At 66.9% G+C, this 113406-nt stretch carries 103 protein-coding genes (1 of these 103 running past the window's edge); 48 read left to right on the forward strand and 55 right to left on the reverse strand.

From position 1 onward, the window contains the following. Window positions 1-369, reverse strand: partial view of a c-type cytochrome gene (locus D3877_RS17485; protein ID WP_119831976.1) — the 5' portion only. 60 nt of this gene lie to the left of the window's left edge; 369 of the gene's 429 nt are visible here — the first part of the coding sequence; its start codon is at window positions 367-369; the stop codon falls past the left edge of the window. Window positions 370-702: 333 nt separating this feature from the next. On the opposite strand from D3877_RS17485, the gene D3877_RS17490 reads away from it, so the two are divergent. Then, window positions 703-1908: an aspartate transaminase gene (locus D3877_RS17490; protein ID WP_119831977.1), complete on the forward strand. Its 1206-nt coding sequence runs from the start codon at window positions 703-705 to the stop codon at window positions 1906-1908. A 94-nt stretch (window positions 1909-2002) separates the two neighbouring features. On the opposite strand, the gene D3877_RS17495 is transcribed toward D3877_RS17490, so the two are convergent. The 4 genes from D3877_RS17495 to D3877_RS17510 form a co-directional block, all read right to left on the reverse strand. After that, the gene (locus D3877_RS17495; RefSeq protein WP_119831978.1) at window positions 2003-3358 is read right to left on the reverse strand and encodes a PepSY-associated TM helix domain-containing protein; all 1356 of its coding nucleotides are present in this window, start codon (window positions 3356-3358) and stop codon (window positions 2003-2005) included. Between the two features lie 59 nt (window positions 3359-3417). Continuing rightward, window positions 3418-3780, reverse strand: a complete 363-nt coding sequence (locus tag D3877_RS17500; protein ID WP_119831979.1) for a hypothetical protein — start codon at window positions 3778-3780, stop codon at window positions 3418-3420. Window positions 3781-4006: 226 nt separating this feature from the next. Beyond that, window positions 4007-4213, reverse strand: coding sequence for a TOBE domain-containing protein (locus D3877_RS17505; protein ID WP_119831980.1), 207 nt, complete (start codon window positions 4211-4213; stop codon window positions 4007-4009). A gap of 113 nt (window positions 4214-4326) precedes the next feature. Next, window positions 4327-6378, reverse strand: a complete 2052-nt coding sequence (locus D3877_RS17510; protein ID WP_119831981.1) for an elongation factor G — start codon at window positions 6376-6378, stop codon at window positions 4327-4329. 569 nt (window positions 6379-6947) lie between these two features. On the opposite strand from D3877_RS17510, the gene D3877_RS17515 reads away from it, so the two are divergent. From D3877_RS17515 to D3877_RS17525, 3 genes are all read left to right on the forward strand, one after another. Beyond that, complete coding sequence (locus tag D3877_RS17515) at window positions 6948-7412, forward strand: cache domain-containing protein (protein ID WP_119831982.1); 465 nt, start codon at window positions 6948-6950, stop codon at window positions 7410-7412. Window positions 7413-7501: 89 nt separating this feature from the next. Then, window positions 7502-9214 (forward strand): methyl-accepting chemotaxis protein, encoded by a 1713-nt coding sequence (locus D3877_RS17520; RefSeq protein WP_119831983.1) that lies wholly within the window; start codon window positions 7502-7504, stop codon window positions 9212-9214. A 137-nt stretch (window positions 9215-9351) separates the two neighbouring features. Further along, window positions 9352-9819 carry a Dps family protein gene (locus tag D3877_RS17525; protein WP_119831984.1) on the forward strand — a complete coding sequence of 156 codons (468 nt, stop codon included), beginning with the start codon at window positions 9352-9354 and terminating at the stop codon, window positions 9817-9819. Between the two features lie 82 nt (window positions 9820-9901). Here the strand turns inward: D3877_RS17525 and trxB are convergent, their stop codons facing one another. After that, on the reverse strand, window positions 9902-10861 hold the full coding sequence (gene trxB, locus D3877_RS17530) for a thioredoxin-disulfide reductase (protein ID WP_119831985.1): 960 nt from the start codon (window positions 10859-10861) through the stop codon (window positions 9902-9904). Window positions 10862-10891: 30 nt separating this feature from the next. After that, complete coding sequence (locus D3877_RS17535; protein WP_119831986.1) at window positions 10892-12802, reverse strand: hypothetical protein; 1911 nt, start codon at window positions 12800-12802, stop codon at window positions 10892-10894. 195 nt (window positions 12803-12997) lie between these two features. On the opposite strand from D3877_RS17535, the gene D3877_RS17540 reads away from it, so the two are divergent. Together D3877_RS17540 and D3877_RS17545 are read left to right on the forward strand one after the other, a co-directional pair. Further along, a complete protein-coding gene (locus D3877_RS17540) occupies window positions 12998-13636 on the forward strand; it encodes a PadR family transcriptional regulator (protein ID WP_119831987.1) in 639 nt (212 codons plus the stop codon). A 26-nt stretch (window positions 13637-13662) separates the two neighbouring features. Continuing rightward, window positions 13663-13953 carry a DUF2218 domain-containing protein gene (locus D3877_RS17545; RefSeq protein WP_119831988.1) on the forward strand — a complete coding sequence of 97 codons (291 nt, stop codon included), beginning with the start codon at window positions 13663-13665 and terminating at the stop codon, window positions 13951-13953. 144 nt (window positions 13954-14097) lie between these two features. Here the strand turns inward: D3877_RS17545 and D3877_RS17550 are convergent, their stop codons facing one another. The 3 genes from D3877_RS17550 to D3877_RS17560 all read right to left on the reverse strand — a co-directional run bounded on the left by D3877_RS17550 (window position 14098) and on the right by D3877_RS17560 (window position 16578). Then, entirely contained in the window at window positions 14098-14730 is a 633-nt protein-coding gene (locus D3877_RS17550) for a 2OG-Fe(II) oxygenase (RefSeq protein WP_119831989.1), read from the reverse strand. A 54-nt stretch (window positions 14731-14784) separates the two neighbouring features. After that, on the reverse strand, window positions 14785-15444 hold the full coding sequence (locus tag D3877_RS17555; RefSeq protein WP_119832526.1) for a 2OG-Fe(II) oxygenase: 660 nt from the start codon (window positions 15442-15444) through the stop codon (window positions 14785-14787). A gap of 141 nt (window positions 15445-15585) precedes the next feature. Then, a complete protein-coding gene (locus D3877_RS17560) occupies window positions 15586-16578 on the reverse strand; it encodes a mitochondrial fission ELM1 family protein (RefSeq protein WP_119831990.1) in 993 nt (330 codons plus the stop codon). A gap of 160 nt (window positions 16579-16738) precedes the next feature. Between D3877_RS17560 and D3877_RS17565 the strand changes: the two genes are divergently transcribed. Continuing rightward, window positions 16739-17269, forward strand: a complete 531-nt coding sequence (locus D3877_RS17565) for an Lrp/AsnC family transcriptional regulator (protein ID WP_119831991.1) — start codon at window positions 16739-16741, stop codon at window positions 17267-17269. 215 nt (window positions 17270-17484) lie between these two features. Next, window positions 17485-18411 carry a dienelactone hydrolase family protein gene (locus D3877_RS17570; protein WP_119831992.1) on the forward strand — a complete coding sequence of 309 codons (927 nt, stop codon included), beginning with the start codon at window positions 17485-17487 and terminating at the stop codon, window positions 18409-18411. 132 nt (window positions 18412-18543) lie between these two features. Here the strand turns inward: D3877_RS17570 and greA are convergent, their stop codons facing one another. Continuing rightward, window positions 18544-19017 (reverse strand): transcription elongation factor GreA, encoded by a 474-nt coding sequence (gene greA, locus D3877_RS17575; protein WP_119831993.1) that lies wholly within the window; start codon window positions 19015-19017, stop codon window positions 18544-18546. Window positions 19018-19114: 97 nt separating this feature from the next. Beyond that, a complete protein-coding gene (gene carB, locus D3877_RS17580) occupies window positions 19115-22360 on the reverse strand; it encodes a carbamoyl-phosphate synthase large subunit (RefSeq protein WP_119831994.1) in 3246 nt (1081 codons plus the stop codon). Window positions 22361-22615: 255 nt separating this feature from the next. Between carB and D3877_RS17585 the strand changes: the two genes are divergently transcribed. The 3 genes from D3877_RS17585 to D3877_RS17595 all read left to right on the forward strand — a co-directional run bounded on the left by D3877_RS17585 (window position 22616) and on the right by D3877_RS17595 (window position 24639). Next, window positions 22616-23434, forward strand: a complete 819-nt coding sequence (locus D3877_RS17585) for a PAS domain-containing protein (RefSeq protein ID WP_119831995.1) — start codon at window positions 22616-22618, stop codon at window positions 23432-23434. A gap of 11 nt (window positions 23435-23445) precedes the next feature. Then, window positions 23446-23847: a hypothetical protein gene (locus D3877_RS17590; protein WP_147395222.1), complete on the forward strand. Its 402-nt coding sequence runs from the start codon at window positions 23446-23448 to the stop codon at window positions 23845-23847. A gap of 126 nt (window positions 23848-23973) precedes the next feature. Beyond that, window positions 23974-24639: a hypothetical protein gene (locus tag D3877_RS17595; RefSeq protein WP_147395223.1), complete on the forward strand. Its 666-nt coding sequence runs from the start codon at window positions 23974-23976 to the stop codon at window positions 24637-24639. A 52-nt stretch (window positions 24640-24691) separates the two neighbouring features. Here the strand turns inward: D3877_RS17595 and D3877_RS17600 are convergent, their stop codons facing one another. From D3877_RS17600 to D3877_RS17620, 5 genes are all read right to left on the reverse strand, one after another. Further along, the gene (locus D3877_RS17600; RefSeq protein WP_119831998.1) at window positions 24692-25318 is read right to left on the reverse strand and encodes a NapC/NirT family cytochrome c; all 627 of its coding nucleotides are present in this window, start codon (window positions 25316-25318) and stop codon (window positions 24692-24694) included. A 1-nt stretch (window position 25319) separates the two neighbouring features. After that, a complete protein-coding gene (locus D3877_RS17605) occupies window positions 25320-25835 on the reverse strand; it encodes a nitrate reductase cytochrome c-type subunit (protein ID WP_119831999.1) in 516 nt (171 codons plus the stop codon). 11 nt (window positions 25836-25846) lie between these two features. Further along, window positions 25847-28345, reverse strand: a complete 2499-nt coding sequence (napA, locus tag D3877_RS17610) for a nitrate reductase catalytic subunit NapA (protein WP_119832000.1) — start codon at window positions 28343-28345, stop codon at window positions 25847-25849. A gap of 63 nt (window positions 28346-28408) precedes the next feature. After that, window positions 28409-28753 (reverse strand): chaperone NapD, encoded by a 345-nt coding sequence (locus tag D3877_RS17615; protein WP_119832001.1) that lies wholly within the window; start codon window positions 28751-28753, stop codon window positions 28409-28411. A gap of 11 nt (window positions 28754-28764) precedes the next feature. Further along, window positions 28765-28917: a periplasmic nitrate reductase, NapE protein gene (locus D3877_RS17620; RefSeq protein WP_119832002.1), complete on the reverse strand. Its 153-nt coding sequence runs from the start codon at window positions 28915-28917 to the stop codon at window positions 28765-28767. A gap of 204 nt (window positions 28918-29121) precedes the next feature. Between D3877_RS17620 and D3877_RS17625 the strand changes: the two genes are divergently transcribed. The 4 genes from D3877_RS17625 (at window position 29122) to D3877_RS29910 (ending at window position 31925) form a co-directional block, all read left to right on the forward strand. Beyond that, complete coding sequence (locus D3877_RS17625; RefSeq protein ID WP_119832003.1) at window positions 29122-29853, forward strand: MgtC/SapB family protein; 732 nt, start codon at window positions 29122-29124, stop codon at window positions 29851-29853. 83 nt (window positions 29854-29936) lie between these two features. Further along, entirely contained in the window at window positions 29937-30236 is a 300-nt protein-coding gene (locus D3877_RS17630; RefSeq protein WP_147395224.1) for a hypothetical protein, read from the forward strand. After that, window positions 30199-31713, forward strand: coding sequence for a sensor histidine kinase (locus D3877_RS17635; RefSeq protein ID WP_158599940.1), 1515 nt, complete (start codon window positions 30199-30201; stop codon window positions 31711-31713). Before D3877_RS17630 ends, D3877_RS17635 begins: the two co-directional genes overlap by 38 nt. After that, window positions 31710-31925, forward strand: a complete 216-nt coding sequence (locus D3877_RS29910; protein WP_158599941.1) for a sensor histidine kinase — start codon at window positions 31710-31712, stop codon at window positions 31923-31925. Before D3877_RS17635 ends, D3877_RS29910 begins: the two co-directional genes overlap by 4 nt. 21 nt (window positions 31926-31946) lie before the next feature. Here the strand turns inward: D3877_RS29910 and D3877_RS17645 are convergent, their stop codons facing one another. The 14 genes from D3877_RS17645 to D3877_RS17710 all read right to left on the reverse strand — a co-directional run bounded on the left by D3877_RS17645 (window position 31947) and on the right by D3877_RS17710 (window position 44762). After that, on the reverse strand, window positions 31947-32561 hold the full coding sequence (locus D3877_RS17645) for a pyridoxamine 5'-phosphate oxidase family protein (RefSeq protein WP_119832007.1): 615 nt from the start codon (window positions 32559-32561) through the stop codon (window positions 31947-31949). Next, complete coding sequence (locus tag D3877_RS17650) at window positions 32558-33064, reverse strand: DinB family protein (RefSeq protein ID WP_119832008.1); 507 nt, start codon at window positions 33062-33064, stop codon at window positions 32558-32560. The genes D3877_RS17645 and D3877_RS17650 overlap by 4 nt, the downstream gene beginning before the upstream one ends. Window positions 33065-33078: 14 nt before the next feature. Next, window positions 33079-33453, reverse strand: a complete 375-nt coding sequence (locus D3877_RS17655; RefSeq protein ID WP_119832009.1) for a DUF1801 domain-containing protein — start codon at window positions 33451-33453, stop codon at window positions 33079-33081. Continuing rightward, on the reverse strand, window positions 33453-35408 hold the full coding sequence (locus D3877_RS17660; protein ID WP_119832010.1) for a DNA translocase FtsK: 1956 nt from the start codon (window positions 35406-35408) through the stop codon (window positions 33453-33455). Before D3877_RS17660 ends, D3877_RS17655 begins: the two co-directional genes overlap by 1 nt. Further along, window positions 35405-35941 (reverse strand): PAS domain-containing protein, encoded by a 537-nt coding sequence (locus D3877_RS17665; protein ID WP_119832011.1) that lies wholly within the window; start codon window positions 35939-35941, stop codon window positions 35405-35407. The genes D3877_RS17660 and D3877_RS17665 overlap by 4 nt, the downstream gene beginning before the upstream one ends. 128 nt (window positions 35942-36069) lie before the next feature. Then, entirely contained in the window at window positions 36070-36711 is a 642-nt protein-coding gene (gene msrA / locus D3877_RS17670) for a peptide-methionine (S)-S-oxide reductase MsrA (RefSeq protein ID WP_119832012.1), read from the reverse strand. Between the two features lie 95 nt (window positions 36712-36806). Then, window positions 36807-37658 carry a TrmH family RNA methyltransferase gene (locus D3877_RS17675; protein WP_119832013.1) on the reverse strand — a complete coding sequence of 284 codons (852 nt, stop codon included), beginning with the start codon at window positions 37656-37658 and terminating at the stop codon, window positions 36807-36809. A 35-nt stretch (window positions 37659-37693) separates the two neighbouring features. Further along, on the reverse strand, window positions 37694-38272 hold the full coding sequence (locus D3877_RS17680) for a YqaA family protein (RefSeq protein ID WP_119832014.1): 579 nt from the start codon (window positions 38270-38272) through the stop codon (window positions 37694-37696). A gap of 112 nt (window positions 38273-38384) precedes the next feature. Then, a complete protein-coding gene (locus tag D3877_RS17685) occupies window positions 38385-38969 on the reverse strand; it encodes a YgjV family protein (protein WP_119832015.1) in 585 nt (194 codons plus the stop codon). A 236-nt stretch (window positions 38970-39205) separates the two neighbouring features. After that, entirely contained in the window at window positions 39206-39598 is a 393-nt protein-coding gene (locus D3877_RS17690; RefSeq protein ID WP_119832016.1) for a winged helix-turn-helix domain-containing protein, read from the reverse strand. Window positions 39599-39880: 282 nt separating this feature from the next. Beyond that, on the reverse strand, window positions 39881-41254 hold the full coding sequence (locus D3877_RS17695) for an aspartate aminotransferase family protein (RefSeq protein WP_119832017.1): 1374 nt from the start codon (window positions 41252-41254) through the stop codon (window positions 39881-39883). 37 nt (window positions 41255-41291) lie between these two features. After that, a complete protein-coding gene (locus tag D3877_RS17700) occupies window positions 41292-42533 on the reverse strand; it encodes an NAD(P)/FAD-dependent oxidoreductase (protein ID WP_238474939.1) in 1242 nt (413 codons plus the stop codon). Continuing rightward, a complete protein-coding gene (phnX, locus tag D3877_RS17705; protein WP_119832018.1) occupies window positions 42530-43360 on the reverse strand; it encodes a phosphonoacetaldehyde hydrolase in 831 nt (276 codons plus the stop codon). The genes D3877_RS17700 and phnX overlap by 4 nt, the downstream gene beginning before the upstream one ends. 178 nt (window positions 43361-43538) lie before the next feature. Further along, entirely contained in the window at window positions 43539-44762 is a 1224-nt protein-coding gene (locus D3877_RS17710) for a 2-aminoethylphosphonate--pyruvate transaminase (protein ID WP_238474940.1), read from the reverse strand. 28 nt (window positions 44763-44790) lie between these two features. On the opposite strand from D3877_RS17710, the gene D3877_RS17715 reads away from it, so the two are divergent. Beyond that, a complete protein-coding gene (locus D3877_RS17715; protein WP_238474941.1) occupies window positions 44791-45660 on the forward strand; it encodes a LysR substrate-binding domain-containing protein in 870 nt (289 codons plus the stop codon). A 166-nt stretch (window positions 45661-45826) separates the two neighbouring features. On the opposite strand, the gene D3877_RS17720 is transcribed toward D3877_RS17715, so the two are convergent. The 3 genes from D3877_RS17720 to D3877_RS17730 form a co-directional block, all read right to left on the reverse strand. Next, window positions 45827-47560, reverse strand: a complete 1734-nt coding sequence (locus tag D3877_RS17720) for a putative 2-aminoethylphosphonate ABC transporter permease subunit (protein WP_238474942.1) — start codon at window positions 47558-47560, stop codon at window positions 45827-45829. A gap of 1 nt (window position 47561) precedes the next feature. Next, the gene (locus D3877_RS17725; RefSeq protein WP_119832021.1) at window positions 47562-48611 is read right to left on the reverse strand and encodes a putative 2-aminoethylphosphonate ABC transporter ATP-binding protein; all 1050 of its coding nucleotides are present in this window, start codon (window positions 48609-48611) and stop codon (window positions 47562-47564) included. Between the two features lie 91 nt (window positions 48612-48702). Beyond that, the gene (locus D3877_RS17730; RefSeq protein ID WP_119832022.1) at window positions 48703-49731 is read right to left on the reverse strand and encodes a putative 2-aminoethylphosphonate ABC transporter substrate-binding protein; all 1029 of its coding nucleotides are present in this window, start codon (window positions 49729-49731) and stop codon (window positions 48703-48705) included. A 391-nt stretch (window positions 49732-50122) separates the two neighbouring features. Here D3877_RS17730 and ykgO point away from each other — a divergent pair, with 391 nt between their 5' ends. The 7 genes from ykgO to D3877_RS17765 all read left to right on the forward strand — a co-directional run bounded on the left by ykgO (window position 50123) and on the right by D3877_RS17765 (window position 59857). Further along, the gene (gene ykgO, locus D3877_RS17735; RefSeq protein ID WP_012973122.1) at window positions 50123-50248 is read left to right on the forward strand and encodes a type B 50S ribosomal protein L36; all 126 of its coding nucleotides are present in this window, start codon (window positions 50123-50125) and stop codon (window positions 50246-50248) included. Window positions 50249-50443: 195 nt separating this feature from the next. Beyond that, complete coding sequence (locus D3877_RS17740) at window positions 50444-51931, forward strand: FAD-linked oxidase C-terminal domain-containing protein (RefSeq protein WP_119832023.1); 1488 nt, start codon at window positions 50444-50446, stop codon at window positions 51929-51931. Window positions 51932-51945: 14 nt separating this feature from the next. Further along, a complete protein-coding gene (locus tag D3877_RS17745; RefSeq protein ID WP_119832024.1) occupies window positions 51946-53274 on the forward strand; it encodes an FAD-binding protein in 1329 nt (442 codons plus the stop codon). Window positions 53275-53287: 13 nt separating this feature from the next. Continuing rightward, window positions 53288-54595: a glycolate oxidase subunit GlcF gene (gene glcF / locus D3877_RS17750; RefSeq protein ID WP_119832025.1), complete on the forward strand. Its 1308-nt coding sequence runs from the start codon at window positions 53288-53290 to the stop codon at window positions 54593-54595. Window positions 54596-54738: 143 nt separating this feature from the next. Continuing rightward, complete coding sequence (gene pcsA / locus D3877_RS17755; RefSeq protein WP_119832026.1) at window positions 54739-55443, forward strand: phosphatidylcholine synthase; 705 nt, start codon at window positions 54739-54741, stop codon at window positions 55441-55443. A 292-nt stretch (window positions 55444-55735) separates the two neighbouring features. Beyond that, entirely contained in the window at window positions 55736-58474 is a 2739-nt protein-coding gene (locus tag D3877_RS17760) for a DUF2339 domain-containing protein (RefSeq protein WP_119832027.1), read from the forward strand. A gap of 72 nt (window positions 58475-58546) precedes the next feature. Continuing rightward, the gene (locus D3877_RS17765; RefSeq protein WP_119832028.1) at window positions 58547-59857 is read left to right on the forward strand and encodes a hydroxyacid-oxoacid transhydrogenase; all 1311 of its coding nucleotides are present in this window, start codon (window positions 58547-58549) and stop codon (window positions 59855-59857) included. Here D3877_RS17765 and D3877_RS17770 read toward each other — a convergent pair. Next, complete coding sequence (locus D3877_RS17770; protein ID WP_147395225.1) at window positions 59848-61809, reverse strand: tetratricopeptide repeat protein; 1962 nt, start codon at window positions 61807-61809, stop codon at window positions 59848-59850. The two genes, D3877_RS17765 and D3877_RS17770, sit on opposite strands and share 10 nt — an antisense overlap. A 493-nt stretch (window positions 61810-62302) precedes the next feature. Here D3877_RS17770 and D3877_RS17775 point away from each other — a divergent pair, with 493 nt between their 5' ends. The 3 genes from D3877_RS17775 to D3877_RS17785 all read left to right on the forward strand — a co-directional run bounded on the left by D3877_RS17775 (window position 62303) and on the right by D3877_RS17785 (window position 64705). After that, entirely contained in the window at window positions 62303-62731 is a 429-nt protein-coding gene (locus D3877_RS17775; protein ID WP_119828928.1) for a helix-turn-helix domain-containing protein, read from the forward strand. After that, on the forward strand, window positions 62728-63594 hold the full coding sequence (locus D3877_RS17780) for an IS3 family transposase (RefSeq protein ID WP_119828929.1): 867 nt from the start codon (window positions 62728-62730) through the stop codon (window positions 63592-63594). The genes D3877_RS17775 and D3877_RS17780 overlap by 4 nt, the downstream gene beginning before the upstream one ends. 367 nt (window positions 63595-63961) lie before the next feature. Further along, entirely contained in the window at window positions 63962-64705 is a 744-nt protein-coding gene (locus D3877_RS17785) for a glycosyltransferase family 2 protein (RefSeq protein ID WP_119832030.1), read from the forward strand. A 44-nt stretch (window positions 64706-64749) separates the two neighbouring features. On the opposite strand, the gene D3877_RS17790 is transcribed toward D3877_RS17785, so the two are convergent. Then, a complete protein-coding gene (locus tag D3877_RS17790) occupies window positions 64750-66549 on the reverse strand; it encodes an acyl-CoA dehydrogenase (RefSeq protein WP_119832529.1) in 1800 nt (599 codons plus the stop codon). A 348-nt stretch (window positions 66550-66897) separates the two neighbouring features. On the opposite strand from D3877_RS17790, the gene D3877_RS17795 reads away from it, so the two are divergent. The 3 genes from D3877_RS17795 (at window position 66898) to D3877_RS17805 (ending at window position 69324) form a co-directional block, all read left to right on the forward strand. Continuing rightward, entirely contained in the window at window positions 66898-67428 is a 531-nt protein-coding gene (locus tag D3877_RS17795) for a hypothetical protein (RefSeq protein ID WP_119832031.1), read from the forward strand. Between the two features lie 211 nt (window positions 67429-67639). Then, the gene (locus D3877_RS17800) at window positions 67640-68161 is read left to right on the forward strand and encodes a hypothetical protein (protein ID WP_119832032.1); all 522 of its coding nucleotides are present in this window, start codon (window positions 67640-67642) and stop codon (window positions 68159-68161) included. Between the two features lie 86 nt (window positions 68162-68247). Further along, window positions 68248-69324, forward strand: coding sequence for a transglycosylase SLT domain-containing protein (locus D3877_RS17805; protein WP_238474943.1), 1077 nt, complete (start codon window positions 68248-68250; stop codon window positions 69322-69324). Window positions 69325-69377: 53 nt separating this feature from the next. On the opposite strand, the gene D3877_RS17810 is transcribed toward D3877_RS17805, so the two are convergent. Beyond that, window positions 69378-70040 carry a glutathione S-transferase family protein gene (locus D3877_RS17810; protein WP_119832033.1) on the reverse strand — a complete coding sequence of 221 codons (663 nt, stop codon included), beginning with the start codon at window positions 70038-70040 and terminating at the stop codon, window positions 69378-69380. Window positions 70041-70558: 518 nt separating this feature from the next. Between D3877_RS17810 and def the strand changes: the two genes are divergently transcribed. From def to truA, 3 genes are read left to right on the forward strand one after another with little or no spacing between them, the layout of a single operon-like run. Continuing rightward, complete coding sequence (gene def, locus D3877_RS17815) at window positions 70559-71071, forward strand: peptide deformylase (RefSeq protein WP_119832034.1); 513 nt, start codon at window positions 70559-70561, stop codon at window positions 71069-71071. A gap of 23 nt (window positions 71072-71094) precedes the next feature. After that, entirely contained in the window at window positions 71095-72042 is a 948-nt protein-coding gene (gene fmt, locus D3877_RS17820) for a methionyl-tRNA formyltransferase (protein ID WP_119832035.1), read from the forward strand. After that, on the forward strand, window positions 72042-72779 hold the full coding sequence (truA, locus tag D3877_RS17825) for a tRNA pseudouridine(38-40) synthase TruA (RefSeq protein ID WP_119832036.1): 738 nt from the start codon (window positions 72042-72044) through the stop codon (window positions 72777-72779). Before fmt ends, truA begins: the two co-directional genes overlap by 1 nt. A gap of 10 nt (window positions 72780-72789) precedes the next feature. Here the strand turns inward: truA and parA are convergent, their stop codons facing one another. Then, window positions 72790-73434, reverse strand: coding sequence for a ParA family partition ATPase (gene parA / locus D3877_RS17830; RefSeq protein ID WP_119832037.1), 645 nt, complete (start codon window positions 73432-73434; stop codon window positions 72790-72792). Window positions 73435-73562: 128 nt separating this feature from the next. On the opposite strand from parA, the gene D3877_RS17835 reads away from it, so the two are divergent. The 4 genes from D3877_RS17835 (at window position 73563) to D3877_RS17850 (ending at window position 78357) form a co-directional block, all read left to right on the forward strand. Then, window positions 73563-74579, forward strand: coding sequence for an L-threonylcarbamoyladenylate synthase (locus D3877_RS17835; protein ID WP_420796902.1), 1017 nt, complete (start codon window positions 73563-73565; stop codon window positions 74577-74579). A 127-nt stretch (window positions 74580-74706) separates the two neighbouring features. Then, window positions 74707-76140, forward strand: a complete 1434-nt coding sequence (locus D3877_RS17840; protein ID WP_119832039.1) for an FAD-binding oxidoreductase — start codon at window positions 74707-74709, stop codon at window positions 76138-76140. A 144-nt stretch (window positions 76141-76284) separates the two neighbouring features. Continuing rightward, window positions 76285-77691, forward strand: a complete 1407-nt coding sequence (leuC, locus tag D3877_RS17845; RefSeq protein WP_119832040.1) for a 3-isopropylmalate dehydratase large subunit — start codon at window positions 76285-76287, stop codon at window positions 77689-77691. Window positions 77692-77727: 36 nt separating this feature from the next. Further along, window positions 77728-78357 carry an NADPH-dependent FMN reductase gene (locus tag D3877_RS17850; protein ID WP_199720833.1) on the forward strand — a complete coding sequence of 210 codons (630 nt, stop codon included), beginning with the start codon at window positions 77728-77730 and terminating at the stop codon, window positions 78355-78357. A 99-nt stretch (window positions 78358-78456) separates the two neighbouring features. On the opposite strand, the gene D3877_RS17855 is transcribed toward D3877_RS17850, so the two are convergent. The 5 genes from D3877_RS17855 to D3877_RS17880 all read right to left on the reverse strand — a co-directional run bounded on the left by D3877_RS17855 (window position 78457) and on the right by D3877_RS17880 (window position 84821). Beyond that, complete coding sequence (locus D3877_RS17855) at window positions 78457-78780, reverse strand: EF-hand domain-containing protein (RefSeq protein WP_158599942.1); 324 nt, start codon at window positions 78778-78780, stop codon at window positions 78457-78459. 410 nt (window positions 78781-79190) lie between these two features. Continuing rightward, a complete protein-coding gene (locus D3877_RS17860; RefSeq protein WP_119832532.1) occupies window positions 79191-79541 on the reverse strand; it encodes a zinc ribbon domain-containing protein YjdM in 351 nt (116 codons plus the stop codon). 118 nt (window positions 79542-79659) lie between these two features. Then, window positions 79660-80970 (reverse strand): branched-chain amino acid ABC transporter permease, encoded by a 1311-nt coding sequence (locus D3877_RS17865; RefSeq protein WP_119832041.1) that lies wholly within the window; start codon window positions 80968-80970, stop codon window positions 79660-79662. Between the two features lie 330 nt (window positions 80971-81300). Next, window positions 81301-81765: a thioredoxin-dependent thiol peroxidase gene (gene bcp, locus D3877_RS17875; RefSeq protein WP_119832042.1), complete on the reverse strand. Its 465-nt coding sequence runs from the start codon at window positions 81763-81765 to the stop codon at window positions 81301-81303. Next, window positions 81762-84821 (reverse strand): bifunctional [glutamine synthetase] adenylyltransferase/[glutamine synthetase]-adenylyl-L-tyrosine phosphorylase, encoded by a 3060-nt coding sequence (locus tag D3877_RS17880; protein WP_238474944.1) that lies wholly within the window; start codon window positions 84819-84821, stop codon window positions 81762-81764. The genes bcp and D3877_RS17880 overlap by 4 nt, the downstream gene beginning before the upstream one ends. A 114-nt stretch (window positions 84822-84935) precedes the next feature. Between D3877_RS17880 and D3877_RS17885 the strand changes: the two genes are divergently transcribed. Next, complete coding sequence (locus tag D3877_RS17885) at window positions 84936-88682, forward strand: YhdP family protein (RefSeq protein WP_119832533.1); 3747 nt, start codon at window positions 84936-84938, stop codon at window positions 88680-88682. A 20-nt stretch (window positions 88683-88702) separates the two neighbouring features. Here D3877_RS17885 and D3877_RS17890 read toward each other — a convergent pair whose 3' ends face one another. The 3 genes from D3877_RS17890 to D3877_RS17900 form a co-directional block, all read right to left on the reverse strand. After that, entirely contained in the window at window positions 88703-89389 is a 687-nt protein-coding gene (locus D3877_RS17890) for an aspartyl/asparaginyl beta-hydroxylase domain-containing protein (protein ID WP_119832044.1), read from the reverse strand. 107 nt (window positions 89390-89496) lie between these two features. Further along, window positions 89497-90177 carry a ribonuclease T2 family protein gene (locus D3877_RS17895; RefSeq protein WP_119832045.1) on the reverse strand — a complete coding sequence of 227 codons (681 nt, stop codon included), beginning with the start codon at window positions 90175-90177 and terminating at the stop codon, window positions 89497-89499. Window positions 90178-90340: 163 nt separating this feature from the next. Beyond that, a complete protein-coding gene (locus D3877_RS17900; protein WP_119832046.1) occupies window positions 90341-90745 on the reverse strand; it encodes a RidA family protein in 405 nt (134 codons plus the stop codon). Window positions 90746-90957: 212 nt separating this feature from the next. Between D3877_RS17900 and D3877_RS17905 the strand changes: the two genes are divergently transcribed. After that, entirely contained in the window at window positions 90958-91554 is a 597-nt protein-coding gene (locus D3877_RS17905; protein ID WP_119832047.1) for a TetR/AcrR family transcriptional regulator, read from the forward strand. Between the two features lie 117 nt (window positions 91555-91671). Continuing rightward, window positions 91672-92316 carry a leucyl/phenylalanyl-tRNA--protein transferase gene (gene aat, locus D3877_RS17910; RefSeq protein ID WP_119832048.1) on the forward strand — a complete coding sequence of 215 codons (645 nt, stop codon included), beginning with the start codon at window positions 91672-91674 and terminating at the stop codon, window positions 92314-92316. Between the two features lie 5 nt (window positions 92317-92321). Here aat and D3877_RS17915 read toward each other — a convergent pair whose 3' ends face one another. Beyond that, window positions 92322-93440: an anhydro-N-acetylmuramic acid kinase gene (locus tag D3877_RS17915; RefSeq protein ID WP_119832049.1), complete on the reverse strand. Its 1119-nt coding sequence runs from the start codon at window positions 93438-93440 to the stop codon at window positions 92322-92324. 321 nt (window positions 93441-93761) lie between these two features. Here D3877_RS17915 and tyrS point away from each other — a divergent pair, with 321 nt between their 5' ends. Both tyrS and D3877_RS17925 read left to right on the forward strand, forming a co-directional pair. Continuing rightward, window positions 93762-95018 carry a tyrosine--tRNA ligase gene (tyrS, locus tag D3877_RS17920; protein WP_119832050.1) on the forward strand — a complete coding sequence of 419 codons (1257 nt, stop codon included), beginning with the start codon at window positions 93762-93764 and terminating at the stop codon, window positions 95016-95018. A 582-nt stretch (window positions 95019-95600) separates the two neighbouring features. Beyond that, on the forward strand, window positions 95601-96449 hold the full coding sequence (locus D3877_RS17925) for a class I SAM-dependent methyltransferase (RefSeq protein WP_119832051.1): 849 nt from the start codon (window positions 95601-95603) through the stop codon (window positions 96447-96449). Here the strand turns inward: D3877_RS17925 and D3877_RS29505 are convergent. Further along, window positions 96439-96939: a hypothetical protein gene (locus tag D3877_RS29505; RefSeq protein ID WP_147395226.1), complete on the reverse strand. Its 501-nt coding sequence runs from the start codon at window positions 96937-96939 to the stop codon at window positions 96439-96441. The two genes, D3877_RS17925 and D3877_RS29505, sit on opposite strands and share 11 nt — an antisense overlap. Before the next feature lie 118 nt (window positions 96940-97057). On the opposite strand from D3877_RS29505, the gene D3877_RS30865 reads away from it, so the two are divergent. The 4 genes from D3877_RS30865 (at window position 97058) to D3877_RS17950 (ending at window position 100008) form a co-directional block, all read left to right on the forward strand. After that, complete coding sequence (locus D3877_RS30865) at window positions 97058-97645, forward strand: cold-shock protein (RefSeq protein WP_119832053.1); 588 nt, start codon at window positions 97058-97060, stop codon at window positions 97643-97645. A 222-nt stretch (window positions 97646-97867) separates the two neighbouring features. After that, on the forward strand, window positions 97868-98440 hold the full coding sequence (locus D3877_RS17940; protein WP_119832054.1) for a YgjV family protein: 573 nt from the start codon (window positions 97868-97870) through the stop codon (window positions 98438-98440). Between the two features lie 7 nt (window positions 98441-98447). Further along, window positions 98448-99179, forward strand: coding sequence for a Crp/Fnr family transcriptional regulator (locus D3877_RS17945; RefSeq protein WP_119832055.1), 732 nt, complete (start codon window positions 98448-98450; stop codon window positions 99177-99179). Between the two features lie 157 nt (window positions 99180-99336). Further along, the gene (locus tag D3877_RS17950; RefSeq protein ID WP_119832056.1) at window positions 99337-100008 is read left to right on the forward strand and encodes an MT-A70 family methyltransferase; all 672 of its coding nucleotides are present in this window, start codon (window positions 99337-99339) and stop codon (window positions 100006-100008) included. A 27-nt stretch (window positions 100009-100035) separates the two neighbouring features. Here the strand turns inward: D3877_RS17950 and D3877_RS17955 are convergent, their stop codons facing one another. From D3877_RS17955 to D3877_RS30620, 5 genes are all read right to left on the reverse strand, one after another. Further along, window positions 100036-100659 (reverse strand): HAD family hydrolase, encoded by a 624-nt coding sequence (locus D3877_RS17955; protein ID WP_238474945.1) that lies wholly within the window; start codon window positions 100657-100659, stop codon window positions 100036-100038. Between the two features lie 13 nt (window positions 100660-100672). Further along, window positions 100673-101443, reverse strand: a complete 771-nt coding sequence (locus tag D3877_RS17960; protein WP_119832058.1) for a DsbA family protein — start codon at window positions 101441-101443, stop codon at window positions 100673-100675. Window positions 101444-101512: 69 nt separating this feature from the next. Beyond that, entirely contained in the window at window positions 101513-102907 is a 1395-nt protein-coding gene (locus D3877_RS17965) for an esterase-like activity of phytase family protein (RefSeq protein WP_119832059.1), read from the reverse strand. Window positions 102908-103234: 327 nt separating this feature from the next. Beyond that, window positions 103235-104332: a M48 family metalloprotease gene (locus D3877_RS17970; protein WP_238474946.1), complete on the reverse strand. Its 1098-nt coding sequence runs from the start codon at window positions 104330-104332 to the stop codon at window positions 103235-103237. After that, window positions 104326-104568: a hypothetical protein gene (locus D3877_RS30620; protein ID WP_238474947.1), complete on the reverse strand. Its 243-nt coding sequence runs from the start codon at window positions 104566-104568 to the stop codon at window positions 104326-104328. The genes D3877_RS17970 and D3877_RS30620 overlap by 7 nt, the downstream gene beginning before the upstream one ends. Here D3877_RS30620 and D3877_RS17975 point away from each other — a divergent pair. Beyond that, entirely contained in the window at window positions 104567-105982 is a 1416-nt protein-coding gene (locus tag D3877_RS17975; RefSeq protein WP_238474948.1) for a gamma-glutamyltransferase, read from the forward strand. The two genes, D3877_RS30620 and D3877_RS17975, sit on opposite strands and share 2 nt — an antisense overlap. 26 nt (window positions 105983-106008) lie before the next feature. After that, window positions 106009-107169 (forward strand): pyridoxal phosphate-dependent aminotransferase, encoded by a 1161-nt coding sequence (locus D3877_RS17980; protein ID WP_119832061.1) that lies wholly within the window; start codon window positions 106009-106011, stop codon window positions 107167-107169. 413 nt (window positions 107170-107582) lie between these two features. On the opposite strand, the gene greB is transcribed toward D3877_RS17980, so the two are convergent. After that, the gene (greB, locus tag D3877_RS17985; protein ID WP_119832534.1) at window positions 107583-108137 is read right to left on the reverse strand and encodes a transcription elongation factor GreB; all 555 of its coding nucleotides are present in this window, start codon (window positions 108135-108137) and stop codon (window positions 107583-107585) included. Window positions 108138-108227: 90 nt separating this feature from the next. Beyond that, a complete protein-coding gene (locus D3877_RS17990; protein ID WP_119832062.1) occupies window positions 108228-111251 on the reverse strand; it encodes an Rne/Rng family ribonuclease in 3024 nt (1007 codons plus the stop codon). 576 nt (window positions 111252-111827) lie between these two features. Here D3877_RS17990 and D3877_RS17995 point away from each other — a divergent pair. Continuing rightward, a complete protein-coding gene (locus tag D3877_RS17995) occupies window positions 111828-113282 on the forward strand; it encodes an N-acetylmuramoyl-L-alanine amidase (RefSeq protein ID WP_238474949.1) in 1455 nt (484 codons plus the stop codon). The last annotated feature ends 124 nt before the right edge of the window (window positions 113283-113406 follow it).

The following is a 113406-nucleotide window of genomic DNA, read 5'->3' on the forward strand; positions in this document are numbered from 1 at the left end:
CTTGCCGGTCGCGGCCTTGTCGCCGGTCGCGGCGGCGGCGGTCAGAATCTTGGCGGCGTCCTCCAGACCCTTGGCCTTGGCGATGAAGTCCGGGAAATTCGCCCAGATCACTTCCTTGGCCCCGGTCTTGCCCTTGTCGGAACCGGGGGGGAACAGGCCGGGGATTTGGGTGGCGAAGGCGCCGATTCGGGCGGCGACCGGGGCGACCGCCGCGACCTGATCCTTGCCCAGCGCGTCCTTGATCTCGCCCATCGCCTTTTTGAGATCGTCGAATCCGGCCTGACGAGCCTTGATCGGATCCTGAGCCAGAGCGACGGAGCCGGTCAGCAGAAGGGCGGCGGTGGCCGCGAGCGCGATGCGGGACAGCATGACGGGTCTTGAACCTCTCGGTTGGTGGACAGGGTGTAGGACGATACGCACGAGCGCGCTGAGCCTGTCAAGCGCGTGGCGGATCGGTAAGGCGCTGATTTTATGACGCAAACAAACGTTTCAAGCGAAGAGCGGGCAAAATGAACCCAATCTGAACGGGCTGGCCGTGCGGCGTCGCGGCAGGCTGCGGCGCCGACGCATCACCGCGCGCATTGTGGCGGAGTCAACCTTGCAACGTCGGTTGAGCGGCAGTAAGGTCCGCGTCGCGCCATTGGGCGCCGCAGCCGAACCACCCATCCCATCGCCACCACTGCCCTGAGGGGGCCTGCCGCCATGTCGATTATCGCGTCCCGCCTGTCCCGCATCAAGCCGTCGCCGACCATCGCCGTGACCAACAAAGCCCGCGAGCTGAAAGCGGCCGGTCGTGACGTCATCGGCCTGGGCGCCGGGGAGCCGGACTTCGACACCCCCGACAACATCAAGGCCGCCGCGATCAAGGCCATCGAAAGCGGCGACACCAAATACACCGCCGTGGACGGCACGCCCGCGCTGAAGAAGGCGATCTGCGCCAAATTCGCGCGTGAAAACGGCCTGACCTACACGCCCGACCAGATCACGGTCGGCGTCGGCGGCAAGCAGGTGCTGTACAACGCCCTGATGGCGACGCTGAACCCCGGCGACGAGGTCATCATCCCGGCCCCCTACTGGGTCAGCTACCCCGACATGGTCGCGCTGGCGGAAGGAACCCCGGTGTCGGTGTCCTGCCCGGCCGAGCAGGGCTTCAAGCTTCAGCCCGCCGATCTGGAAAAGGCGATCACGCCGAAGACCAAATGGCTGATCCTGAACTCGCCGTCGAACCCGTCGGGCGCCGCCTACACCCGCGCCGAGATGAAGGCGTTGACTGACGTGCTGGTCAAGCACCCGCATGTCTGGGTCATGACCGACGACATGTACGAGCATCTGCTGTATGACGGCCTGGAGTTCGTCACCCCCGCCCAGGTCGAGCCGTCGCTGTACGACCGCACCCTGACCGTCAACGGCGTGTCGAAGTCCTACGCGATGACCGGCTGGCGCATCGGCTACGCGGGCGGCCCGAAGGACCTCATCAAGGCCATCGGCGTCATCCAGAGCCAATCGACCTCCAACCCGACCTCCATCGCCCAGGCCGCCGCCGTCGAGGCGCTGAACGGTCCGCAGGACTTCATCAAGGAGCGCGCCGAGGTGTTCCGCCAGCGCCGCGATCTGGTGGTGTCGATGCTGAACCAGGCCAACGGTCTGACCTGCCCGAAGCCGGAAGGCGCCTTCTACGTCTATCCGTCCTGCGCCGGGACCATCGGCAAGACGACGCCGGACGGCAAGGTGATCGAGTCCGACGAGGATTTCGTCACCTATCTGCTGGAATCCGAAGGCGTCGCCGTCGTCCAGGGTTCGGCCTTCGGCCTCGCCCCGCACTTCCGCATCTCCTACGCGACCAGCACGGAAGCGTTGGAAGAGGCGTGCAAGCGCATCCAACGCGCTTGCGGCAACCTGCGGGCCTGACCACCCGGCGGTTTCCGTCGATCTGAGATGAAAGAAGGGCCGGAGCGTCGTCTCCGGCCCTTTTTCGTTGCGTCAGATGGGCGTCAGAGCCTGTTCAGGCCGTGCGCGTCGCGCGGACGCCGTGGCTGAGCAACTCGAACGCCGCGAAGGCCAGCATCGAGATCCCCACCATCGGGAAGAACAGGCCCGCGACCACCGCCATGCCCAGGAGGGTCTTCGGAATCTGGGCGTTGGCCGGAAGGCGCGGCGCGCTGAGCGTGCCCGCCGGGCGGCGCTTCCACCACATGACCACGCCGGATCCCGCCATCAGCACCATGGCGATGAGCGCGGCGAGCAGAACCAGTTGGTTGGCCAGACCGAAGGCTTGACCCATGTGGATGCTCACCCCCCATTCCGCCATGCGGCCAAAGACGCCAAGGTCATTCAGCCCCATGTCGAACAGCACCTTGCCGGAATATTGGTCGAGGTGGACGACGCGCTCTTGGCGGATGTCGTCGGGATAGACCGACGCGGTGAACACGCCGTCCGGCTTGGTCGGGACGCTGATCGCGTAGCCGGGCGCGACGCCCAGGCTGTCCACGGTCTTGACCACGTCGTCGAGCTTGGCCGGAACGCCTGTGGCCGTTTTGGACAGGGGAGTCGGCTGGTTTTCGATGATCCAGGGCGCGCGGTCCACCGTGTCCTTCAGCGGAATCGTGGAGACCGGGTAGCTGTCCCAATAGCCGTCCGGCATGCCCATCCCGATGGCGTAGGAAAAGCTGTAGAAATGCTTGCCCCAATATCCCGACCAGGGCAGGCCGGTCATCGCCAGGAAGACGATGAAGGCGCTGACGAAAACGCCGGTGACGGCGTGCAGGTCGCGCCAGAAGACGCGCTTGCCCGGTTCCCCGCGCACGGTGACGATTCCGCCCGCCTGTCCGCGCGGCCACCACAGATAGACGCCGGACGCGGTCATCAGCACCATCCAGCCCGCCACCCCTTCGATGAACCGTTCGGCGACCCAGCCGACATATTGCAGGCTGTGGAGCTTGCGTACGACATACATCGACGGCGACCCGGCGAAACCGCCATCCCACAGGCCGCCCAGCACTTGCCCGTTGTAGGGGTTGACGTACAGGGTGTCCTTCAGACCGTCCGCGCCGACGATCTTCACCTCCGCCGAACGGTCGGCGGCGGCGGGCGGGGCGTAGCCCTTGAGGGTTCCGGGGTGGGCCTCCAGCGCCTTCGCCACCAGTTCGGATGGGGCGAGTTGGGCGACGCTTTGCGGCGCGACGATGCGCAGATTGCGGTGCAAGCCGTCGTTGATCTCGTCCTTGAACAAATAGATGGCGCCGGTGACGGCGATCAAGACAACGAAGGGCAGGATGAGCAGCCCGGCGAAGAAGTGCCAGCGCCAGACAGCCCGGTACAGGGCGGAGCTGATCGCTCCGCTTTGCAGAGTGTGCGACATGAGAGGTCCATTCGGTCAGCAGGAAGCCAGCGCCCGATGGGATCGGGCGGCGTGTTGCGTCAGGCTGCGACCGATGGAGGGCCTTGGGAGTGGAACGGCTTGAAGTCTTTGAGGGGATGAGGTTCGGCCTGCCGCTGCGGCCCCGGCGCGCGCGGGCGCTCGACGGGCAAGACCAGCGTTTGCAAATCCGGCAGCAGAGCGGCGTATTGCCCCAGCCAGTTGCAAGGGGTGTGCAGGGAGGACGGGGCGGGCTTGTCGGATTTCTCGTCGTTCGGCGCCGGATCGCCGTTTTGCGTCACCGGCACATAAACGATCTCGCTGCCGCTGCAAATCGCGACATAGCCGACGCGGTCGGCGGCGCCGATCGAGGGGCCGAGCAGCCGCGTGAACAGGGCCAGAGTCAGCGCCAGAACAAGCGCCACCCCCCATCGTTCGTTCAGTGTGCGGCAGCGTGCCAGCATCGGCTTGCGGTCGTTCAGCGGCTTCCAGAGGAGGAATCGTTATCCGATCCGCGTCTTGCGGACAAGCGCCGCCGGACGGCTCTCGCCCGATCTTATGAAGTCTTATGAACCGTCGATGGCTCGGAAACGCCCTCTCCCGCCTTGCCCGTGGCGTGGCGGGAGAGGGGGCGTCCCGGTCAGTGGATTCTCACTTGCCGATCAGAACGTCCGACGCCTTGATGATGGCGGTGACTGTGTCGCCAACGGCCAGACCCAGATCGTCGGCGGTTTCCGTGGTGACGGTGGAGGTGATGATCGCGCCGCCGCCGACGTCGATCTTGACCTTGCTCGTGACCGGCCCCTTGTCCAGGGAAACGATGGTGCCGCCGAGTTGATTGCGCGCGCTGAGTTTCATCGATGACATCCTTGACGCAAAAGACAAAGGTGCGCCGCGATTGTGCGGCGCACCATGATACACCCTCCCACGTCATATCCAAACGGGAATAACCGCATAATCCTTGTGGACGATCATTGCGCCGCCAGCACCTCGCGACGGATCTCGACGGCGCGGTCGGCGGCGCGGCCCACCGCCTCCTGCAAGCGGTCGAATTCCCAGACATAGGTGCCGACGCCCAGCGACAGGGACCGCAGCTCGACGATCAAATCCTGCATGTCGGCTTGCGGCAGGCTGGCCTTCACCTCGTCCCAGCCGGGCCAACCGGGCCGGGCGTCAAAGCCCATCAACTGGCCGCGCCGTCCGCTGACCAGGCGTTGGATCTTCGGGGTGAATGCGCTGGGCACGGCGATGGTGACGGTCAGCAGGGGTTCCAGCAACACCGGCTCGCAGGCGGGCAGGGCTTCGGCGATGGCCTGCCGCGCCGCCGTCTTGAACGCCATGTCGGAGCTGTCCACCGGGTGGAACTGCCCGCCGGTCAGCGTCACGGCGAAATCGACCACGGGAAAGCCCAAGGGGCCGCGCGCCGCCGCGTCGCGGATGCCCGCCTCGACCGAGCCGATGTATTGGCGCGGCACCGACCCGCCGACCACGGCGTCTTCGAACTGGATGCCGGATCCGCGCGGCAGCGGGCGGATGTCGATCTGGATGTCGGCGAACTGGCCATGGCCGCCGGTTTGCCGTTTGTAGCGGGCGTGGTGGCTGGTCCCCTTGCGGATGCTTTCCTGATAGGGGATTTGCGGGGCCTGCCCCTTGACCGCGACGTTGAATTTGCCGCGCAGCCGGTCCATGGCGATGCGCAAATGGATGTCGCCCTGGCCCCACAGCACCAATTCGCCGGTGTCCGACGCCTGTTCCAGCACCAGGGAGGGATCCTCCTCCGTTAGTTTCTGAATGGCGGAGGAGAGCTTGACGTCGTCGTTGCGGTTTTCGGCGTGCAGCGCCAGCCCATAGACCGGGGCCGGGCGTTCCGGCCAATCCGCCGGGGCGCCCAGATTGCCCTTTCCGCCATTGGCGTCGGTCAGCCGGTCGCCGGTCGCCGCCTTGTCCAACCGCCCCAGCGCCACCAGATCGCCCGCCGTCGCCGTGGGAATCTTGGTTTGCTCATGGCCGAACAGGCGGAAGACGCCCGACACCCGTTCGCCGCCCAAAATCATGCCGTCGGCGACCTCGCCGCGCCACACCCGCGCCAGGCTGAGCTTTCCGGCGTGCGAGCCGATTTGGGTTTTGACGATCTGCACGGCGACCGCGCCTTGGGCGGGGGCGTCCACGCGGGCGGCGGTGACGGCGACCTCCGGCCCCTCGTGGCGCAGCGCCTTCAACAGCCGCCGCACGCCGTTGTCGTTCTCCGCCGACCCGAAAAAGACCGGAACGATCTGATCGTTCGCCAACTCCTGGGCCAGACTGTCGTACACCGCGTCACTGTCGGGGGCCATGTCCTCCAGCAGCTTTTCCAGCAGCGCGTCGTCGAAATCGGCGATGGATTCCAGCAGGGCCTGCCGCGCCTCGCTTTCGTCGGTCTTCAGCGCGTCGGGCAGGCTGACCGGGTTGGATGGTTTGTGCGGGTTGAAGCGCCACGCCCGTTCGCTGACCAGATCGACCAGCCCGGTGACGACGCCCTTCTCGCGCATCGGCACGGCGCGCAGCACCAGCTTGCGGGTGGACACCTCTTGATAGGCCGACACGACGGCGCGGACGCTCTGGTCGCCCAGCGTGTCGATTTTGTTGATGAACAGAATGTGCGGGATGCGGCGGTCGTCGAGGAATTTGAACAGCGGGGCCAGCAGAACCGCCTTGTCCGGCGCGGCTTCGGCCACCACCACCGCCAGATCGGCGGCCATCAGCGCGTTTTGGCTTTCGCAGGCCAGCTCGACCGAGCCGGGACAGTCGAGGATCGACCAGCGTTCGCCCAGATACTCGAAGGAGGCGGCGTTGACCTCCGTGCTCATTTTGCGGGCTTTGGCTTCGGGGGCGCTGTCGCCGACGCTGTTGCCGTCGCGCACGCTTCCCTTGCGGCTGATGGCGCCCGCCGCGAACAGCAAGCTTTCCAGCAGCGTCGTCTTGCCGGCGAGATAGGGGCCGACCAGCGCCGCGCAGCGCGCCGTCCGAATCGTGTTGTGGGGCATTCACACCTCCCAAGGGGCCAATGGGGCTGTTTGTGAGGCCGCCGGGTCCGATGCCAGACACCGACCGCGACAGGCGGCCCGTTCGTGTGTCGAGACGATCAAAGAAGCGAAAACATGGGGTGGGGGTGTCGGCGGCGGGGGGAGCGGCGATGGCTCCTGGGGGCCGACGGCAGGCCCACGATGAGTGTGATGCTCGCCCCGATTCGGCCCGTTGTCGATGGAAAAAGGGGGTGGCAAGACGTCACGTCGGGGGCGGATTGTGAACGGACGGTTGCGACAACGCGCCGCAAAATCATGCCGGAGCCAACCATTGCCGACAGATCTTGTCACAAATGCTTCATTTCGTTGATGTTGTCGGGCGGGCCGTCGATTGCCGCTTGAGATACCGATGTTGCTACGCTGCAATGCGGTATGACGGGGGCGAAATCAATTCGACAAAATCCTGAAACCTTCTGGTAGTACCTTTGCGGATAAGAAGCGTGTCGAATTTTCGAAAAATCGCTTCAACAACAAATCTGACCGAGTGTCGACACTTTGTGTTCCGGTCATGAGCTTTGGGGAACATACGCATGCGCACAGTGCTTCGCTTTCTTATGATTGGTTTGTTCGCCACGGGTCTTGCCGGGGCCGCCGTGGCGCAGACCGCCAAGCCGACCCAGGACGACGCCAAGGCGATCACCCTGAAGGCCGCCGATCTGATCGCCGCCAAGGGGCTGGAGCAGGCGGCGGTCGTCTTCAACGCGGACGGCGAATACAAGTTCGGCGAAATCTATGTGAACGTCATCGACTTCACCGGCACCTGGAAGGTCTATCCGCCGCGTCCGGCGGGCGTCGGTCAGACCGTCATCAACGTCAAGGATCCCGACGGGCGTTTCATCGTCCAGGACGTTCTGGCCGTGGCCAAGGACAAGGGCGAGGGCTGGGTCGAATATCGTTGGCTGAATCCGGCCACCAACAAGATCGAACCGAAAGTCACCTACGTGAAGCGGGTTCCCAACCAGGAACTCGTCGCCTACGTCGGCGTCTACAAGTAACGGCGGTTGGCGCGCGCCCGGCTGGCGACGGTTGGGCGGGCGCGGGCGGTTTGGCCTGGATTGCGGGGCCAAAATTGGTGGGGGTGGTGATGAGCGGTGGCATCTTTAAGCGCCTGACCGGGCTGTCGGTGGCGGCGCGCGTGTTCGTGGCCCCCTTGATGGGGATCGTTCTGACGGTCGGGGCCTTGGTTCTGGCCGACCGGCAGGCCGATCAGGCGGTGTCGTCGGTGGACGGCATCCACAAATCGGCGGCGGAACGACGCGGGCAGATCGACCGTCTGGTCGCCACCGCTTACGTGATCCACAGCGACGTCTCGCGCCATCTGGCGCTGTCCGGGTCGGGCATCGAAGACGCCAAGCTGCAACTGATGCGCGACGCCATCGCCAAAAACACCAAACAGGCGCGCGGCGTGATCGACGCCCTGCGGGCCATGCCGCTGACCGAGGCGGAGCGGACGATGCTGACCGACGTATCGGCCCGCGTCGACGCCTACGCCAAGGCGGTGGACGAGATGAACCAGATGGCCGCCATCGACCGCCTGATCGGCATCCCGATGATGGCCCACACCGACGACCAGTTCAAGGCGCTGACCGACCGCATCATGGCGGTGCAGGAGGCCATCGGCCAATCCACCGCTCAGGCGATCCAGGCGACGCATGACGCGGCGGACGCCAACCGCGTCCGCTTCGCGCTGGTGATGGCCGGGTTGCTGGCGGGCATGATGGTCGGCGGGCTGGTGCTGGCGCGCTCCATCACCCGGCCCTTGCAACGCCTGTCGCAGACCACCACCGATTTGGCGGCGGGCAAGTTGGACAGCGTGGTCGATGGCGTGTGGATGAAGAACGAAATCGGCGCCATGGCCCGCGCGCTGGAGGTGTTCCAGACCAACGCGCGCGAGGTCGAACGGTTGACCGCCGATCAGGCCCGGCAAAAGGCCCAGGCCGAAGAGGAAAAGCGCCGCGCCATCCACGCGCTGGCCGATCTGTTCGAGGCGCGGGTCAGCGAGGTGGTGCAGCAGGTCGGCGCGGGCGCCCATCAGGTGCGCGGCAACGCGGCGGGGATGCTCGACCGCGCGACCAGCGCCAACCGGCAGGCCGCCAACGTCGCCGCCGCCAGCCAGCAGGCGGGCATGAGCGTGCAGACCGCCGCCGCCGCGACGGAAGAAATGTCGGCCTCGATTTCCGAAATCGGCTCCCAGGTCCGCCGCTCGTTTGACATGGTGCGCGGCGCGGTGCGGGCGGTGGAGGAGACCAACGGCCATGTGCTCGGCCTGTCCGACGCGGCCAACCGGATTGGTGAAATCGTCGGCCTCATCAACGCCATCGCCGCGCAAACCAACCTGTTGGCGCTGAACGCGACCATCGAAGCGGCCCGCGCGGGCGAGGCGGGCAAGGGCTTCGCCGTCGTCGCCAGCGAGGTCAAGCATCTGGCGACCCAGACCGCCAAGGCCACCGAGGACATCGGCGCCCAGATCACCACCATGCAGCAGGTGACGGGCGCGGCGGTGTCGGCGATCAAGGGCGTGGGCGAGACGGTGGTGTCCATCGACGAGATTGTCGGCTCCATCGCCACGTCGATGGAACAGCAGGCCGCCGCCACGCAGGAAATCACCCGCAACGTGCAGGAAGCGGCCAGCGGCACGGCGGAGGTCTCGCACAACATCACCGGCGTCTCGACCAGCGCCGGGGAAACCGGCGTCGCGGCGGGCGAGGTTCTGCGCGCCGCCGAGTTGCTGGACGGTCAGGCGGTGGCCCTGAACCGCGAGGTCAAGGATTTCATCGGGCGTTTGCGCCAGGGGTGAGCCAAGAGGCGGCGTTGGTTGCGGCCAAAAGGCCGCAAGCGGGCAACTTCCGGCCTAGGTCGCCTTGAAAGCGGCGGCGGGCGCACAAGCTGTTGTCAAACCTGAATTCCCCCAACAGCAAAAAGGGTAAAACCCCCATGAAGATCGACATCGGAATCTCGAAGGACGACCGCAAGGCCATCACCGAAGGGCTGAGCCGGGTTCTGGCCGACACCTTCGCGCTCTATCTGAAGACCCATTCGTTCCATTGGAACGTGACGGGGCCGATGTTCAACACCCTGCACGTCATGTTCATGACGCAGTACACGGAGCTGTGGACCGCGCTGGACGAGGTGGCGGAGCGCATCCGCGCGTTGGGTCATCCGGCGCCGGGCAGCTTCACCCAATTCGGCGGTCTGGCCTCGATCCAGGAAGAGGCGGGCGTTCCCAAGGCCGAAGACATGATCCGCCAACTGGTGGAAGGCCACGAGGCCGCCGCCCGCACCATCCGCACCGTCTTCAAGGCGGCGGAAAAGGCCGACGATCAGCCGACGGCGGATTTGCTGACCCAGCGCCTGCAAATCCACGAAAAGACCGCCTGGATGCTGCGCAGCCTGCTGGAATAGTCGCTACCAACAAAAACGCCGCCGCCGGGGAACAGCCCTGGCGGCGGCGCTTTTTTATGCGTGGCCGGATTGCGTGGCCGCTTTATTCGTGCCCGGCGAGCCAGCGTTCGGCTTCCAGCGCGGCCATGCAGCCCATGCCCGCCGCCGTCACCGCCTGACGATAGACCTTGTCCTTGACGTCGCCCGCCGCAAACACGCCGGGAATGTCGGTCGCCGTCGAATCCGGCGCGGTGATGACGTAGCCCGACTCGTCCATCGCCACCTTGCCCTTGAACACCGCCGTCGCCGGTTCATGGCCGATGGCGACGAAGACGCCCGCGACTGGGATCACGCGGCTTTCGCCCGACTTCACGTTCTTCACGCGCACGCCGGTGACGCCGCGCGGGTTGCCCAGGCTGCCGTCGCCCTCGCCGACGATCTCCTCCACCGCGCTGTCCCACACCACCTCGATCTTCGGGTGGCGGAACAGGCGGTCCTGCATGATCCGCTCGGCCCGGAAGCTGTCGCGGCGGTGGATGATCGTCACCTTTGAGGCGTGGTTGGTCAGATACAGCGCCTCTTCCACCGCCGAATTGCCGCCGCCGATGACCGCGATCTCCTTCCCCCGGAAGAAGAAGCCGTCGCAGGTGGCGCAGGCCGACACGCCGAAGCCGCGATAAATCTCCTCGCTGGACAGCCCCAGCCAGCGGGCTTGCGCGCCAGTGGCGATGATGACGCTGTCGGCGGTGTAGGTGTCGCCGCTGTCGCCCTTGCAGACAAAGGGGCGCTGGCTGAAATCGACGTCGGTGATGAGGTCGAACACCATCTTGGTGCCGACATGCTCCGCCTGCTTCTGCATCTGCTCCATCAGCCACGGCCCCTGGATGGGGTCGGCGAAGCCGGGGTAGTTTTCCACATCGGTGGTTATCATCAACTGGCCGCCCGGCTGCATGCCCTGGACCATGAGCGGCTCCAGATTGGCGCGCGCGGCGTAGATCGCCGCCGTGTAGCCCGCCGGGCCGGCGCCGATGATGAGAACCTTGCTGTGATGGGTGCTGGGCATGGGAACCGTCTCGAAAGCAGGGAGGGGGCGTCAGAAACCAAACATATGGTCGAGGCTGAAGGCGCTGTCACCGGCAAGGCAGCCATGATAGCCGAACAGGCGGCAGGTGGTGTCGCGGATCAGCACATAGGCGTGCTCGCCCGCCGCCATCCGTTCCGCTTCCAAAAACATCTCGTGATAGCGCCAGTGCAGTGACCCGCCGCAGGCGATCGCCACCTTGCGGCGGGCGATCTCGTGGCCGTCGCGCCGGACCAGGATCAAACTGGTGTCGGACTGGGCGTGCCAGGGGGTGGAGGCCGGATAGACCAGATGGCACATGGTGTCCCACGGCGTCGTGCCCAGCCGCAGGAACAGCCGGGTGGACAGGCCGGGCGGGCGGCCATGGTAGCTTTGCGGCTCGTCGCGGTAGATCATCGCCATGTTGAACAGATGGCTGCCGAAGCTGGTCTCCGCCACATGGCCGGTCTTTTCGTCTTCGTAACGAACCAGCGCGTGCAGCCAACCGTCGGCCATCGTTCCGATATCGAAATCATACAGCAATTCGACATGGCCCCAGCCGCCGGGCAAAGCGCGGTCGCCCAGCAGGGCGGTGACGTCCAGGGCCACGCTGTCCGACCGCTTCAGATTGCCGAAGGAATGCTGGACCAGCTCCCGCCCGTCGCGGTCATAGACCACCGCCTTGACCGGCAATTCGGTCTGCGCCGTGCTCATTGGGGTGGGCAGCAGGATGGTGCGCCAGCGCTCCGGCGGCAGGATGGGAGCGGGCAGGATGTGGCCCTTGCCGATGGCCCCGCCGGTCAGCGCCGCCAGCTTGGGATCGGGCTTCAGATCCGTGCGTTCGACGTTGGCGTGGGCGATGCGGCGGCGTCCGTTGGTCGATACGACTTCGTAACGGGGCCGGACGAAATGCTTGCCCGCCTGGATTTCAAACTGAAGCGGCCACCGCGCGTCGGGGAACAAATCGCGGCTGTCGAGCGCCAGCGTGGCGAAGGGGGCGATCTCCTGCGCGACCGTGCGAATCTCGTCCGATCCCATCAGGTTCAGCCCGACGGTCCCCGCCGGAATCGGCGTCGGGTGGCTGTTCTGGATCCACAGCAACACCCGCTCATCGTCGCGCGGGGCGGGCAGACCGGCGTAGCGCTCGGCGGGCCAGGCGTTGGCGTCGTGGGTGCAGGACAGAACGCGGTCGTCGTCGCCGTAGGTGTCCAGCGCGTATTTCACCACGTCATGCCCGGCGGCGCCGATGACGTGCAGGAACAGGGTGCCGCAGAAGTCGCCCAGCCCCAGCCGGGCGCGCACCTGCTGGCTGTCGATCACCACCGTGCCGTCGGACGGCGGCATCGGCTCCGTCCATTCCGTGATCGGGCGGCCGGATTGATCGAACAGGCAGGCCCACAGCCGCGTGCCTTTGGCGCCGTAGCGCGGCCAGTAATTGGCCGACACGATGCGGGTGTGGTGGCCGCCCTCGTCGCGGAACCAGGCGAAGTTGGTCGCCCAGTTGAATTTCGACAGGTAATGCGCCGGATCGTTCAGCATGTCTTCCGGCACGCGCATCGCGTCCAGCGAGACGACGCCGACATCCTTCGGGATCAGATGGGCGATGTGCCCCTCGCAGCGCTGCGAATCGAAGGCGACGACGAAGACCGTGCGCGCCCCGCTGGTCGGCAGGTCCGTCACCGCTTGCGCCGCGTGGCCGAACACCTCGGTTCCCACCAGCTCGACATTCTGCACGAACACCCCGGCGACCGGGATCGCGGAGAGATCGTAGAATTCGGCCAGACCCGACAGCAGCCCCAGCGGGTCATAAAAGGCGACGGGACCGAAGGACGCCAGCCGCGCCATCAGAATGGCCGCCTTGGGCGCCGCCAACGGGTGGCCCACCGCCTTGAAGAAGCTGGAGCCGCCAGTGACGTTGGAAAAAGTTTCGATCCGAAGGGGCATTGCCACACACGCGAAGGGAACAAACCGGGGCGCAGTTATAGCCCGTCGCCGAAAAGGGCAACAGCGATTTGTCCGGCGGCCCGGATTCGCCCCGCGATGGATTTTTTGCGACCCGCTCGCAAGCCCTCTTGAAACCGAGCGGGTTTCGATATATCTAAGTTTTCGTTATATCGAAACTGCATCAAAGAGGGTTCCATGCTTCGGCATATGTTTCACGCCTGCGGGCGTCGTTTTTCCCGTCCCGAGTCCGACGACACTGACGAGCTTGGTCACGGCCACGGTCATGGTGGCGGGCGTGGCCGCCACGGTCATGGCGGCGGGCGGGGCGGCTTCGGTGGTCCCGGCGGTTGGGGCGGCGGTCGCGAACGCGGCGAACGCCGGGTGTTCGACCAGGGCGATCTGCGGCTGGTCCTGCTGTGGTTGATCGAGGAAAAGCCGCATTCCGGCTACGACCTCATCAAAGCCATCGAGGATCTGGTCGGCGGCGCCTACAGCCCCAGCCCCGGCGTCATCTACCCGACTTTGACCATGCTGGAAGAGCAGGGCCACATCCGGGTGGCCTCGACCGAGGGCAACAAAAAGCTCTACGCGGTGACGGAGGACGGCGCCGACGCGCTGAAGGCCAACGCCGTCACGGTGGCGGCGATCCGCGACCGCATCGCCCACGCCCGCGCCCGCCATGGCGGCGAACGCGCGCCGCAGATCGTCCGCGCGGTGGAAAACTTCAAGCTGGCCCTGCGCTTGCGCCTGTCGCGCGGCGATCTGACGCCCGAACAGACCGACGCCGTCGCCGCCGCCATCGACGCCGCCGCCCTGGCGGTCGAGCGGTCTTGAGATTTTAAGAAAGGAGAAGGCCAACCATGGCGACATCGACGACCCGCGTGGCGACCGCTCAGGCGCAACGCTATCTGACCCAACTGTGCAAGCATTGGGCGCACAAATTCGCCGTGACCCATGGCGATGGCCGGGGCGAAATTCCCTTCGGCGAGGAGCGTTTCTGCCGTTTGGCCGCCGACGCCGAAGGGCTGGACATCACCGTCGAGGCCGACGCCGACGCGCTGCCCCGGCTTCAGGAGGTGGTGATCGACCACCTCAAACGCTTCGCGTTCCGCGAGGATCTGGGCGCGCCGGTGTGGAGCCTTGCGGGGTGAAAGCGCTGCGCCCCCTCCCTAACCCTCCCCCGCTTGCGCGGGAGAGGGAACTCCGCCGCGCGCCGACAAGAAACAAGGCTCCCTCTCCCGCTGCGAAGCGGGGGAGGGATGGGGAGGGGGCAAAGGGGGCAGAGCGCCCTTCGCTCAATAGCCCTTCTGCTCGACGCCAAACAGCTTCTTGGCCCACACGCCGACGCGGTGGCGCCATTGTTCGTGCCAGATGTAGACGCTGCCCTTGACCCAGTTCATCTGAACGGCGCGGCGCTGGCCTTCAAACGGGTAATGGCCGTGCCAAGAGGTGTCGCTGCGGCGGAAGCACATCAGCGTGCCTTCTTCCGGCGGAACCTCGGCCGCGTAATCCTCCAGATCCTGGGAGCGCAGGATGCGCAGCCGCCCGCCGGTGGCTTCCCATGGCGGGTTCATGTAGATCAGCACGGTGACGATCTTGCTGGCCGAATCCGGGTGGATCTTGCCGTCGGTCGCCCGGCACATGCCGCGCGCGGTGAACATGGTCGGGTAATCCGACAGGTCAACTCCGAACTTGTCGGAAAAGGCCTTGGCCACCTCCGGCCCCCGCAGCTCGTCGATCAGCGCGTCGAAGGCCGGTCCCTGCGGGAACACGCCGAGCGGCACGGAGCCGGGCTTGTCCACCTTGGGGTAATCGCGGTGCAGCGCCTCCAGATGCTCTTTCTTCACGAATCCCGGCACGCAGAGAAAGTCATAGGGATCATGTTGCAGGGGGGTGGCGCGGAACTTGTCCAGATCAAGCATGGACATCGGCGAGGTCTCCAGACGGTGCGCGGCGGGTGAGCCGACGGTCGAGGCTATAAATCACGCAATGGGTTGGTCGGGGAAGCACAGCTCTTGGCGCGCCCGCCATTCCGGCGACACATAGTTCACGATGATCGACTTGCGCACGCCGTTGATCGGGCGCTTGGCGAAGCCGTGCCAAGTGTCGGTTCCGGGGATGAAGATCAGCCCCTCGTTGAAGGCGTAGGGCGCGCGGGCGACGATGGTCTTCGTCCCGTCCAGCACGTCGGTGCCCCAATCCTCGCAGCCCGGCCCTTTCGAGAGATAGACCAGCATCGTGTATTTCTTCACGCCGATGTCGGTGTGCGGCTCCAGCCAAAAGCCTTCGGTGTCCTGGCAATATTCGATGCGCAGGTTGGTCCCCGACAGATCGACGGCGCAGGCCGTCTGAATGGCGTCGGTGACGGCGCGGCTTTGGAAGGCTTGGGCCACCTGCTCGCACACCTCATATTTGGCGCGGTTCTCCGCCCCGAAATAGGTGCGCGACGCGTTGTTCGTCTCGCGCTTGCCGTAGGTGTCGGACACCGGCGGCGGCCCCCAGGGCAGGGCGGCGATGGCGTCGGCGCTGTCTTCGGGCAGGGCGTTGGACAACAGCCAGTGCCGATAGGGCTGGGCGGCGGACTGGCTGCCGTCCAGGCAGCGCAGGAAGCTCTGGGCGACGGCGGCGGCGGGCGAGGTCATCGGTCGATCATCCGGGAAGGAATCGGTGGCGCGGGAAAAACCCGCCGCGTTTATGGCACGCGCGCGGCGGGAGGGAAGCGGAAAACTGGTCATACCAAGCCGTGCGCCGATTGGTCGCGCATCCGCCCGACGGTTCAAAGGTCAACCAGGATGGTGGCCAGGATGGTGGCGCGTCCGATGGGCGATCAGCCGATGGCGCAGATCGGCGGCGACCCGTTCGGTGTCGTCGAGCAGCGGATGATCCCAGCGCTCCAGCGCGCCGTCGAATCGTCGGGTTATGCCGTCCTGATACAGACCGTCGTGAAAGGCGCGGAACTTGGGCGATCCGCCGTCCAGTTCAATCACGTAGGTCGGCTTCCCCGTCGAACAGGCTTCCGACGTCATCGACACGCTGTCGCAGGTGACGACCACGGCGTCGGCCAGCCCGAGATAGCCGAAATAGGGATTGTCGTCGGTTCCGTCCCACACCTCCGCCGTCAAGCCGGACAGGCGGGCGCGCAAGATCGCCTCGTTGTCGGCCCCGGTGCGGCGCGACGGCGTCACCATCAGCCCGGCTCCGTGGCTGCGGGCGAGGTTGGCGAGCTGGTCGGCGACCTGTCCCATGATGGTCGGGGTCAGCCGGTAGACGCCGTTGTCGCCGCCGATCAGCACGGCGATTCGCGGGCTGGGCAGATGGGCCAGACGCGGGGCGAATCGGGCCGCCGCGTCGGCCAGAATGGCGGGCGTCACCCGGTGCAGGGCGCCGCGCGTCACCAGCACATTGTCGCCGCGCAATTTGTCGTGGCGCGGCACCACCACCAGATCGAAATGGCGGGGCGCGATCTGCGGATCCTGAATCTGCACGGTGAAGGTCTTGCCGCCCGATTGCGCCCGCACCGCCAGCGAAGCGGCGATGCTCTGCCGTCCGGTGCCGATCAGCAGATCGGGCCAGGGCGCGCGGATCGGATCGCCCTTGGCGCTGGCGGCGAACTGGTTGCCGACCCGCAAATAGGGGCTGAGCTGGCGCCAGGGCGTGCGCAGGGCCACGCGCTTGATGACCGGGGTCAGCCCCAGCGCCTCGGCCAAGCCGACGCATTGGTTTTCCATGCCCGGTTTGCCGTCGGAAACCACCCAGCAGGTGAGGTGTTGCATCATGTCTCGGACTGTTGGAAAGGGGGAGGCGACCGTCGCCGCTGCGCGGGTGTCGGGACAGAATTGGGGTTGCGCGCTCTTGTCAGGGTTTGGGCCTTGGCGTAGACACCATCACCGTGTAATATCCTTTCTCCAAATCACCCCCGGAGCGACCGAGTAAACCATGCGGCGGGTCAAACTCGACCGAATTGACCGTCGAATTCTGCGCGATTTGCAGAACGACGGTCGGATGACCAACGTGGAGCTTGCCCGGCGTGCCGGCATCTCCGCCCCTCCCTGCCTGCGCCGCGTTCGCGCGTTGGAAGAGGCTGGATTCATCCGTGGCTATCACGCCGACGTCAACCCCGATCAACTCGGGTTCGGCGTCACCGTGTTCGCCCAGGTGGGCTTGAGCAGTCAGGCCGAAACCGACCTAAAGAAGTTCGAGGATCTCGTCAACAGTTGGCCGCTGGTGCGTGAATGCAACATGCTGGCTGGCGAGTATGACTTTGTCCTGAAGATCGTGGCGGAGGACTGGGACGATTACCAGCGCTTCCTGACGACCAAGCTGACGGCGGCCCCCAACGTCGCCCATGTGAAGTCGGCGCTGTCGATCCGAACCTCCAAGCACACCCCCGGCGTGCCGATCGACGTCGATTCGCCCGACATCCCGGAAGGGACCGAGGACGACGAAGAGGAATTCGCCGAGGACTGACGGCGTCTGATCCGCTTTTTTGTCGGATGTGAGAGCGGCGGCGCGGGCCACAACCCGGCGCCGCCGTTTTTGTTTGTGGGCTTTGGGTTCGCGCTTCACCCGTGGGCTGGCTCTCTGATGCCTTCGGAGAGGATGCTTTCTTCCGCAGGGGTGCTAATATTGCAATTGCGAGCGCCACCACAGGGGTTGGCGCGGCGTAGCGGGGACGTTCGAGGATGATGGCATCTGCTCTCCGTCAGGTGGTTGTGACTGGGCTGGCGCTTGGCGCTGGGGCGGTGTTGGCCGGTCTTCCCGCCGCTGTTCAGGCCGCGCCGGGCGTGCACGCGGAAGAGATCGTGCGCTTCCCCTCGCAGGACGGCGATTTGACCGGCGGCGCGCCGACGGCCTTGACCGGGCGGTTGCTGCGCCCGACCGGGGCCGGGCCGCACCCGTCGGTGGTCCTGCTGCACGGCTGCGGCGGCCTCTACGCCAAGAGCACGGGGCGAGTCGCGCAGCGCCATGTCTGGTGGGCGACGATGCTTCAGCAGCAGGGCTATGAGGTTCTGATGGTGGACAGTTTCGGCCCACGCGGCGTCGAGGACGTCTGTTCCGGGCCGGTGACGGATCGCCCGGTCCGCGCCGGGATGGAGCGCAAACGCGACGCCTGGGCGGCGCTGGCCTATCTGCGCAGCCGGTCGGAGGTGGACCGCGAGCGCGTCGCCCTGATGGGCTGGTCGCAGGGCGGCGGCACGGTCCTGTCCGCCTATGGGGCGGGAGAGGACGGCCCGGCGGGCAAAGAGGGCGGAGGATTCCGCGCCGCCATCGCCTTTTACCCCGGCTGCAAATCGCCGCTGAAGAATGAGGATTGGCAGCCCGACGGCCCGTTGTTGCTGTTGGTCGGGGAAAAGGACGATTGGACGCCAGCCCAACCCTGTGTCGATCTGGCCCAGCGCGACGGGGTGAAGGAGCGGACGGAGCTGGTCGTCTACCCCAACGCCTATCACGGCTTTGATTCACCGGACGCGCCGGTGCGCAAGCGCAAGAATCTGGCGACCGCCCCCGGCGGCGTCGCCCATGTCGGCACCAACGAGGACGCTCGCCGCGATTCGATCACGCGGGTGACGAATTTTCTGCAAGAACGGGTGAAGGGAACGCGGGGTTAGGGAGTCGCTGTTGCCCCCTCCCTAACCCTCCCCCGCTTCGCAGGGGAGGGGGCTGTGGCGCTTTGCAACAGTCCTGCCCCCTCTCCCGCGTGAGCGGGGGAGGGATGGGGAGGGGGCAAGCGTGACAGGAGCTTAGCGGAACTCCACCGACACGATTTCATACAGCTTGGAACCGCCCGGCGTGGACACTTCCACATTGTCGCCGACCGACTTGTTGATGAGCGCGCGGGCCAGCGGGGCCTGGATCGACAGCAGGCGCAGCTTGATGTCGCTCTCGTCCTGGCCGACGATCTGATAGGTCGTCTCTTCGTCGGTGTCCTGATCGGCCAGGGTCACGGTGGCCCCAAACTTCACGGTGTCGCCCGTCAGCTTGGCGGGGTTGATGACCTCCGCACGGCTGATCTTGTCCTCAAGCTCCAGAACCCGCCCTTCGATGAAGCTCTGGCGTTCGCGCGCGGCGTGATACTCGGCGTTTTCCGACAAGTCCCCATGTTCGCGCGCTTCGGCAATGGCCTTGATGACCGCCGGACGCTCGGAAACTTTAAGATGCTTCAATTCCTCCTGGAGGCGGTTGAAGCCCGCCGCTGTCATCGGAACTTTTTCCATGTGTTCGGTCCATCACCGCTTGCAGTCGTTCGACCCGTCCAAGGCGAAACCAGGGAAAAAGACGGCGCGGAGGAGGTCCGCCGCGCCGTCGTCCACCCTAATACGATCCGCTAAGGTACGACTGCAACGGCGCAACTTCAAGGCTGCCGTTCCGGAGTGCGGCAATTGCCTCCACCGCCGCGCGGGCGCCCGCGACCGTGGTGTAGTACGGGATGTTGTAGGTCAGGGCCGTGCGCCGCAGGCTGAAGCTGTCGGCGAGCGCCTGCGCGCCTTCCGTGGTGTTGATGATGAGGTGGACGTCGCCGTTTATCATCGAGTCGACGATGTGCGGCTGCCCCTCCGCCACCTTGTTGATCGCCTCGGCGGGAACGCCGGCCTCGCGGAACACCGCCGCCGTGCCGGACGTGGCGAGAACGCGGAAGCCCATCTCGTGCAGCTTGCCCGCGATGACCGCCAGGGCGGGCTTGTCGCGGTCCTTGACCGACACGAAGACGGTGCCCTTGACCGGCAGATTGACGCCCGCCCCCAACTGCGCCTTGGCGAAGGCCAGGGCGAAATTATGGTCCAGCCCCATCACCTCGCCGGTGGACTTCATCTCCGGGCCAAGCACGATGTCGACGCCGGGGAAGCGGGCGAAGGGGAAGACCGCTTCCTTGACGGCGGTGTGCGGCGGGTTCGGGCCGTTCAGCGTGAAGGAGGACAGCTTTTCCCCGGCCATGACGCGGGCGGCGATCTTGGCGATGGCGGTGCCGGTGGCCTTGGCGACGAAGGGCACCGTGCGGCTGGCGCGCGGGTTGACCTCCAGGATGTAGACCATGCCGTCCTTGACCGCGAACTGCACGTTCATCAGCCCGACGACCTTCAGCGCGTGGGCCAGCAAATCCGACTGGCGGTTGATCTCGGCGATGGTTTCGCCGGGCAGCGAGTAGGGCGGCAGGGCGCAAGCGCTGTCGCCGGAATGGATGCCCGCCTCTTCAATGTGTTCCATCACGCCCGCGACATAGACGTCCGTGCCGTCGCACACGACGTCCACATCCACCTCGATGGCGTCTTGCAGATAGCTGTCGATCAGCACCGGGTTCTTGCCCGACGCCTGCACGGCGGTCGCCATGTAGCGCTGAAGCCCGGCGACGTCGTGGACGATCTCCATCGCGCGGCCACCCAGCACGTAGGACGGGCGAATGACGACCGGGAAGCCGATGCGGTCGGCGACCAATTCCGCCTCTTCCAGCGAACGGGCCAGACCGTTGGCGGGCTGCTTCAGGTTCAGTTCCTGCAACAGGCGCTGGAAGCGCTCGCGGTCCTCGGCCAGATCAATGGCGTCGGGCGAGGTGCCGAGGATCGGGATCCCGGCGGTTTCCAGCGCTTGGGCGATCTTCAGCGGGGTCTGGCCGCCGAACTGGACGATGCAGCCCAGAACCGTGCCGTTGCGCTGCTCGACGCGGACCAGCTCGATCACGTCCTCGGCGGTCAGCGGCTCGAAATACAGGCGGTCGGCGGTGTCATAGTCGGTCGAGACGGTTTCCGGGTTGCAGTTGACCATGATCGTCTCGATCCCGGCCTCTTGCAGGGCGTAGACGGCGTGGACGCAGCAATAGTCAAACTCGATGCCCTGGCCGATGCGGTTCGGCCCGCCGCCCAGAATGACGACCTTGCGCTTGTCGGTCGGTTCCGATTCGCACTCGGCCTCGCCCGACCCGTCGGTCTCGTAGGTCGAATACATGTAGGGGGTGGCCGAGGCGAATTCGGCGGCGCAGGTGTCGATGCGCTTGAACACCGGGGTGACGCCAGCGGCGCGGCGGGCTGCGGCGGCGGCCAACTCGGTGGTCTTGGTCAGTTCGGCCAGACGGGCGTCGGAGAAGCCCATCTGCTTCAGCGCCAGCCAACCGGCCTTGCTGGTCGGCAGCCCCTCGGCGCGGACCACCGCCTCGCGGTCGACGATGCCCTTGATCTGCTCCAGGAACCACGGGTCATATTTGGACGCGCTCTGCACCTCGGCGATGGTGAAGCCGTGGCGGAAGGCTTGGGCGATGACCAGCAGGCGGTCGGGCGTCGGCTTGGCCAGCGCGCCGCGAATGGTCGAGCGATCCGGGTTGCCGTCGCCGATCTTCAGCTCGTTGAAGCCGGTCAGGCCGGTTTCCATCGAGCGCAGGGCCTTCTGCACCGATTCCTGGAAGGTGCGGCCAATCGACATCGCTTCGCCGACCGACTTCATCGAGGTGGTCAGCAGCGGTTCCGCGCCCTTGAACTTTTCAAAGGTGAAGCGCGGCATCTTGGTGACGACGTAATCGATCGTCGGCTCGAAGCTGGCGGGCGTCGTGCCGGTGATGTCGTTGGTCAGCTCGTCCAGGCGGTAGCCGACGGCCAGCTTCGCCGCGATCTTGGCGATGGGGAAGCCGGTGGCCTTCGACGCCAGCGCCGAGGAGCGCGAGACGCGCGGGTTCATTTCAATGACGATCAGGCGGCCGTTCGCCGGGTTCACGGCGAACTGAACGTTCGACCCGCCAGTGTCCACGCCGATCTCGCGCAGCACGGCGATCGAGGCGTCGCGCATGATCTGGTATTCTTTGTCGGTCAGCGTCAGCGCCGGGGCGACCGTGACCGAATCGCCGGTGTGGACGCCCATCGGGTCGAGGTTTTCGATGGCGCAGATGATGATGCAGTTGTCGGCGCCGTCGCGCACGACCTCCATCTCATACTCTTTCCAGCCCAGCACCGATTCCTCAATCAGCACCTCGCCGACCGGGCTGGCGCGCAGGCCGCCGCGCACGATGTCCTCGAACTCCGCCCGGTTGTAGGCGATGCCGCCGCCGGTTCCGGCCAGCGTGAAGCTGGGGCGGATGATGGTCGGCAGACCGACGATCTCCATCGCCTCCATGGCCTCGGACAGCGTCTTGACCATGCGCGACTTGGGCGATTCCAGCCCCAGCTTGTCCATCGCGTCGCGGAACAGGATGCGGTCTTCGGCCTTGGCGATGACGTCGCGCTTGGCGCCGATCATCTCCACGCCCAGCCGTTCCAGCGTGCCGTCGTCGGACAGCGCCATCGCCGTGTTCAGCGCGGTCTGGCCGCCCATGGTCGGCAGCAGGGCGTCGGGACGCTCCTTTTCCAGGATCTTGGCGACGACCGCCGGGGTGATCGGCTCGATGTAGGTGGCGTCGGCCAGACCGGGGTCGGTCATGATGGTGGCCGGGTTGCTGTTGACGAGAATGACCCGGTAGCCTTCCTCGCGCAGCGCCTTGCAAGCCTGGACGCCGGAGTAATCGAATTCGCAAGCCTGCCCGATGACGATCGGACCCGCGCCGATGATGCAGATGGATTTGATGTCGGTGCGTTTGGGCATGGGTCCGGTTCTCTAGCGTTTGGTCAGCCGAAAACCCCCAGCCGCCGGAAGCCGGAGGCAGGGAGCGGGCGAGGTTTATCGTGCAAGGCCCCCTTATAGGGGGTTCGGGTCCGGGGGGGAAGGGGTGGCATGGATGTCGCTGTCACATGACTGCGTTACCATCGGCTCGCGGGGCGCGTTATGCCGGGCTTGAACCCCATCGCAAAGGGGGGCATCAATTCGTCAGGACAGCTTTTTGGAGACACGGGACCATCAATGAGCCACGCATTCGCCAAGGACAGCCGCGCCTGCGCCGCCTGCGTCTCCTGGGGGGGCGAGCGGGTGATGTCGGAAGACAACACGCTGGTCCGCGTCGCCCGTCACGGCGCCGAAGGCGAATGCCGCACGGCCAGCAGCCAGGATTACCGCAAGGTCACGAAGGGCTATCACACCTGCCAGGCCTGGGCGCCGCTGCCGATGCTGAAAAAGCATGGCGGACGGATCGGCGGGCCGGTGGCCTCGACCGGCGGGGTTCCGCCCTCGGCCTCGGCCATTCTGGCGACCACGCCGCCACCCGCTGGCGCTGCGGCGGCTGGGCCGTCACCGGCGACCGCCGCCGCGCCGGAGGCCGAAGCGCCGCCCTGCCGCGCCGACCCGCTGGACGTGGACCAAACCCCGCAGGTCCGCGTTCTCTACACCCATTGGCTGAGGCTGAAGCGCAAGCGGGCGATTCCGCTGGTGCGGGAGATCGACACCGCGCAAATCCGCGAAACGGTGCCGCGCATCTGCCTGATGGAGCCGACCGCCGACGGGACGGATTTCGTCTACAAATCCTGCGGGCGCGCCCTGCAACGCCGCCTCCCCCTGCGCCCGACCACCCGCCGGGTGACGGAATGCCACCCGCCGCAAGCCGCCCAACGCTGGCTGGCCGACCTGCGCGCCTGTCTGGAGAGCGGCGAGCCGCGTTGCCTGATGGTGCGCGACGACCCGATGCTGCCGGGAACGCGCTTCGTCGAGCTGCTGCTGCCGCTGGCCGACGAGGATGGCGGCAAGGCGACCCGTGTTCTGGCCTACCGCCACGTTCCCGGCGGCTGAGGGGCCAGCCGATGGCGACGGACGGGCCACGGGCGGGCGGGCCATCCCAGACTCCACGGGGTGAGAAGCCAGCGGGCGGCGTCGGCCCGGAGATCGTCGGCGTCTGGCCCGCCGCCGTGTGGATCATCGTCGGAACGCTGGTTTTCCTCGCCCATCCCGATCATTTCGCCGGGTGGAAGGGCGGGCTGTATTACGTGCTGGGCACCGGGGTGGTGGCGCTGGTCGGCGGCCTTGTCGGCCTGTCGGCCCGCCGGGCGGTCAACGGCGTTCAGGACCGGCTGCTGACCGAAGTCCACCACCGCCGCGATTGGGCGAGCTGGTGGGTGGCGCTGGGCCTGCGCGGGCTGCTCGGCCTGTTGGAAGCGGTGGGGGTGACGCTGCTGGCGCTGGCCGCGCTGGATGTATTGGGGTGATGCAATCGCTATGAGGGTGAGCTTTCGAGTTTATCAATTATTTTGACGCAACGCCCTTTGTGTTTGCTCTTTTCGTTGTATCGTCGTTCGGGCGTCTGGCCCGAGAGCCAACGGATGGGGAACAGCATGGCAAGCGTCAACATTGTGGTGAGCACAGGGTTCAATCAGGAGTTCCGGCAAAATCCGCAAACGTCGCCTGGCTATATTTACAATTACCTGACCAGCGACGAGACCTATTTCGTCAATCAAATCGCGCCGTTTCTGCCAAAATACGTGTCGTTTTCGGCGGATCCGGAGAATGATCCGTTGATCTTCACCACAGATGAGCCGGGGCAGAACGCGCTTCCCTGTTGCAGCACCATCTACCCCTATCCGGGGGACGCTCCGGCGTCTCTGCCGCGACAGCTTGGTCTGCAATTGTCGAACGGGATCACGGTGCAGCTTCAACTGATTGCGCGCACCCTGTCCTTCACGCCGTTGGCCAGCGAATCGTCGGACGAGCAATGGGCCAAGGGCGAGATTGAGCGCCAGACGTCGGTGACGTTTCCCGCCGGAAGCGTGTTGCAGGAAATCATCGGCCCGGAGGGGGAACGGTACGCGCTGGTCGCCGCGTTCAGCGACAGCGGTTACGACGTTGATTCCGTTGATGGCCTTGCCGATTTGCCCCTGCCGACCGGCTACAGCTATCAAAGCTCGGTGCTGACCAGCTATCTGACGCTGGCGGTGGAGAAGACGGCGCACATTCTGATTTGCGGCAGCTTCAACTTTCAGCTTTTTCCAGGCGGTGACTGACGGTTGACGCGCGCGTCCCTCTCCCGCTTTGCGGGAGAGGGACGCTTCGTCGTCACTTCACCGCGCTGGCGTTCCAGCCGGGTTCGATTCCGTGCATGTCGGGCAGGCGGTGGGCGATGCCCTTGTGGCAGTCGATGCAGGTTTTTTCCCCGGTGAACAGGAAGGTTTCGTGCATCTTCACCGCGCGCGGGTTCTGTTTGGTGATGTCCATCGATTCGGCGCTGTGGCAGTTGCGGCATTCCAACGAGTTGTTGGCCTTCAGCCGGTCCCATTCGTGCTCGGCCAGTTCGCGGCGCTTGTCGAGGAACTTTTCGCGGGTGTCGATGGTGCCGAAGATCTTGCCCCAGACCTCTTTGGACGCCTGCATCTTGCGGGCGATCTTGTCGGTCCATTGGTGCGGGACGTGGCAATCCGGGCAGCTCGCCCGCACGCCCGAACGGTTGGTGAAGTGGATGGTCTGCTTCAACTCCTCGTAAGGGTTGTCGCGCATCTCGTGGCAACTGATGCAGAAGGCTTCCGTGTTGGAGGCCTCCAGAGCGGTGTTGAAGCCGCCCCAGAACAGCACCCCGGCGACGAAGCCGCCCAAGGTCAGGAAACCCAAGCTGTAATGCACGCTGGGCCGCGCGAAGACGCGCCAGCACGCCGCGACCGCGTTTCGGATCGCCGTTGTGATCGCCATGTTACTTCGCGCCTTCCTTCGCCGGAGCGGTGCTCAACACCGCGTCGAAATCGCGGAAGCGGTTGCCGACGATGGGTTTGGCGTCGGTCTGCGGGACATGGCACTGGGTGCAGAAATAGCGGCGCGGCGACACGGTGCCCAGCGTTTGGCCGTCGCGGTCCTGGAAATGCGTGACCGAGACCATCGGCGCTTGCGAGCCTTCGACGTTCCGCCGGTCATGGCAGGTCAGGCATTTGTTGACGTTCAGGTCGATCTGGTAATCGCGGACGGCGTGCGGGATCAGCGGCGGCTGGTCGGCGTAATTGCGCACGCGCTTCACGTCGTCGACGATCTCGCGGTTGGTCGCCTCCGCCGGACGATCCAGGGTGATCGGGTGCGGGCCGGAGGAGACGACCGGACCAGAGAGGGCTGGCCCCGGCTTGCCGTCGGCGGCGACGACGCCGGAGACGCCCCCCATGAGAAGCGCCGGGATGGCGGCGGTCAGGACCAGGGCGGCGATCAGGATTCGGGATGTCATGGTCGGTCTCCTCACGCGCTCACGGGGGTGATCTTGACCGCGCATTTCTTGTAGTCGGTCTGTTTGCTGATGGGGTCGGTGGCGTCCAGCGTCACCTTGTTGATGAGCACGGTGTGGTCGAAGAAGGGCACGAAGATCAAACCGCGCGGCGGCTTGTTGCGCCCGCGCGTCTCCACCCGCACCCGCACCTCGCCGCGCCGCGAGGTGACGCGCACCTCCTGCCCGCGCCGGACGTTCAACTGCTTGGCGTCGTCGGGGTGCATGAAGGCCACGGCGTTGGGAAACGCCTTGCGCAGTTCGGGCACGCGCAGGGTCATGGATCCGCTGTGCCAATGCTCGATCACCCGCCCGGTCGAGAGCCAGAAGGGGTAATCGGCGTCGGGCGATTCGGCGGGCGGCTCATAGGGCAGGGCGAAGACGTTCGCCTTGCCGTCCTTGTTGCCGTAAAAACGCACGCCCTCGCCCGCCTTCACATAGGGGTCATAGCCTTCGCGGTAGCGCCATTTGGTTTCCTGGCCGTTGACCACCGGCCAGCGCAGGCCGCGTTCGACGTGGTACTGCTCGAAATCCGCCAGATCATGGCCGTGGCCGCGCCCGAAGGCGGCGTATTCCTCGAACAAGCCCTTTTGCAGGTAGAAGCCGAACTGCTTGGCCTCGAAATTCTCGTACTCCGGGGCGCAGTCGGACAGCGGGAAGCGGTCCACCTGCCCGTTGCGGTACAGCACGTCGAACAATGTCTTGCCGCGCAGCTCCGGCTTTTTCGCCAGCAGCTCTTCCGGCCACACCTCTTCCACCGTGAAGCGCTTGGAGAATTCAACGATCTGCCACAGGTCGGACCGCGCGCCGTCGGGCGCGTTGACCAGTTGCCGCCACAATTGGGTGCGGCGTTCGGCGTTGCCGTAACCGCCCTCCTTCTCCACCCACATGGCGGTGGGCAGGATCAGGTCGGCGGCCAGCGCCGTCACCGTCGGGTAGGGATCGGACACGACGATGAAGTTTTCCGGGTTGCGGTAGCCGGGGAAGGTCTCTTTCGCCGTGTTGGGCGCCGTCTGCATGTTGTTGTTGCATTGGACCCAATAGGCGTTGAGCTTGCCGTCCTTCAGCATGCGGTCCTGCAACACCGCGTGATAGCCGGGCTTTTCGGGAATCGTGCCGTCGGGCAGCTTCCAAATCTCTTCGGCGTGGCGGCGGTGTTCGGGGTTCGTCACCACCATGTCGGCGGGCAGCCGGTGGGAGAAGGTGCCGACCTCGCGCGCCGTGCCGCAGGCCGAGGGCTGGCCGGTCAGCGAGAAGGGGCCGTTGCCGGGCTGGGCGATCTTCCCGGTCAGCAGATGAATGTTGTAGCAGAGGTTGTTGGCCCAGACGCCGCGCACATGCTGGTTGAAGCCCATGGTCCACAAGGACATGACCTTCACCTTGGGATCGGCGTAGAGCGCGGCGAGCGCCTCCAGCCGGTTCTTCGGCACGCCCGACAGTTCGTGCGCCTTGTCCAGCGTGTAGGGGGCGACGAAGGCCGCGAATTCTTCAAAGCTGATCGGGTCGGATTCGGTGGCCTTGTCGGCGTTCTTGGCCTTTTTCTCCAGCGGGTGTTCGGGCCGCAGGCCGTAACCGATGTCGTCGCGCCCGCGTTTGAAGTTGCAGTGCTTGGCGACGAAGTCCTTGTCAACCTTGCCGGTTTGGATGATGTGGTTGGCGATGTAGTTCAGGATCGCCAGATCGGATCCCGGCGTGAAGACCATGCCGATGTCGGCCAGATCGAAGCTGCGATGCTCGAAGGTGGACAGAACGGCGACCTTGCAACCGGGGTGGCTCAGGCGGCGGTCGGTGATGCGGGTCCACAGGATCGGGTGCATCTCCGCCATGTTCGATCCCCAGAGAACGAAGGCGTCGGCGTTCTCCATGTCGTCGTAACAGCCCATCGGCTCGTCCATGCCGAAGGTCCGCATGAAGCCCATGACCGCCGAGGCCATGCAGTGGCGCGCGTTCGGATCCAGATTGTTGGAGCGCAGACCCGCCTTCATGAATTTGGACGCGGCGTAGCCCTCATAGATCGTCCACTGGCCGGAGCCAAACATGCCGACGGAGGTCGGCCCCTTCTTCTTCAGGGCCTCCTTCCACTTCTCGGCCATGATGTCGAAGGCTTGATCCCAGGTGATCGGGGTGAATTCGCCTTCCTTGTCGAACTTGCCGTTGGTCATGCGCAGCAGCGGCGTGGTCAGCCGGTCTTCGCCATACATGATCTTGGACAGGAAATAGCCCTTCACGCAGTTCAGGCCCCGGTTGACCTCCGACTTCACGTCGCCGTGGGTGGCGACGACGTTGCCGTCCTTGACGCCGACCATGACGCTGCACCCGGTGCCGCAGAAGCGGCAGGGAGCCTTGGACCAAGTCAGCTTGGCGCCCTCGCCGGTCAGCAGGTTTCCGGCGGAGGCGGGCAGGCTGACGCCCGCCGCCGCTGCGGCGGCTGCGGCGGCCTGCGCCTTCAGATAATCGCGGCGGGACAACAACATGCGGGGAACTCCTGGGCCGAAGAGGCGTCGATGGGCGGGCGGACGGGGGGCAGATGGACGGGATCAGGGCGCGGCGTGGTTGGCCGCAGGGCCATCCGTTGGGCCGTCGATGGCGTCCGCCGATTCGTAATGGTGGTAGACCATGGTGACGGTGTGGACGCCGGGCAGGGCGTTCAGCGCGGCGATGCGGTCCATGACCGCGCCGGCGCTGCGCGTCACCAGCGTCACCACCGCCTTGCCGTTTTCCGACACGCACCAGTCCAGCCCGTCGATGGCGCTGGCCGCCGCCTGGATGGCGTCGGTTTGCGCCGGTCTGTGCTGGATGACGAGGCTGGAGATGTGGATCTCCGGCGTCCGGCTGACGGGCGTGGCGGCGGCGGTGGGCGATGGCGTCGGGTTGATCGGCATGGCGGCGTCCCTCAATGGGTCAGCATCTGGTAAATCCAGATGGAAAAGCCGTAGGCGCCGACCGAACCGACGGCGATCAACGGCCAGACCAGAACGGACAGCGCCAGAAACATCAGGGTTTCGGCGCGGCGGGAAGGAGTGGCGGAGGATGTGGACGGCGTCATGGTGGGTCTCGATCCGTCAGAGCAATTGGCCCCTAGGTATGAGGCATTATCGGTCCTTAGTATTGGTCCTTTCCGAAGGGCTTGAAATTGACCCAGGTCAAGCGGGGGGATTCTTGCCGCCTCGCCGTCTTTGAAAAGACATTGCTAATCCAAGGGTGTAGGCTTCCCGCCCCACCGCCCCCGCATGGATTGGACCGATCGCCGATGGATGTCCTGCTGTCCTACTGGTCGCACGCCGAAATCATCACCAACGGGTTGATTTTGCTTCACCTTCTTGGCGCGCTGGCGCTTGGGATGCTGATGGGGTACGAGCGCTCCTACCATGGTCGGGCGGCGGGGATGCGGACCTATGGGCTGGTCTGCGTGGCGTCCGCCATGCTGACGGTGGTCAACGCCTATCCCGGCATGTGGTACGGCGGCCTTGGGCCGCAGGGGGCCACTGGGGCGGGCGACCCGACTCGGGTGATCCAGGGCATCGTCACCGGCATCGGTTTTCTCGGGGCCGGGGTCATCATGCGCGAAGGTCTGTCGATCCGGGGGCTGTCCACCGCCGCGTCGATCTGGGCCACGGCGGCCATCGGCGTGACCATCGGGCTTGGCTTTTACATCGTCGCCATCGCGGCGGCGCTGGTCTGCGTCTTCATCATGAGCATGTTCCGCCAGTTGGAAGCCAAGCTGCCGCACCAGACGGTGATCCACATGACTCTGGTCTTCGCCCGCGACCGGGCGCCCCCCGCCGAGGAGGTGCGCGCCAAGGCCAAGGAGTTTGGATTCGAGGTGACGGATTGGGCCTTTCACCTGAAAAACGGCACCGGCCTGTTTGAGTATCAGCTTGTGCTTCAGGCGAACGGGCTGCTGGATCCGATGACGCTCATCACCGGCCTGAGCGCGACGGATTCGTTGGTGGAGTTCCGCCTGTCGCCGTCGCGCATTTGAAACACGGAAATTGCTTTGATCTCTTAATGTTTTTCGGGGGAAAGTCCCGTTGCGCCATTTCCGTGAGCGTGATGGGGGGAGGCATGGTGGCGAGAGGATGGACGGGCCGTTTCCGATGGGTCGCCGCCCTGCTGGCCGGACTTGTTTTTGTTGTCGGGCTGTTCACGCCCAACCATGACGCTTGGGCCGACGCGCCGCAGCCCCTGCGTTTGACGGCGGCGACGGCGGGGGCCTCGCTGTCCGGCCATTTCAGCCAATTGATCGACGCCCAGCGGGCGCTGTCCTTCGCCGACGTCCTGCGGGCCGACGCCGAGGGGCGCTTTGTCGCGGGGGGGATTTCCGGGGGTGGGGCAGACCAGGGCGATCCACTGGTACCGCTTTGACCTGTCGCGCGAGCCGGGGGCCAACGCCGAATGGCTGCTGGAGATGGGCGAGCCTTACATCGACCATCTTGATCTGCACGTCCCGCTCACCGCCGGTCAAACCCCAACAGGGCCAGAGGGCTACCGAGTCATCCGCATGGGCGACTTCGTGCCCTACAGCCAGCGCCCGATGCAGACCCGATTGCACAGCACGCCGCTGGAATTGCCGGAGGGGCAAACGGTCACGGTCTATCTGCGCATCGATTCGGTCAGCGCCATCAGCCTGTCGGCGGCGCTGTGGACGCCCAAGGCCTTCATCGCCCGCCAGACCACGGCGCTGCTGTTCCATGGCATGTTCTTTGGCGTTTTGGTGGTTCTGGTGGTTGTCTATTTGGCGCTTGGCGCGCTGCTGCGCGATTCGGTGCTGCTGACCTACACCGCGTACGTTGCGTTGATGCTGCTGTATTTTCTGTTCGCCACGGGCGTTGCGGCGACGTTTCTGCCTGACGCGCCGGGGTGGCTGCTGAATTTGGCGGTTGGGGGCTTGGGCTTTCTTGGCACGGCCATCGTCATGCAGTTGTGGCGGCGGCTGCTGAATCTGCGCCGCAATTTCCCCCGGCTCCAGCATGTCTATCGCGGGTTGGGGGTGTTGGCGGTGCTGGCGGTGCCGTCGTCGCTGACGCCCTGGTTCAGCGTCGTCAGTCCGGTGATTTCGACCCTTGGGGCCTCAATGTCTCTGGTCAGCCTCATCTTGATCGTGATCCTGATGCGGCGTGATCCACGCGACAGCAGCCTGCGTTTCTATCTGGCCTGCGCGCTGTCCTCGATCATCGGCATGGTGCTGTCGCAATTGAAGCTGCGCGGGGTGTTGCCGTCCGACTTGTCGATCGAGCCTTACCCGGTCGCGGCGCTTTTGGGCGTTCTGATTCTGGGGGCCGGGCTGGCGCTGCGCATCCGGCGCTTGCAGACCGAGCGGGTGCGGGCCGAGGAAGGCGTCGCCTTCGCCACCAAACGGGCGGAGGAGCAGCGGATCTTCGTCGCCATGCTGTCGCACGAATTCCGCACGCCGCTGGCCTCCATCGACGGGGCGGCGCAGATGATCGCGCTCGACGTTCAGGACGCGCCGCCGCTGGTCAAGCGGCTGGAGCGCATCCGCAGCACCACCCGCAAGCTGGCCGATCTGGTCGATGTGTTCCTGTCCACCCAGGCGCTGGATCATGGCGCGCTGGCGCTGCAACTGGAATGGATGACGGTTGGCCGCCTGCTCGACGCGGCGATGGACGGGGTGACGGCGGCGGACGCCGAAACGCGGGTGGTGGTGACGACCCGCGTCGCCGACCGGGAACTGCGCGGCGATCTCCAATTCCTGTGCGTCGCCATCACAAACGTGATTCAGAACGCCCTGCGCTATTCCCCTCCCGACGCCCCGGTGGTGGTGACGGCGGAGGGCGCGCCGGGGGGATCGTCATCCGCGTCGCCGATCAAGGGCGCGGCATGAGCGGCGAGGAGGTGGCGCGCATCGGCGCCATCTATTTCCGGGCGTCGTCCTCGCGCGGGACCAAGGGGTCGGGCATCGGGCTGTACATGACGCACAAGATCGTCGCGGCCCATGGTGGGCGGCTGTTGGTGGAAAGCCGGGACGGGATGGGGTCGATTTTCACCATTCATCTGCCGGACCAGGCGGCGTTCCCCGCGCCTGCCGCCGACTGACCGCTGTTGGCTGACCGCCGCTCAATACAGCGTTTTGGGGATCCGTTCGTTCAGCGAGCGCTCGTAAGCCTCGCCCCCCTCCCGTCCGGCGCTGGCCTCCGCCAACAGCGCGCCGATGGACGGCAGGCGGTCGGGCGCCACCTGGGCTGTGGGATCCCACAGGCGGGCGCGCAGCACGGCGCGGGCGCATTGGAAGAACACCTGGTCGATGGTGACGACCAGCACCGATTTCGGCGCTTTGCCGTCCACGGCGAAGCTGTCGCACAGCGCCGGGTCCACGTCGATCACCGCGCGGCCATTGACCCGCAGCGTCTCGTTGACGCCGGGAATGAGGAACAGCAGCCCGACGCGCGGATCGTGCAGGATGTTGCGCAGCGAATCGACGCGGTTGTTGCCGCGCCGGTCGGGGATCAGCAAGGTCCGCTCGTCCGCCACCCGCAGAAAGCCCTGCGCGTCGCCGCGCGGCGAGGCGTCCAGCCCGTCCGGCCCGCTGGTCGCCAGCACGAAAAAGGGCGACGCCTCGATCAACGCGCGGTAGCCGCTGGTCAGACGCGTCACCTCTTTGGCGACCGAGGCGGCGCCCGGTTGGCCGTAGAGGGCCTCCAGCGCGGCGAGGTCGGCGATGGGCTGGCTCATTGGGTTTGGCGATCCGCCAGGAAATAAACGAAGTCGATGACGGGGGCCTTCAGCCCGAACTGGCTCAACAGCGTGTGGGCTTGCCCGCGATGGTGGGTCTGGTGGTTGAAGATGTGGGTCAACACCGGGGCGAAAGGCAGCTCGTGGGAAACGCCAGCGGTGTTCGTGTAGGCGAAGATCGCCTCGAACCGTTCTTCGGGCTGGGCGGCGACGACGCGCAGGATGCGCTCGTCCTCCGCCTCGCGGGCGGCGCGCAGTTCGGCGAAGCCGTCGCACAGGATGAGGTTCAGCGCGCTGTGCTTGGGGCCTGTCCCTTCGATCCGCTCCAGCCAAATCTGGTCGGCGACCAGCAGATGGTTCAGCGTGCCGAGCACTGAGCCGAAGAAGGCGCCGCGATCCTCGTGGAACTGCGCGTCGGTCAGCGCCGCCGCCGTGTCATAAAGCCGCCGGTTGGCCCAACGGTTGTAAAGCGCCAGACGGTCGAAATGGGTTTTGGGGTTCATGGCGGCGTCTCGTGTCAGGTCGTTTTGCGGGCGTTGGTCAAGGCTTGCGCCACATAGTCCCGCACACGCTTGCTCTCAAGGTCGGCGACGCACGTCAGTTTGATGTGACGGCGAAACTTTCCAGCCCCTTCCAACGAGCCATGCGCGTCGGTCAGGTCGCATCCCCGCCCGAACTCCAACGACACATGGCCTTTGTAGGCGAACAGGCCGCAGAAGGGCGCAGGGGCGGCGAACAGGACGCCGCCGTACTTGACGCTCTTCTCCGCGCCCTGGGCGACGTCTTGGATGAGCCGCCGCGCCTCTTGCACGACGCCGTGCAACAGCGGGTCGGCGTCGTCAATCTTGTGGAGCAGAGCCGCCACGGGATCGTCGGTCGCCGCCCTGTTCATCACACCCCCGCGCGTTTGGCCGACAGACCGGCGTGCGACAGCAGGACCTCGCGCTTGCCCTGGTGGTTGGCTTGGCCGACCACCCGTTCGGTTTCCATCCGCTCCACCAGACGGGCGGCGCGGTTGTAGCCGATTTGAAGCTGGCGCTGGATGAAGCTGACCGACACCTTGCCTTCGCGCACCACCAGATTGACCGCCTGCATGTAGAGGTCGTCGCCGCTCAGGGCGCTGCCGGCGCCGTTCTCGTCCTCTTCGACCGCTTGGGCCTCTTCCTCTTCCTCGGTGATCGCGGTGACGTAGTTGGGCGCGCCCTGCGCCTTCACATACTGGACGATCTCCTCGACCTCGGCGTCGGATACGAAGGGGCCGTGGACGCGGGTGATGCGCCCGCCGCCCTGCATGTAGAGCATGTCGCCCTGGCCCAGGAGCTGTTCGGCCCCGGCCTCGCCCAGGATGGTGCGGCTGTCGATCTTGCTCGTGACCTGGAAGCTGATGCGGGTCGGGAAATTGGCCTTGATGGTGCCGGTGATGACGTCCACCGAGGGGCGTTGCGTCGCCATAATCAAATGGATTCCCGCCGCGCGCGCCATCTGGGCCAGACGTTGGATCGCGGCTTCGATCTCCTTGCCCGCGACCAGCATCAAATCGGCCATCTCATCGACGATGACGACGATGTAAGGCAGCGGGGTCGGATCCTGCGGCGTCAGGTCGAAGACGTTTTCCGGTTCGCCGGGCGGAGTCGGGCGGCGCGGCATCTTTTCGCCCGCCGCGATCATCTCGGCCATCCGGGCGTTGTAGCCCTCGATGTTGCGGACGCCGAGCTTCGACATCGACTCGTAACGGTTTTCCATCTCCCGCACCGCCCAGCGCAGGGCGACGACCGCCTTTTTCGGGTCGGTGACGACGGGGGTCAACAAATGCGGGATGCCGTCATAGACCGACAATTCCAGCATCTTGGGATCGACCATGATGAAGCGGCAGCGCTCCGGCGGCAGCCGGTAGAGCAGCGACAGGATCATGGTGTTGATGGCGACCGACTTGCCCGACCCGGTGGTTCCGGCGACCAGCAAATGGGGCATCTTGGCCAGATCGGCGACCACGGGTTCGCCGCTGATGTCCTTGCCCAGACCGATGGCGAGCTGCGCCGTGGTGTTGCGGAAGGCGTCGTGGTCGAAGCTTTCGCGCAGATACACCATCTCGCGCACCGGGTTCGGCAGTTCCACGCCGATCACGCTGCGGCCCGGCACGATGGCGATGCGGGCGGTGACGACGCTCATCGAGCGGGCGATGTCGTCGGTCAGGTTGATGACGGTGGCCGATTTGGTGCCGGGGGCCGGCTCGAACTCGTACAGCGTCACCACCGGGCCGGGGCGCACGTCCATGATCTCGCCGCGCACGCGGAAATTCTTCAGGACGGTTTCCAGCATTCGCGCGTTGCGGGCCAGCAAGCCCTCGTCATGCTGCTGCGGCGGGCGCGGCGGCGGGTTCTGCAACAGGGTGACGGCGGGCAGCGAATAGACCGGCGGGTAGACCACGGGGCCATCCGACAGGCTGGGGGCCGCCATCGGCGCGCTGTAGGCGGAGGGCGGCAGAGGCGGCAGCGTCGAGGGCGGGTAGGCGGTCGGCGGGGTCGGCGACGGCGTGTAGGGCGAGGGCGCGGTCGGCGGCGCCTCCCCCGGTTCGCGCGCCTCATAGGCCCAATCGACGCCGGACATGAAGGCGAAACCGGCGACCACGGCCAGCGCCTCGTCCGCCATGTTGGTGGAATAGACGGTTCCGGCGCGCGGCGTGCCCGGCAGCACCTCGACGTCCCACAGCACGCGGCCTTCGCCGCGCGGGTTGGGGACGAGGTTGAAGGGGCGTCCGTTCAGCGCGCACCACAGATTGAACTCGTCAGCGGTGACGACGCCCGCCTGGGTCGGCGGGGCGGCAAGATGCGGCATACGCGACGTCATGCCGAGACTCCCGGCTTCAAAACATTGGTGGGAAGGGGCGGCAGGGAACTGGGGGCGGGGACGTAGCCGCCGCTGGGCCGGACGGCCAGCTCATAGGCGGCGACCAGCAGCTTGTCGATGGTCACGCCGTCGCTCGACAGCGGCAGGACCAGCCGTTCCCAACTGCGCGTGCGTCCGGCGAAATCGGCGGTGTGGACGCGGGCCAGCGGCAACCGTTCGCGCCGCACGGCGTCATATTCCGGTTGCAGGACCGCGCGCTGTTCGGCGGGCAGATCGTCCAGCGTCGCCCCCAGCCGCGAATGGCCGAAGGCGGCGGCCAGCGCCTTGCCGTAATAGGAATAGACGAAGGCGCCGCAATCGCTGGCGTCGTCGCCGATCACCTCGAAAACGACGATGTGGTCCTTCCAGGGCCGCAGATCGGCGGGCGCGATGCTGCTGGGGGCCGGCAGACCGCCAACGGGGCATTTGTTTAGCCAGAAATCGAGCAAGCCGCTGAGATACGGCGTGGCCAGCTCGGCTTTTTTCTGTGTCATCGACGATCATGGCTTGGCGGGCGGCGCCCCGGGCGCATGACGACACGGGAGCTTTCAAGGACCGCCCGAACCATACCCGCAAGCCGCCCCGCCGCGCAACGCCCCCGGCGCGGACAGGGCTTTGCCGGTCACAGCGCGCAGGTCACGCCGGTGCCGCCCAACCCGCAATAGCCGTTGGGGTTCTTCGCCAGATATTGCTGGTGGTAGGCTTCGGCGAAGTAAAAGGTCGGCGCGGCGCGGATTTCCGTGGTGATCGGGCCGTGGCCCGCCGCGCTCAACCGGGCCTGATAGGCGTCGCGGCTGGCGATCACCGCCTCCATTTGGGCGGCGTTGTGGGTGTAGAGGGCGGAGCGGTATTGCGTGCCGACGTCGTTGCCCTGGCGCATCCCCTGGGTCGGGTCGTGCGCCTCCCAAAAGGCGCGCAGCAGGTCGGTCAAGGCGATTTTGGCCGGGTCATAGACGACTCGCACCGCTTCGGTGTGGCCGGTGCGGCCCGAACAGACCTCCTCATAGGTCGGGTTGGGGGTGTGGCCGCCCTGATAGCCGACCGCCGTCACCCAGACGCCGGGGATCTTCCAGAATTTGCGCTCCGCCCCCCAAAAGCAGCCAAGCCCAACGTCGAGGATCTCCAGACCGGCGGCGTAGGGCGGCGTCATCGGATGGCCGTTGACGTGGTGGCGGGCGGGAACCGCCATGGCGTCGGCCCGACCGGGAAGCGCCTCGGTCGCCTCTGGCAGAGTGGCGGGCTTGCGCAGGAATTGGCCGAACATGGGGACGCTCCGTTCTCGGGGGTGGAGACACAGATGTCGTGCGGCGTGGGCGTGGCGGCAAGCGTCGGGGCGCCGCCGCGCCGTTCACTCTTTCGTCAACGGGGCGTGACCGCCAGCGCGTGAATCAGAATCGCGGCGGTGGCGGCGACGTTCAGCGATTGGACGCGTCCGCCGCCGGGAATCGTCAGCAGCGCTTCGCAGGCGGCGAGCGTGGCGGGCGGCGCGCCGTCCTCCTCGTTGCCCAGCACGACGGCCAGCGGTCGGCGGTCGCGGTCGGTGGCGGACAGGCCGGAGACGTCGATGGTCGGGCGTTTGGGATCCAGCGCCGTGCCGACCACCCGATGGGTGGCGCGCAGACGCTTGAGCGCCAGCGGCAGATTCTCGGCTTTGAACAGTTCCACCCATTCGAATCCGCCCTCGGCGACGCGGTAGGCGGCTTCGGACGGCAAGGCTTGGCCCGGATGGTCGGACAGCAGGACGCGCGGCAGGCCGAAAAAGGCGGCGGTGCGCAGGATCGCGCCCAAATTGTGCGGGTTGCCGACGCCGTCGAGAATCAGCAGCGGTTCGCTCCAGCGCCGGGCGGCGTCGCCGTCAAAGGCGGGCACGGCGCGGGGCGCCATCAGGGCGACGACGCCGCCATGCAGCACGGTTCCGGCGACCTTCGCCAACTCCTCGGCCTCGACCATGCGGTAAGGCTTGCGGGCGGCGGCCATCGCCTTGCAAAAGGCCCCGACCGCCGGTTTCAGCCGCTCGTCGAAGAACAGCCGCTCGACGCGGGCCGGATCATGGGCGAACAGGGCCGACACGGCGGACAGCCCGGCGACGCGGAACAGTTTTCGCGACTCATCCGGCTCGCGCGGCGGCGGCGCTGCGGCGCGAACCGGAGGCGGGCCGGGCCGGTTGGCGCGGGGATGGGCGGAGCGGGGCGGGCGACCGGGCGGCGGCATGGCGAAATTCCAGAGCTTCGGGCCAGACCGTCAGGTCAGAGCAGCTTGACGACCAGGAAGCCGCCGATCAGGGCGACGGCGACGGCGCTGGTGACGAGGGTCAGGCGCTTTTCGATGAAGGCGCGCACCGGCTCGCCAAAGAAATAGAGCAGCGCGGCGACCAGGAAAAACCGCATCGAGCGCGAAATGATCGACGCGCCGACGAACACCCACAAATTCAACTGCGCCACCCCGGCGGTGATGGTCAGCAGCTTGTAAGGAATCGGCGTCATGCCCTTGATGATGAGGATCTCCGCGCCGTAGTCCAGAAAGGTCTGGCGCATCGCCTCGAACTTGTCGGTCAGATGGTAGAAGTCGATGACCCAGCGCCCGACCGTCTCATAGAGGAAATAGCCGATGGCGTAGCCGAACAGCCCGCCGATGACCGAGGCCAGCGTGCAGATGGCGGCCAGCCGCCACGCCGCTTGCCGGTTGGCGATGACCATCGGCACCAGCAGCAGATCGGGCGGCAGCGGGAAGAAGGAGCTTTCGGCGAAGGACACCCCGGCCAGCCAAGCGGTGGCGTTCTTCGACGCCGCCTTTTCCATGGTCCAGTCATACACGCGCTTCAACATGGGGGATGCCGCCCTCAGGGTCACTCGGGAAGCGCTCTTGTAACCGCGCCGCGCCGATCCCGCCAGTGATGTTCCGGGGTGATGTTCCGGCGACGGCGCGGGTTGTCCGCGATCAGGCCGCCAGAGCCGCCGGGGCGCGGTTGCCGTTGACGGCGTCGGCGGTGGGGACCGCGCTTTGCCGCCGGGCGGCGCGGCGGTCGGCAATCAGGCGGGCGACGTTGCCGATGGCCGAGATGCCGTCCGACGCGATGGCGAAGGGCGACATCACCAGGATGTTGTGGCTGACCCAGAACAGCCCGGCGCCCAGCAGGAACAGGCGCATCCGCGTGGTGCTCGACTGCCAGCGCGCCGTGGTGGACAGGCTGATGCCGATGCTCGACAGCGCCGAGGGCAGCCCGGCCCAGGTGGCGAAGGCCACCGCCGCGATGCCCGGCACGGTGGCGGCGAACAGCGCGGAGTGCCAGCGGCGGCGGGTTTCCGGCAGCGCCGTCAACACCTGCGTCACCACCAGCGCGCAGAGCGCGGCGGCGGTGTAGGCCCCCAGCAGGATGAAATGGGTGATGAACAGAAGGTTGGTCGCGGCCTGTCCCACCAGCAAGCCCCGGCGCTGCTTCATCAGCGGCCACAGGCAAGACCCGGCGAAAGCCGCCGCGCCAAAGGCGTCAGCGGCGGAAATGGACAGCGAGGACAACATCATGACGGCGGACTCGGATGGCAAGCGGGGGCGGGCGCACAGGCGCGATCCCGGCGCGCGATGGCCGGGGTGGTCGGTCGGTGTGGAGGTGGTTGGTGTCGCCAAACGGCAACGCTGCTGCCCAATGGCAACAGGACGCAGATCTACGCCTCTCCCCGCCGCTTCACCAGAGAGGCTCCGGCCACCCAGGGCTGCACGGCGCGCATGGAAGGAAAACAGCCCTGCGCGAACAGAAGGGGTCAGGCGGGCGCGTCGGTGATTGGCGTGTCGGCGCTTGGCGCGTCGTCCGGCGGCGGTTCCTTCAGCACGCCGTCCAACCAGTCCAGATGCGGGGCGGCGGCCTTGCGCGCGTCCTCTTGCACCCGGCGGTAACGGGCGACGACCTCTTGCCCCAGCGGCGTCAACCCGGCTCCGCCGCCCTCGCGCCCGCCGACGCTGGTTTTCACCACCGGATCGCGAAAGGCGCTGTTCATGGTCTCCACCAGGAACCACGCCCGGCGAAAGGTCATCCCCAACGCCCGCGCGGCGGCGGAGATCGAGCCGGTGCGGTCGATGGCCTCCAACAACGCGATCTTGCCGGGACCGATGGCGCCCGACGGGTGCAGGAAACGAACGCGAATGTCGGAGGCCATGATCGACCCTCTTCCAATAAGGTGGGTCCAGTGGGGTGGGCCGGAGCCTGGAAACCGCCCGTCATTGGAGCGCGCGCGGAGGGGGGCCGTCAATGGCCCGGTCACGCTCTTTGTGGCCGTGAACCCAAGCCATGGTTGACCGTCAATCAAGGATAAGGGTCATGAGACACGGATGAACGCGGATATCCACGGATGAACACGGATAATAAGAGATCTCTTGATCCGTGTTCATCCGTGGGCAGGCGCAGCCTGCATCCGTGTTCATCCGTGTTGAAGCGGGGTTCAGGCCCCGGACGCCGTTTCACGCCGCGCGTCGTCCAGTATGTCCAGCGCCCGGTCCAGATCGGCGCGCGGGATGGTCAGCGGCGGCGACAGGGTCAGGACGCTGCCCATGTTGACCTTCAGGCTCAGGCCGCGCGCCAGGGCGGCGTAGAGCGTCGCCTCCGCCCGGTCATTGTCCGGTGCGCCGTCGGGGGTGACGAACTCGACGCCCAGCAGCAGACCGGCGCCGCGAACCTCGGCGATGCCGGAATCGTGGGCGGCCATGTCGTCCAGCCGCGCCCGCGCGTGGCCGCCCAGATCGGCGGCGCGCTCCACCAGCCCTTCGTCGGCGATGATGTCCAGCGTGGTCAGCCCGGCGCGGGCCAGCAGCGGGTTTTTCTCGTGGGTGTAATGGCCGAGCGCCCGGTCTCCGGCCACGTCCAGCCCGGCCCGCGCGATGACGGCGGCGAGCGGCAGCATGGCCCCGCCCAGCGCCTTGCCCAACACCAGAATGTCGGGGGCGGCGCCGAAGGGTTCGTGGCTGTACAGCGCGCCGGTCTTGCCCAGCCCGGTCGGAATCTCGTCGAAGATCAACAGCGCGCCCGCCTCGTTGCAGGCCTGCCGCACCGCTGGCCAGAAGCCCGGCGGCGGCACATAGGGAACGGCGCGGATCGGCTCGGCCACCACGGCGGCGACGTCGCCCTCTTTCTCCAGCGCGTAGCGGACCATGCGGGCGCAGGCCATCTTGCAGGCGTCAAGGTCGGGGGCGCCGCTGCGGGACGGAAAGCCATAGGCGCAGCGCGAGCAGGCGAAGGGCGCCACATGCTCCGCGCCGGGCAGCAGCGGGCCGATCCCGTGGGAGCGGAAGACCGCCTCGCCGCCGACGCTGACCGCGCCGAAGCCGGCCCCGTGAAAGGCGTCCCAGAAGGAGACGGTCTTGAATCGCCCGGTGGCGACGCGGGCGATTTTCAGCGCGATCTCGATGGCCTCCGACCCGCCGGGCGCGAACAACACGCGGGAGTCCGGGCCGGTCGGGGCATTGGCGGTCAAGCGTTCCGCCAGCTCCGCCGCCGCTTCGCAGGCGAAGCGGCGCGGGGCGAAGGTCAGCTCGTCCAGTTGGGCCTTCAGCGCGGCGACCAGCCGGGGGTGGGCGTAACCGATGTGGTGGACGCTGTTGCCATGGAAATCCATGAAGCGGCGCCCGTCCATATCCTCGATCCAAATCCCTTCGGCCTTGCGCACGGCGCTGAGGCAGGGGGTGGACAGCGATTGCTTGAGAAAGGCCGCCGCGTCGCGCTCCACCAGGGCGCGCGATCGCGGGCCGACGCCGTCACCGGCCCAGCGGGCGCGGCGCGGGCCGTGGTTGACGTCGCCTTCGGAACGATCGACCGGCATTGTGGGCGGTCCTTTTGCTGGGGGAAACCGAGTCGCGTCAACCGGCGGTCTTGCCCGACCGCGCGGCGGCGCAGGCCGCGCGCAGGGCGGGGGCGAAGGGATCGACCGGGCCGTGCCGGTCGGGCGCGAAGCCCGACAGGTCGATGGGGCTGTCCTCCCCCGCCGCCAACGCGGCGATGGCGGCGCCAATGCCGCCCGACGCGGCGATTCCCGCCCCGCAACAGCCGGTCGCCATCAACAGCCCGCGAACCGCCGCGACCGGCCCCAGCACGAAACGGCCATCCAGCGTGTAGGTGGACAGGCCTGCCACATAATGGGCCAAGCCGACCTGCTCCAGCGCCGGGCAGAAGCGGGCCAGCCCCGGCCATCCGGCCTCCAGCGTCGTCCAACCATCGTCGGAATCCTCCAGCAGCAGGCCGTTGCTGTCTTCTGGCAAGCTGGCGGGGTCGAGCGCGAAGGACGCGCCGCCGCGCAGGCCGAACAGCAGCGCGCCCAACTCCGGGCGGGCGTAGGCCCCGGCGTCGGGCAGGACGGTGATGGGACAATCCCTGAGGAACAGGTCGGGCCGCGCTTCGGTGATCCAATATTGGCTGCGCACCGGGGCTTGCGGCAGGCCAACCCCGGCGGTGGCGGCCAGCGTGGCGGCCCAGGCGCCGGCGGCGTTGACCACGACGGGGGCCTCGATGAAACCGCCGTCGGTGTCCACCCCCAGCACCCTCCCGTCCGCCACGCGGATTCCACGGACGGACACGCCGCCGGGCGCCCGCACGCCCAACCGCCGCGCCGCCCGGCCATAGGCGTCGGCCAGCCGGTAAGGGTCGATGTAAGCGTCAAGCGGCGCGTGGGCGGCGAGCGTCACCGCAGCCGGATCAAGCCAGGGAACCAGCCGCGCCGCCCCCGCCCCGTCCAGCCAAGCGACCGGATCGGCGCTGTCGGTCAACAGCCCGCGCAGCGCGGCGGCCTTTTCCGGGGAGGCCGCGACATGCAGCGTGCCGACGCGGCGCAGCCCCAGATCCTCGCCCAGCGCGGCTTCCAGAGCCGTCACCGCGTCGTAGGTGGCGCGGACCAGCGCGGCGGTCGCCGCGTCGGCCCGCGCGCGGGTCAGCAGCGCCGCCGCCTTCGCCGTCGCCTGCGTCGCCGGGGCGTGGCGGTCGAGCACGAGGACGGAGCGTCCGCCGCGCCTGCCCAACTCCCACGCCACCGCCAGACCGAGAATCCCGGCCCCGACGATGACGACGTCCACGGATTCGCTGGGCGGGGTGGCGTGGGTTTGGCTCACGGCTTTTCGCCGCGCGCCAGACGGGCGTCGATGAGGTCGAGCAACGGCACGGCGTCGGCCAGCGACCGGACGACGTAATGCGCGCCCGCGCGGGCCAGACGGTCGGCGGCGGTTCGGCGCAGGGCGTCGCGGCGGTCGGCGGGCAGGGCCTCCCACTCGGCTTGCGGCAGGCCGATTTCGTTGCCGGTGTCGGTGACGCCGATGCTCCACATCCCGGCGTTCAGCCCCTCTTCGACATCGACCACGGTGTCGCCGATCTTGACGCAGGCCTCGACTGGGGAGATCGACAGCTCGATCACGCAGCGCAGCGCCATCGACGGGCCGGGCCGTCCGGTCGGCGTCTCACCGGCGCAGACGACGACGTCGGGGCTGTAGCCCTGTTCGGCGGCGACGCGCTGCACCACGTCCATCACCGGGCGCGGGTAGCCGGTGGTCGAGCCGATCTTCAGCCCGCGCGCCCGCAGGGCGGCCACCGCCTCGACCGCGCCGGGAATCACGTCGGCGTGCTGTTCGACCACCGCGACCTGCAAGGGCAGGAAGGTGTTGTAGAGGTGGTTGACGTCCTCGTCCGTCGGGGCGGCGCCATGGACCGACGCCCACAGGTCGGCGACGGCGGGCATCCGGGTGATCGCCTGGATGTGATGCCATTTCGCCATGCCCATCGGGGCGCGGGCCTGTTCCAGCGTGATCTCCACGCCGGACCGGGCGAACGCCTCCATGAAGGCCCCCGCCGGGGCCAGACAGCCGAAATCGACGGTGGTGCCCGCCCAATCGAGAATCGCCGCCTGAAGCGGCCCGGTGTAACGGCGGGTGTAGGTGACGGTCATGGCGAGGGATCCTTGACGGCGAAGAGGGGGGCGGCTTGGGGGAATGGCCCTTCTCCCCTTGCGGGAGAAGGGTTGGGATGAGGGGGATCCGCCGAAGGCGGACAAACAGACTTGCGGCCCCTCACCCCAACCCCTCTCCCGCAGGGGGAGAGGGGCTTTTCGGGCGGTTGTCGCGGCCTTACGGGGCGCCGCTGGCCACGCCCATGGCGTCCAGCGTGGCGCGAATGGCGTCCAGCGCGGCGCGCATCTCCGCCGCGCCCAACCGACCGATGCAGCCGATGCGGAAGCTGTCGGCGACGGTCAGCTTGCCGGGGTAGATGACGAAACCGCGCTCGCGGAGCTGGTCGTAGAAAGCGTCGAAGACAAAGGCCGGGTCGGCGGGCATGCGGAAGGTGACGATGATCGGCGCTTGCAGCGCGTCGGGCAGCAGCGTTTCAAAGCCCAAGCCCCGCATCCCGTCGATCAGGATCCGGCCATTGACGGCGTAACGCGCGCCGCGCCCGGCGACGCCGCCCTCCGCCTCATGCTCGTCCAGCGCCTGACCGAAGGCGGCCAGCACGTGGGTGGGCGGGGTGAAGCGCCATTGGGCGTTGGCCTCGAACCCGCGCCACTGGTCGTGCAGGTCCAGGCTCAACGAATGGGCGTTGCCCTTGGCGGCGGCCAGCGCGTCGGCGCGGGCGATGACGAAGCCCATGCCGGGAACGCCTTCCAGGCACTTGTTGGCGGACGCCGCCACCGCCTCGAACGGCACGCGCGCGGCGTCGAGCGGCAGGGCGCCGAAGGCGCTCATCGAATCGATCAACAGGCGGCGGCCATGGCGGGCGACAATGTCGGCCACCGCCTCAACCGGGTTGAGAATGCCGGATGTGGTTTCGCAATGGACGACGGCCACATGGGTGATGTCGGCGTCGGCGCTCAGCGCGTCGTCGAGCGTCGCCGGATCGACCGGCTGATCCTCGGCCACCTCGATGGCGACGACGCGGCGACCGATCACCTCGGCCATGCGCTGGATGCGCTTGCCGTAGGCGCCGTTGATGAGGACCAGCAGCTTGCCGTCGCGCGGCACCAGCGTGCCGATCATCGCCTCCACCGCGAAGGTGCCGGATCCCTGGACCGGGACGGCGACGTGGCTGTCGGCGGCGTTGGCCAGCTCGACCAACCGGGCGCGGATGCGGCGGTTCAGCGCGATGAAGGCGCCGTCGCGCGATCCCCAATCGCGCAGCATCGCCTCTTTCACGGTGCGCGAGGTGGTCAGCGGGCCGGGGGTCAGCAAATAGGGTTCGGTCATCGGAAAGGCTCCACCGCTGCGCTCATCAGGTGGGGCGGCGGTCTGGTGAAAGGGCAGGCGGGTGCGCTGCGGTGGACGGATGACACCCGGCGGCGTACCATAAATCCAATCCATTCGATCTATGGGTCCATAGATGAAATCAATGAACATCGCCCATCTCCGCGCCTTTCACAGCGTGGCGGGCGAGGGCGGATTCACCAAGGCGGCGCGCCTGCTGAACGTCACCCAGCCGACCCTGTCGCAAGAGGTGAAGGCGCTGGAGGACACGCACGGCGTCCTGCTGTTCGAGCGCAGCCGCCGGGGCGTGACCTTGACCGAGGTGGGACAGGCGCTGTTCGCCGTCACCCGCCGCCTGTTCGCGGCGGAGCAGGAGGCGTTGGAGCTGTTGGCCGGGGTGCGGCATCTCGACGGCGGGGCGCTGGCGGTTGGCGCCGACGGGCCGTTCCACGCCGTGCCGCTGCTCGCCGCCTTCACGCGCCTGCATCCGGGGCCGACGGTGACGCTGTCGGTCGGCAATTCGCAAACGCTGATGCAGGGGTTGCTCGACACGCGAATCGACGTGGCGGTTTTGGCCGACGTGCCGGGCGACGCGCGGCTTTACGTCGTGCCGTTCCGCCGCGACCCCGTGCGGGCGCTGGTCCCGCGCGGCCATCGGCTGGCCCGTCAGCGGGCGGTGACGGTTCAGGATTTGGCGGCGGAACGGCTGGTGATGCGCGAGGTCGGCTCGATGACCCGCCGCCTGATCGAGCGGGCGCTGGCCGACGCCGATCTGACGGCGGCCAGCGCGCTGGTGATCGAAAGCCGCGAAGCGGTGGTGGAGGCGGTGGCGGCGGGGCTGGGCGTCGGCTTCGTGTCCGCCGCCGAATTCACCGGCGACCCGCGTCTGGTCCTGCTGCCCATCGCCGGGGCGGCGGTCGATATGGACGAGTATGTGGTGTGCCTGCGCGAACGCCGCCGTCTGGCGGTGGTCCGCGCCTTTCTGGAGGTGGCGCGGGATTTGGCGGCGGCGTGAGGGCGCGTCTGGCGGGTCGCGCTGAAGTGGTCGGTTCGGTTTTCCCCCTCCCTAACCCTCCCCCGCTTCGCGGGAGAGGGGATGGGCGCACGCCCGCCGACAAGGCTCCAGACTCCCTCTCCCGCGAAGCGGGGGAGGGCTGGGGAGGGGGCAAGCGCGGCTGGCCTCAGCGCGCCCGCCAGCGCTGCGACCGACGGCCCAGCCACGCGCCAAGACCCGCGTGCAAAACGCGGACGGCGATGGAGGTGTAGACGATCATCATCGCCATGGCGGCGGCCCCCGCCGTTTCTCCGGCGTCGTCCATGTGCAGCACGGCGACCGCCGCCGGTTTGGTGTCGGGGGAATAGAGGAACACCACCGCCGAGACGGTCGTCATCGCGTTGACGAACAGATAGATGCCGATGTCGAGGATCGCGGGCAGGCACAACGGCACGGTGACGCGGCCGAAGGTTTTCCACACCGGCACCTTCAGCGAGGCCGACACCGATTCAAATTCGGGATCCAACTGCTTCAGCGCGGTGGCGGCGGTCAGATGGCCGACGGTGTAGAAATGCACCAGCGTGGACAGGACCAGGATCGCCAGCGTGTTGTACAGCCCGTTCAACGGGTTCCACGGCGCGTTGAAGAAGAAGATGTAGGCTAGCCCCAGCACCATGCCCGGCACCGCCAACGGTACGATGGCCAGCAGCCGGACCGTCAGCTTCAGGGCGGGCAGGGCGGCGCTGCGCTCCACCAGATAGGCCCCGGTGAAGATGACGGCGGTTCCGGCCACGGCGGTCCAGGCGGCCAGACGCAGGCTGTTGGCGTAGCTGCCCCAGCCGGCGGGGTCGAACTGCTCGAAATCATAATTCGCCAGGGTCAGCGACAGATTGTAGGGCCAGAATTTGACCAGCGAGGCGTAGGCCGACACCCCCAACATGCCGACCAGAAGCGCCGCGATCAGCAGGCAATAGCCCAACGCCAGCCGGTCGCCCCACACGCTCTTGGGCGGGACATAGGGGACGGAGCGGGCCGACAGCAAGGCCATCTGGCGGCGCTGGCCCAGCCAATCGGCGACGAAGGCCAGCAGGGCGGGCAGCAGCAACACCATGCCGATGACCGCGCCCATGCCGAAATTCTGCTGGCCGATCACCTGCTTGTACACGTCGGTGGCCAGCACGTTGTAATTGCCGCCGATCACCTTGGGGATGCCGAAATCGGTGACGACCAAGGTGAAGACGACGAAAATCGCCGAAATCAGGCCATAGCGCGCGCCCGGCAGGGTGATGGTCCAGAAACGCCGCCACGGCCCGGCCCCCAGCGATTCCGCCGCCTCGTACAGCCGGGCGTCGGCGGTGGACAGCGCCACCACCAGGATCATCACCGCGTGCGGGAAGCAGTAAAACACCTCGCCCAGCACGATGCCGATGGGGCCGTAGACGCTGTGGCCCATCATCACGTCGCGCAGCATGCCCTTGTTGCCAAACAGATAAACCAGCGAAATGGCGGGCAGCAGCGACGGGGCGAGAATCGGGATCTGCGCGACGGCCTTGAACCAGCCCTTGCCCGCCATGCCGGTGCGGGTGATCGAAAAGGCGAAGAGAAAGGCCAGAATCACCGTGATGACGGTGCTGACCAGCGCCACGCTCAGGCTGTTGCCGATGGAGGCCGACAGCGCGGGCGTGCCAAGAAAGGTGGCGAAATTGGCCAGCCCGACAAAGGTGTCGTTGCGGTCATACAGGCTGCGCAGAAAGATCGCGCCCAGCGGCAGCAGGACGAACACCGTCAAAAACAGCGCCAGAATCAGCGTGCCGCCGTTCAACAACCGCGAATCCGCCGTTTCGACCGGGCGGGGGGAGCGGGCGGGCTTGGTCTTGGGCTTGCTCTGGGGCTTCGGCATGGCGGCGGCGGTCGCGCTCATCTCAGGCCACCGGGAAAACGCGCAGCCGCTCGCGCGGCAGCATGACGGGCAGGCGGCCCCCGATGACCAAATCCAGGTCACGGACCAGATTGGCGGAGAAATCGGCGGTCAGCCGGTGGCTTCCCAACTCCGGCGCGTGCAGGCGGGCGCGGTGGAAGGGGCCGATGAACTCCAGCGCCTCGATGGTCGCCTCAATGCGGTTGGCGCCGTTCTGGTGGCGGGCCACCACGTCTTCCGGGCGCAGGCAGACGGTGACGGCGGCGCCCGGCGCAAGGTCGCTGTTGCTGTGAAGCCGCGCGTCGCCGACATGGACCACGCCGTCCTCGCCCGCGATTCCCGGCAGGAAATTCATCGCCCCGACGAAATCGGCGACGAAGGGGGTGGCCGGGTGGCGGTAAATCTCGTCGGGCGTGCCGACCTGATCGATGACGCCGTGATTCATCACGACGATGCGGTCGGCCATGGTCAGCGCCTCTTCCTGGTCGTGCGTCACCATGATGGTGGTGATGCCCAGGCGGCGGTGCAGATCCTTGATTTGCTGGCGCAAATGGCCGCGCACGCGGGCGTCGAGCGCCGACAGCGGCTCGTCCAGCAGCAGCAGGCCGGGGGAGGGGGCGAGCGCGCGGGCCAGCGCCACGCGCTGTTGCTGCCCGCCCGACAATTGGCCGGGGTATTTCGGCCCGGACTCCGGCAACCCGACCAGGGCCAGCAGTTCATCCACCCGCGCCTTGGTCGCCGCGCGGTCCAGCTTCAGGCCATAGGCGACGTTCTTGGCGACGGTCAAATTGGGAAACAGCGCGTAGGATTGAAAGACGATGCCGTAATTGCGCGCCGAGGGCGGTTGGCGCGACACGTCGCGCCCGTCCAGCGTCACCCGCCCCTCGCTTTGCGGATCCAGCCCGGCGATGACGCGCAGCAAGGTGGTCTTGCCGCAGCCGGACGGGCCGAGAAAGCACAGGAACTCCCCCCGCTTGACCTCCAGCGACACGCCTTTCAGGGCGGTGAAGCTGTCGTAGCGTTTCACGATGGAGTCGAGATGCAGATGGGTCATGGCGTCGCCCCCCTTGAAAAACGGCGCCCGCGCGAACAGCCTCCTCCCCGCGACGGGGCGGGGGGAGGCCGAACGGCGGGATTGCTGGCGCTTACTTCTTCTCGGACTTGGCGTCGTAGCGCTTGGTCCATTCCGCCAGGATGGCGTCGCGGTTGGCGGCGGCCCAAGCGAAATCGTTGGTTTTCAACATTTTCGCTTCGGCGTTTTCCGGGTAGTTCGGCAACGCCTTGCCGACGTTCGGCACGGCGGTGACGGCGTAGAACTGGACATACAGCTCGTTCGCCTTCTTGGTCGCGGCCCAATCGGCCAGCGCCTTGGCGGCGTCGAGATTCTTGGTGCCCTTGACGATGGCGGTGGCTTCTTCTTCCCAGCCCACGCCCTCGCTGGCCAGGATCACGTCGATCGGCGCGCCCTTGTTCTTCTGAACCGCGCCCGTGTATTCGATGGAGATGCCGACGGCGTATTCACCGGCGGCGGCCATCTTGCAGGGCTTGGAACCGGAATGGGTGTAGACGGCGGTGTTCTTGTCCAGCCCGTCCATATAGGCCCAACCGGCGTCCTTGCCCATCTGTTGCAGCCAGCCCGACACGGCGAGGAAGCCGGTGCCCGAGGAGGCCGGATTCGGCATCACCACCTGGCCCTTGTATTCCGGCTTCAGCAGATCGGCCCAGGAGGCGGGCTTGGGCAGGTTCTTCTTCGCGGCCTCGACCGTGTTGAAGCAGATCGCCGCCATCCAGGCGTCCATGCCGACCCAGGTCGGCGGCGTCTTGGCGTCGCGGAAGGTCGGCTTCACCGCGTCCAGGCCCTTGGGCGCGTAAGGCTCCAGCATGCTCTGCGCGTCCAGCACCATCAGGCTGGAGGCGGCCAGCCCCCACACCACGTCGGCCTTGGGGTTGGCCTTTTCGGCCAGCAGCTTGGCGGTGACGACGCCGGTCGAATCGCGGACCCATTGAATGGTGATGCCGGGGTTGTCGGCCTCGAACGCCTTCTTGTAGGGATCGAGCTGCTCGGTCTCCAACGCGGTGTAGACGGTCAGCGTGGTCGCGGCGTGGGCGGCGCTGACCAGGGTCAGCGCGCTGAGCGCGCCGACCGTGGCGAGAAGCGCGTTGCGGATGTTCATGTCGATGCTCCCGTTGTCCTGTGGACCCGCTTGCCCGATGGTGCAGGGCAGGGGGGCGTGACCCTTACGGAAGCGTTTTGTAGACCCAGCGGTGAACGGGAACCCGTTAAGCTTTGATGACGGAATCCTCCATCGCCGCGCCCGAATCACGCGGCAAGGCGGCGGCGGTTCGTTGACTCGTCATTTGGGCGCGGGGCCAAGATCTCGTGAGTCCTCGTATGAATTGGCCGAAGTCCCGGCGCGACGGCGGGGGCGGGAGAGCCTGAAAAGCGGTCGTCGGATCTTCGCAAAAGGATGGAAACTCATCCAAAGCCAAGCGTTGACAGGTGGGGGACGTCGCACTATGGTGCGCGCCTTCGATCGAGCCGCCAGAGCGTCCAGGAACATCATCATGAAAATCGTCAATTCTCTGAAGTCGATGAAGACGCGTCACAAGGCCTGCCGGGTCATCCGCCGCAAGGGCCGTGTCTACGTCATCAACAAGCAGAACCCGCGTTTCAAGGCCCGTCAGGGCTGATCCGGCAAGGCGGCCTGGGACCACTCCCCGGCCTCTTCGCCAACGGGTTTCTCGCAAGAGCCGCGCCTTCGGGCGCGGCTCTTGCGTTTTGGGCTGCGTTTCAGCGTCTTGTGCCCGGACGCCTTGTGTCCACACGGCGGCGAATGGTACGTCTTACGGACGGATTCGCCGTTTCGGACAGAAGGACGCCCGCCGATGAAGATGCCGGTCCCGGACAGCGGCGTGATCGCCCGCCGCCGCGCCATCGTCGAGGCGCTGCGCGCCATCGTCCCCGGCGAGGGGGTGATCGTCGACGAGGCGGAACTCCGCGCCTATGAATGCGACGGGCTGACCGCCTACCGCCAGCTTCCGCTGGTCGCCGTGCTGCCCAGCACGGTCGATCAAGTGTCGCGCATCCTCAAGACCTGCCAGGAGATGGGGGTGAAGGTGGTGCCGCGCGGGGCGGGAACCTCGCTGTCGGGCGGGGCCTTGCCGCTGGCCGACGGGGTGCTGTTGGGGATGGGCAAGTTCAAGCGCATCCTGGACATCGACTACGCCAACCGCTGCGCCGTGGTTCAGCCGGGCGTGACCAATCTCGGCATTTCCAACGCGGTGGCGGGGGAGGGCTTTTACTACGCCCCCGATCCCAGCAGTCAGATCGCCTGCACCATCGGCGGCAACGTCGCCGAAAACTCCGGCGGGGTCCATTGCCTGAAATACGGGCTGACCACCAACAATCTGTTGGGGGTGGAGCTGGTCTTGATGGACGGAACCATCGTCCGGCTCGGTGGCAAGCATCTGGAGGCGGGCGGCTATGATTTGCTGGGAATCGTCACCGGGTCGGAAGGGCTGCTGGGAATCGTCACCGAAGTGACCGTGCGCATCCTGCGCAAACCGGCGACGGCGCGGGCGGTGTTGATCGGTTTTCCATCCAGCGAGCAGGGCGGCGATTGCGTCGCGGCGATCATCGCGGCGGGAATCATCCCCGGCGGCATGGAGATGATGGACCGCCCGGCCATCCACGCGGCGGAGGCCTTCGTCCACGCCGGATACCCGTTGGACGTCGAGGCGTTGCTGATCGTCGAGTTGGACGGCCCGGCGGCGGAGGTCGATCACCTGATCGGGCGGGTCGCCGCCATCGCCGCCGACAAGGGCGCGGTCTGCACCCGCGTCTCGAATTCCGAAGAGGAACGCTTGGCCTTCTGGGCCGGGCGCAAGGCGGCCTTCCCAGCGGTCGGGCGAATCAGCCCGGATTACTATTGTATGGATGGCACGATCCCGCGCAAGGCGCTGCCCCAGGTGCTGACGCGGATGACGGAATTGTCGGCGCGCTATGGCCTGCGCGTCGCCAACGTCTTCCACGCCGGGGACGGCAACCTGCACCCGCTGATACTCTACGACGCCAACCAGCCGGGCGAGCTGGAGCGCGCCGAGTCCTTCGGCAACGACATCCTGCGCCTGTGCGTCGAGGTCGGCGGCGTGCTGACCGGCGAGCATGGCGTCGGCGTGGAAAAGCGCGACCTGATGACCGACCAGTTCGACGCGGCGGATCTGGAGCAGCAACAGCGGTTGAAATGCGCCTTCGATCCCGACGGGCTGCTCAACCCCGGCAAGGTCTTTCCCACCCTGCACCGCTGCGCCGAGTTGGGCCGTCTGCATGTTCACCAGGGGGAACTGCGCTTCCCCGACATTCCGCGCTTTTGAAGGGGCGACCCGGCATGACCATCACCACGCTGAAGCCGGACACCGACGCGCAGCTCGCCGACGCCGTGCGCTGGGCGCTGTCGGCGGGCGAGTCGCTGGAGGTGCTGGGCAGCGGTTCCCGGCGCGGGCTTGGCCGTCCGGTACGGACGACCCACGCGCTCGACCTGTCCGCCCTGTCGGGGATCGTCGCCTATGAGCCGGAGGAATTGGTGCTGACGGCGCGGGCGGGAACGCCGATGGCGCTGATTCTGCCGCTGCTGGCCGAACGGGCGCAGCATCTGGCCTTTGAACCGCCGGAGGGCGGCACGCTGGGCGGGGTGATCGCCTGCGGTCTGGCCGGTCCCCGGCGGATTTCGGCGGGATCGGCGCGCGACCACGCGCTGGGCATGGCGGGAGTCAGCGGGCGCGGCGAGGCCTATAAGGGTGGCGGCAAGGTGGTGAAGAACGTCACCGGCTATGATCTGCCCAAGCTGATGGCGGGATCCTTCGGCACGTTGACCGCCTTCACCGAACTGACGGTGAAGGTGCTGCCCGCGCCGGAAGACACGGCGACCCTGTTGCTGTTCGGGCTGGACGATGTGGCGGCGGTCGGCGTCTTGGACCGCGCGCTGCGCAGCCCCTACGACGTGTCGGGCGCGGCGCATCTGCCCGACGGTTTGGCGGCGCGCTCGACCGTGTCGGCGCTGGCGCGGGCGGGCGGGGCGGTGACGCTGGTGCGGTTGGAGGGCTTCGGCCCATCCGTCGCCGCGCGAGTCGCCGCGCTGCGCGAGGAGTTGCGCGCCGACGTCGTGCTGGACGCGCCCGAGTCGCGGGCGGTGTGGCGCGAGATTCGGGATGTCGGGTGTTTGGGGGGCGTCGGGGATGGGGGTGGTTCTGGCGCTGGCCCCGGCCCCCTCCCCAACCCTCCCCCGCCTTCGGCGGGAGAGGGGGCCGATCTGTACGCGCGCCTGACTCCCTCTCCCGCGCCAGCGGGGGAGGGTTGGGGAGGGGGCCAAGGAGGCCAAGGAGGCGACACGCCCCATTTGTGGAAACTCTCCGTCCCCCCCGCCTCCGGCCCATCGGTGGTCGCGGCGATTCGGCGGACGCTGGCGGTTGAGGCCTTTTATGATTGGGGTGGCGGGTTGGTCTGGCTGACCGCGCCGCCCGATTCGGTCGCCGCCATCCGCCGCGCGGTCGGCGCGCAGGGCCACGCCACCCTGATTCGCGCGCCGGACGAGGTTCGCGCGGTGACGGCGGTGTTCCAACCGCCGCCCGATCCGCTGATGGCGCTGACCCGGCGGGTCAAGGACAGCTTCGATCCCAAGGGGGTGTTGAACCCCGGTCGCCTTTACGCGGGCGTGTGAGGAGACGGCGGCGATGCAAACCAACTTCACGCTGGCCCAACTGGCCGACCCGGCGATCCGCGAGTCCGAAGCGATCCTGCGGGCCTGCGTCCATTGTGGCTTCTGCACCGCGACCTGCCCGACCTACACCATCCTGGGCGATGAGTTGGACAGCCCGCGCGGGCGCATCTATCAGATCAAGGACATGCTGGAAAAGGGCGGGCCGCCGCCCGACTCGACGGTCAAGCATCTCGACCGCTGCCTGTCCTGCCTGTCCTGCATGACCACCTGCCCGTCGGGCGTCCATTACATGCATCTGGTCGATCACGCCCGCGCCCACATCGAACACACCCACCGCCGCCCGCTGGCCGACCGGGCGACTCGGGCGCTGCTGGCCCGGCTGCTGACCAATCCGGGCGCGCTGCGGGTGGCGATGCTGGGCGCTTCAGCGACGCGGCCCTTCCGCGCCCTGCTGCCCAAGCGGTTGCGCGCCATGCTGGCGCTGACCCCGGTCCGCGTCCCCAACCCCAGCGCCAGCGACCGGGCCGGCGTTTATCCGGCGCAGGGAACCCGGCGCAAGCGGGTGGCGCTGCTGCTGGGCTGCGCGCAACGGGTGCTGGCCCCGTCGATCAACGAGGCGACCATCCGCCTGCTGACCCGCCACGGCGTCGAGGTGGTGGTGGCGCGCGGGGCCGACTGCTGCGGCGCGCTGACCCATCATATGGGCAAAGAGGCGATGGCGCGCGAACAGGCCAAGGCGGCCATCGACGCGTGGATCATCGAGGTGGCGGGGGAGGGGCTGGACGCCGTCATCGTCAACGCCTCGGGTTGCGGCACGAGCGTGAAGGATTACGGCCATCTGTTCCGCGACGATCCGGCCTACGCCGCCAAGGCCGCGCATGTCGCCGGGCTGGCGCGCGACGTCACCGAATTGTTGGCCGATCTGGGCCTGAGCGCGCCGGTGATCGCCACCGGGCAGGCGGTGGCCTACCACTCCGCCTGTTCGATGCAGCATGGGCAAAAGCTGAAGGAGCCGCCGCGCGCCCTGCTGCGCGCCGCCGGATTCGCGGTGAAGGAAATTCCCGACGGGCATCTCTGCTGCGGGTCGGCGGGCACCTACAACCTGCTGCAACCCGAACTGGCCGACGAACTGCGCGCCCGCAAAATCGCCGCCATCGCCAGCACAGGCGCGGAGATCGTGGCGGCGGGCAATCTGGGCTGCATCGCCCAAATCGCGGCGGGGGCCACGCTGCCGACCAATCTGCGGGTGGTTCACACGGTGGAGCTGCTCGATTGGGCGACCGGCGGGCCGAAGCCCGACGCGCTGGCCGGAACGGCCTGACGGGCCTGGCGCACAGGGGCTTTCACCGGCTCTGCGGCATGGGGGATTCCGCAGCGCTATAAATCTGTGTTTAACTGGGCGCGTCTGTGTCAAAAAACCGCCTTGCTCCCGATCTTGACCGCCCGCCGAAACGGAATCCCCGCATGAGTGCCTACGGAATCACCCACCGCCTGTCGGCTTGGGGCGTCCATGTCTTCACCGCCAGCGGGGCGGTGTTGGGCTTGTTGGGGCTGTTGGCGACGGCGGCGGGCGACGCGAAACTGTGTTTGGCGTGGCTGGGCGTGGCGCTGGTGGTCGATGGCGTGGACGGCACGCTGGCCCGCCGCGCCTCGGTCAAGCAGGTGCTGCCGGGAATCGACGGGTCGGTTCTGGATCTGGTGATCGATTATCTCACCTACGTCGTCGTCCCGGCGGTGTTCATGCACCGCTTCGGGTTGTTGCCGGAGGGGCTTGTCAGCATCGCGCTGGCCGCCTGGGTGCTGCTGACCTCGCTCTATTGCTTCGCCAACGTGCAGATGAAGAGCGGCGACAATTATTTCGTCGGTTTCCCGGCGATCTGGAACGTCGTGGCGCTGTATCTCTGGCTGCTGAACCTCGACCCCTGGATCAACGCGGCGGTGGTGCTGGCGCTGGGGCTGCTGACCTTCACGACGATGAAGTTCCTGCACCCCTTCCGGGTCAAAGCCCTGATGCCGCTGAACATCGGCGTCACCAGCGTGTGGCTGCTGTGCTGCGGCGCGCTGGTGGTGCTGTCGCCCGAGCGGCCCGGCTGGCTGTTCGGCCTGTGGCTGGCCTCGTCCGGCTATTACGGCGCGGTCTGTCTGTGGCGGACGCTGCGCGGTCCTTGAAGCCGGGGCCAATCGTTTGACGGCGGGCTTGTGTGGTCCAAAAGAAAATTTCACACGGATGAACACGGATATCCACGGATGAACACGGATCAGATTGATCTCTTTTAATCCGTGTTTATCCGTGGGCCGACGCAGTCGGCATCCGTGTTCATCCGTGTCAAAAGACACTCTTTAAAACGTGCTTGCTCTGACATCGGGCGTGGTGATCTCAACGCTCTTTCCATCGCAAGACAAGCGCGCGGCGTGAGGCTATCCTGATCGGCGGTTGAACCGGCGATGGGGCGGCGTCACGATGGAATTCTTTGCGCTGCTTCTGGTGATCGGCTTTGTCGTTCTCCGCATGGACCGTCGGCTGCGGGATCAAGCCAAGGCCATCGACGACTTGCGCCAGACCGTGGCCCGCCTGTCGGCGCAGGCCGGAGCGACGCCCGCCGTCGCCGACCTTGCCCCGGACATCGTCCCGGACCCCGCCGCCGCCCTGCCGCCCGTTTCCGACGAGATCACCGTCGCCCCTCTGGCCGACGAGGCTCCGCCAGAACCGCCGCCGCCACCAGCGACTCCCGCGCCGCCCGCCCGTCCGCTGTGGCGCGACCTGGAGGAATCGCTGGCCTCGCGCTGGTTGATCTGGCTGGGTGGGGCGACGATGGCCTTGGCCGCCGCCTTTTTCATCAAGCTGTCGGTCGAGCATGGCTGGCTGGGGCCGGGCGTCCGCGTGGCGTTGGGGCTGGTGAGCGGGGCTGGCTTGATCGTCGGCGGCGAGTGGTTGCGTCGCCAGCCGACGCAGCGCGCCTTCGCCGCGCTTCACCCCGATTATGTGCCGATGGCCTTGACCGGCGCCGGTCTGTTCGCCGCCTTCGCCAGCGTCTATGGCGGTTACGCCCTGTTCGGCCTGTTCGATCCGCTGGTCGCCTTCGCCCTGCTGGCGGCGCTGTCCCTGAGCGGCGTGGCGCTGTCGCTGTTGCAAGGGCCGTTCATCGCCGCGCTGGGGTTGCTGGCCGGATTCGTCACGCCGATGCTGGTGTCGTCGGGCAACCCGATGGCCTGGGGGCTGTTCCCCTATCTGCTGGCGCTGAACGCGGCGGGCGTGGCGCTGGTGCTGTGGCGCGAATGGCGCTGGCTGGGTTGGGGAACGCTGATCGGCGCGGCGGGCTGGCCCGCCCTGTGGCTGAGCGACGTGTGGACGCCGGGCGACGCGCTGGCGGTCGGGCTGTATGTGACGCTGTCCGCCGCGCTGTTCCTGACGCCCGCCCTGCTCAGCCGCTGGATCGACGCGGAGCCGGTGGCGCCGCCGCCGCCCGCTGTCGGCTGGCGCGCCGCTTTGCCCTCCTGGTTTCGCCGTCACCGTCGTCACCCGCTGGACCGGCTGGCGATGACGGCGGCGCGGGTGTTCGCCATCCTGATGCTGTGCCTGGTGTGGACGGACGAGCATGGCGACGCGGCTTTGAGCCTGCTGGCCCTGTTCGCGCTGGGCGGGCTGGTCGCCGGGCGGCGGGTGGAGCGGTTGGCCGGGCTGGCCTGGGTCGCCGGGCTGGTGGTGTGGATGGTGCTGGCCGTGTGGAATTTGCCCTCTCTGCCCAACCCGTGGCTCCCCCTCACCCCCGATGGCCGTCCGCTGGTCGAGGGGGTTCCGAGGGATCTGCTGGATCCGATTCAACGCGCCATCTGGGCGACGGCGGGCTTCGCCGCGCTGTTTGGCGTCGGCGGCTTTGTCGCCATGCTGGGCGCGCGGCGGGTCGCGTTGTGGGCGTCGCTGTCGGCGCTGTTGCCGCTGGCCTTGCTGGCCACCCTCTACGCCCAGCTTGAACCCGACCGTTCAGCGGTGGAATGGCCCGCCGCCGCCGTCGCGCTGGCGGCGCTGCTGGTCGCCGCCGTCACGCCCCTGGCCCGCCAGCGCGGCGCGCGGGCGGACGCCGATCTGGCGCTGGCCGCGTTGGCGGCGGGGGCTGTCGGGGCGATGACGCTGGGCGCGACGATGATCCTGCGCGACGCGTGGCTGACGGTGGCGCTGGCCGCGCAAGTGCCGGTTCTGGCGTGGCTGGAGCGTCATTTCACCCTGCGCGAGCTGCGCCGCGTCGCCTTTCTGGTCGCTGTGGTCGTGCTGGCCCGGCTGGCGCTGAATCCGCTGGTGTTGGAGTACAAGGGGATCGCCTGGATCTTCTACGGCTACGGCCTGCCCGCCCTGGGCTTCCTGGCGGCGGCGCGCTGGATGCGGCAGGCCCCGGACGACAAGGCCGACGATCTGACGGTGATGGTGCTGGAGGCCGGGGCGCTGATCTTCACCACCCTGCTGGCGTCGCTGGCGGTCCATCGTTGGATGGTCGCCGACCTGACCGACCGGCCATCCAGCTTGGTCGAGGCGTCGTTGCACACGCTGTCTTGGCTGGGCCTGGCGCTGCTGCTGACGGTGGATCGGCGCTGGAGCCTGCGCCCGGTGGCGCGTTGGGGGCGGCGTCTGCTGCTGGCGCTGGCGGCGGGGATGGCGCTCATCGTCCATCTGGGCGGCTTCAACCCGCTGTGGAGCGGCGAATCGGTGGGCGAGTGGCTGCTGGTCAACCGCCTGCTGCTGGCCTATGGCGCGCCCGCCGCGCTGATGACGCTGATTTTGTGGGTCGATCCTCTGCGGTCGGCGGAGCTGCGCCGGGGGCTGTCGGCGCTGGTCGGCGCGCTGCTGGCGGCCAATCTGGCCCTTGAGATCCGGCGCGTCTTCCAGGGGCCGGTGCTGTCGGGCGGCGGCCTGTCGGACGCCGAATGGTACAGCTATTCCGCCGCCTTCCTGATCGTGGCGGTGCTGCTGCTGGTCGCGGCGTTGCGCTTCGGCTGGGGCGGCATGCGCCATGTCGGTCTGGCCCTGCTGCTGGTCGTGGTCGCCAAGGTGTTCGTCAGCGACATGGAGGGGCTGACCGGCCTGTACCGCGTCGCCTCCTTCCTCGGCTTGGGCGTTTGTCTGGTCGGCGTCGGTTTCCTCTACCAGCGCCTGCGCGGGCCGTCAGTCGCAGCGGCGGACAATCCGGCGGACGAACAGACGCATTGACAGCGGCGCGGCGGCGCGCTCCCCTTTGGCCGGGCGGCAAGACCCGCTTGGCGCAAGACAGGAGCATCCGCGATGGCCCCGGCACCCGACGCTTACCCCATCGACCCGAACGGCGAGGTCGGCTTCACCGTCGAGGCCGCGCGCATGAAGTTCGGCCCCGGCATGCTGGCCGAGCTGGGCGGCGACGCCCAGGCGCTGGGCATGCAGCGGGTGGCGCTGTTCACCGACCCGCGCGTGGCGGCGACCGCCCCCTTCGCGGCGGGTCTGGCCTCGTTGAAGGCCGCCGGGCTGGACGTGGTGGTGTTCGACGCCTGTCGGGTGGAGCCGACCAGCGCGTCCTTTCTGGAGGCCGCCGCCTTCGCCGCCGACGGCGATTTCGACGGTTACGTCTCCATCGGCGGCGGGTCGGTGATCGACACCGCCAAGGCGGCCAACCTTTACGCCACCTACCCGGCGGAGTTCCTGGCCTACGTCAACAAGCCGTTGGGGGAGGGCCGCCCGGTCCCCGGCCCGGTCAAGCCGCACATCGCCTGCCCGACCACCTGCGGCACCGGCAGCGAAACCACCGGCGTCGCCATCTTCGACCATGTGGAAAAACAGGTGAAGACCGGCATTTCCTCCCGCCATTTGCGCCCGACGCTGGCGGTGGTCGATCCGCGCACCATCGACAGCCTGCCCCCCGGCGCCATCGCCGCCACCGGATTCGACGTGCTGACCCACGCGATTGAAAGCCACACGGCGCGGCCCTACCGCACCCGTCCCCGGCCGGAGAACTCCACCCTGCGCCCGCCCTATCAGGGGGCGAATCCCTGGTCGGACATCGGCAGCCTTCAGGCGATCCGGCTGGGCGGCCAATGGCTGGAGCGCGCCGTCAACGACCCCGCCGATTCGGAAGCCCGCGACGCCCTGATGTTCGCGGCGACGCTGGCCGGTCTGGCCTTCGGCAACGCGGGCGTTCACATCCCGCACGCCATGTCCTATTCGGTGGCCGGGATGAATCACAGCTTCACCGCCACGGGCTACGAGGCGGTGGACCCGATGGTGCCGCACGGCGTCTCGGTGGTTCTGAACGCCCCCGCCGCCTTCCGCTTCACCGGCCCCGCCGCCCCCGCCGCCCATCTCCGCGCGGCGGACGCCCTGGGGGCCGACACGCGCGGGGCCAGCCCAGAGGATGGCGGCGAGCTGCTCGCCACCCGCCTGATCGCCATGATGCGCGCCACCGGCCTGCCGAATGGCCTGTCGGCGCTGGGCTATGGCGAGGCCGACATTCCCGGTCTGGTGACGGGCGCGTCCGCCCAACAACGCCTGCTGACCATCGCCCCCCGCCCGGTGTCCGACGAGGATCTGCGGGGGTTGTACCGGGATGCGATGCGTTATTGGTGAGGGGGTGAGTCATCCGCGTCGCCTTCCAGTTTGGCGAGGGTGGCGCGGGCGTTGGCGAGGTTTTTGGTTGTGCCTTTGATGTAGTAGTCGGCTCCCGCCGCGCGGAACATGGCCAACGCCGCGTCCTGCGCGGCGACGGCCTGTTTGGCGATGCCTACATCGCGGTTTCGCTCCGCCAACCGCCGCAGCGCGTTGCCCATGTTGCTCTGTGTCATCGCCCAATCGAGAGGGACGCGCCCTTGGGTGCGTTCGCGCAGGGCGCTTCGGTAGGCATCTACGGCCTCCGTCAGCCACCCGGTTCCGCTCTCGCGCTCCCCGAGCCTTGCGAGAGCGGTTCCGAGATTGTTTTGCGTCGCGGCCCAAGCGAGGGGGACGCGCTCTTGGGTGTGTTCGCGCAAGGCGTTTCGGTAGGCATCAACGGCCTCGGTCAGCCGCCCGGTTCCGCTCTCGCGCGCCCCGAGCCTTGCGAGGGCGCTTCCGAGATTGTTTTGCGTCATGGCCCAATCGAGGGGGACGCGCTCTTGGGTGTATTCGCGCAAGGCGTTTTGGTAGGCGTCGATGGCCTCGGTCAGCCGCCCGGTTCCGCTCTCGCGCTCCCCGAGCGTTGCGAGGGCGTTTCCGAGATTGTTTTGCGTCCTAGCCCAATCGAGGGGGACGCGCTCTTGGGTGTGTTCGCGCAAGGCGTTTCGGTAGGCCTCGACGGCCTCGGTCAACCGCCCGGTTCCGCTCTCGCGCTCCCCGAGCGCCCGGAGGGCGTTTCCGAGATTGTTTTGTGTCATGGCCCAATCGAGGGGGGCGCGCTCTTGGGTGCGTTCGCGCAAGGCGTTTTGGAAGGCCTCGACGGCCTCGGTCAGCCGCCCGGTTCCGCTCTCGCGCTCCCCGAGCCTCCAGAGGGCGTTTCCGAGATTGTTTTGTGTCATGGCCCAATCGAGGGGGGCGCGCTCTTGGGTGCGTTCGCGCAAGGCGTTTTGGAAGGCTTCGACGGCCTCGGTCAGCCGCCCGGTTCCGCTCTCGCGCTCCCCGAGCGTCTGGAGGGCGATTCCGAGATTGTTTTGGATGCGGCTCCACAGGGCGGGGTGGCGGTCTTGCGGCGGCAGCGCCTCGCGGTAGCGGGCGATGGCGCGGCGCAGGGCGTCGTTGTCGCCCCGCTCCTCGCCGTGATGCCGCAGGGCGTCGGCGGAATCGGTGAGATAGTGGCCGCGCGCCTCGGTATCCCCGGCGGGCAGCAAATTGGCGGCGGCGAGGAAATGGTCGGCGGCGGCTAAGTGGTCGAAGCGCAGTTCGCTCAACTGTCCGCGTTCGGCGCGGGTGGCGGCTTGGCGGCGGGCGAGGGCGTCGGCGTTGGCTTGCGCCTTGGCGTGGGCGGCGGCTTGCTCCTCTTCGATGGTGGCGAGGAGCTGGTCGGCGCGGTCGTATTCGCCCTGTTCGATGGCGGCGCGGGCGTCGGACAGGCGTTGCGGGTCGTCCGGCGAATCGAGTCGCAGGGCCTCCAGACGCTCCAACGCCTCGCGGTGGCGCAGGGCGATCTCGGCCAGCTTGGCCCCGAGTTGTTCGGGGGGAACCTCCTGTTCGCGCAGGATGGCGAAGAAGGACGACAGCGCCGCCTGGCTCCGCGTGCCGTACAGCGCGGCGGCGGCTTGCGCCTCCGAGGCTGGGGACAGGTCGCGGACCCCGGCGAAAATGGCGGCGATCTGTTCGGGGGTCGGGCCGTTGTTCGTCGTGATGCTGTTGCCGGTCATCGACCCGCCCGCGCCAACGCCGCCATTGCCGACGCTGACGTTGTTTCCGCCGGGGAGCGGCGTGTCCGCTTTGGTTTTGCGCCGCCAAACCCAGCCGACCATGCCCGCCGCGAGCGGTGGGATGGCGAGAAGCGCAGACAGCGCCCCCGCATATTGCTCTGTGTTGAGCCACGCCCAGATTGTTTCGGCGAGAGTGGACATCATATCGGGCATGGCGACGCGCGTTTCCGGCTGTGGCTGCGCGCATCGTGCCATGTGGATGGATGGAACAACAAGCGTCGCGTGTTTCACGCCCGCCGGGTTCCCTCTCCCGTTTCGGGAGAGGGAAGGGGCCCATGCGACCGCATGGGAAGGGTGACGGGGTGGTCGGGGGCGGGGGTTTATTCTTGCGACCCCCTCACCCGGCGCTGCGCGCCACCCTCTCCCGCTTGCGGGAGAGGGGAAACGGCGTGTGGGACGGGGCGGGGGACGCTTGGTTTTTTGGCGGATCGTTGCTCGGGACGTGCGGACGATATAGGAATTATACCCTATGTTTGCCCGGAGTTCCCCATGCTCGCCAACGACCGCTTTCCCGCCCTGTTCACCGTTTCCGTCCGCCGCGCCGCGACGGGCGCGGTTGAACGGATGGAACAGGTGAACAGCGCTGGAATGCCCCCCAATTTTGAGACTCTGCTAAAGTGTTCCGGCTCTCTTTGGGAGAGGACGGATGGGAGAGAAGCGAAGTGTTGAGTTCAAGGTTTCTCTGGTTCGTCGGCTTGAGGCTGGCGAGCGGGTGACGGACCTCGAACGAGAAAGTGGTGTGTTCCGTTCGCAAATTTACCGCTGGCGGGCGTCTTTTGCTCGCGATGGGGAGGCTGGGTTGGAGCGCGCTCCCGGTCGTCAGCGTGGCTATCGGCGGTCAGGGGCGGTTGAGGGAACGGCGCCGGAGGTTCCTGCTCCCGGCGCGCCGTCGGAAGCTGCTTTGGCTCAGCTTGGGCCGGAGGCGCGCGCCTGGGTGTCGGCGCTTGAGCGGACGGTCGCGCGTCAACAACTGGAATTGGATTTTTTCAGCGAAGCCTTGCAGCGGGTCGAGGAGTCGCGCCGGTCGATGAACGCGGCTGGCGAGAGGGCGTCTACGCCGCCATCCAGGCGATGACGCAGCGGCAAGGCAGGCTTTCGGTGGAGCGGATGTGCGGCTTGGCCCAGGTGAGCCGGGCCGGTTTCTACCGGCATTGGCGGGAGCGCGCTCCGAGGGCGGAGGATACGGACCTGCGCGACGCGATCCAGCGCTTGGCGTTGGCGCATCGGCATTACGGTTATCGGCGGATCACGGCGCTGCTGCGCCGTGAGGGGCGGCTGGCGAACCACAAGCGGGTGCTGAGGCTGATGCGGGAGGACAATCTGCTGAGCCTGCGGCGGGCGGCGTTCGCGCCGACGACGACGGACAGCCGTCATGACTTTCCGGTTTGGCCCAACCTGGCGCGCCGCCTGGCGTTGAGCGGGCCGAACCAGCTGTGGGTGGCCGACATCACCTATGTCCGGCTGGGCGGGGAGTTCGCCTATCTGGCGGTGGTGCTGGACGCCTGGTCCCGCCGGGTGATCGGTTGGGCGTTGGCCGACCATCTGCGCGCGGAACTGGCGCTGGAGGCGCTGGACGGCGCCTTGGCCGCGCGGGGAACGGGACCGATGGTTCACCACTCCGATCGTGGCGTCCAGTACGCCTGCCGGGCCTACATCGAGCGTCTGGAGGCCCACGGCGTCCAGCCAAGCATGAGCCGCGTGGGCTGCCCTTACGACAACGCCATGGCTGAAAGCTTCATGAAGACGCTCAAGACCGAAGAAGTCGATGGCCGCAGCTACGCCGACATCGCCCAAGCGCGCGCTTGCATCGACCGTTTCATCGACGAGGCGTACAATCGACAACGTCTCCACTCGGCCCTCGCTTACAGCCCGCCGGTCGAGTTCGAGGAAAAATCGCCGCCACCAGGGCCGGGCGGCCGCCCGGCCCTGGTGGCATGACCATGCCGGAACATTTTATCGACGTCTCAAAGATGGGGGGCGGTCCAGCGCCCCGAAAACTGTTTCACAGCGTTTCAAACGTTCCATTCGCCCCGCGCCCGTCCCCTCTCCCCGGTGGACGCCACCGCGCCGCCGAGGGCGCTCGACCACGCCGCGCCGCGACGCCGGAAAGCACGAATGGCGGCGTCTCTGCGAAAATTTATCCTGGAAATTCAATGTCTTCAAGCGGATCGCGCGGCGCTCTGAAATCGCCGTTGGAGGTGATGTCGGCGGGTTCTATAATCCGACCGGACGGCGTTCGTTCGCGGCGCCGGTGTTCGGGTGTGGAACAACGCATCTGTCAAACAGGACCGAGAGTGCAGCCTTCATGACCGCGTCGCTTTCCTTCACCATCGTCGTGCCCGCCTACAACGCCGCCGACACCATCGGCGACACTCTGGCCAGCATCCGCGAGGCGGTTCGTTTTGCCTGCGACAAGCGGGCTGTCGGCGCCTGCGACGTGATCGTCGTCGATGATCGCTCCACCGACGACAGCGTGGCCATCGCGGTGGCCCACGACGCGCCCGACCTGCCGATTCGTGTCCTTCATCACACGGAAAACCAGGGGGCTGGCTGCGCCCGCAACACCGGGGCGGCACAGGCGACGGGAGACATCCTGTGCTTTCTGGACGCCGACGATCAATATCTGCCGTCTCATCTGGCGGTGTGCGCCGGAGCCTTCGGTCAGCGGCCGGACATTGATTTCGTCTGCACCCGCTTCACCACAAGCCGCCCCATCGACCCAAGCTGGATCCCGGCGATCTCCGCCGCCGCCATCGGTCCCTTCGCGATCCGCCGCGCCGCCCACGCGCGCATCGGCGGCTTTCCCCCTTTGCGCAATTTCGAGGACACCTTTTACCGCCGTTTGGCCGACAAGATTCTGGTCGGTTGGTATGTGGGCAATGAGACGGCGGTCTATGTCTGGCGTCCGGGAAATTCGTTTGATCGGCAATGGGCAAAGTTCCAAGCGCCCTGTTCGGAGGCCGCTCTGACGCCAGGGGACATGCCGCCCGACGCTGTGACCGCCGCGTTCAACCAACGGCTGGCTTCCCTTTTGCGGCCAGCGCCCTGACGCAACCCCTCTCCTCCCGAGGGAAGGAGAGGGGTTTGGGGTGGTCAGAACTGGTCTTCGCTCAGCGCCATCACGGTGTTGCGGGCGCTGCGGATGGTGGGCAGCAGGGCGGGGGACGGGGCCAGGATCTGTTCGGCGTAGAAACGCGCGACGATCAGCTTGGTTTCCAGGAAGGGGGCGTTGGCGCCGGGGGCGCGCAGGCCGTCCAGCGCGGCGACCGCCGAGCGGGCCAGCATCCAGCCGCCCGCCACGTTGCCCCACAGCTTCAGATAGGCCACCGCACCGGCGGCGGCGCCGCGCAGGTCGCCTTCGGCCTGGGTGGCGACGATCCATTCGACCGCCGCGTCCAGCGCGTCGAGACCCGCCGACAGCTCCGCCCGGATCACGGCCACGTCGTCGCCGGGGACCGAGGCCAGGGAGTCCGCCGTCGCCCGCATCTCGGCGATGAGGGCCTTGGCCGAGGCGCCCTTGTCGCGCCCGGTCTTGCGGAAGGCCAGATCGTTGGCGTGGATGCCGTTGGTGCCCTCGTAAATCGGGGTGATGCGGGCGTCGCGGTAATGCTGGGCGGCGCCGGTTTCCTCGATGAAGCCCATGCCGCCATGGATCTGCACGCCGGTGGACGCCACGTCGCAACCGATGTCGGTGGACCACGCCTTGACGATGGGGGTCAGCACGTCCACCCGCGCCGTCGCCGCCGCGCGCGCGGCCTCGTCCGGGTGGTGGCGGGCGGTGTCGAGCTGGGTTCCGGCGTAGAGCGCCAGCGCGCGCGCCGCCTCGGTTTTGGCGCGCATGTCCAGCAGCATGCGGCGGACGTCGGGATGCTTGATGATCGAGACCGCCGATCCCTTGGCGTCGGCCAGATCCTTGCTCTGCACCCGCGCCTTGGCGTAATCGCGGGCCTGCTGATAGGCGCGTTCGGCCACCGCCACGCCCTGGATGCCGACGCCCAAACGGGCGTTGTTCATCATGGTGAACATGTATTCGATGCCGCGATTTTCCTGGCCGACCAGGAAGCCGACGGCCCCATCCTCGTCGCCATAGGCCATGACGGCGGTCGGGCTGGCCATGATGCCCAGCTTGTGCTCCAGGCTGGCGCAGCGCAGGTCGTTGCGCGCGCCCGGGGTTCCATCGGCGTTGGGCAGGAATTTCGGCACGATGAACAGGCTGATGCCCTTGATCCCGGCGGGGGCGTCGGGCAGGCGGGCCAGCACAAGATGGATGATGTTGTCCGTCAGGTCATGCTCGCCATAGGTGATGAAGATCTTCTGGCCGGTGACGCGGTAGGTCCCATCGTCGGCCCGAACCGCGCGGGTGCGGACGGCGGCGAGGTCGGATCCGGCTTGTGGCTCCGTCAAATTCATCGTGCCGGTCCACTCGCCCGAAATCATCTTGGGCAGGTAGAGCGCCTTTTGCTCGGCGCTGGCGTGTTCGGTCAGCAGATCGACGGCGCCCTGATTCAGCAGCGGGCACAGGCCAAAGGACAGGTTGGACGACTGCCACATCTCGTTCACCGCGAAGGCGACGGTCCAGGGCAGGCCCTGGCCGCCATATTCCGGCTCGAACGGCAGGCTGTTCCACCCGGCCTCGGCGAACTGGCTGTAGGCCTCCTTCCAGCCGGTGGGGGTGCGGACGACGCCGTTTTCCAGGCGCGAGCCTTCCTTGTCGCCCACCCGGTTCAACGGGGCCAGCACGCCGGAGGAGAATTTCCCGGCCTCTTCCAAAATCGCGTCCACCAGATCGGGGGCCGCCGATTCGCAATGCGGCAGAGCGGCGATGGCGTCCAGCCCGACCACATGGTTCAGGACAAAGCGCAGATCATCGACCGGAGCGGTGTAGGAACTCATGGCGGCGCGGCCTCCCAGGGTGTTGATTTGGTAGCGTTGATTGATTGACGTATACGTCAACATACAGCATCGCATGGCGTTTGGCGAGAGGCCCTGTTGACGCGGCGTCTGGTCACGGCTGAGGCGAAAGCTATGCCGGGGATCGCCCGGCGGCAAGCCGCGCGGCGCGCCAAACCCGCCCCTCGGCGGAACGCCTGCGTATGTATAATTATAATTGATTAAAACAATCATTTGACGAACTGAAATTGCAAAGGCGACGCTAATTTCTACCGAGAGCGCCGTGGGATTTTCCCGCAAAAGGCGTGATCGGAAACGCGCATCCCACAGTTTCGTCAGGAGAAATCGGACATGACCAGCTCTGTGACCACCGGGTTCGTGCCGGGTTCGCAAATCCTTCTCCAATCCTTGACGGCGGGGTCGAACCTGTCCTCGATCCTGGTCGCTCAACCGGCGACCGGCGCCCTGACCATGGCGACCTCCACGGCGGGCGCGGCGAACGGCGCCTATTGGCAGGTGGCCGACGCCGGGCAGACCACGAGCTACAACGGCCAGACCCTGGCCGGGATTTATCTGATTTCGCTGTCCACCAACACCGGCGCGCGCTTCCTGAACGGCGACGCGACGACCACCCACGTCACCCTCGCCGCCGCCCCGTCGTCCAGCACGCCCTCGGTCTGGTTCCCGGTTCCCACCGTGATGGGCGGCTATTGCCTGGCCTGCGCGCCCGGCCCGGCGGCCACCACGTCGGTGTGGCTGACCAACAACAACAACCCCGGCCCCGGCCCGAACCTGTCGCTTTACAGCATCTGCAACCAGGGGTCCGGGGTCACGGACAGCTGGTGGCAGCCGGTTCCGGTGACGTTCGGCGCGTCCCTGTAAGCCGGAGCGCTTGCGTGCGGGGAGCGGGCGGGAAACAGGCGCGCTCCCCGTATGCGGGGAAGCTGGTCGCGTGCGTGAAACTTTAACATTTTCTCGTGTGTAGTGTTGGGGAAGCATTCTTTCGGCCAATTGATGGAAAACAAGCGCTGAGAAGAAATAAAATTTTTCCTCAAACAAGGCCGATCTCCCCCCGACACAGGAGAGTCCGCGCATGACCAGCACCCCGCCAAACCCGTTTCAACCGGGCGGGTTCATCCTTCTGAAATCGGAGAGGGGGTCGTGTCTGGCCGCCGATCCGACCAATGGCGCGCTGATCATGTCGGCGTCCGCCTCCCCCATGGCGGTTGCGGCGTCCTGGCAGGTCGCCGATGCGAGCCAATCCGTGACCTACAATGGTCAGACCCTGGCCGGGGTTTATCTGATTGTCCTCGACGGGAACCTGACGGCACGCCTCCTGAACGGCGACCCGGCGACCCAACAGGTCACATTGGTCGCTTCCCCCACGCCGAACGGCGGGACGGTGTGGTTTCCGGCGCCGGTCGCGAATGGCGAGCAGTATTGTCTGGCCTGTTCGCCTGGTCCGGGGGCCACCTCCCCGGTGTGGCTGGTCTCTCAGGATGGTCATAATCTCTTCACGCCGAGCCTCTCGCCGCACAGCGCGCTCAATCCGCTCGGGCTGACGACCGACAGCCTGTGGCGAGCGGAGGCATCTCCATTCCTGACGCGGCCGTAACCGCAAGCGAGGTTTTGCGGGGGCGCGGGCGGGAAACTGGCACGCTCCCTGCATTGACTTCATCGACCGCGAGAGAGGATCGCCCGATGACCTACGCTTCCGCCCTTGGCCTGTCCAGCAACGCCGCCGCCGCTCAAGCCGCTCAGGCGGCCAACGCCCCGCGCGGCCCGGCGACTGTGGAGGCGGCTGTGCGCAACGCCAGCGCCAAGACGGGGGTCGATTTTTCCTATCTGATGGAAAAAGCTGCCGTGGAGAGCGGCTATCGCACGGACGTGAAGTCCTCCTCCTCCTCGGCGACCGGGCTGTACCAGTTCATCGACAGCACATGGTTGCAGACGATGAAGGAGCATGGCGCGGAGTATGGTTTGGGCAAATACGCCAACGCCATCCAGACCCGCAGCGACGGACGCGCTTACGTCGCCGATCCGGCGACGAAGCAGGAGATCCTGGATTTGCGCAAGGATCCCAACACCTCGGCCCTGATGGCGGCGGCCTTCACCAAGGACAACAAGGATTATCTGGAAGAGACGGTGAACGGCAACATCGGCTCGACCGAACTCTACATGGCGCATTTCCTGGGCGCGGGCGGCGCCTCCAAATTCCTCAACGCCATGCAGGAGAACCCCAACCGCTCCGCCCGCGATCTGTTCCCAGAGGCGGCGGCGGCCAACAAGAACGTCTTCACCGACAAGGAAACGGGCAAGGGCAAGACGTTGAAGGAGATTTACGACCGCTTCGCCTCGAAATTCTCGGAAAATCCGGTCGCCAAATTCGCCCCGGCGCAGGCCGCGACCGACGCGGTGCGCAAGCAGGACATGACCGACGGCTTCACCACCCAGGTGCCGATGATGCCCAGCAAGGCGCTGAACGGCACGCCGCTGTCGATCTATCAGGTGTTGGCGCTGAACGCGCTGGAAACCCCCGACGAGGTGGACAGCGCCAACGGCAAGCAGACCCGCCCGCGCGACAAGGAACACCGCCGCATGCGCGACGAGCCGGTGCGCACCGATCAGGCCGCCGACGCCGGGGTCAGCGTCGGACTTGGTCTGGGGCTGGGCCGCGTCGTCGGGTCGGAATCGACGCCGGGCGGGCTGGTCAACACCGTGACGTCGGCGTCCGCCGCCGCCGCCGCGTCCGCCGCGACGGTCAAGGTCGCGGCCTGACGGGCAGCTTTTGCCGGTTTCGGCGCTGTTTCTGCCGGGTCAAAAGCGTCTGGTCAGTCCTTTTTGGCGGCGGCTTCTTGATCGGCCTTCCATTTGGTCATGAAGGCGCGGAACGCCTCGTCCATCTCCGCCCACACCTGTTGGGCGATGGGATCGTCGGCCACCATCTCAATGTAACGGGACAGTTTGGCGAAGCGCGACAGCGTGTCGTCGCCAAAGGCCGCCAGCTTGTTGCCGTAATAGAGCCACGGAACCAGCACGCAATCGGCCAACGACAGTTCCGCCCGCGCGGCGTAGCCCGTGGGTTGGAGAAAATGCTCCAGCGCGTTCAAGCCCTTCTCCAGATTGGCGCGTTCGGTCGGCTCGTCGATTTTGAAGCTGGAATCGGAGGCGGCGCGCAGCAGGCTGAACAGGCTGGCGCAATAGAGATCCACCGTGCGCGGAATCAGCCGGGCCAGCGCGCGTTCCTGCGGGGTGACGCCCAGCATCGACGGGGTGGGGTGCAGGTCTTCGAGATACTCGCAGATGATCAGGCTTTCTGGCAGGATAAAGCCGTTGTGCTCCAGCACCGGCATCTTGCCGATGGGATTCATCGCCTGAAATTCCGGGGTGCCGAGCGCGGCCGGGCGCAGCGCGATGTCGATGCCCTTGGCGTAGCCCTGCATCCGCACGCGGGCGACATAGGGAGAACCGGCGGAACCGTGCAGCACGATCATGATGGGACGCTCGCCTCAATCGGAATGGGATGATGGTTTATACCACCATGCGCCTTGCCGACGGATCAGATTCCCGTGGACCGGGTCGTCCTTGAAGTTCCGAACGTCCGTGCTATCCTGCGTGGCAAGGAGGTGACGCGCCTTCGGTTCCCTGAACAGGCGAGGCCGGTTTCCCGACCCCGCCCTTCGGTTCTTACCTATCCTGGTCCTTGTTGAAGCCGGCTTCCAACTCGATCTTCACCTTGAACCAGAAACGGTCGAACCATTTCAGGAACTTTCTCAAACGCGTCACCTCCTTCCAGTGCGCCGGAACGGCGATGTTCCCGTCCGGCGGGAAAATCATAAGCGAAAATATGCAATCAGGCGATGGGCGAGGCGATCTTTGCGGCGCCGCCGCAAGGCGGGCCTGCGTGTTTGCGCGCGGGCGATTCCTTGACCCAGTGATGCGCTGCACTTAATTTGATGGTTTGTCGCGGGCGCTGGTCGCCATTTCCCCCTTTCTTCCCTGTCGAGCACCCATGGCCGTCCTTCCGATCCTCGTCGCCCCTCACCCGGTCCTGAAGCAGAAGGCGAAGCCCGTCGCCGCCGTGGACGCGCGCGTCGCCGCGTTCATGAACGACATGGTGGAAACCATGTACGCCGCCAACGGCATTGGGCTGGCCGCGCCGCAGGTCGGCGTGCTGGAGCGGATCATCGTCGTCGACGTCCATGAAAAGGACCAGCCGCGCAACCCGATCCGCCTCGCCAACCCGGAAATCATCTGGTCGTCGGAGGACAAAGGCCCGTGCGAGGAAGGGTGCCTGTCGGTGCCCGAACAATACGCCGACGTCATCCGCCCGGTGGCGGTGCGCGTCCGCTACCTCGACGAGACCAACACCCGGCGGGAGCTTGACGCGGACGGCATGCTGGCGACCTGCCTTCAGCATGAGATCGACCATTTGAACGGCGTGCTGTTCGTCGATCACCTGTCGCTGCTCAAGCGCAACATGATCCTGCGCAAGGTGCAGAAGCAGCAGAAGGCGAGCGCCTGATCGTCCTGGCGCGCGATGTCCCGATGACCCAGCTTCGTCTCGTTTTCATGGGCACGCCCGATTTCGCCGTGCCCAGTCTGGCCGCGTTGATCGCGGCGGGGCATGAGATCGTCTGCGTCTACAGCCAGCCGCCGCGCCCCGCCGGGCGGGGGCACCAGGTGCAGAAATCCCCCGTCCACCGCTTCGCCGAAGAAAAGGGCGTCCCCGTTCGCACGCCCAAAAGCCTGCGCAACGCCGAGGCGCAGGCCGAGTTCGCCGGGTTGAACGCCGACGCGGCGGTGGTCGCCGCCTATGGCTTGATCCTGCCGCAAGCGATCCTCGACGCGCCGCGTCTGGGTTGCGTCAACGTCCATGGCTCCTTGCTGCCGCGCTGGCGCGGGGCGGCGCCGATCCAGCGCGCGATTTTGGCGGGCGACGCGGAAACCGGCATCACCATCATGCAGATGGACGTCGGGCTGGACACCGGGGCGATGCTGTCGAAAGAGGCGGTGGCGATCACGCCCGCGACGACGGCCAGCGGCCTGCACGATGATTTGGCGGCGCTGGGCGCGCGGATGATCGTTCCGGCGCTGGCCGGTCTGGCCGACGGCAGCCTGACCGCGCAGCCGCAACCCGAGGAGGGCGTGACCTACGCCGCCAAGCTGACGCGCGAGGACGGGCGGCTCGACTGGAGCCAACCCGCCGCCTTCGTCGAGCGGCAGGTCCGCGCGCTGACCCCCTGGCCCGGCTGCTGGTTCGACATCGGGGCGGAGCGCATCAAGGTTCTGGCGGCGGAGCCGGGCGGCGCGGCCACGGGCGCGCCCGAAACGTTGCTGCCGGGAACGCTTCTGGACGACCGTCTTACGGTGGCTTGCGCCGATGGCGCGGTGCGCTTGACCCGCGTGCAGCGGCCCGGCAAGGCTCCGGTCGATGGCGCGGCCTTCCTGCGCGGTTTCGCCCTGCCGGTCGGCTCTGTGATTGGCGCCCCCTGATGCAGCGGTGGAAACTGACCGTCGAGTATGACGGTCGGCCCTTCGTCGGCTGGCAACGGCAGGACAACGGCCCTTCGGTGCAGCAGAATCTGGAAGAGGCGGTGTTCCGTCTGTCCGGCGAGACGGTGCGCGTCCATGGCTCGGGCCGCACCGACGCGGGCGTCCACGCGCTGGGGCAGGTCTGCCATTTTGATTTGGAAAAGCCCTTCACCGGGCTGAAGCTGCGCGACGCGCTGAACTTCCACCTGAAACCCGCCCCCATCGCGGTGCGGGAGGTCGAGGCGGTGGACGAGCGGTTCCACGCCCGCCTGACCTCCATCGGGCGGTCCTACGTCTACCGCATCGTCAACCGGCGCGCGCCGCTGGCGCTGGACGCGGGCCGCGCCTGGCACGTCACCCGCCCGCTGAACGCCGAGGCGATGCACGAGGCGGCGCAGGTTCTGGTCGGCGCGCACGACTTCACCAGCTTCCGCGCCGCGCTGTGCCAAGCCAAATCGCCGTTGAAGACGCTGGACCGCCTGGACGTCGAACGGGTGGGCGAGGAGCTGCGCATCCACGCCGCCGCCCGGTCCTTCCTGCACCATCAGGTGCGCAACATGGTCGGCACGCTGGAGCTGGTCGGGGCGGGCAAATGGACCGCCGCCGATTTGCGCGCCGCGCTGGAGGCCCGCGACCGCAGCAAGGCCGGGCCGACCTGCCCGCCGGATGGGCTGTATTTCGTCGCGGCGCGTTACTGAGCGGACGGCGTCACGCCCGCCGCAAAATCTCTTCGGCCAGCGCCTGCATTTCCACCGAGGCCTGCGACTTGCGGGCGGCTTCCGTCACCGAAAAGCCGCTCATCAGGGTTCCGGCGTAGGCGGTGCGGTTGCCGATTTGGGCCTCGGCCAGTTGGACGGCGGGCGGGTTCGCCAGTTCATGGACCTTGGCGATCAGCTCGTCGGCGATTTTGGCGCGCGGCGGCACGCGGTTCAGCACCAGCAGCAGGCGGCGCTTTTCCTGGGTCGCCAATTCGATGGTCGGGTGGACCGCCCACAGATCCATCGGGCTGGGCTGCACCGGGGCGATGACCAGGGTGGCGGCGCGCACGGCGATCCGCGCCTCCGTCTGGGCGTGCGGGGGGCTGTCGATCACCACGATGTCGTGGCTGCGGGCCAGCTTCTCAACCTCGGCCTGGGTGCGCCAGCCGTTGATCTGCACATGGGTGAAGCCGGGCTTGCCGCCGGTCGCCTCCGTCCGCACGGCGTGCCAGCGGGTCAGGCTGCCCTGCGGGTCGATGTCCACGGTGGCCACCGAATGGCCCAACTGCGCCCAAGCGATGGCGAGATGGGCGGCCAGCGTGGTCTTGCCGGCGCCACCCTTTTGCTGCGCCACGGTGAAGACCTTGCCCGTCATGCCCGCACCCATCATTGTTGTTGATTGTTGTGTCGTCGCGCCAACGCTGCTTCCGTCATAGCCCTGCCATGACGCGGGCGCAACCCGTGCGAATTGACACAGCGCCGCCACCCGCTACAAAGACCCCCGTGACCGACCAAGCCCCCCCCACGCCCGAACCCGCCGCCGTTCCCGTCGCTGACAAGCGCCCGGCGCTGCTGCCGACCACGCCGACCGGAATCGCCCGCGCGGGCGAACTGCTGCGCGCGGGCAAGCTGGTCGCCTTCCCGACCGAGACGGTTTACGGGTTGGGCGGCGACGCCACCGACGACCGCGCCGTCGCCGCGATCTTCGCCGCCAAGGGCCGCCCGCAATTCAACCCGCTGATCGCCCATCTCCCCGATCTGGCGGCGGCGCAATCCTGGGCGCTGTTTGACGAGCGCGCGTTGGAGTTGGCGCACCAGTTCTGGCCCGGCCCGCTGACCATGGTGCTGCCGCGCCCGGCCAATTCGGCGCTGTCGCTGCTGGTCAGCGCCGGTCTGGACAGCGTGGCGATCCGCGTGCCCGGCCATCCGGTGGCGCAAGCCCTGCTGCGGGCGGCGGGGCGGCCCATCGCCGCGCCCAGCGCCAACCGTTCCGGCGCGGTCAGCCCGACGACGCCGCATCATGTGCTGGAAAGCCTGGGCGACCGGGTGGACGCCGTCGTGACCGGAGGAAAATGCGCGGTCGGGCTGGAATCCACCGTCATCGACCTGACCGGGCCGGAGCCGGTGGTCCTGCGCCCCGGCGCGGTGCTGCCCGAGGAGATGGAACGGCTGATCGGCCCGGTTCGGATGTCGGCGGGCGACCCGACCGCGCCGAAAGCGCCGGGCCAGTTGGAAAGCCACTACGCCCCCAACGCGGCGGTGCGGCTGAACGCCAAATCGGCGGAGGAGGGCGAGGCGCTGTTGACCTTCGGCCCCGACCGCTTCGTCTTTGGCGGAACCGCCCGTCTGAATCTCAGCCCGCAAGGCGACCTGAACGAGGCGGCGGCCAACCTGTTCAGCCACTTGCGTCAACTCGACCAGAGCGGCGCCCCCCGCATCGCCGTGATGGCGATCCCCGACGAAGGGCTGGGCGTGGCGATCAACGACCGCCTGCGCCGTGCGGCGGCTCCGCGTTCATAGGGGCCGCGCTCCTGATTCACGTCCATCGTCGATGGAAATGGCGGGCGGGAGATTGTAGAAGGGAAGCGCTACTAAGCAGGTTTTCCGAATTCTGCTTAGGCCCCTCACCATCGCCGGACCCCGCACCATGACCAGCATTTCCGCCGCCGCTCTTCAGAACGCCCTGGACCAGATTCGCGCCGTCGTTGGCCCGACCGGCATCCTGACCGAGGCGTCGGACATGGCCCCCTATCTTGCGGAGTGGCGCGGGCGCTTCAAGGGCAATAGCCCGGCGGTGGTCCGTCCGGCCAACACCGAAGAGGTCGCCGCCGTCGTCAGGATTTGCGCCGACGCCGGGATCCCCATCGTGCCGCAGGGCGGCAACACCAGTCTGGTCGGCGGCTCCATCCCCTATGAGGAGGGGCGCGAGATCGTGCTGAGCCTGTCGCGGATGAACCGCGTCCGCGAGATCGACCCCCTGAACTACACGATGACGGTCGAGGCCGGGGTGGTCCTGACCAGCGTGCAGAACGCCGCCGCCGAGGTGGACCGGCTGTTCCCGCTCAGCCTGGGCGCGGAAGGCACGGCGCAGATGGGCGGGTTGATTTCGACCAACGCGGGCGGCATCAACGTCCTGCGCTATGGCAACACCCGCGATCTGGTGCTGGGGCTGGAGGTCGTGTTGGCCGATGGCCGGGTGTGGGATGGTCTGCGCCGTCTGCGCAAGAACAACACCGGCTATGACCTGAAAAACCTGTTCATCGGCGCCGAAGGCACGCTGGGCATCGTCACCGCCGCCGTGCTGAAGCTGTTCCCGCGCCCGCGCCAGTCGATCACCGCCTTCGTCGCCGTGCCCAGCCCCGCCGCCGCCGTGGAGCTGCTGGCCCGTCTGCGCGCCGCGTCGGGCGACGCCGTGTCGGCGTTCGAGCTGATGTCCCGCCGTTGCCTGGATTTCGCGTTGAAGCATGTGGCCGGGACCATCGACCCGCTGTCCGATCCGTCACCCTGGTACGTCATCACCGAACTGACGGCGGGCACCCAGTCCGACGCCTTCCAGGAGACGGTCGAAACCGCGCTGGGCGAGGCGTTCGAGGCCGAATTGGCGACCGACGCGACGCTGGCCCAATCGGAAACCCAGGCCAAACAGCTTTGGTTCATCCGCGAGGCCATCGTCGAGGCGCAGAAGTTCGAGGGCGGCTCGATCAAGAACGACGTGTCGGTCCCGGTGTCGCGCGTCGCCGAGTTCATCGACCTGGCCGAGGCCGCCGTCGCCAAGGCTTGCCCCGGCATCCGCCCGACGCCCTTCGGCCATGTCGGCGACGGCAACATCCACTTCAACCTCAGCCAGCCCGAAGGGGCCGACAGCGCCGCCTATCTGGCCCGCTGGGACGAGATTTGCCATGTGGTGAACGCGGTGATCTTCGCGCTCGACGGCTCCATCTCCGCCGAACATGGCGTCGGGCGTTTCAAGAAGGACGAGATGCCGACGATCAAGGGGCCGGTCGAGTTCGACCTGCTGCGCGCGGTCAAGGCGACGCTCGACCCGAACGGACTGCTGAACCCCGGCAAGATGCTGCCCTGAGCGGGCGCGCCGGGTCACAATATTGCGGGGGACAGGCTTGCGGCGAAAGACGTTTGGCCGCGCTTGTCCCCGCCGCGACACAACGCTATTGTGCGGCCTTCCATGGTTCCGCGCCTGTTCGTACCGCGAGAGAGAGTTTTTCCGATGTCCAAGCCGCGCACTCTGTTCGACAAGATTTGGGACAGCCACATCGTGCATCGCCAGGATGACGGCACCTGCATCCTCTACATCGACCGCCATCTGGTGCATGAAGTCACCAGCCCGCAGGCGTTCGAGGGGCTGCGCGTGGCCGGTCGCCCGGTGCGCAGCCCGATGGCCACTCTCGCGGTTCCCGATCACAACGTCCCCACGACCGACCGCTCCAAGGGCATCGTCGAGGAAGAAAGCCGGATCCAGGTCGAAACGCTGGACAAGAACGCCCGCGATTTCGGCATTCGCTATTTCCCGATGGACGACGTCCGCCAGGGCATCGTCCACATCGTCGGGCCGGAACAGGGCTTCACGCTGCCCGGCGCCACCATCGTCTGCGGCGACAGCCACACGGCCACGCACGGCGCCTTCGGCGCGCTGGCCTTCGGTATCGGCACGTCGGAGGTCGAGCATGTGCTCGCCACCCAGACTTTGTTGCAAAAGCCGGCCAAGAACATGTTGGTCCGGGTTGACGGCTCGTTGAACCCCGGCGTCACCGCCAAGGACATCGTGCTGGCCATCATCGGCACGATCGGCACGGCGGGCGGCACCGGCTACGTCATCGAATTCGCGGGTCAGGCGATCCGCGATTTGTCGATGGAAGGTCGCATGACCGTCTGCAACATGGCGATCGAAGGCGGCGCGCGCGCCGGTCTGATCGCCCCGGACGAAAAGACCTACGCCTACGTCCAGGGCCGGGCGCTGGCCCCGAAGGCGGGCGCGTTCGAGCAGGCCGTCGCCTATTGGAAGACGCTGCCATCGGACGAGGGCGCGGTCTATGACGCCACCATCGTGCTGAACGCCGCCGACATCGCCCCGCAAGTCACCTGGGGCACCAGCCCGGAAGACGTGCTGCCGATCACCGCGACCGTGCCGAACCCGGCGGACATCGCCGACGAGGGCAAGCGCGCCGCCGTCGAACGTTCGCTGGCCTATATGGGCCTGACCCCCGGCCAGCCGCTGTCCAGCGTCAAGGTCGACACGGTGTTCATCGGTTCCTGCACCAACGGCCGCATTGAAGATCTGCGCGCCGCCGCCGATCTGGCCAAGGGCCGCAAGGTCGCCGAGGGCGTGCGCGCCCTGGTCGTCCCCGGCTCGGGTCTGGTCAAGGAGCAGGCCGAGGAAGAGGGTCTGGACAAGATCTTCGTCGAGGCCGGTTTCGAGTGGCGCGAGCCGGGTTGCTCGATGTGTCTGGCGATGAACCCCGACCGTCTGGCCCCGGGCGAGCGCAGCGCGTCCACCTCCAACCGCAACTTTGAAGGCCGTCAGGGCCGTGGCGGCCGCACCCACCTCGTCAGCCCCGGCATGGCCGTGGCGGCGGCGGTGACGGGCCATCTGTCCGACGTCCGCGATCTGGCGTAAGCCGGGTTCGGTCGTTTCGGCGACGCTTGGGTTGTGATGGCGGGCGGGGATGGCGACATTCCCGCCCGTTTTCTGTTTGGCGCTTGGGGCAAGGAGCCGATCATGCGGGTGCTGGCGATTTCCGGCAGTTTGCGCGCCGCGTCCACCAACAGCGCGCTGTTGCGGGCGGCGGCGGCGGTTGCGCCGGACGGCGTGACCGTTACGGTCTTTGCCGGGCTGGACGGGCGCGGCGTCGGCGGTCTGCCGCTGTTCAACCCGGATGACGACGGCGGCGACGGCGAGCCGGCCTTGCCGACGGTGCGGGCGTTTCGCGCGGCGTTGGTCGCGGCGGACGCGGTGGTGATCGCCTGCCCGGAATACGCCCATGGCGTGCCGGGCGCCTTGAAGAACGCGTTGGATTGGGTGGTGGCGAGTGGCGAGTTGGTGGACAAGCCGACGGCGCTGCTGCACGCCTCGCCGCGTTCGGCTTACGCGCGGGCGGCGTTGGCGGAGGTGCTGACGGTGATGTCGGCCCGGCTGGTCGAGGAGGCCAGCGTCACCATTCCCCTGATGGGAAAAACACCGGACGAGGCGGCGGTGATTTTGACCAGCGCGGAGAGCGTCGCGGCGTTGCGGGGCGCCCTGCTGGCCATGGGCGTTGCGGTGGCCGCGCGCGGGACGGGATGAGTTTTGGCGCCTGCGCTTCTTGAGACGGTTCGCCAGCATCGAAAAGCCGGACGCGAAGGACATGCGCATCCGGCTTTTGTGATGACCGATGGGCTGAATTCAACGCCGCTTCGTCGGCAATTCGTCGAGCGACAAGACGCCATCGCCGTTGCGGTCAAGTTGCTTGAAATGGGCTGTTCGGCGCTGTTTGATCGTGTCCGCCGACTGCTTGGAATTGCCGCGCGGCGCGTTCAGGAATTCGTCGAGCGACACGCTGCCGTCGCCATCGGTGTCCATCGCCTTCATCATGGCCGCGTGTTGAGCGGCGCCCTTGCCGGATCCAGGGCCTTGCCCCTGACCTTGCCCCTGACCTTGCTGCGCAAACGCGGCGCTGCCGGACATCAGAAGAGCGGCGGCCACAGCCGCCATCAGCATCGTTTTCATGGTTGCCTCCAGTTGAGAGCGGATGGTCTGCCCTCTCACGGACATTGAACACCCACCCTGTAACGGTAGCATGTCTGCAAAGAAGGTTTCTGTAACCATTGGTAACTGGCATAGTGCAGGCTAGATAGGATAGAAGATATTTTAGAGACTAAACTCTGCGCGTGCCCTTGATTGGATGGATCAAATATTGCCTATATCCTTTATCCGTGCGGTTTTTTGTCGCTGGGTATTTTGGGTTTTTCATTGATGTCGTTGAAAATGGTGCAGTAAATCTGCTGTTTGCGGGTGAAACACACCGTGCCGCGAGTCGGTCGTCCTCTGATGTCTTCAGGAACAAAGGCTGTCATCCCCGCCGGAAGCGGGGACGACCATGGATGATCGACAAAAGAACGATCAATCCGAATCGGGTGTCAGGCTTTCTTGACGAACTCGGACTTCAAATCCATGGCGCCGACGCCGTCGATCTTGCAGGAAATGTTGTGGCCGTTGGCGCCGTCGGTCAGGCGGATGCTCTTGACCTTGGTGCCGCCCTTGATGACCAGCGACGATCCCTTGACTTTCAGATCCTTGATGACGGTCACGCTGTCGCCGTCGGCCAGCACATTGCCGTTGGCGTCGCGGATCTCCGAACCATCGGCGGCGGGGGCGCTGGCCGCCGCGTCCGGGTTCCATTCATGGGCGCATTCCGGGCAGATCCACAGGCTGCCGTCCTGATAGACATGTTCGGAATTGCACTGGGGGCATTTCAAATCGTCGGACATCGCGGGTTCCTTCTCGCTGGCCTTGTCGCTGGGGAGCGGCACCCTAATGCAGCGGCCGGGCAATAGGAAAGACAAGCTTTCGCGTGGGGGTATTGCGCCGCCGCTTGGTTCCCTGCGCTCAGTCGCCGCGCCCGCGCGGTTGGCCCAGCAGCCCTTGCGGGCGGTAGATCAGGAACAGCGTCAGCAACCCGAAGGCCACGATGTCCTTGTAGGCGATGACGAAATAGGCCGACCAAAAGGTCTCGACCAAGCCCAGCAACGCCCCGCCCAGCATCGCGCCGGGCACCGATCCGATGCCGCCGACCACCGCCGCCGCCAGCGCCTTGAAGCCGATCAGCGAGCCGGTGAAAAAGCTGACGCCGCCGTAATAAAAGGCGATGACCGATCCCGCCGCCGCCGCCAGCCCGCCGCCGATGGCGAAGGTGACGGCGATGGTGCGGTTGACGTCCACCCCGACCAGCTCCGCCGCCGCCAGATCGTCGGTGCAGGCGCGGTGCGCCCGGCCATAGGCGGTTTTCTGGATGACGCCCCACAGCAGCGCGTACAGACCGGCGGTCAGGCCAAGGATCGCCAGTTGCGAGGAGAGCGCCGTCACCGTGAAGGCGCCGTCGCCGACCAAATCATGGCGGTCGGCCAGCGCCGGAGTCGGCCACCAGTCGCGCGCGCCGTGCAGCAGCCGCATCCCCTCCTGATAGGCCACCGACAGCCCGACCGCGATGATGAGCGGGGTGTGGGAGCGCACGCCGCGCAGCCGCCGGAAGACCAGCCGGTCCATCGCCCAGCCCTGGACGGCGGTGAAGCCCATCGCCAGAACCAGCACCCCCAGCAGGGCGGGCGGCCAGGTCGCCAACCCGGCCATGCCAAGACCGGCGGCGGCCATCGCCGTCATCATCGCGCCCAGCATGGTCAATTCGCCCATCGCCAGATTGATCTGGCCGATGATGGCGTAAACCAGCGTGTAGCCCAGCGCCAGCAGCCCATAGACGCAGGCCACCGTCGCCGCGTTGATGATCTGTTGCAGCAGGAACAGGAACGGCGTCCACAGCGTTTCGACGCCGCGCACGAAGCTGGCCGCCGGGGCGGCGTCGTTGCGCGGCGGCTTGATGCGGATCCACTGCTCCAGCATGGCGTAACGGATGCCGGACAGCCAGCCGGTGCGGTCGGTGGCGACGGCGGCCAGTTGGGTGCGCCCGGCCTCGGTCGAGCTTCCGGCGAATCGGCAGGTGATCCAGTGGGACTCCCCGGCGGATTGGTAATCCAGCCGGATGGCGCGCGGGTCATCGGCCAGCATCCGCGAGGACACGCCGGTGAAGGACTCGTCTTCAAAGGCCGGGATCAGCTTCCGGCACAACAATTCCTGGTCGGCGTCAACGCCGCACCCGGCCAACAGCGGCAGACAGGCAAGCAACAGCAGAAGATGGCGGAGCACGGAGCGGCCTGATGGTGACGATGGCTTGAGCCTACCGACAATCCGTCCGACTGTCATGCGCCGGGTTGCGCCGCTTGGATGGAACCGGGAAACCGTCCTGCGACGTTTCCCGGCGCCCAAACAAGCGACGCAGGGCAATCGTTTGAGCCGCTAAAGGCTGAACAAGCCCCTCTCCCCTCGCGGGAGAGGGGTTGGGGTGAGGGGGGAGAATCTTAGATTTCCAACGGCTTTCAGCCGTCTGCACCCCTCAACCCAACCCTTCTCCCGCAAGGGGAGAAGGGCTTTCTTCGGTGTCCAACCATTCAAGCGATTGTTATGAGGGCTGCGCCCTTACAGCGCCTGAACCGCCTTCAGCACGGCGGCGACATGGCCCGTCACCTTCACCTTGCGCCAGACGTTGCGGACGACGCCGTCCTTGTCGATCAGGTAGGTGGCGCGCTCCAGGCCCATGTATTTGCGGCCATACATGCTCTTTTCCACCCAAACGCCATAGGCGTCCGACACGCTGCCGTCAACGTCCGACGCCAGGGCGAAGGGCAGCTCATACTTCGCCTTGAACTTGTCGTGGCTGGCGACGCTGTCCTTCGACACGCCGATCACCACCGCGTCCACGGCGGAGAAATCCGGCAACTGGTCGCGGAAGCCGCAAGCTTCGGAGGTGCAGCCCGACGTGTCGTCCTTCGGGTAGAAATACAGCACCACCGGCTTGCCGCGCAGGGCCGACAGGGTGACGCTGCCGCCCCCGTCGGTCGGCATGGTGAAGTCCGGGGCGGTGGTTCCGACGTCAACGCTCATGGCAGTTTCTGGTCCTGTTGAGAGGCGGGCGGGGCGATGTGCGACGCCGGTTCCTCGACCAGGGCGACATAATGGCCATGGGCGCGGGCGGCGATGGAGCGGATTGTGGTGTCCAGTTCGCCGAAGTCAACCGCCGCCGGATTTTTGCCCGGATTCTGGACGGGGTCGCGGTCGGGGAAAACGGCGCGCGCCAGCCCGGCCAGCAGGGTGGGGGACACTTGGTCGGGATCAAGAACCCCGGCGGTGGTCAGGCGCAGGAATCCCTGCACCCGCCGCCACAGTCGCAGGGTCGCCTCCAACTCCGCCGCCACCTCGGGGGCCAGCGCGCGGGTGCGGGCGGCGTTGCGCAGGGCCTTGGCGGTGCCGATGTGCAGAATCTCGGGCCGGTCATGGCCGTGGCGCAGTTGCAGATATTGCGCGGTGAACTCGATGTCGATCAGGCCGCCGCGCGCGTATTTGACGTTCCAGGGATTCTTGGTCCCGAACTCCTTGTCGATCCGGCGGCGCATGTCGGCGACGTCCCAGAGAAGCTTGTCGGGATCGCGCGGCGCGGTCAGCACGGCGCGGATGGACGCGGCCACCCGCTCGGCCAGGGCCGGATCGCCGCCGATCACCCGCGCGCGGGTCAGGGCCATCTGCTCCCACGTCCAGGCGTCGGTCGCCTGATAGTTCAGGAAGGCGTCGAGCGCGGTGGCCAGCGGCCCGGCGTTGCCCGACGGGCGCAACCGCATGTCCACCTCGTACAGCCGCCCGTCGGCCATCGGCGCGGTGATGGCGTTGGTCAGGCGCTGGGTCAGCTTGATGTAATACTCGTTCGGCGACAGGGGTTTCGCCCCGTCCGACATCTTGGCCCCGCCCTGCACGTCGTAGATCACGATCAGGTCGATGTCGGACGTGATGGTCAATTGGCGGCTGCCCAGCTTGCCCATCGCCACCACCACCCAGGCCCCGCCGGGAATCCGGCCATGGCGGGCGGCGAACTCCGCCTCCACGCGGGCGGCCAGATCGGGAACGACGATGTCGGCGAGGTCGGCCAGGAAGGCGCCGCAGCGGTCGCCGTCGGTGATGCCGCGCAGGATGTGGGTTCCGGCGCGGAAGCGCTGGTCGTTGGTCCAGCGCCGCGACAGGGTCAGCGCGTCTTCAAAATCGCGGGCCGCGCCGATGACGCGGGCGTAATCGGCGGCCAGCCCGCTGTCCTTGCTGGGCAGCGGATCGAAGAAGTCGGGCGAGATCACCGCGTCGAGCAGCGAGGGGTTGCGCGACAGGGTGGCGGCCAGTTGCGGCGCGGTGCCCAGCACCTCGGCGGCCAACTCCATCAGCCAGGGGTTGGCGACGAAGAGCGAGAACAGGCCGACCCCGGCGGGCAGCTTTTCCAGAAGGCCGTCGAAATTCATCAACGCGGTGTCGGGGGCCGGGGTCTTGGCCAGCTCCGTCAGCAAGGTGGGTGTCAACTCGGTCAGCAGCTCGCGCGCGCGGGGCGAGCGGGTGGCGCGGTAGCGGCCCCGGTGCCAGGACGACACCACGGCGATGACCCGGCTGGCGTCGCCATAGCCCATGCCGGTCAGCGTCTCCACCGTGCCGGGGTCGTCGTCGGTGCCGGTGAAGACCAGATTGCCGGGGCCGGACAGCGACGGCGCTTCCTCGAACAATTCGGCGTAACGATCCTCGACCCGGCCCAGCCGGGCCAGCAGATCGGCGCGGAAACCGGCGGGATCGGCGTAGCCAAGGAATGTGGCGAGATGGGCGACGCCCGAATCCTCGACCGGGATGCGGTGGGTCTGGCGGTCGTCGATCATCTGGATGCGGTGTTCGACCCGGCGCAGGAAATTGTAAGCCTCCGCCAACTCGTCCACCGCCGTTTGCGGCACCCGCCCGATGTCGCACAGCGCCTGATTGGCGCGCAGGGTGGGGGCGACGCGCACGCGGGCGTCGCGCCCGCCAAAGATCAACTGCTGGGTCTGGGCAAAAAACTCGATCTCGCGGATGCCGCCGCGCCCGACCTTGATGTCGTGGCCGTTGACCGTCACCTCGCGGTGGCCCTTGTGGGCGTTGATTTGGCGCTTGATCGAATGGATGTCCTGGATCGCCGCGAAATCCAGATTGCGCCGCCAGATGAAGGGTTCGAGATAGCGCAGGAAATTCGCCCCGGCCTCAAAATCGCCCGCCACGACGCGGGCCTTGATCATCGCCGCCCGCTCCCAATTCTGACCGACGCTGGCGTAATAGACCTCCGCCGCCGAGACGGAGACGGCGAGCGGCGTCGCGCCCGGATCGGGGCGCAGCCGCAGATCGGTGCGGAAGACGTAGCCGTCCTTGGTGTGTTCATCCATAATGCGGACAAGATCCCGTGCGAGACGGATGAACGTCCGCGCGAGATTGTCCGGCTGGGGCGTCTTCACAACGGCGTCGTCGTACAGGACGATCAGGTCGATATCGCTGGAATAGTTGAGTTCGCGCCCGCCAAGTTTGCCCATGCCCAAAACGATCAGGCCCGAGCCAACCCATGGACGCTCCGCATCCGGCAGCGTCAACGTCCCCGCTTCCCCCGCCCGCCGCAGCAGATGCGCGGCGGCCAGCCGCACGGCTGTTTCGGCGGTTTCCGACAGCGCGCCCGTGACCTGCTCCAGCGTCCAGGCCCCGGTGATGTCGGCCAGCGCGATCAGCAGCGCCGCCCGCCGCTTGGCGATCCGCAGCGCGGCCATCAGCCGATCCATGGAACGTTCCTGCGCGTGCTCCGTTTCCAGAATCGTCATCAGCCGGTCGAAGGTGGGGGCGAATCCGTCCTCCACCACCCGACGGACAAAGGGCAATTCGCGTGACAGGTTGAGGCTGAGATACGGGCTGTTGCCGCACACGGCGTCGATCAACGCGCGGCCCGGCGCGGAGTCGGCGAAGCCCTCGGCCCAGCCCTTCAGGTCGGGATCGGCGGACGACGCGGCCTGTTGGCGCCATCGCTCCAACCCCAGGGCGGCTTGCGCCGGGTCGAAGGGCTGGGGGAAGGTCGCGGCGGCGAGCGTGGCGAAGGGCATGGTGGTCGGCTTTCCTGCACAAATCATGGGCAAAAACCTGCACGGCTTGGCGGGTTGCGTCAATTGGGCGTTTTCTCGCGCCGGGGCGTCGCGGGGCGCCGCCGTCATCTCTGCCGTCATCGCCGCTGGACGGTGGCCCGCGTGATAAGGCGGACCGCAAAGATTTTGGGGCTGACCGCCGCCGGGGCCGCCGTCGTCGTCGCGGCGGCGGTGGGGCTGTTCGTCTGGCGTCTGACGCAGGGACCCATCGCGCTCGACCCCTTCATTCCGATGGTCGAAGAGGCGCTGAGCGACCCCGACGGGCGCTTTGTCGCCCAGGTTGGCGAATTGGTGCTGTCTCTCGAAGCCGAGGACTCGGTGGGCGAGGTTGGGGCCGGGCCGCGACGGATTGATTTGCGGGCGCGCCGGGTGCGGGTGGTGAACGCCGATGGGGCGGAACTGGCCGCCGCGCCGGAGATGGGCATCGGCTTTTCCATTCCCGGGCTGTTTCTGGGCAAGCTGGCGCCGACGCGGCTCGATCTGGTCCGCCCGCGCATGACGGTGCTGCGGCGCGCCGACGGCAGTTTGGCGTTTGACGTGCGGTCGGCGCCCGCTCCCATCGATCCGGAAAAGCCTGACGTTCTGGAGGCGGAGCAGACCGATCCGATGCGGGAGTTGCTGGCCAGCCTGCGCGGCGCGCCGGATCTGAACCGCCCGATGGGGGCGTTGCGCCGCCTGTCGGTGACGGGGGCCGATCTGACCGTCGTCAACCGGATGCTGGGCCTGTCCTGGCACGCCAAGCGCGCCGACATCGTCCTGAACCGCGACGCGCGGGGGACGGAGGGCAAGGCGCGGCTGACGCTGGACGTTTCGCAACAGGACGGCGACCGCCCGGTGACGGTGGACGCCAGCGGCAGCTACCGCAACGGCGACGCCGCCACCGAACTGATCGTCGCGTTCGATGGGCTGAACCCGGCGTCGCTGGCGTCTTTCGGCCCGGCGCTGGCCCCCTTGGCGGCGGTGGAGGTCCCGGTGAGCGGGCGGACGGAGGCCAAACTCGACGACGGTTTCCGGCCAACCCGCATCGCCTTTGATCTGAAGGGCGGGGCGGGGCGCGTGACCGTCGCGCCGCTGCGCCCGCAGCCCTACGCCGTGGCGGGGATGAGCGCGCGTGGCTTGCTGGATCTGAGCGGGCGCGCGGTGACGCTCGACGCGCTGTCGCTGACGCTGGCGGGCGAGGACGCGCTCACCCTCGCCGCGCAAGGCGCGGTGACGGAGCGCGACGACACGCGAACCGGCAACGCCACGCTGACGCTGACGAGGCCCAACCCGGTCGGGCCAAGCCAGACGACGACAGTCTCGATCACCGGAACGCACGGTCCCGACCGCGTCCTGAACGCGGCCCTGGGCCTGACCAACCTGCGGCCCGACCGCTTGGCCGGTCTCGTCCCGGCGCTGGCCCCGCTCGCCGCCGCCGCGCTGCCGCTGTCGGGCGAGGCGGAGGTCGCGCTCGACCGCAATTTCGAGCCGCTGAGCGGGCGTCTGGCCATCACCGCCGGAGCGGGCGAGGTCCGCCGCGCCGACCTGTTCGACCGCCCCCTGCCGGTGGCCTCGGCGGAGTTGCGGCTGCACGGCGCGCGGGGCGCGGACAGCGGAGTCGAAAGCCGTTTGGAGATCGACCGTCTGGCGCTTGCCCTGGGCGACGCGGCGACCGGCCCGCGAATCGAGGGCAAGGCGAGCGTGAGCGAGCGCGGCGGCATCGCCTCGGTCAACACGTCGGTGACGGCGCGCGGCGTGCCGTTGGACGATCTGGCCCATTATTGGCCCAAGCCGGTCGGCGCCAACGCGCGCGAATGGGTGACGCAGAACGTCGCCGCCGGGGTGGTGACGGAGGCGACGGCGACCGCCGCGCTGACCGTGCCGCTGGCCAACCCAGGGGCGGCGGACCTGACGCAATTCGGCGCGGTTTTGCGCGGCGAGAACGCCAGCGTGCGCTATTTCCACCATCTGCCGCCCGCCACCGGCGCGGCGATGGAGGCGACGACCGACGGCAAAATTTTCAGCATTCAGACCAAGGGCGGGCGCGTCGGCGACATCGACGTTGGCGACGGCGTGGTGGTGATCGCCGGGTTGGAGACCGGCAAGGAGACGATGGACATCCGCATCCCGGTTTCTGGCCCGGTGCGCTCCATTCTCACCCTGCTCGACACCCCGCCGTTGGGTTATCCCAGCAAGCTGGAGTTGGATCCCAAACGCACGCAGGGAACCGCCGAGGCGCAGTTGCATTTCGCCTTTCCGCTGCTGGCCGATCTGACCTTTGACGATCTGAATTTGGACGTCGTCGGGCGGATGCGTGGCGTCGGGGTGGAGAAGGTCGCGGCGGGGATGAACGCGACGGACGGCGAGCTGTCGCTGGCGCTCGACCTCAAGGCGATGGCGATCAAGGGAACCACCAAGCTGGACGGAATTCCGGTCAACATTGATTGGAAGGAATCCTTCGAATCGCTCGGGCGCGGGCCGCGCACGCGCATCGCGGTGAAGGGCAACGTCGACGCCGCCGATTTGCGCAGCCACGGCATTGATTTGGAAGACCGGGTGTTGGGGCCGATGGGAGCCGACATCCTGTTCACCGTGGACCGCAACCACAAGCTGGCGCTGGGCGCCACGATGAATCTGGAAAAAACGCGGCTCTCCATCGCCGAACTGGGGTGGGAGAAGCCGCCGGGCCAGCCGGGAACCGGCAAGCTGACGTTGGAGTTCAACAAGGACCGGCCAACCCGGATCAGCGGCCTGACGGTGGACGCCGGGGGGCTGAAGGCGCAGGCGACTTTGGAGTTGGCCGACGGTGGCCGCCGGGTGGCGCGCGTGGTGGTTCCGTCGTTGAAGGTCGGGCAGACCGATCTGCGGGCCGACGTGACGGTGCGTCCGAAAAGCGGGACGACGCCGGTCGGTTACGCCGGAACCATCAGCGGCGAGAGCCTGGACGCGCGCAAGCTGATGGGCAAGGGCGAACCGGGCCAACCGCCGCCGCCGCCTGAACCGCCCGACACCAAGAAAACACCGCTGGATTTGGAGCTGAAGCTCAATTCGGTGGTGTTCGGCGACGGGCGGCGCTTGCGGCAGGTCGCCGGGACCGTGCGGCGCGACGCCGTCGCCTGGACCTTGCTGGACGTCACAGGGCGCAGCGGGCCGGGCCAAGGCGGCGCGGTGTCGTTGTCCTACAAGCCCGGCGCGAAGGGGCTGTTCGACGTGGCGATTCGGGCCGAGGATCTGGGCGCGGCGCTCAGCGCCATGGACATCAACGACCGCGTGCGCGGCGGGCGGCTGCGCGTCACCGGGCGGACGACCGAGCCGCGCGCCGATTCGCCGATCGAGGGGCAGGCCGAGATCCTCGACTACACCCTGATCGACGTGCCGGTTCTGGCGCGTTTGCTCAACGCCATTTCGCCCTCGGGCTTCGCCGAATTTCTCGAAGGCGGCAAGGGGGTGAATTTCGGGCGGATGTCGGCCAATTTCCGCAAACAAGGGCCAAAATTGAGTTTGGCCGATCTGCGCACCTCCGGTTCGGCCCTGGGGCTGACGCTGGAGGGGGACGTCGATCTTGATCGTGAAACCGCCAATCTGCGCGGCACCATCGTGCCGATCTATGGGCTGAATCGGTTGGTCGGGCAAATCCCGCTGCTGGGCGATCTGCTGAGCGGCGGCGAGGGGCAGGGGATTTTCTCCGCCACCTGGCGGGTGCGCGGGCGGCTGTCCGACCCCGACGTCAGCGTGAACCCGCTGGCCATTCTGGCGCCGGGCTTTCTGCGCAATCTGTTCTTCCTGGGTGAAGGCGGCCCGTCGATCCCGTCAAAGAGCGCGCCGTCCGAGCCGGAGCGGCCCGCGTCGGGGGGCCTGCACGAGCGGTGATGTCCCGCTGATGTCGAGGGTCAGACGCTCAGCACGTCGGCGCGCATGGAAAAGGCCGGGTTCGGGTAGACGTCCAGGAACAGGTTGATCCGGTCGTTGTCGCCCCGGTTTTCCACCGCGTGCTTGCGCCGGTTGTTGAAGTCATAGGCGTGGCCGCGCTTCATGGTGAAATCGCGGCTGCCGATGCGGTACGTCACCTTTGGGCTGTCGGTCAGGGCGATGTGGATCCGGTGGGCCTTGGTCGCCATCGGCTGGCCGTCGATGTGCGGGGTGATCTTCACCTTCGGGGCCAGCGACACCAGCGCCAGCCGCGTCACCACCGCCCGCCCGCAGCCCAACCGTTCCACCACCTGCTCAATCACCGGCGTCATCACGTCGCGCACGCCAACCCAATCGGGAAAGGCGTAGACGCGGCCCATGTCGGTGACGATGGCCTCGACCGGCAAAAAGGGAGCGAGCGGCAGGCCCTTGGCCCGCGCCCAGCGGGCGACGAGCTGCTCCATATAGGGAAAGCCCAGCGAATTGGCCTGGATGTCCCATTCGTGCCAATAGACGATGGCGCGGCTGGCCTCGTGGTTTTTCGCGGCCAGCGCCTCTTGCCGGAAGGTGTTGCGGTTCCACGCCGCGTCGTCCAGCCCGGCGACCAGCGCGGTCAGCCCCGACACGTCGATGGCGCCGAGATCGCGATAGGGGACGCCGATGTCCATGGCGGAACGCTCCTGCGGGTGTTGCGGCTTCGGCCTTCCTCCTACAACGGCGCGGGCGGCGGCGCGATGGGAATGTTGCCCGCGCCGATGGTTTCAGGACGCGCCGGTTATTTCGCGGGCGGCGGCGGCGGCGGCGGGGCCGGGTTGGCCGACAGGACGGCGCTGCGGTCGCGGCAGCGGTCCACCAGTTTCGGGCCGCAAGCCACGAATCCCAGATCCTTGTCCAGACAGATCCGCACCTCCGACACGTCGCGCTTGGAGCAGACCACCGCCACGCCTTCCGCTGTCAGGCCGGGGTTCGCCTCCAGAAACAGCCGCTCCACCTGCATGGCCGGAACGGTGGCGCCGGGGGTCTTCAACCCGTCGGGAACGGCGATTTTGGCGTGGGCGGCGCGCAGCTTGGCGAAATAATCCGTGGCGTTCAGGCCCGAACAGGTGCCGTGCTTGCTCCACTCATGCACCATCAGCCCGACGCTGGGCATCACCGGCATGGTCTGATCGACCACCGCCTTGGGCAGGCTCCGGTCGCGGGTGCAGGAGGCCGGATAGCCGCCGTCCTTGTTCTGCGGCCACAGCCCATGGACGACGAAGCCGAACTTGCGGTCGGCCCCGCATTGGTCGGGGTCGGGCGTTCCCTTGGCCCGCGCGCAATAGGTTGGCGACCAGGACAGGGTCAGCACGTAATAATCGAAGCTTCCCGGCTCGGCCCGCTTCTGCGCCCAGGACGGGCTGGCGGCGAACAGCGCGGCAACCAAAGCGGACATGAACAACGCGGCGTGTTTCCGCATGACGGCAGTTTCCCCAAGCAATGCGTCCAATCATTGCATAATCCACAACCGCGATGCGCGCCGCAAGGGCGCCGTCGGGGAAATTCATAGTGACCTGCGTTCGCCGTCTGCTGGAGCACGGGAAAGGCCGTTCTTTCGGGAAGGGCCTTTCTCGTCGCTAAAGTCAGGCGGATTTTGGGATGCGGGCAATCACCTTGATCTCGAAATCGAATCCCGCCAGCCAGTTTACGCCGACCGCAGTCCAGTTTGGATAGGGCGGATCACCGATCATCTCCTCACGCACGGCCATAACAGTCTCCATCTGATTGGCCGGGTCGGTGTGAAACGTTGTGACGTCCACCACGTCTTGCATCGAACAACCGGCGGCCTTGAGGACATTGTTGAGATTTTCAAAAGCAAGGCGCACTTGACCTTCGAAATCTGGATGAGGCGATCCGCCCTCTCGGCTGCCGACCTGACCGGATATGAACAGAAGGTCTCCAGACCGAATGGCTGCGGAATAGCGATGCATGTTGTAAAGAGCGTGTCGGCCTTCGTTGGCTGGAAAGACGGCTTCGCGTTGGGTCATTCATCAACTCCTAAGTCTGTTGCGAGCGTTGTGCGGGCACGACCGGCTCCGCAGGAGCCGGTCGGGTGGGACGACGCCAGCATGGATTGATCGGTCGCATGGTTTCAGGATGGGCGAGCAATGTTACATACGCCTCGTATGTGAACCTATCTCTCATACGGAGCGTATGTCAATGGGTGTGCGGCGCGTGCGCGCGCTGAAAGGAGACGAGCATGGCGGGTGAGCGACGCTCCAAAATGATGGAGGAAACGCGCGGAAAGCTGATTTCAGCGGCGCGTCACGTCTTTGCTGAAAAAGGCTACGCAGCCACCTCAATGGATGACCTGACGGCCATGGTGGGGCTGACGCGGGGCGCGCTGTATCATAATTTTGGCGACAAACGGGGGCTGTTGCTGGCCGTGGTCAATCAGATTGACGGAGAAATGGCGGCCCATGCGGCGGCGGTCGGCAGTCGAGCCGACAATGGCTGGGACGCGTTGATGGCGGAGGGCGTCGCCTATATCGAAATGGCGCTGAAGCCAGAGGTTCAACGCATCGTTTTGCTTGATGGTCCCGCCGTTCTTGGCGATCCGTCGCAGTGGCCGAGCCAGAGCAATTGCCTTCAGGCGACGGTGCGGAAGGTCGAAGACCTGATGGCGCAAGGAATCATCAAGCCAATCGACGCGGAGGCGGCGGCCCGTCTTTTGAGCGGAGCCGCCCTCAACGCCGCGCTCTGGATTGCAGCAAACGACCATCCGCAGGATGTGCTCAAAAAGGCCGTTGAAGCGTTTCGGTGCTTGGCGGAAGGAATGCTGGCGGTTCGGAACTGATGGACCATCTCCTATGGAGGTTGGTGCGACATCACCTGTTCGCATCAATGTCCGCGCGATCAATGAGGGCGAGGATGCGCTGTCGCCGGGTGGCCCGGCTGTGGCTATAGTGGGGGCATGTTCACCCTCTCCGCCCCGCTGCTGCTGCGCGCCTACGCCGCCGGGATTTTCCCAATGGCCGAAAGCGCCGACTCGAAAGAGCTTCACTGGTTCGACCCGGAGCGGCGCGGCGTTCTGCCGCTCGACCGCTTCCACGTCGCCCGCAGCCTGCGCAAGACGGTGCGGCGCGGCCTGTTCGAGATGCGCTTTGACAGCGCCTTCCGCACGGTGATGGAGTTGTGCGCCGAAACCACGGATGACCGTCCCAAGACCTGGATCAACGAGGACATCGTCCGGCTTTACACCGAACTGCACCAGGCCGGATTCGCCCACAGCGTGGAATGCTGGCTCGATGGGCGGCTGGTCGGCGGGTTGTATGGCGTGTCGATTGGCGCGGCCTATTTCGGCGAAAGCATGTTCAGCCGCGAGACCGACGCCAGCAAGGTGGCGCTGGTCCATCTGGTGGCGCGGCTGCGGGCGGCGGGCTTCACCTTGCTCGACACCCAATTCGTCACCGACCATCTCAGCCATTTCGGGGCGGAGGAAATCCCGCGCGCCGAGTATCACCGCCGCCTGAACGACGCGCTGGAGCGGACCACCCGCTTCGCCGCCGTCGATCAGGCCCAGGCGGTCGCCGCCCTGCTGGACGGCGCGCCGCTGTAACGCTGTTACGCCGCCGCCACGCCAGTTGGCGTGGATGGCGGCGGGTGGAAACGCCCGCCGGTCGTCGGCGTCGGCACGCCGGTGGTCGCCGGTTCGCTGAGCGGCAGACCCAGGCGGCTGCGCACCGCCAGATAGCCGAAGGCCTGCGCCTCCAGCGCGTCGCCGTCCCAGCCCACCGATTCGACCGCCGCCACCGGCGCGCCCAACCGTTCGGCCAGCATCGCCATCAGCGTGGCGTTGCGACGCCCGCCGCCGCACACCAGCCAACCGACCGGGGCGGCGGGCAGATACGGGACGATGCGGGCGACCGATTCGGCGGTGAAGGCGGTCAGCGTCGCCGCGCCATCGGCCAGCGCCAAACCGGCGACCGGGGCCGGGTCGAAGGCGTCACGGTCGAGCGATTTCGGCGTCGGCAGGCTGAAATAGGGGTGGGAGAGCAGGGCCGCCAGCGCCGCCGAATCCACCCGTCCCGCCGCCGCCAGCGCGCCGTCGGCGTCGAAACGCCCGCCGCCGTGGCGCAACACCCAATCGTCGATCAGCGCGTTGCCCGGCCCGGTGTCGCAGGCGACGACGGCGCCGTTCCCGTCTTCCCCAACCCAGGTCGGCCCAACCCAGGTGACGTTGGCGACGCCGCCGACGTTCAGCACCCCCAGCGGGCGCGGCAATCCGGTGGCGAGCGCGCGGTGGAACAGGGGGACCAGCGGCGCGCCCTGACCGCCCGCCGCCACGTCGGCGCTGCGGAAGTCGTTGACCACGGCGATGCCGGTGGACGCGGCCAGCCGCGCGCCATCGCCGATCTGCCAGGTCCGCCGCTGGTCGGGCGCGTGGTGGATGGTGTGGCCGTGAAAGCCGATCAGATCGACCGAGGCGGGGGCGACTCCGGCCTTGTCCAGCACATGGCGCACCGCATCGGCGTGGGCGTCGGTCAAGGCGCGCTCCACCTCCGCCACCGGCCCTTTGCCGCCCAGACAGCCGCGCAGAGCGGCGCGGAAATCATCCTCATAGGGGATGGTGACGAACGCCATCGGCTCCACCCGCGCGATCCCGTCGGTGCGCAGCAAGGCGGCGTCAACGCCGTCCATCGAGGTTCCGCTCATCAGCCCGATCACCGTGCGGATGGTCATGGGGTGCTCCGTCGATCAAAGGTGAGTGGTGGTTGAGTTCTGTTTTTTGACACCGATGAACACAGATAAACACAGATGAATTTTGATGTTTGATCGCATTCGGCGTATCTGAAGATTTTTGTCAAATGAAAACCAGAGCAATCAAATTCATCTTTTTAATCTGTGTTTATCTGTGTTCATCGGTGTCAAAAAAATCGTGAGTCCTTCCGCCGAGCGGCAAGGGGCGATCCACCCCCGCCGCCCGCGCCGATTGAGGCTGTGGACGTTCCATGGTAACAGACGCGACCATTTCTTTCCAACGACAGCCGGATTGCGGCCACCATGACGACGCCCCCCTCCTCGGATTTTCTGCGCACGCTGCAAGAGCGTGGCTTCATCCATCAATGCACCGACCTCGCCGCCTTGGACGAGCGGGCGCAAAAGGGGCCGATCGTCGCGTATATCGGCTTCGACTGCACGGCGGACAGCCTGCATGTCGGCAGCCTGCTGCCCATCATGATGCTGCGCTGGCTGCAAAAGACCGGGCACAAGCCCATCGTTCTGATGGGCGGCGGCACCACCCGCATCGGCGACCCGTCGGGCCGCGACGAGGCGCGTCAGTTGCTGACCGACGAGGTCATCGCCAGCAACATGGCGGGCATCAAGCGCATCTTTGGCCGTTACCTGACCTTCGGCGACGGCCCGACCGACGCGGTGATGGTCAACAACGCCGATTGGCTGGACGGCCTGAAATACATCGAGATGCTGCGCGACGTCGGTCGCCATTTCAGCATCAACCGCATGTTGAGCTTCGATTCGGTCAAGCTGCGGTTGGACCGCGAACAGTCGCTGACGCTTCTCGAATTCAACTACATGATTCTCCAGGCCTATGACTTCGTCGAGCTGAACCGGCGCTTGGGCTGCGCCTTGCAGATGGGCGGCTCCGACCAGTGGGGCAACATCATCAACGGCGTCGAGCTGGGCCGCCGCGCCGATGGGGCGGAGCTGTTCGGCCTGACCACGCCGCTGCTCACCACCTCCTCGGGCGCCAAGATGGGCAAGACGGCGGCGGGGGCGGTCTGGCTGACCGGCGACAAGCTCAGCAGCTATGATTTCTGGCAATATTGGCGCAACACCGAGGACGCCGACGTCGGCCGCTTCCTGCGCCTCTACACCGAACTGCCGTTGGACGAGGTCGCCCGGCTGGAAAGCCTGCCCGGCGCCGAGATCAACGAGGCCAAGAAGATCCTGGCCAACGCCGTCACCGCGCTGGCCCATGGCGAGGAGGCCGCGCGCGAAGCCGCCGAAACCGCCCGCCGGGCGTTTGAAGAGGGCGCCGCCGCCGAGGGGCTGCCGACCATCGAGATCGCCCGCAGCGATCTGGACGCCGGGATCGCCGTGGTCGACCTGCTGGTCTCCGCAGGTCTGGCGGCGTCGAAGGGCGAGGCCCGCCGTCTCATCAAGGGCAATGGAATCAAGCTGAATGACGTCGCGGTGTCCGACGAGGCCGCCAAGGCCAGCGCCGCCGACCTGAACGCCGACAGCGCGGTGAAGCTCAGCGCGGGCAAGAAGCGTCACGTTCTGGTCAAGCCGGTCTAAACCACACGCGTCGGCCTGCGCGGGGAGAGGGAAAACGCCCTTTCGCCCGCGCGGGCGCGCATGGCCGCCATGAGGGCGCGCGTCACCGCGCCCCATTGTTTCCGGCGCGGCCCTTCGCACTGTCATGTCCCGCCTTTCACGGTTTGGATGGATTGGGTATGACTCCGAGCACGGACGCCACCCCCTGCGCGGGGCTGTACACGTGGGGATCGCCCAACAACTCTACACCCGCGCCATCCCCTCAAGGCGCGGAGCTGCGGCCACGCCGATCTGATCGCATTTGGCCACCCCCGGATCTGGACGAGCGACTGCGACTCGACACTCCGTTGGCCGAGCCGGACGGCAAGACCTTCAATGGCGCGACGCGCGCGGCTAGACTGATTGCCCGATGCTGGACCCTGGCGCAGCGTAAGCGGAGGTGTCTGTTCCGGTGCGTTTGCAGACAATCGGTGTTCGAGCGGGTGCGCGGGTTCTTTCTCTGATCTGTCGGCTTGTGTTTGCGTCCGATTTCTACGCTTATCTGTGTCGTGATATGCGGGCGTTTAGGATCGTCAACTCTAGGGATGCATTGGAGAGGTTTGGATGAAGAAATTCTCACAGGAGCAAGCCAGCACGATACTCCAGAAATTACAGGCCATGATCGAGCACCATAAAGGGGATTTGCAACAAGTTTACGACTATTCAAATATGGCTCTGTCCTCCCAGCAAATCACTCAACTGGTTGAGCAAAGCTGTGTGATTGGTCGTCATTTCAATGCGGCGGTTCACTCCTTGAAAATGTTCCATGACTGGGGGGTGGATCCGAAACCGGAATGGATGGACCATTTTATCGACCAGCATTTTCAGACCCGCCATGTTCAGGCGACCTTGTGGATGGAGCGTGGTGTCTATGGTGTTCTGGCCCTGAAACGGGGGGGGCGCTTCCTGGAATTGTGCTGCGGTGACGGGTACAACGCCTTTCACTTCTACTCGCCCTTCGCGGAATCCGTGATCGCCGTCGATCTAGACGACAGCGCCCTTGCCCACGCGCGCAAGTACAACACGGCTGACAACATCTCCTTCGTCAAGGCCGACATCCGGACTGGGATGCCTGATGGCCAGTTCGACAACATCCTGTGGGATGCCGCTATCGAGCATTTCACCGAGGACGAGATCGCCGCGATCATGAACGGCATCAAGGCGAGACTGGGCGATGGTGGAATCCTGAGCGGCTACACTCTGCTCGAAATGGAGGATGGCAAGCATCTTGACCAGCATGAGCGCGAGTTCCGCTCCAAGAAAGATTTGGCCGACTTTCTGACGCCGCACTTTAAAAATGTCGTGGTTTTCGAAACCATCCATCCACAACGCCATAATCTGTACTTCTACGCGTCGGACGGCGTGGTGCCTTTCGATTCGGACTGGCCGCACATTCTGCGCATCAAGCGATGATCGACTGTTTGGCTGTCCTGGCGACTCGTTCCAGGACAGCCAGAAACCTGTCACGATGCCGTTCGGCTGTGTGCCGGTCAGGGTGGGGCTTTCCTGTCCGTTGGCGGCGAGGCGTCGGCGCCTCACGCAGACGGGCGAGATTGGCGGTCAGGCCGCTCCAGTCGTGCGGATGGTTTCGGGGATCGCGCAGACCTCGCTTGCGGCGACCGGAAGGCCGCTCCGCAGCGCTTCCGGGATCGCCAGATTGACCAGATCGTCGCGGGGGGCAGGACGGCGCGTCGCAATGCTGGAGATAGGCGGCAGCCTGGGTTTCGGGCTGGGACTCGGCGAAATGGATGCGCCCGGCATCCTTGACCGACAGCATGGGCCTGAAGTTGGGGTGGCGCGGCCCGATATAGACCAGATGCACGTGCGAGCCGTTCAGCCGTTGGGCAGCGCGTGATTTTTGGGGATCATGTCGATACCGAACTGTTGGTGTGCGTTGCAGCATCAACGGGGCGCCTGCGACAAATTAAAGAGAATCAGCCTTCTTTCTTTTGGCGGGCTTGACGGATGGTCGGAACCCTGTGACAAAGGATCTTCGGCACAATCTATGAGCTTGAAGACACATGTTCGACCGCCCGCCCCGCCAGGGCTTCCGCGCTCCCGAGATCACCAAGTCCAACGTCACCGCCACCGTGAAGTGGTTTAACCCCACCAAGGGGTTCGGCTTTGTGTCGCCTGAGGACGGTTCGCCCGACGCCTTCCTGCACGTCTCTGCGGTTCAGGCCGCTGGCTATGACGCGCTTGACGAAGGCACCACCATCTCCTGCGATCTGGCCCGTGGTCCCAAGGGACCGCAGGTCGCTTCCATCCACTCGGTTGACGCCTCCACGGCGCAAAGCTCCCCCCGTCCGCCGCGCGCTGGCGCGGGTGGCGGCGGCTTTGATCGTGGCGGTTATGACCGTGGCGGCTTCGACCGTGGCGGCTACGACGCCGGCGGCGGCGGCGAGGAAGTCAGCGGCACCGTGAAGTGGTTCAACGCCGACAAGGGCTTTGGCTTCATCACGCCGAGCACCGGCGGCAAGGACGTGTTCGTTCACGTCAACGTGCTGCGCCGCTCGGGCATGCAGACCCTTCAGGAAGGCGATCAGGTGCGCGTCACCGTTCGCCAGGGCCAGAAGGGTCCGGAAGCTGGCAAGGTCGAGTACCTCTAAGGTCTCGGCTCTGGGTTTAAGCCGAAGAGACCCTTCGTTCGTAAGAGCGGGCGTCTCTTTGGCGGACCAGCGTTAACCGGCGTTCGCGTCGGGTTAGGCGCACGGCGTCCCGAAAGGGTGCGCCGTGCGTTTTTGTCTCTGGGGTCGGCGGTGTTCAGCGTGGCGGGGCGCCGACCAGAGAGTTCTGCGCCCGACGCAGCCACCGGCTGATGGGTGAGTTCGATGCTGGATCTTTCGGTCGCTCTCTCTCCGGTCCAGCTCATTGGCTATCTCGGCACGCTGGGCGGCATGGTTTGGCCCCTGTTTCGCGGGCGGGTGAGCATTCTTCTGGCCCAGCTTACGCCGTCCTTCTGCTTCATGATTCATTTTTGGCTGTTGGGCGGATTGACCGCCGCCGCCCTGAATCTGCTGGCCATTCTGCAAGGGCTGGCGGCGATCCCGTTGGGGACGCGACCGAATTTCCGCATCGTCTATCTGATGATTCTGCCGGTCATCGCCGGGTTGATGGCGATGACCTGGACCGGCTGGCTGTCGCTGTTCGCCGCGTTGGCGATGACGCTGGTCAGCGTGGCGCGTTATCAAACCGGGGTGACGCGCTTTCGCCTGTTCATGGCGCTGGCCTTGCCCTGCTGGTTCACCCACAGTCTCCTCATCGGGTCGGTTCCGGGGATGCTGTCGGACGCGGTGGGGATGACGATCAATCTGTGGATGCTGGCCCGCAGTGGGGCGTTCCGCCCCTTTGGGAGTAAAGCGCTGACGCTGTCCAACCCCGACTCGGGATCATCCGGCCCATGAGCAAGACATGAGCGAAACGCCCAATCCATCCATCCGTCCGCTGCCGCCGCACAGTCTGTCGGCGCAGGACGTCGCGACGTTGCGGGCCATCCCGCTGTTCGCCAAGCTGTCGGATCGGGCGCTGGCGCTGTTGGTCGGGGTGGCGCAGGTGCGGGCGGTGACGCGGGGCGCGACGCTGTTCGTGCAGGACGAACCGGCGGACCGCTTTTTCGTCCTGCTCGACGGCTGGGTGAAGCTGTTCCGCCTGACCCGCGAGGGGGCGGAGGCTGTGGTTCACGTCATCGGTCCGGCGGAAAGCTTCGCCGAAGCGGCGATGTTCGCCGACGGAAAATTCCCGGTCTGCGCGGAGGCCGTGACCGACGGGCGGGTGATGACGCTGACCGCCGACGGCTTCGCCCGTTGCCTGCGTGAGGATGAGCGCATCGCCTTTGGCATGCTGGGGTCGTTGTCGCTTCGGCTGCGGGATCTGGTGACGCAGATTGAGCAGCTTCAGGTTCAACCGGCGCCCCAGCGGGTCGCCGCCTTTTTGCTGCGATTCTGCCCGGCAGGGGAGGGGGCGGCCAGCTTCGCCCTGCCGTTCGACAAGGCGCTGGTCGCCCGTCGTTTGGGGATGCAGCCGGAAACCTTCTCGCGCGCGCTGGCCAAGCTGCGGGCGGCGGGGGTGGACACCCAAGGCGGGGCGGTGACGGTGGCCGATCGCGGGGCGTTGCGGCGCTTTGTCGAGGCGACGGTCGATTAACCGGGTGTACGCGTTTTGTACCAGTCAGAGGTCGGTGAGCGATGGTTGACGGGGTGACGCCTGCGTGCGAGTTTGCACCCCTTCAACGGTGAGACGATGGCGGGGCGTCCGCTGTGTTTGGCTCCGCCGTCCGCTATTCAGGAAGTTTGAGGACGCGATGAGCGACACGACGACGACGGTGACGACGGCGCAGGATCCCGCCACGGATCTCGTGTCCTTCGCCGGGGACCGGCGTTTCGCCACCGTGATGGCGGACCCGCCTTGGCGCTTCGTCAACCGCACCGGCAAGATGGCCCCGGAGCACCGCCGCCTGTCCCGCTATGGCACCATGACCATCGAGGATATTTGCGCGCTGCCGGTCGCCGACATCGCCGCCCCCACCGCGCATCTTTATCTGTGGGTGCCCAACGCCCTGCTGCCCGAAGGCTTGCAGGTGATGAGCGCCTGGGGGTTCGAGTACAAGACGAACCTTGTCTGGCACAAGATCCGCAAGGATGGCGGGTCGGACGGGCGCGGCGTCGGGTTCTATTTTCGCAACGTCACCGAATTGATTTTGTTCGGCGTGCGCGGCAAGAACGCGCGGACCCTGCCGCCGGGCCGCACCCAGGTCAATTGCATCAGCACCCGCAAGCGCGAGCACAGCCGCAAGCCCGACGAACAGTATGAGTTGATCGAGGCGTGCAGCCCCGGCCCCTATCTGGAAATGTTCGCGCGCGGCGCCCGCCCCAACTGGGCGGTGTGGGGCAACCAGGCCGACGACAGCTATGAGCCGACCTGGAAGACCTACGCCTACAACTCCGCCGCCGACCGCGAAGCGGTCACGGAGTAAAGAACCCGCGAAGCGAAGGGGGCGGCGTTACAGCAGCCCGAACCCTTCCAAATCCCGCCGCAGGGCTTCCGCGCCCGCAAAATGATGCGCCGTCATGCCGACGGCGCGCGCGCTTTCGACATTGTCAGGATTGTCGTCGATGAACAGGCAATCCACCGCGTCGAGTCCGTAACGATCCAGCAAAATCCGGTATATTTTCGGATCCGGTTTGATAACCTTTTCAATCCCCGAAACGACGATTCCGTCAAAGCCGTTCAGGAAGTCGAAGCGCTTTTGCGACAGGGCGAACTTGTCGGCGGAAAAATTGGTGATGGCGTAGACCGGAACCCCGCGCGCCTTCAATTCGGCCAGAATCTCCGGCGTGCCGGGGATCGGGCCGGGGACCATCTGTTCCCATTGCTCGTCGTAGGAGCGGATCAGTTCGGCGCAATCCGGGTGCTCGGCGGTCAGTTGCGCCACCGCGTCGGCCCAGGGGCGCCCGCGATCCTGCTCCAGATTCCAGGCGGGGGAACAGACATTGTCGAGGAAATCCTCCATCAGATCCTCATACCCGTCGAACAGGTCGCGGTAGAGGTGGCGCGGATCCCATTCGATCAGCACCTGCCCGATGTCGAAGACGACGATCTTGGGAGGATTTTCCATTCCGGACATGGAATGATCCTTTTTAGCTCTTGCTGCGCGCGGTGGCGACCAGACGCTTCATCTCGTCCAGCTTGATCGCGCCGGGAACCAGATCACCGCCGAAGACGAAGCCCGGCGTGCCGTGGATGCCGAGATTTTCGGCCAGAGTCTGGTTGGCGGCGATCGCCGACAGGACCTCGCGGCTTTCCATGTCCTTTTTCAGACGGTCAGTGTCGAGGCCGACCGACTTGGCCAGACGCAGAATCACGTCCTCGTCGATCTGGCCGCGCTGGGCCATCAAGGCGTTGTGGAATTCCAGATATTTGCCCTGCGCGCGCGAGGCCAAGGCCGCCTTGGACGCGATGACCGACGCCGGGCCGAGGATCGGCAGCTCCTTGAAGACAAAGCGCAGCTTGCCGTCGTCCTTGATGAGCCGCTGGACGTCGGCCTGGACGGCCTTGCAATAGCCGCACTGGTAATCGAAGAACTCGACCACCGTCACGTCGCCCTGCGGGTTGCCCGCCACCGGGTCGGCGGCGTTGTGGGTCAGAGCCTGCTGGTTTTCGGCCAAAGCCTTCTTGGCTCGTTCCGCTTCCGCAACTTTTTCGCGCTGCTGGAGCGACTCGACGGCCTGGAGGATGACCTCCGGGTTCTTCATCAGATAGTCCCGGATCACGGTCTCGATGGCGGCGCGCTGGGCGTCGTCCATCGCCGCCGACTGGGCCTGCGCCGTCGCCGACGTCAGGGCCGTGGTGGTCAGGGCCAAAGCGGCGACGGGCAGCGCGAGAAGGGCGGAACGGAACAGCGACGGCATGGTGGGCGGTCTCCGAAGACGACGAAAGCCGCCCACACTGTACCGACACTTGCAGCGGAACAAGCGCAATCAGCGGGCGCGCAACAACTCCCCAACCTTCAGCAGGGCGATTTCGTCGCCGTCGGCCTTGCCGATGGTCCGGCCGGTCGAATAGGGCAGGTTGTTGTCGTTCACCACGACGATGTGCTCGGCGTCCACGATCCCGACGCCCTCCGGCCCCAGATGGGGCATGACGAAACGGTCGGACGACTCACCGATCCGCGCCTTGTGGTCGGGGTCGGCGATGTCGGTCAAATCGATGTAGCCGATCTTGCGGACGAAGCCGTCGGCGTCGGCGCCGGCGATGTCGATCTTGTAGATCCGCTTGAAATTGGCCGGGGCGTTGAAGCAATCGGGCTTTATCTCGCCCTTGCAGGCCTGGGACTTCGCGCCTTCGGTGGTGTCGTCGCGCTCAATCACCAAGGCGCTGCCCGCGTCGATCATCGCCAGGTCGGCGACGACGTTGGCGTTGTCCTCCAGCAGATATTTCCACGAGCGCCCGGTGTAGGCGCGCTTTTCGACGTCGAACTCCAGAACGCGGGTGTAGAGGCGCCCGTCCTTGTTCTCAAAGCCCTTGGCCTCGGCGTTCCACAGCGGGCCTTCCAGTGCCGGATACAGGGTCTGGCCGTCGGGCGACACGCCCATCGGCTCGAACCCGCGCGAACGGCGAACCTCGAAGGATACCGTGCCGGGGATGTTGGGTAGCCCGCCGTTGCGGTAATGGTCGGGCGAGCGGGCGGGCTTGCCGTCCACCAGCGTCTCATGCGCCGCCAGCACCACGCCGTCGCGGTCCAGCTCCAGAATGTAAGGGCCGAACTCGTCGCCGATGAACAGGCGGTCGTTCTGGACCACCAATGATTCCGGATCGAAATCGGCGCCGGTCAGATAGCGGCTGGTCGTGTTCTCGTTGACGATGGCGAAGGGAACTTTCTTGTTCGGGTCGCGCAGGAACAGCGTGTTTTCGCGGTTCAGCGCGCCGGTCGCCCAATCGGCCTTCACGCGATGGACCATCAGCAGCGCGTCCACCGAATTGACCTTCGAGCCGAACCCATTGTCGGTCAGCGTCAGGAAAACATCCTTGCCCTGCGGCACGACGGCGGAAAAGCCCTGGACCGCTTGTCCGGCGACCGGCAAGCCAATCTCAGTCTGGCGCGGGGCCTTCGGATCGGCGGCGAAGGAGGTGGCGATCAGGCTGCCGACCGCCTCGACCCGCTTGCGATCCGGGGCGGTGAATTTCCCGGCGGTGGCGAACAGCGGCCCGGCGTCCGCCGGGGCTTGAACCAGCGTCGTGGCGGACAAAGCGGCGTGACCGGCCAGCGTGGCGGGAAAACGGGTGGCGTCGTCCGCGCAAGCGGGGGCCGCCGACAGAAGGGCGAGAACCGCCGTGGCGCACAGAGCGTCACGCAGGTGACGGTGGGTGAGCATGGGACAGGCTTTCCGCAAGAGGAAGGGCACATCCGGCCGTACGGATGATCGTTCCTGGCGGAATAGCAACTGTGAGTGACGGGCGTTGGTCGGTTGGATGACCGTTGCGTGACGTGTGGGCGCCGAAGGATTTTGACACCGATGGACACAGACAAACACAGATGAAGAATGATGACAGTCATTCGACCGGCGGCGCGCCGGAGAAAACATCATCAATTATCATTCATCTGTGTCTCTTTTTATCTGTGTCCATCTGTGTTCATCGGTGTCACTCCATAAACTCAGCACGACATCCCGTCATCCAAGACTCCCAACGCGATCCACCCCTCACTTCGGCTTGTCCAAAGCCCCCGTCTGCCCTCGGATGTCCTGCGCGCGCAGCCAGCCGGGCGACCCGGCGGGCAGGAGTTTCTCGGCGCGTTCGGCCTGCGCCTTGGCCATCGGCAGATCGCCGCGCGCCAGCGCTTCTTCCGCCGTCGAGTAAGCCAGCATGCCGGGGTTGTTCTTCATGCTCCAGGCTTGCGCCGTCAAACGCCAGAGGAAGGCCGATTGGGCTTGTGACTTTGAGGCGATTTGCAGGTTTTTCAGCGCCTCGTCGGCCAGCTTCGGATCATGCTGCTCCAACAGGGCGTGGGCCAGCGAGACGCGGATCACGCCCGCTTCGGTCCCGGCCAACTCCACCGCCTTGCGGTAGGGGGCGACCGCGTCAACGGCGCGCCCGGTTTGCAGCATCAGATCGCCCTTCATCTCGTGCAGATAGGGGTTCTTCGGCTCCTCGGCGATCAGCCCATCGACCAGCGGCGCGGCCTGCTTCACGTCGCCCTGGCGGAAATAGGCGTAGGCGCGGCCATAGCGGGCGACCGGGCTGCGGTCGTCGGCCTTGTAACGGCGCAGCGCGCCCAGCGGGTCGAGATAGGCCGACAGCTTGGCCTGGATGCGGCGGAAATCCTCGTTCACGCTGGCCGGGGTGGGGATTTTGGTGAAGCGGGATTTTTCGATGAAGTTGCGCACCGCCTCGATGCGTTCGCGGGTCAACGGGTGGGTCAGGCGGTATCCGGCGTCGCGGTCGTTCAGCAGCGGTTCGCCGACCCCCAGCTTTTCCAGGAAGGTCAGCATGCCCTGGGCCGACAGGCCCGCATGCTCCATGTAAGACAGTCCGGCCTGATCGGCGGACGCCTCCTGCGTGCGGGAGAAGGCCATGAGATTTCGCTCGGCCAGATGTTGGCCCAGCATGACTCCGGCGATTCCGGCGTTGCTGTTGCGCGCGGCGACGCCCGCCGCGATGCCCAGACCCATGCCGACCAGCGAGGAGAGAAAGGCGTTCGCCATCGCGTCGGTCCCGCGCACCAGATGCCCGCCGGAGATGTGGCCGGTTTCATGGGCGATGACGCCCAGCAATTGGCCGACATCGTCGATGCTCAGCAACAGGCCGGTGTGCAGGAAGATGTTCTGCCCCCGGCGACGAAGGCGTTCAGGGTCGAATCATTGATCAACAGAATGGTCACGGCGTCCGGGTCGATGCCCGCCGCCTGGAAGATTGGCCGGGCCATCTTGCGGATGATATGGTCCGTCTCGGCGTCGCTGAGAATTTGCATCTCCGGCCGACGCTGCGCCTGGGCCGGTGGCGCTCCCCCCACCAGCGACACGACCAACACGGACATGATGGCGACGACCGAAACCAGCCTGCTGGGCTTGCGCACCGTGACGACCTCCGGCTCTTGTGAACGGACACCCGCGCGACGGCGCCCGGCGTCCTCCCTGCGAATGTGGCGACGCGCGAGCGCGCTTGCCATAGCTGCAACACTGCTGACGGGCTGCGTCAACACCAAGTTCAAGACCGACGCTCTGGTGCAAAGTTTTGTCATCGCCGACGAACCGCGCGCCGCCGCCATCGGGCGCGACGTTCTGAACCAGGGCGGACGGTCGGGCGACGCCGCCGTCGCCATGGCCTTGGCGATGAGCGCCAGCCTGCCGTCGCGGGTCGGGTTGGCGGGCGGCGGCGTCTGCGTGCTGTTCGACGCCACGAAGAAAGAGGCCCGCACGGTCGATTTCCTGCCGCGTCCGGCGGGCGCTGGCGGGGCGGCGATGCCGACCATGCTGCGCGGCCTTTACGCGGTGCAGGCGCTGGCGGGCGTCCAGCGTTGGGAGCAGGTGATCGCCCCGGCGGAGCAGTTGGCGCAATTCTCGCCGGGCGTCAGCCGGGCCTTCACGCAGGATCTTGCGGCCTTCGGCAACCGTCTGGCTCCCGATTCGGAGATCCGCAAGCATTTCCTGGCCGGGGGCGCGGTTCCGGCGGTCGGCGCGCTGGTCAGCCAGCCGGAGCTGTCGGCCACCCTGTCGATCCTACGGCGCAACGGCGTCGGCGCCTTCTACAACGGCCCGCTGGCGACAACCGTGGCGCAGGGGTTGGGCGTCGATCCGGCGGCCCTGCGCGCCTATCAGCCGCGCGTGACCGGCGTCCGTTCGGTCTCGTTGGGGTTGGTGTCGCTGCATCTGCCCGACACCGATCTGCCCGAGTCGGGCGCGGCTCTGGTCCAGGCGTGGAACGCGGCGGCGGATCTGCCGCCCGCCCAACGCGCCGCTCGGGTCGCCTCGGCCCTTGGCGCCACCGGGCAGGGGGCGACCGCCGCCGGGGCGGGGTTGATGGTGATCGACCGGGATGAGAATGGCGTGGCCTGCGCGCTGACGCAGGGCGCGCCCTTCGGCGCCGGGCGCAGCATCGCCGGAACCGGCGTTCTGGCCGCCCAGGGGGTGAACAGCGGCGGCTTCGGCACGCCCGCCCTGGTGGCGAACGCCATCGTCGGGCGCACCCTGTTCGCCGGGGTCGGCACGGCCAACGGCGACGACGGCCCGGCGGCGGGGCCAGCGGCCTTGCTGACGGCGGCTTTGCCCGCCGCGCTGGACGGCGCGCAGGGCGACGCGATCCTCGCCAACCGTCCGGCGAGCGCGCCGGGGCGGGTCAATCTGGTGGCCTGTCAGGTCTCGGTTGAAAACGGCATCCGCTATTGCCAATCCGGCACGGATCCGCGCGGCAACGGCCTGGCCGTGGTCGTTGAATCCGTGCGCGAGCGTTGATCGGGCTTTTGCAGAGACGAATGAGAATGAGCAAGCAGCCGAAAGTCTCCAAACGGGGCGCGATTCCGCCCTTTTTCGTCATGGAAGTGATGCGCGCCGCCGCCGAGCGGGAGGCCGCCGGGCGCGAGGTGTTGCACATGGAGGTTGGCCAGCCCTCCACCGGCGCGCCGAAAGCGGTGCTGGACAAGGCCGCGTCGCTGCTGGCGGGCGGCGATCCGCTGGGCTACACCGGGGCGCTGGGCATCCCGCCGCTGCGCGCCGCCATCGCCCAATGGTATCGGGACCGCTACGGCGTCGCCGTGCCGGAGAGCCGGGTGGTCGTCACCACCGGCTCGTCGGGGGCGTTCCAGCTCGGTTTTTTGGCGGCGTTCGATCCGGGCGACCGGGTGGCGATGGCCTCGCCCAGCTATCCGGCCTACCGCCACACGCTGACCGCCATCGGGGTGGAGCCGGTCGAACTGCCGACCGGGCCGGAGCACCGCTTCCAGCCGACCATCGCGTTGCTGGAACAGCTTGACCCGCCGGTGCAGGGCCTGATCGTCGCCAGCCCGGCCAACCCGACCGGCACGATGCTGAGCCGCGAAGAGCTGACCGCGCTGTCCGACTGGTGCAAGGCCAACGGCGTGCGCATGGTGTCGGACGAGATCTATCACGGCCTGACCTATGGAACCGACGCGGTGACGGCGGCGGAGATCAACGAGCAGGCCTTGGTGGTCAACAGCTTCTCGAAATACTTCTCGATGACGGGCTGGCGGCTGGGCTGGATGATCGTGCCGGACGATCTGATCCGTTCGGTCGAGTGTCTGGCGCAGAACCTGTTCATCTCGGCCCCCACCATCAGCCAGATCGCGGCGGTCGAAGCCTTCGCCTGCACCGAGGAGTTGGAGGGCCACATCGCCCGCTACGCCCGCAACCGGGCGCTGCTGCTGGAAGAGCTGCCGAAGGCCGGATTCAGCAATCTTGCCCCGGCGGACGGCGCGTTCTACATCTACGCCGACGTGTCGGCGATGACCGATGACAGCGAGGCGTTGGCCAAGCAAATCCTGGAAGACACCGGAATCGCCTGCACGCCGGGCATCGATTTCGACCCGGCGCGCGGACGCCGCTTCCTGCGCTTCAGCTTCGCCGGATCGGAAGCGACCATCGCCGAAGCGGCGCGGCGGCTGATCGCGTGGAGTCGGCGTTAGAGGCTTGTGAAGCGCTGATGGGGGAGGGATTTTTTTGACACCGATGAACACAGATAAACACAGATGAATGGGGGGTGAGTGGTCGCCGGATGGGCGGGCGCTCACCCAAGCGCAGAACAGTCCGGGTTCATCAAAAATCTGTGTTTATCTGTGTTCATCGGTGTCAAACCCTCACCGATCCAGTCATGGATGGACCGGGTGATAAACACCTGATGATGGGAGAGGGATTTTTTGACACCGATGAACACAGATGGACACCGATGAACGGTGATGAGTGGTTGCCGGATTGGCGACGCTCACCCAAGCGCGGAACAGTCTGTGTTCATCCATAATCTGTGTTTATCGGTGTTCATCGGTGTCAAACCCCCACCGATTCAGTCATGTACAGACCGGGTGACGAACACTCTCCCACCTCACCCGGCGTAACGGATCTCCAAGACTTCCAGTTTTTCCACCCCCGCCGGGGTCCGCACCTCGACCACGTCGCCTTCGCGGGCTTTCAGCAGGGCGCGGGCGATGGGGGAGATCCAACTGATGTGGCCGTGGTCGGAATCGACCTCGTCCACGCCGACGATGGTGACGGTGTTTTCCGAATCATCCTCGCGGGCGTAGGTCACGGTCGCCCCGAAAAAGACCTGTTCGCGGTTCTTCTGGTCCTGCGGGTTGACCACGCTGGCCGATTCCAGCCGTTTGTTGAGAAAGCGGATGCGGCGGTCGATCTCGCGCAGCCGCTTCTTGCCATAGAGATAATCACCATTCTCGGAGCGGTCGCCGTTGCCCGCCGCCCAGGACACCACCTCAACCACCTTCGGGCGTTCGACGCGCAGCAGGTGGCGCAACTCCTCCTGCATGCGCTGGAAGCCCGGCGGGGTCATGTAGTTTTTCAGACCCTTGGGCAGCGGTTGCGGCTCTTCGAGATCGTCGTCGTCGTCGGGGTTGTCGTTCTCGCGGGTGAACGCCTTGCTCATGATCGGACCTGACAAACAGAGCGGGACGGGGGAAACGGAAAAGGCGCCTTTCGGCGCCTTTTCCTCACTCATGGGCTTTCGCCGTTTGGCTTAGCGCCGCCACCAACCCCGACGGGTCTTTTCGGCGGGAGCGTCAGCGGCGGGGGCTTCAGCAGCCGGGGTTTGGACCACCGGCGCTTCCACCACCGGAGCCGGGGCCGGAGCCTCGACTGCCGGAACCTCAACCGCTGCCGGAGCCGCCGGAGCTTCGACCGGCGCCTCGACGGCGGTCTTGCGCTTGCGGGCCGGAGCCTTCTTGGCCGGAGCCTCTTCGGCGATGGACGCATCGGCGACGGGGGCCTCGGCGGCCTTGGCGGGAGCCTTGCGGCGTCCCTTGGGGGCCGGAGCCTCGTCAACCACCGCCGCCGGAGCGTCAACCGGCGCCTCGACGGCGGTCTTGCGCTTGCGGGCCGGAGCCTTCTTGGCCGGGGCCTCTTCGGCGACCGGGGCTTGGGCGACCGGGGCTTCGGCGGCCTTGGCGGCCGCCTTGCGGCGTCCCTTGGGGGCCTCGTCCACCACCGCCGCCGGAGCTTCGACCGGCGCGTCTGCGGCGGTCTTGCGCTTACGGGCGGGCTTCTTCGCCGGGGCCTCGTCAACAACGACCGGGGCCGGAGCCTCGTTCACCACCGCGACCGGAGCTTCATTGGCCGGGGCGAGGATTTCGTCGAAGTCGATCACTTCCGGCACGGGGGCCACCGCAACCGGGGGCACGGCAACCGAAGCTTCGGCGTCGGTCTCGTCGTCGGTCGCGGTTTCGGCGGACACCGCCTCATCCGTGATCTCCGAGCCGTCGCGACGGGTCCGCCGACGGCCACCGCGCTTGCCGCGCCGACGCTTCTTGCGACCGTCCGCGTTGCGGTCGTTCGCCTCGTCGCCACCCTCGTCGTCGCCGTCCTCGTCCTCATCGCCTTCGCCGTCATTCTCGACGTCGCTGACAATGTCGGTCGGGATGGCGGCGGGCAGTTCGGCGGCCTCGTCGGCGGTCTCGCCTTCGACGTCGGCGGTCTCGCCGTCAACCTCGTCGGACTCGCCGTCGGCGACGGTCTCGCCACGGCCATCCTCGCGTTCGCCACGGCCACGGCCACGGCGGCGACGGCGACGGCGGCGGCGTTCGGCGGCCTCGGCGGTTTCCGCCACGCCCTCGGGGGCGGCGACGTCGGCCTCGTCCTCGGTCTCGACCGTTTCGACGGCCTCGACCTCTTCGACGATCTCCTCAACCGGCTCGGCGGCCAGCGCGCGGTCGGTTTCGGCCATCGCGCGGTCGGCGCTGACCAGCGGACCATCCTCGTCCGGCAGACGGGCGCGGTTGCGCTCCAGCCGGTGATCGGGGGCGATCAGCGTGTCGTCGGCCTGAACCATGACGTGGAAGCCGTGACGCTCCTCGATCTTGGTCAGTTCGGCGCGCTTCTGGTTGAGGATGTAGAGCGCGATTTGCGTCGGCACATAGATGGTGATCTCGGCCGACCGCTTGCGGATGCCCTCTTCCTCGATGGCGCGCAGGATGTGCAGCGACGCCGATTCGACGGAGCGGATGACGCCGGTGCCCGAGCAGTGCGGGCAACGCTCGAAGTTGGTTTCCAACAGCGACGGGCGCAGACGCTGACGCGACAGCTCCAACAGACCAAAGGCGGAGATCCGGCCAAGCTGGATGCGCGCCCGGTCGTTCTTCATCGCCTCCTTCATCCGACGTTCGACCGAGGCGTTGTTGCGCGCCTCTTCCATGTCGATGAAGTCGATGACGATCAGACCGGCCAGATCGCGCAGACGCAACTGGCGCGCCACCTCGTCGGCGGCCTCCAGATTGGTCTTGTAGGCGGTTTCCTCGATGTTGCGTTCGCGGGTCGATTTCCCGGAATTGACGTCGATGGAAACCAGCGCCTCGGTCGGGTTGATGACGATGTAGCCGCCGGAGCGAAGCTGGACCACCGGGCTGTGGATGGCGTCGATCTGCGTTTCCACCTGATAACGGTGGAACAGCGGGATCGTGTCGTCGCGGTATTGCTGCACGCGGCGGGTGTGGCCGGGCATCAGCATGCCCATGAACTCGCGCGCCGTGCGGAACCCGGCCTCGCCCTCGACCCAAATCTCGTCGATGTCGGCGGCGTAGAGGTCGCGGATCGACCGCTTGATGAGGTTCGCCTCTTCATAGATGAGGCAGGGCGCCGACGACTTCAGCGTTTGTTCGCGGATGTCGTCCCACAGACGCAGCAAATATTCCAGATCGCGCTTGATCTCCGGCTTGGACCGCTCCAGACCGGCGGTGCGCAGGATGACCGCCATGCCGTCGGGAATGTCCAGATCGGACAGAATTTCCTTCAGGCGCTTGCGATCCGCCGGGTTGGTGATCTTGCGGGAAATCCCGCCGCCCCGCCCGGTGTTGGGCATCAGCACGCAGTAGCGGCCCGGCAGGGACAGGTAGGTGGTCAGCGCGGCGCCCTTGTTGCCGCGCTCTTCCTTCGTCACCTGGACCAGCATGACCTGGCGGCGCTTGACGACCTCTTGGATCTTGTAGCTGCGCAGCGGACGGGCGCGGCGGCGTTGAACCTCCTCGACCTCTTCCTCTTCGTCGCCGCCCAGCACGTCGGGGTTTTCCGGCGGGGCGACGTCGTCGCCATGGCCATTGCTGTCGTCGAAGCCTTCGGCGCTCATCGCGTCGTTGTCGCCCGACTCCGGCGCGATGGGCGAGGGCATCGGCGAGGATTCGTCGATCACCTGCTCAGGGCGCACCGGCTCGGCCATCACGGCGCCGTCGGCGGCGGCTTCGGCGCGCGCCTCGGCCTGTTCGTCCAGGCGGCGCTCTTCAGCCAGAAGCGCTTCGCGGTCGGCGACCGGGATGCGGTAATAGTCGGGATGAATTTCCGAGAAGGCGAGGAAGCCGTGGCGGTTGCCGCCATACTCCACAAAGGCCGCCTGAAGCGAAGGCTCAACCCGCGTGACTTTCGCGAGGTAGATGTTGCCCTTCAACTGCTTGCGGCTGGCGATCTCAAAATCGAGTTCTTCCAGCCGATTCCCACTCACCACGGCGACCCGGGTTTCTTCCGGGTGCGTGGCGTCCACCAGCATGCGCTTGGCCATACACGTTCCTCAACGACGCGATCCCGGCTGACCCGCGCGACCGACAGGGCCGCCTGGAGGCATCGTCTGTTGTGGGCGAAGCGTGCGGCGCAGGGACCGGCGCCGTCGAACGGCGCTGATAAAAGCAGCCAGGACGGGTCGGTCGACAAGCGCCGGGCGGCGGCCTTGCGGCCGCAACCAGCTTCGAGGTTTCGTCCTCTCACCGGCAATCCGAACGCGTCACCCAACGACAGACGTCCGGCTTGGTTGCCGGTCGGAGCCTGTTGCTCGCGGGCGACGCCGCAAATCCTTGAACCATGGGCCTTGATCGGATGATCGAAACGGCGTCGGTTCGAGGAACTGGCGAATTGCGGTTTGTCGCAGCGATACCATAGACAAGAGATCCGGCTTGCACAACGCGGAAATATGACGATTCGCAGGGATGAGGCTTCTTCGAGTCGGGACCGACGGCGCGCCCGCCCGGTGTTGCAGGAACGGCGCGTCGGCGTGAAATTCACGCCCCGCGCCGTCGTCCACGTTGAGACGGTCGGCGGGGCTGGCTATAGCTGGGGGGAGCGATGTCGAACCCGGTGCCTTGTGGAGCGTCCGTCCCCCCTTCTGTCCCGTCTTCAGCGCGTCGCCCGTGGCGGGCGGCGGGTCGCCGCGCGCGCGTTCGGCGGGCTGCTGCTGGCGGTGACGGTTCTGGCGGCTTCGGGCGCGGGCGGCGCGGCGCGGGCGCAGACCACGGCCTTTTTGCCGTCGCCGACGCCGTCGGCCAAGGCGGCGGTGGTGGACGCCCGACTGGGGATTCATCCCGACAAGACGCGCTTCGTGCTGGAACTCAGCGACACGGTTTCCTTCACGGTGACGGCGCAGGCCAACCCCTACCGGATCATCGTCGATCTGCCCGATCTGGTTTGGTCGGGCGGGGCGGTGCCGATGGAGGGCAAGGGCATCGTCGCCCGCTACCGCTATTCCACCCCGACGCCTGGCGCCCTGCGCGTCACCTTCGAGACGGTCGGCCCCGCCAAGGTGCGCGAGGCCTACATGATCCCGCCGCGCGACGGGCATCAATCGCGCTTCGTCCTGGATCTGGAGCGCGCCTCGCCCGTTGAGTTTCAGCGGCTGGCCGCCGCCGCTCCGCCCGAACCGAAACGCCCGACCGAACGGACCACCAAGAGCGAGGGCAAGGGGGAGGCCGCGCCGGGGCTGGCCCTGTCCGCGCCGCCGTCGGCGCCCGCCGAACCTCCGTCGGCTTCGCCGCCTGCCCAGATGATCCCCGCCGCGCTGCCGATGACCGCGCCAAGCCTGACTGTTCCGGTGTCGCCTGCGCCAAAGGCGCCGTCTCTGCTGGAAAAGCCGTTGATCGTGCTGGATCCCGGCCATGGCGGCCCCGACCCCGGCGCCATCGGCGTGGGCGGTCTGCATGAAAAGGACATCACGCTGGCCGCCGCCCGCGAGGCCAAACGCCAGTTGGAGGCGACGGGCCGCTACCGCGTGCGGCTGACCCGTGACAAGGATGTGTTTGTCCGCTTGCGCGACCGGGTGGCGATCGCGCGTGAGGCCGAGGCGAACCTGTTCATTTCCCTGCACGCCGACAGCATCGGCAGCGGCGAGATGCGCGGCCTGTCGATCTACACTCTCTCCGACAAGGCGTCCGACCGCGAGGCGGAAATGTTGGCCGCCAAGGAAAACCGCGCCGACGCCATCGCTGGGTTGGATTTGTCGGGTGAGAATGCTCTGGTCGCCAGCATCCTGATTGATCTGGCCCAGCGCGACACGATGAACCACTCCAAACGCTTCGCCAAATTCGCTCTGGAGCATCTCGGGCGCGAGGTGAAGCTGATTCCCAGCAAGCCGCACCGGCAGGCCGGTTTCGCCGTGTTGACCGCGCCCGACGTGCCGTCGGCCCTCATCGAGATGGGCTATCTGTCGAGCCGCCAGGACGCCAGCCTGCTGACCACCGCCGACCACCGCGAAAAGCTGGGCCGGGCGCTGGCCCGCACCATCGACGCCTATTTCAAATGGCTGAGCGGCGCCAAGGCGCGGTGATTGGCGCCGGTGGCGAGCGCCATCGGTTCGATAAACCCTCTGCCCTCTGCGTGACACATTGTCCTGGCATGTCGGGAATGGGGGCGCGCATCCGGGCCGCATGGTGATAGGATGCGGCGTCTTA

The sequence above is a fragment of the Azospirillum cavernae genome, from assembly GCF_003590795.1.
GTDB classification, from domain to species: Bacteria; Pseudomonadota; Alphaproteobacteria; order Azospirillales; family Azospirillaceae; genus Azospirillum; species Azospirillum cavernae.

Excerpts from the sequence above, each read along its gene's own strand:
- D3877_RS17490 (WP_119831977.1), top strand. The coding sequence starts at position 703 with ATGTCGATTATCGCGTCCCGCCTGTCCCGCATCAAGCCGTCGCCGACC.
- D3877_RS17495 (WP_119831978.1), bottom strand. The coding sequence starts at position 3,358 with ATGTCGCACACTCTGCAAAGCGGAGCGATCAGCTCCGCCCTGTACCGG.
- D3877_RS17505 (WP_119831980.1), bottom strand. The coding sequence starts at position 4,213 with ATGAAACTCAGCGCGCGCAATCAACTCGGCGGCACCATCGTTTCCCTG.
- D3877_RS17510 (WP_119831981.1), bottom strand. The coding sequence starts at position 6,378 with ATGCCCCACAACACGATTCGGACGGCGCGCTGCGCGGCGCTGGTCGGC.
- D3877_RS17515 (WP_119831982.1), top strand. The coding sequence starts at position 6,948 with ATGCGCACAGTGCTTCGCTTTCTTATGATTGGTTTGTTCGCCACGGGT.
- D3877_RS17520 (WP_119831983.1), top strand. The coding sequence starts at position 7,502 with ATGAGCGGTGGCATCTTTAAGCGCCTGACCGGGCTGTCGGTGGCGGCG.
- D3877_RS17525 (WP_119831984.1), top strand. The coding sequence starts at position 9,352 with ATGAAGATCGACATCGGAATCTCGAAGGACGACCGCAAGGCCATCACC.
- trxB (WP_119831985.1), bottom strand. The coding sequence starts at position 10,861 with ATGCCCAGCACCCATCACAGCAAGGTTCTCATCATCGGCGCCGGCCCG.
- D3877_RS17535 (WP_119831986.1), bottom strand. The coding sequence starts at position 12,802 with ATGCCCCTTCGGATCGAAACTTTTTCCAACGTCACTGGCGGCTCCAGC.
- D3877_RS17540 (WP_119831987.1), top strand. The coding sequence starts at position 12,998 with ATGCTTCGGCATATGTTTCACGCCTGCGGGCGTCGTTTTTCCCGTCCC.
- D3877_RS17545 (WP_119831988.1), top strand. The coding sequence starts at position 13,663 with ATGGCGACATCGACGACCCGCGTGGCGACCGCTCAGGCGCAACGCTAT.
- D3877_RS17550 (WP_119831989.1), bottom strand. The coding sequence starts at position 14,730 with ATGTCCATGCTTGATCTGGACAAGTTCCGCGCCACCCCCCTGCAACAT.
- D3877_RS17555 (WP_119832526.1), bottom strand. The coding sequence starts at position 15,444 with ATGACCTCGCCCGCCGCCGCCGTCGCCCAGAGCTTCCTGCGCTGCCTG.
- D3877_RS17560 (WP_119831990.1), bottom strand. The coding sequence starts at position 16,578 with ATGATGCAACACCTCACCTGCTGGGTGGTTTCCGACGGCAAACCGGGC.
- D3877_RS17565 (WP_119831991.1), top strand. The coding sequence starts at position 16,739 with ATGCGGCGGGTCAAACTCGACCGAATTGACCGTCGAATTCTGCGCGAT.
- D3877_RS17570 (WP_119831992.1), top strand. The coding sequence starts at position 17,485 with ATGATGGCATCTGCTCTCCGTCAGGTGGTTGTGACTGGGCTGGCGCTT.
- greA (WP_119831993.1), bottom strand. The coding sequence starts at position 19,017 with ATGGAAAAAGTTCCGATGACAGCGGCGGGCTTCAACCGCCTCCAGGAG.
- carB (WP_119831994.1), bottom strand. The coding sequence starts at position 22,360 with ATGCCCAAACGCACCGACATCAAATCCATCTGCATCATCGGCGCGGGT.
- D3877_RS17585 (WP_119831995.1), top strand. The coding sequence starts at position 22,616 with ATGAGCCACGCATTCGCCAAGGACAGCCGCGCCTGCGCCGCCTGCGTC.
- D3877_RS17590 (WP_147395222.1), top strand. The coding sequence starts at position 23,446 with ATGGCGACGGACGGGCCACGGGCGGGCGGGCCATCCCAGACTCCACGG.
- D3877_RS17595 (WP_147395223.1), top strand. The coding sequence starts at position 23,974 with ATGGCAAGCGTCAACATTGTGGTGAGCACAGGGTTCAATCAGGAGTTC.
- D3877_RS17600 (WP_119831998.1), bottom strand. The coding sequence starts at position 25,318 with ATGGCGATCACAACGGCGATCCGAAACGCGGTCGCGGCGTGCTGGCGC.
- D3877_RS17605 (WP_119831999.1), bottom strand. The coding sequence starts at position 25,835 with ATGACATCCCGAATCCTGATCGCCGCCCTGGTCCTGACCGCCGCCATC.
- napA (WP_119832000.1), bottom strand. The coding sequence starts at position 28,345 with ATGTTGTTGTCCCGCCGCGATTATCTGAAGGCGCAGGCCGCCGCAGCC.
- D3877_RS17615 (WP_119832001.1), bottom strand. The coding sequence starts at position 28,753 with ATGCCGATCAACCCGACGCCATCGCCCACCGCCGCCGCCACGCCCGTC.
- D3877_RS17620 (WP_119832002.1), bottom strand. The coding sequence starts at position 28,917 with ATGACGCCGTCCACATCCTCCGCCACTCCTTCCCGCCGCGCCGAAACC.
- D3877_RS17625 (WP_119832003.1), top strand. The coding sequence starts at position 29,122 with ATGGATGTCCTGCTGTCCTACTGGTCGCACGCCGAAATCATCACCAAC.
- D3877_RS17630 (WP_147395224.1), top strand. The coding sequence starts at position 29,937 with ATGGTGGCGAGAGGATGGACGGGCCGTTTCCGATGGGTCGCCGCCCTG.
- D3877_RS29910 (WP_158599941.1), top strand. The coding sequence starts at position 31,710 with ATGAGCGGCGAGGAGGTGGCGCGCATCGGCGCCATCTATTTCCGGGCG.
- D3877_RS17645 (WP_119832007.1), bottom strand. The coding sequence starts at position 32,561 with ATGAGCCAGCCCATCGCCGACCTCGCCGCGCTGGAGGCCCTCTACGGC.
- D3877_RS17650 (WP_119832008.1), bottom strand. The coding sequence starts at position 33,064 with ATGAACCCCAAAACCCATTTCGACCGTCTGGCGCTTTACAACCGTTGG.
- D3877_RS17655 (WP_119832009.1), bottom strand. The coding sequence starts at position 33,453 with ATGAACAGGGCGGCGACCGACGATCCCGTGGCGGCTCTGCTCCACAAG.
- D3877_RS17660 (WP_119832010.1), bottom strand. The coding sequence starts at position 35,408 with ATGACGTCGCGTATGCCGCATCTTGCCGCCCCGCCGACCCAGGCGGGC.
- D3877_RS17665 (WP_119832011.1), bottom strand. The coding sequence starts at position 35,941 with ATGACACAGAAAAAAGCCGAGCTGGCCACGCCGTATCTCAGCGGCTTG.
- msrA (WP_119832012.1), bottom strand. The coding sequence starts at position 36,711 with ATGTTCGGCCAATTCCTGCGCAAGCCCGCCACTCTGCCAGAGGCGACC.
- D3877_RS17675 (WP_119832013.1), bottom strand. The coding sequence starts at position 37,658 with ATGCCGCCGCCCGGTCGCCCGCCCCGCTCCGCCCATCCCCGCGCCAAC.
- D3877_RS17680 (WP_119832014.1), bottom strand. The coding sequence starts at position 38,272 with ATGTTGAAGCGCGTGTATGACTGGACCATGGAAAAGGCGGCGTCGAAG.
- D3877_RS17685 (WP_119832015.1), bottom strand. The coding sequence starts at position 38,969 with ATGATGTTGTCCTCGCTGTCCATTTCCGCCGCTGACGCCTTTGGCGCG.
- D3877_RS17690 (WP_119832016.1), bottom strand. The coding sequence starts at position 39,598 with ATGGCCTCCGACATTCGCGTTCGTTTCCTGCACCCGTCGGGCGCCATC.
- D3877_RS17695 (WP_119832017.1), bottom strand. The coding sequence starts at position 41,254 with ATGCCGGTCGATCGTTCCGAAGGCGACGTCAACCACGGCCCGCGCCGC.
- phnX (WP_119832018.1), bottom strand. The coding sequence starts at position 43,360 with ATGACCGTCACCTACACCCGCCGTTACACCGGGCCGCTTCAGGCGGCG.
- D3877_RS17710 (WP_238474940.1), bottom strand. The coding sequence starts at position 44,762 with ATGGATTGGATTTATGGTACGCCGCCGGGTGTCATCCGTCCACCGCAG.
- D3877_RS17715 (WP_238474941.1), top strand. The coding sequence starts at position 44,791 with ATGAACATCGCCCATCTCCGCGCCTTTCACAGCGTGGCGGGCGAGGGC.
- D3877_RS17720 (WP_238474942.1), bottom strand. The coding sequence starts at position 47,560 with ATGAGCGCGACCGCCGCCGCCATGCCGAAGCCCCAGAGCAAGCCCAAG.
- D3877_RS17725 (WP_119832021.1), bottom strand. The coding sequence starts at position 48,611 with ATGACCCATCTGCATCTCGACTCCATCGTGAAACGCTACGACAGCTTC.
- D3877_RS17730 (WP_119832022.1), bottom strand. The coding sequence starts at position 49,731 with ATGAACATCCGCAACGCGCTTCTCGCCACGGTCGGCGCGCTCAGCGCG.
- ykgO (WP_012973122.1), top strand. The coding sequence starts at position 50,123 with ATGAAAATCGTCAATTCTCTGAAGTCGATGAAGACGCGTCACAAGGCC.
- D3877_RS17740 (WP_119832023.1), top strand. The coding sequence starts at position 50,444 with ATGAAGATGCCGGTCCCGGACAGCGGCGTGATCGCCCGCCGCCGCGCC.
- D3877_RS17745 (WP_119832024.1), top strand. The coding sequence starts at position 51,946 with ATGACCATCACCACGCTGAAGCCGGACACCGACGCGCAGCTCGCCGAC.
- glcF (WP_119832025.1), top strand. The coding sequence starts at position 53,288 with ATGCAAACCAACTTCACGCTGGCCCAACTGGCCGACCCGGCGATCCGC.
- pcsA (WP_119832026.1), top strand. The coding sequence starts at position 54,739 with ATGAGTGCCTACGGAATCACCCACCGCCTGTCGGCTTGGGGCGTCCAT.
- D3877_RS17760 (WP_119832027.1), top strand. The coding sequence starts at position 55,736 with ATGGAATTCTTTGCGCTGCTTCTGGTGATCGGCTTTGTCGTTCTCCGC.
- D3877_RS17765 (WP_119832028.1), top strand. The coding sequence starts at position 58,547 with ATGGCCCCGGCACCCGACGCTTACCCCATCGACCCGAACGGCGAGGTC.
- D3877_RS17770 (WP_147395225.1), bottom strand. The coding sequence starts at position 61,809 with ATGCCCGATATGATGTCCACTCTCGCCGAAACAATCTGGGCGTGGCTC.
- D3877_RS17775 (WP_119828928.1), top strand. The coding sequence starts at position 62,303 with ATGGGAGAGAAGCGAAGTGTTGAGTTCAAGGTTTCTCTGGTTCGTCGG.
- D3877_RS17780 (WP_119828929.1), top strand. The coding sequence starts at position 62,728 with ATGACGCAGCGGCAAGGCAGGCTTTCGGTGGAGCGGATGTGCGGCTTG.
- D3877_RS17785 (WP_119832030.1), top strand. The coding sequence starts at position 63,962 with ATGACCGCGTCGCTTTCCTTCACCATCGTCGTGCCCGCCTACAACGCC.
- D3877_RS17790 (WP_119832529.1), bottom strand. The coding sequence starts at position 66,549 with ATGAGTTCCTACACCGCTCCGGTCGATGATCTGCGCTTTGTCCTGAAC.
- D3877_RS17795 (WP_119832031.1), top strand. The coding sequence starts at position 66,898 with ATGACCAGCTCTGTGACCACCGGGTTCGTGCCGGGTTCGCAAATCCTT.
- D3877_RS17800 (WP_119832032.1), top strand. The coding sequence starts at position 67,640 with ATGACCAGCACCCCGCCAAACCCGTTTCAACCGGGCGGGTTCATCCTT.
- D3877_RS17805 (WP_238474943.1), top strand. The coding sequence starts at position 68,248 with ATGACCTACGCTTCCGCCCTTGGCCTGTCCAGCAACGCCGCCGCCGCT.
- D3877_RS17810 (WP_119832033.1), bottom strand. The coding sequence starts at position 70,040 with ATGATCGTGCTGCACGGTTCCGCCGGTTCTCCCTATGTCGCCCGCGTG.
- def (WP_119832034.1), top strand. The coding sequence starts at position 70,559 with ATGGCCGTCCTTCCGATCCTCGTCGCCCCTCACCCGGTCCTGAAGCAG.
- fmt (WP_119832035.1), top strand. The coding sequence starts at position 71,095 with ATGACCCAGCTTCGTCTCGTTTTCATGGGCACGCCCGATTTCGCCGTG.
- truA (WP_119832036.1), top strand. The coding sequence starts at position 72,042 with ATGCAGCGGTGGAAACTGACCGTCGAGTATGACGGTCGGCCCTTCGTC.
- parA (WP_119832037.1), bottom strand. The coding sequence starts at position 73,434 with ATGACGGGCAAGGTCTTCACCGTGGCGCAGCAAAAGGGTGGCGCCGGC.
- D3877_RS17840 (WP_119832039.1), top strand. The coding sequence starts at position 74,707 with ATGACCAGCATTTCCGCCGCCGCTCTTCAGAACGCCCTGGACCAGATT.
- leuC (WP_119832040.1), top strand. The coding sequence starts at position 76,285 with ATGTCCAAGCCGCGCACTCTGTTCGACAAGATTTGGGACAGCCACATC.
- D3877_RS17850 (WP_199720833.1), top strand. The coding sequence starts at position 77,728 with ATGGCGGGCGGGGATGGCGACATTCCCGCCCGTTTTCTGTTTGGCGCT.
- D3877_RS17855 (WP_158599942.1), bottom strand. The coding sequence starts at position 78,780 with ATGAAAACGATGCTGATGGCGGCTGTGGCCGCCGCTCTTCTGATGTCC.
- D3877_RS17860 (WP_119832532.1), bottom strand. The coding sequence starts at position 79,541 with ATGTCCGACGATTTGAAATGCCCCCAGTGCAATTCCGAACATGTCTAT.
- bcp (WP_119832042.1), bottom strand. The coding sequence starts at position 81,765 with ATGAGCGTTGACGTCGGAACCACCGCCCCGGACTTCACCATGCCGACC.
- D3877_RS17880 (WP_238474944.1), bottom strand. The coding sequence starts at position 84,821 with ATGATTTGTGCAGGAAAGCCGACCACCATGCCCTTCGCCACGCTCGCC.
- D3877_RS17890 (WP_119832044.1), bottom strand. The coding sequence starts at position 89,389 with ATGGACATCGGCGTCCCCTATCGCGATCTCGGCGCCATCGACGTGTCG.
- D3877_RS17895 (WP_119832045.1), bottom strand. The coding sequence starts at position 90,177 with ATGCGGAAACACGCCGCGTTGTTCATGTCCGCTTTGGTTGCCGCGCTG.
- D3877_RS17900 (WP_119832046.1), bottom strand. The coding sequence starts at position 90,745 with ATGACCCAACGCGAAGCCGTCTTTCCAGCCAACGAAGGCCGACACGCT.
- D3877_RS17905 (WP_119832047.1), top strand. The coding sequence starts at position 90,958 with ATGGCGGGTGAGCGACGCTCCAAAATGATGGAGGAAACGCGCGGAAAG.
- aat (WP_119832048.1), top strand. The coding sequence starts at position 91,672 with ATGTTCACCCTCTCCGCCCCGCTGCTGCTGCGCGCCTACGCCGCCGGG.
- D3877_RS17915 (WP_119832049.1), bottom strand. The coding sequence starts at position 93,440 with ATGACCATCCGCACGGTGATCGGGCTGATGAGCGGAACCTCGATGGAC.
- tyrS (WP_119832050.1), top strand. The coding sequence starts at position 93,762 with ATGACGACGCCCCCCTCCTCGGATTTTCTGCGCACGCTGCAAGAGCGT.
- D3877_RS17925 (WP_119832051.1), top strand. The coding sequence starts at position 95,601 with ATGAAGAAATTCTCACAGGAGCAAGCCAGCACGATACTCCAGAAATTA.
- D3877_RS29505 (WP_147395226.1), bottom strand. The coding sequence starts at position 96,939 with ATGCTGCAACGCACACCAACAGTTCGGTATCGACATGATCCCCAAAAA.
- D3877_RS30865 (WP_119832053.1), top strand. The coding sequence starts at position 97,058 with ATGTTCGACCGCCCGCCCCGCCAGGGCTTCCGCGCTCCCGAGATCACC.
- D3877_RS17940 (WP_119832054.1), top strand. The coding sequence starts at position 97,868 with ATGCTGGATCTTTCGGTCGCTCTCTCTCCGGTCCAGCTCATTGGCTAT.
- D3877_RS17945 (WP_119832055.1), top strand. The coding sequence starts at position 98,448 with ATGAGCGAAACGCCCAATCCATCCATCCGTCCGCTGCCGCCGCACAGT.
- D3877_RS17950 (WP_119832056.1), top strand. The coding sequence starts at position 99,337 with ATGAGCGACACGACGACGACGGTGACGACGGCGCAGGATCCCGCCACG.
- D3877_RS17955 (WP_238474945.1), bottom strand. The coding sequence starts at position 100,659 with ATGTCCGGAATGGAAAATCCTCCCAAGATCGTCGTCTTCGACATCGGG.
- D3877_RS17960 (WP_119832058.1), bottom strand. The coding sequence starts at position 101,443 with ATGCCGTCGCTGTTCCGTTCCGCCCTTCTCGCGCTGCCCGTCGCCGCT.
- D3877_RS17965 (WP_119832059.1), bottom strand. The coding sequence starts at position 102,907 with ATGCTCACCCACCGTCACCTGCGTGACGCTCTGTGCGCCACGGCGGTT.
- D3877_RS17975 (WP_238474948.1), top strand. The coding sequence starts at position 104,567 with ATGATGGCGACGACCGAAACCAGCCTGCTGGGCTTGCGCACCGTGACG.
- D3877_RS30620 (WP_238474947.1), bottom strand. The coding sequence starts at position 104,568 with ATGTCCGTGTTGGTCGTGTCGCTGGTGGGGGGAGCGCCACCGGCCCAG.
- D3877_RS17980 (WP_119832061.1), top strand. The coding sequence starts at position 106,009 with ATGAGCAAGCAGCCGAAAGTCTCCAAACGGGGCGCGATTCCGCCCTTT.
- greB (WP_119832534.1), bottom strand. The coding sequence starts at position 108,137 with ATGAGCAAGGCGTTCACCCGCGAGAACGACAACCCCGACGACGACGAC.
- D3877_RS17990 (WP_119832062.1), bottom strand. The coding sequence starts at position 111,251 with ATGGCCAAGCGCATGCTGGTGGACGCCACGCACCCGGAAGAAACCCGG.